This window comes from Tamlana sp. 2_MG-2023 (genome assembly GCF_030548465.1).
Taxonomy (GTDB): Bacteria; Bacteroidota; Bacteroidia; order Flavobacteriales; family Flavobacteriaceae; genus Pseudotamlana.
In genome coordinates this window covers 57,672-173,014 of sequence record NZ_JAUOSF010000008.1, presented here as the reverse complement: position 1 = coordinate 173,014, position 115,343 = coordinate 57,672, and the positions used below count along the sequence as shown (strand labels likewise).

Here is a 115,343-nt window from a genome sequence, read left to right as displayed (position 1 = left end):
CGGTGGCGTTAACAGATATTGAAGAATTATCTAAAAAGCCAAGAGCTCCTGGGTTGTAATAAAGCATCGTGTTATCATCACTTCCACCAACAACAGCACCAGACATGAGCACTGAGTTTGAGCCGAATTGCTGTGTCCAATAATTAGTGTCTTGAGCCTGTATTTTGAAAACAAAATAGGCTGATAATAAGATGAAACAGCTTAGTGTCTTTTTAATTTCCATGGTATATAGGTGTTTTGTTTACTAAATTTAAGTAACACTTTTGCGGGTGTTATTACTTCGGTGTGTACCAAATCGGTGATGTCCAGCCGCGTTCCTGAACGGTTGCAGCCACATTATCTAACAAAGGCAAATTGGCCCTCACGGCGTCATAGGTAGACCAACGTGGTGTTGGTATTTCAATAACTCGTACATAATAAATGGCATTAATTTCTGGATTAAAACTAGGATCTTTCCAAAAACCCATAAGCTGTGTGCTGCCAATAGAATTTGTATATGTAGCAGTAGTTAGATCTACGGTGTTTCCAACTTCAGGTAGTTTTCCATTGGCATCTAGTTTTCTTTCATCAGACCAAGCTACATTATATATTTCTTCTTTGGTCTCGCTGTTTTCAATCCAACCCTTGATGATTTGAATACGGTCAAGATTGGCGCCATCGGGATCTTTCATGGCAAATACTGAAAACTCGGGTGCTTTTCCTTGGGTGTTTTTTAAAGTTTGCCCCATTGGAATTCCAGAATTATAACCATCGGCCACTAAAGCATCATAATCATTTAGTGTTTCATCTAAATCGAAACCACCAAAGAATCTCACTTTTAAACGGGTTCCACTTGTAGCAAAGGTTTCTTTGTTGCGCATGGCATCCCAAATGTCTTCTCTTGTGTTTTGACTAGCCCAAACTCCTGTTAAAGCACCAGGATTTAGGTCTTTGCCCTTAATCCAACCACCAACTTCACTGGTTCTTCTTATTTCTATGCTACCATCAGCAGCACCGTGACTTCCATATTCAAAATTAGACTCAGTAACATTTGAAGGGGTTCCGTTATGACTATCTGTTCCTCCAACAATACCATATTTATAGGGGTTGGTGCCTAATTTGTTTTCATAATCTAAGCCTTTAATTAAACCGTAGCGTACAAAATTTTCTTTCATGGCTTTTCTGCCACTATAATTTTGCATGGAGTTGGCATTTTCAAAATCAGCAAACTCATCGTTGGTCCAGAACTTAGCATGAACTTCAGAGTTACCTTTAATTTGCATCATTTCAATTAAAGGCTCGTAATAATTTCTAGTTTTTACATACTCCTCATCAATAGGGTTGCCATCGGAATCATTCGGGTTGAACATCATACCCTTACTCGCATTAGAATTATGAGGAATAGCAAAAACATGCATACCTTGTTCTTCTAAACCAGCCATCCATTTCCATAAAGCTTCTTCGCGATTGATATCTACCGTACCTACTGGTAGATCTGGAAGGTTCATATCTCTAAACAGTATATTACGGTGTAAGTTTCCGCCATTAGGAGCCGCAGTCCATTCAAAACCAGCAATGGTTGTAAAAGTTCCTGGGGTGTAATGTTCGTTTACGGCATCAATCATCACCTGCCAACCATTTTTTACAGCTTCTTCACCAGGGAAAAAATCAGTGCGTTGGGGTGTACTCGACCTGTTATTATTTACCACATATTTAAAAAACCACTTCTCTTGTTCTTTGAAACTAGTCAAACTACGAAGTTCTATCAATTTAGGGTGGTCGTGGCCCTCGGAGGCTTCCGTGTAGTTGGCATACATTTCACCAATATATTCAGCATGGTCTGTAACCGCACAGAAATCTAGAGGTTTACTAATTGTGATTTTGTTGCCATTAACGTCAACGGTTTCTCCTTTAGCAAACCGATAAGCATCAGTGGGTTTTAAACGTGTTCCGCCCAAATAAGCATCTAAAGAATATGAGGTGTGTACGTGGGTTTCACCAAAAAAAGCTTCTTTGTTTTTAAAAAAGGGAATAGTGTCTCCTGAGGCTGAAACGATTTCTTTTTTTTCTGTTGTTTCTGAATCCCTAACATGCTTTTTATCTTCTTTACAAGAAAAGAGGGCTAAGGAAATACTTAGTACTAAAGTAATTTTCTTCATAACGGATCAATCAATTGTTAAGGGCTTGTTAAAGGTAGCTTTAATTTTGCTAACAATCAAGGGGTTATGTAAACCGATTTTAAAGCTTCTAAATTGCTTTTTTGTTGCGAAATAAAATCACCTTGAACTGGTTTTCCGCCTCCTGGAGGGATTACGATACTTTGTATTCCTATGTTTTTTAAATTTGAAAGAGATGCTTCTAAAGGCGTGTTTTCCCAAATTATGGACTTAATGTCTTTTTGCTTTTGAAGCGCCTCAATCTCATGTAATTTATCGCCAGCAATGTTATCTGAGGGTTCCCAATGTAAGCTCGTACCTTTAATTTTATAGGCAGCTTCAAAATATTGATATACAGGATGAGAAAAGGCAATTTCTAAATCGGGTTGGCTGGCAACTGTAGAAAGGAATACTTGGTGCAACTGTTCTAACTCTGCTTTTAAGTTTTCAAAATTAGATTCAAAAGTTGTTTTATCTTTTTCAGATTGCGTCATTAAAGCATTTTTTATCGCTTCTGCCTGTTTAATTGCTAAGCTTAAATCTTGCCAGGTGTAGGATGCCATTTCTGGATGTTCGTGTGCGCCTTCACCACCATGACTGTGTGTAAAAACATGTCCTGATGCTAATAATTTATCTTGAAAGCTTTCCGAGGTATTGATGATTTTGTCTTCAGGTATTGATACATTCATTAGCCATTTTTCGTAGGAAGCACCGTTAATAATAATAAGATCGGCATTTTGCATGGCTGCAATGCTATCGGCTACAGGTTTCCAATAATCTGGAAACGTTTTTTGAGATGCCGGGAAATGCAAATCAATGGTTTTACCAGCAATACGGTTTGTGAAATAGTATAATGGATAATTGGTAACATAAACAACAGGTTTTTCAGGTGTATTACTTTCTATATCCGCAGTTTCAGATTGTTTTTTATCGTTTTTACAACTGGTAAAAAGGACTAGGCATAAAAGTGAACTTAAAAGAATATGTTTCATAAAATATAAGATTTAAAGAATGAATTTTTCGATGAGATAAGGGCCGTATAGGTTTAGTGTCAAGACTAATAGAGCAGCTAGTAAAATGCCGATTCCTATGGTTATAATGATTTCTAAACTGAGCACAAGTTGGATGGCGTTTGAAGCACCTCCAATACGGTTCATGGTATTAATTTCGCCTTTTCGTAACTGTAGCGATAAGCTAAATACCAAGGTAAGAATGATTAGTGTCGCGATTCCAATACTAATCGCAGCAAGCATAATCAAGTCTTTTACTGACAGAACGGTATCTAAAAGTGCTTTCATGGTAATTTTTGGGACAACGATGTGTAGGTTATCTGTTCGATTTTCGAATCTTCCGCGAAGCATTAAACTGCCTTTTTTGTCCGTTGGATTTATGATAAGTGCTTGTAATGGAAATTCTTCAGGGTTGCCGTGAAAATGAAAACTGTCTATATTCTCTGGAGTAATTTCGGTGTACGATAAAATGGCTGGGCTTGCAACGACTTCTGTTTTACTTTTTGAAAGCACCAAACTGTCGGCTGTTTTTTCGTTAAGATTTTCATGGCCGTGTGCCAATCCTGAAATAACCCAGGTTGTTTTTATGTCGGTAAATACGGCATTATCATCTGGTGTTCCAGTAGGGTTGAGAATACCAACAACGGTCATTTTTAAAGGGTAACTTCCTGCAATGTCGAAAGTACTTGCTGGCGATGAAATTACTGACTCGCCTAAATTAATTTGAAGAATTTTTGCGGCTTCACTTCCTAAAACACATTCTCCCAACATGGCCATGGGACGACCAGATTGAAAACTGGTTTTTCGGAATTTAAAATACTCTGAAGAGGTTCCAACGATAGGTTGGTTTTTAACCTGATATTTTAAATGTAAGGGAATAACAGCACCAAGTTTGGTATTTACTAATTCTGAAACAATATGATGCGGAATAGGGTCTAGGTGTGATTTTTTAAAATATAAAGCGCTTAAATTAAGTTCGGTGTCGCTGCCTTTTGCTCCAACTAAAAGCGGCGTATTTTCGGCGCGCGCCATCATGTTTTTAGAGCCTTTTTTTGACAAGGTGTTTAGCCCTAATGGAATAAAAAGCACCAAGCTAATAGCAACAATAAGCACCAAAGTTTTTAACCAATGGTATTTTAAATAGGCCCAAGCCAAGTAGAATTGTTGACTCATGAAATTAGAGATTTTAAGTTAACAACCTGTTTGTACTTAGTTAAAATATTGAAATCTTGAGTAGCAATAATTAAGGTTTTTAATATCATCATTTTAGCTCCCATTATTTTGAATATAAATTCTTAAATATTTGTTGTATTAGAGAAAACATCATGGCTGTAGACCAACCAATTAACATAATACCATTAATGGCTTCTACCCCAGATAAAAATTGCCATTTAGGTGTTAAAGTATAATCGCCATATCCTAACGATGTGAAAGTAACCATTGAAAAATACCAGGCTTCAGAAAAACTGATGAATACCTCCTTAGTTTCTGGAATTAGCATGTAGGTAACAGCCCAAAACAGGGATTGGATAAAATGTAAAAAAGTGAAGAACAAAAAAGAAATCACTAATAAGGTTAGTGCAACCTTAGAAGCGTAATGTTCTTGTTTTTTTTTAATTTGTTTAAGCCAGTAAACATTACCCATGGCTTGAACGATTACGGAAATTACTATAATAATGGTGCCTATTAATAATGAAAATATCATAAATATATTTTTTTTTCATTGTGTTGTGAAAATCATATAGCAACAATAATATCTGTCTGATGGTATTTTACCAATTCAATACAAATGAATTGCTAGCTTATGAAATTAAAGATTTTAAGTTAACAACCTGCTCAAACTTATTTAAAATATCATGATCGTGAGTCACAACGATCAAAGTTGTTTTTTGCACTTTACAGTACTGCGTTAAGATGTTAATAATATTATCTCGATTTTCAGGGTCTAAATTTGCAGTAGGTTCATCGCATAATAAGACTTTAGGCTGTGTGATTAAAGCACGACAAACGGCCACACGTTGGCGTTCACCCTGTGATAATTGTTTGGGGTAACGATTAAGTTTATTGGAAAGACCAACGCGATCGGCTAAGTCTTTAGCACGTTGTTTTACGGTTTCGTCTAATTGTAATATTGAATTGATGCGGTAGGGCAACAAAATATTATCTAAAACACTTAAATACTCTAACAATTCAAATTCCTGAAAGATGAGTCCGATTGTGGCAATTCTAAAATCACGACGTTCGTTATTTTTATACTGATTTATAATGACATTATCTATAGAAATACTTCCTGATTCGGGCAATAAAATACCTGAAAGAAGATGAATAAAAGTCGTTTTCCCGCAACCACTCGGGCCGATAACAGCGGTTTGCTGACTAGATTCAAAGTTTAAATCAGCTAATTGAAAAATGAAATCGCTTTTAGGATATTTAAAGCTTATGTCTTTACAATGTATCATTTATTTTTGGCAGCAATTATGGTTCGGTCTTCCGAAGTTAAGGTGATGTTATAAATTTTCCAACCGTCATCTTCAATAGTGAGTGCAACGGTGCCAATGTATTTGTTTTGGCGGTAATGAATATGTTGTAGGTGTTTTACTCTAGCTGTTACAATCCATTCCGTTGGATATTCAAAAATATGTTCGCCAGTATCCCTTGGTAGTGCTTCTCCAATATCTTCAACGGTAACTGTTTCTATATGGACTTCAGAACCTTCTTTCAGCCCTACATTCAATCGGCGACGGCTATCTAAATATACATTATCTATTAAATTTTCATCTAAAGACTCCGAAAGGGTCTCGAACAACTCAGCTTCATCTTCAATATTAAAAGCTTTATAGGTGTTCGATAAAACAGCTTGCATGATTTGCTTTATATCTTCAGTTTTTGGTGATTCTATGTTGTACCATGGATTTGATGCTTTTACGGTAAGCGGCAGACAGAGTAAGGCCATACCTAAGAAACATAGGCTAACAATGGGTTTTTTACGTGATATATTCATGGCTTTATGCACCTTTTTGTAACGTGGCCAGAATATAAACCCGAAAACAAGGAGACAAAGGGAGAGTAGGGGAATAGACAGTTTTCCCATAGCTAAATTGGTTTGTAATTGCTGCCATTCCGGATTAATATAGTGTTGCCCCCAAAGCACTAAAACAAGGAAACCTAAACCAATTAGAAAAATAGGTTTTAAAGCTATTTTTTTTGAATTTGATTTCATGCCTGACATGCGCCACGAGAAAATAAAGATGAGCAATAGGATAACATAAAAGCCTGTGGCCTGACTTGTAGCATAAGATAAGTGGTCTGAAGCATAATTGGCCAGGTATAGCCCAGAAGCCAAACTGCCTAAAACTAAAACTAGGCGTGTTGTCATGGTATTAAAAAACGTAGGTTGATAATAATACAAGGTTAAATATAGGACACAGCTCAGAATAATTATTAGTAAATAAGGTAGTGACCAGCCCCAAAGTCCTAATATTAATCCAGCTAATAACGGTAAAATCAGCAATAAAATATTTTTAATTTGAGCGCCTTCTAAAGTATTTAGAATGATACCAGAGATAATACAGAACGTAATAATAGCTAGGGGGATTTGAGGCAACATTGATGGCGCTACCCCATACAAGCTGCATTCGTAAATTAATAGGCCAAAAGCTAAAATTCCGATGCTATAGCTTAAAAATTTTTCAGTTGTCCATTGTTTTTTGCCTTTGGAAATGAGATTAACCAAATAAACGGCTTCTTTTGAAAATAAAAACACAAGCAGCACGCCTAAAGCCAATCCTATTCCACCTAAAATGATACCACTAAAAGTTTGTTGATTTGATAAGCCTAATATGTCAAGTTGAGGAGCAAAACAAGCACCCAAACCTAAACCAATTAAAGCTGTTGAAAGCGTAGAACTTACCTTGTTTAAGGCAACGTTGGGTTTATAAAAATAGCGAAGTGCCAATATTGCAGCAATCGCTAAACCAAGGTTTGATAATATGTGAGTCGGCATTAAAATAAGCTCATTATAACCTAACCACAGACCAAAGAAGGCTGAAATTATAGCTATAGATAAGTAGCGCTTGTACGTCGCTTTCTTCATGTATAAAATTAGGAAGATACTTATGAAATACAACGGAAGGTATGCTAAAATAAACTGAAGTCCTTTATAAATATTAGTTCTGGCCAAGATTGTAAATGTTGGGGAATCAGGAATGATGAAAAAGGCCTGTGACGGACTTAATTTTGTGTTGATAACACGGCCATTTAGCTGGCTTAACATAAAGAAAATATCGGTTTGACTGCCTAGTAATCCATCTATTCCAAATTTTAATCCAGATAAATCAGTAGCGTCATATTTTGCCCGCCATTGCATACGTTTAGTACTGTTGTCGCCATCAATCGTTGGTTTGGACAATAGCGTAAAACCCTCGGGAAAAATGGGTTGGGCTTTTTGTACTTTACCGTTAACTACAGGAAGTACAAAAAAAACTTTGTAAACACCAGGGGTTTCTTCTGTGATTTCTAATCGGGCAGGAAAGGAAATATCGGCGTGCATTGGGGTAACATGAAGCAGACATATTAGGCTACAAACAAGCCACCACGTTTTTAATATTTTACTGTGCATCTAAAAACGATTTGATTTCACCTTCATAAATAACATCATACTCTTGCATGAGCTCTGTGAAAAATTGTTCTTTAGTGGCGTTGCGTTCTTCGTATTGTAAATCACGAAGCAATTCATCTTTAACAGCTTCAAGAGGTAAGGCTGTAGGAGCTTGTTTACTACTTAAGTAAATGAGGTGTTTACCATAAGTAGAAGTTATAGGGCCACTCCATGTATTGGCATCTAAATTTTCAAGTGTTTTACTAAAACCTTCACCAAAAACTTTATTGATTTGTGTACTATTATAGTCTTTATAATCGTGCTCAAGCATGATAGGGTCCCCAAATTCGGAAACATTTTCGGTTGTTAATTGTTTGTTTTTTATAGTGTTTAGCGCATTTGTAGCTATTTTTTCAGTATTGTTACCATGTTTATCGGTGCTGAAATATATCTGATAAAAGGAGAATTCGGCAGGTTTTAAGTACTTGTCTTTTCGTAATTCGTAATAAGCTTCAAGTGCTTCTTGGCTAGTGCCTTCGGCATTGCCTTGACTCTCCGCTAGCATGTCCATTTGCATAATTAACGACCGTTTAACCATAGCGTTATTTTTATCTAAATCTTGATTAAGCGCTTCACGATACACTACTTGATCTTGAACGTAAGATTTTAAAATGCCATTAAATTCTTCTTTAGTTGGAGGGCGTTGCCATGTTTTTTCCCAAGAGGCTAACATTTGCGCAAAATCACTGTCATCAATAATTATGCGTTTATCACTTTGAGAAGGTAGTTTAGAACCGAAAACAATCAGTAAAATAAGGGCTAGTAGAGATCCGAATATTAGAATATGAACAATAGGTTTTTTCAAGAATGGTGCTTTTATTTAGATTAGTACCGATAATTAAATTTAGTAAATTAAAAATGATGGTTAAAATTATGGAGGAGGTTTTTGTTTTCAAAATTTGGAGCTGCTTCCCAGGATTGTATTTTACTAAAAACGCATCCTCTGTATTATTGTAATCGAACCCACTCGTTTAAATTTGAATAAGTTTTTCTTTATAAGCATGAAGCTTATAGTTTATTTGAAATAAAATAATTGGTGTTAAAATTGTTTATGTAATGAAGTGATTTTAATTTGCTTTTTGATCCAACAAGATAATGAGGTTTAGCTTTTAAAGTTAGGGATTTTAAAATGATGTGTGAAATAATTCAGAAAATTTGATGGTTTGGCACTTTACTTCTTCTTTACATCAGCTCAAAAAGTGCTTTTGTGTTAGGGTTAAAATCATATGTTTTAATTTAAGAACATGTGAGTTCTTATTTTTGAATCTAGATTTAACCTACACTTAAATGACATGAAAACTACCAACTTAATTACTTTCCTATTTTTTTTAGGAAGTCTAACACTACATGCAAAAAATATTTATGTTTCTAAATCAGGATCTGATAGTGCTTCGGGTACGGAAGCTAATCCTTATTTAACTATTTCCAAGGCTGCATCTGTGGCAGTGGCTGGAGATATTGTATTTATCAAAGCGGGAACTTACCGAGAAACCGTGCAACCTTCGAATTCAGGAAATTCGGGAAACCCAATCGTTTTCAAAGCTTATGGGACTGATGAAGTCATCATTTCGGCGTTGGAATATCTAGATAATTGGGTAAACGATTCTGGCGCTATTTATAAAACCAACGTTTCTTGGGATTTAGGTCAAGCGAATATGCTAATGGCAAACTATACCGTGCTAGACGTGGCAAGATGGCCTAATAACACGGACGGCGATCCTTTTACTTTAAATTCGTATCGCAGTCAGGGAGGTTCGTCTTCTTCCGAATTACAAAATGCTTATTTATTGCATAATCAGATACCGAATATAAACTGGGATGGAGCTAATATTATGTTTTATGGTGATCGTTTAGGGTCTGGATGGACTACTTGGCGTGAATATATAACGGGAGGTACGAATGGTCGTGTAAATTTTACGGTGAACAAAACCCAATCGTGGATTATTTCGGCGCATCCACCTGCCGATGGGGGAGATTTTTATTTAGAAGGTGCCAAAGGATTATTGGATTACCAAAACGAATGGTGGTTTGACCCTAGTACTAAAACTATATATGTGCAACTTCCTGGTGGGGCTAGCCCAAAACCAATGGAAGTGCAAATGCGAAAAAGAGTGAAAACGATAGATTTAAGTAATCGCAGTTATGTGGAATTTCATGATTTGGCTGTAATTGGCGGAAGAATAGAGTTGGGCGGTCAAGGAAATCGAATTTATAAAGTGTCTAGTTATCATGGCGATTATAATCGAGGTGTAGCGCAAACCGTGATTGCAGACTGTAGAAATGTGTATGTAAAATGGGCATCCAAAAACAATATTGTAGAACAATGTGAAATCGCTTACGGTGGTGGTTCTGGAATTTTCGATCAGGGAGAAAACACACAAATTATCAATAACTATGTGCACGATTTTAATTATTTAGGAGATTATAATGCCCCTGTTTCTTCTCGCGGAATTCCTGGAAATACAATAATTAGAGAAAACACGGTTAAAAATGGAGGTAGAGATGCTATTCAGAATATCACAAAAGGCTCGGAAGTGTCGTATAACGATGTGTCACATAGTAATATTATTGCCGATGATTGTGGTTTGTTTTATACCATTAATGCCGGATTAAATATGGAAATTCATCATAACTGGTTTCATGATGCCGAGTCTCGTGGCAGTTTGAAAAAAGCAGCCGGAATTTATCTAGATAACAATGCTTCCAATGTAAATGTGTATCGCAATGTGGTTTGGAACACCGAATGGACTAGTGTGCAAATCAACCATAATGGCGAAAACATCAATATTTTTAATAATTCCTTTGCTAAAAATATTGCTACCATGGGAGCTTGGCATATGGCGGGAACGCAATTTACCAATGTTAAAGTTTGGAATAATATCACCGATAAAGAAGGAAGTAGTGCTGGTGGACAAGAAAACGAAGCAACTTGGGAACCACAATCGGACAAGCAAAATAATTTAGTCGATCAAGCTTCTTATCAAGATTGGACAAATAATAATTACCATTTGAAAACTTCTAGCCAAGCCGTGGATTATGGAAAAGTAATTCCAGGGTATACCGATGGGTATGCAGGGGCTGCACCAGATGTAGGTGCTTATGAAGTAGGGGATAACTGGATTCCTGGTGTAAGTTGGGATATTACCATGGGGCCTTCTGGTAAGTGCTATTCTGGTTTAGTAAATGCACAATGTCATGCTTTAAGTACGGACGAAAAGGAGGTAGCTTCAGACAATATAATTAAGGTGTATCCAAATCCAGTTCAGGATATTTTGTATGTAAATATTAAAGAAAAAGACCAAATTGGAATATTATATGATGTTTCCGGAAGAATGGTAAGGCAGTTTGCTTTTACTGTGGGGAAAAATAGTATCCAACTTTCCGATCTAAAAGCAGGGATCTATTTTCTGAAATTTAAAGGAAATTCGAATACTCAGAAATTAATTAAGCAGTAAATACTAACTTTTCTAACTTCGATTTCCTTCAATTGGTTGGTGAAAGTACGTTTAAATTGTTTTTTTAATGCTTACAAAAACCACCATCGATTGTTTTAAAAAAATGTTCTCTTTAGGGATTGGTTAATTTAGGTGAATAGTTTTGTGATAGTGGTTTTAGCTGTTTTAGGAAATTAAATATGTTGAAAATAATAAGGGCGGATTTCTCATTGAAATCCGCCCTTTTAATTATAATTATGTCATGCTGAAGGCCTTTCAGCATCTCATCAAATACTGCTCGTACATTTTTAATACGCATTCAAGCAAGTTCTAGTGGATATCCGAACAATTCACAACGTGTGCTAAAACCTTCCAATAACCCATTTACAATTTTTAATTTATTTTAAAAAGTTGGTGTTTGTTATTATTGTTAACCACAAGAATAAGATCTCCTGAAGCACTTTTTAATGAGGTCACGTTTCTCGTGTCGTTAGGGGCAAAGAATCCGGAGTCTAGATTAGAGATGGTGTGAAAGTTTGAGTCAGGATTCTTTAATAATAAGGTGCCGATACCGGCATCAGCCTTTGTAGTTTCCACTTCCGACATATAATTATTTCCAACACATAATATATCGGGTAGGGTGTCGCCATTGAAGTCGTGATAAGCTATACCATTTATTGGAGATTGTTGTAAGGTGTTTTCAAACGGTTCAAAAACAAAATTACCATCTCCATTATTCTTGAAAACTCCCGATCGGAATTCGTTTACCGACAAATGATAGGCGCTTTTTATACCTTCTCCTACAATGCCAGCTAAATCTCTACTGGCAAAGTCTTCATACGATTTAATTTTTTTAGCTAAATGAGGCATTTGTTGTGCAGTACAACCTTTTCCACGAATTGGCACTTGCTTATCCTTGTCGTATTTGGCCAGCATGATGTCTTCTGTACCATTAAAATCAAAATCTTTCGTATAAATTTGAAATGGTTTTTCTTTAGTAGCATGAAATTTATAATTCAGACCTAAATTTCCTGCAATAAGATCCTTATCACCATCTTGATCTACATCGGCAAAATATAATCGGTTCCACCATCCTGTAGTTTCCTCTAAGGTTTTAAAATTGGTACTTTTCGTTAATTTGCGATTTTCATTTATAAAAACATGGATTCCCATCCATTCCCCAGTTACAAGTAAGTCTAAAATAGAATCGCCGTTCATGTCTTCCCAAACAGCATCAGTAACCATACCTATTTGTTCTAATTCTGGTGCTATAGTAGGTGTAACTACTGTAAATTTACCCTGATTGTTTTGCAAGATGTAACTTTTAGGAGCGTAAGGATATTTATTCGGAATTACGCGTCCGCCAACAAATAAATCAATATCACCATCTTGATCGTAGTCGTACGGTTTTACTACCGAACCAGCCGCGACCATGTCTGGTAATGCATCGTTAGATTTTGAAAACTTCCCTGCTCCATCATTAATATATAAACGGTCGAGGAGTAACTTTGGGGTTCTAACAAATTCGTAACTACCGCTCACCACGTATAAGTCTAAGTCGCCATCTTGATCGGTATCAAAAAATACAGCACCGACATCCTCATATTGTTTGTCGTTTTCGAAGGCAGTTACGGTTTTTACTGAAAATCCACCTTTGGAATTACTCAAAAGCAATTGTCCGGGTTGGGAATGACCGCCACCTAGATACACATCATCATAACCATCACCGTTTAAATCGGCTACCGCTACTGCTGGACCAGTTTGCGATAATTTATGTGGTAAAAGAATTTGGGTGTTGAAGTCGTTGTAATACGGGTCGACATGCCTGTAATCAAATGGAATTTCAGTGAATATAGTGTTTTTTGATTCTTGCGATTCTGGTATGTTACTAGAATTGGCATAATCTACTGTTAAAACTTGATTCACTGTTGGTTTGTCAATGACTTGCTTTTTTCCATCCATCCAGATTATTTCTAATTTTTCTATGCCTGTTTTTTTTGCCAAACCAAAATGTAATGTGTTCGAAACAGATGATATAAAGCCTTTAGAATTCACCAACTGTCTCGTTTGAATGTCTCCATTTTCAAAATATAAATTGGCTACGGTGCCAAGACCAAAGCTGTTGTCTTTTGGGCCTTTAAAATGAAGTTGTAAATAGTTTCCTAAGGTTTGCTCGATAGCATTGTTTTTTAATATCGTGGCATGCTCATTAATATTGTTTACAACAAGCTCTAAATCACCATCGTTATCTAAATCGGAATAGACTGCGCCATTCGAAAATGTTGGTGTTGCATCGACCCAGTTGGAAGATTCGTCTGTAAATGTAAGATCGCCATTGTTTTTAAATAGGTAGTTAACTAACTTTTGTTGGGGTAGCATTTGCGAGTAGGTAAGGAAATCTTCTTTCGTTGGTTTTCTATTATTTTGTCGTAGCAAGGCTTTAATTTCGTTGTTTTTATCCTTGTCTATTACATCTCTAAAAACGCCATTGGTTACATATACATCGTTATAGCCATCTAAATCGAAATCTGCCGATAATATGGCCCAGCTCCAATCAGTATTGCCTATTCCGGCTAGTTGTGAAATTTCACTAAAGGTGCCATTACCGTTATTCAATTGTAACATATTGTGCATGTATTGGTAATGGTAATTACTAGCAACCATTTTTTCAAACTCAGGAATTGAAGTCATTCCCATAGTAGTTTTAGATCGTATATAATCTTGCGGATTCATATCCAAGGTTAAAATATCTTCTAAACCATCATTATTAATATCGGCCATATCGCCACCCATACTGTTAAAAGACATGTGTTTTACGGTTTCATTTCTTTTTTCTGAAAAGGTACCATCTTGATTGTTGATGTAGACGAAATCGGGCATATTAAAATCGTTACACACATAAATGTCTAGCCAGCCATCATTATTTAAATCGCCAACTTGAGGGTGTAAGCCAAAACCAAGGTCGGGCATAATACCTGATTTGGTTGAAACGTCTGTAAAGTGACCCGTACCATCGTTATTATAGAGTTTGTCGCTACCTTTTCGAGCTATAGTTTCAGGGTCAGTTTGTATGGCTTTTAAATCTAAAACTTCTGTCTTAGTAGTCATATCTGGGGTGTTCGAGATATATACGTCCAAGTCGCCATCTTTGTCATAATCAAAAAATGTAGCGTGAATGCCTCGGTTGGTATCTGCTAGACCAAATTCTTCGGCACGCTCTGTAAAGCTTAAATCACCATTATTAATATATAACATATTGGCATAAGTGGCTTCTTGAGCTGTCGATCCGCCTCTAACAATATATATGTCTAAATAACCATCGTTATTAATGTCGACCACCGTAACCCCGGTGTCGAAACCGGTTCTTTTGGTTATTCCAGCTTGTTCGGTAATGTCTTCAAATTTTAGTTTGCCTTTGTTCAGGTAGAGTTTGTTTTCGAAACTGTTGGAAATGAAAAATAAGTCTTCCAGTCCGTCGTTATTAAAATCGGCTGCAGCAACACCCCCGCCAACATAAGCGTACATGTATTGGTAGTAGTTGGTATCTACTGTTTCTTCTAGGGTATTTGTGAAGTTAATTCCGGAATATTCTGAGGAAATAGAGGTGAAAAGCAGGTCTTTTGTGGTCTCACTTGGTTCTGTTGTTCGTTGTTGTTTTTTTGAGTCAGAACAAGCAAATAATAGTGTTATAATAAATAATGGAAGTACAAAGTGTAGTTTGGTTTGTTTGATCATAACAAATTAGCTTTTAGTTCTAATTAGGATGTTAATATAATAATATATGCGGATTTATTTTGTCAAATAATAAAAACGGTAAGACTTTTTGAAGTCTTACCGTTTTAAAAAATAACTAATTCAATGTGTTTATTTTTTAATTATTATCAGGATCTAAGTTTGGATTTAGATCGATTTCTATTTGTGGAATTGGTGCAAAGTAGTTGTCAGGAGACAAGGAGCCTACTACTGGATTTGATAATGAAATGTTTGGATCTAACGGTGTTCGTGCTTGATCACTCAAGGCGTCTGCAACACGTTCCATGCGTACCAAATCGTTGTATCTCAGGTATTCACCTGCAAACTCCCATTTCCTTTCAGTAAATGCTAATTCTCCTAAATCTCCAGATGTTAAATCTACACTAGGATCTGGAGTATTGAAAGGTTTTCCAGCGGCTCTCCTTCTAATTTTATTAAGTGCTTCCCAAGCTTCGGCGGTTGGTGATCCTGAACGTCCAGAGGCTTCGGCATAATTAAGTAGTACTTCGGCATAACGCATATAGAAATCGTTTCTATCGGTAGACCATTGACTAGGTAAATCACCTTGTGGTCCTGCAATTTTGGTGAAAATTGGTTGTACCTGATCTTGAAAGTTTTTCCAATCTAAATCGGTTCTATATGTAGCTTCTTTTCTTGGTCCTTCTGGAAAGTCTTCAAAAAATCGAACTTCAGCAAAAGTTTCAGACCAACCACCTTCTACATCAGAAGGGTAGCCTAAAATCCCATATTTTCTATTACCTAAATTTGAAGGATTACTGTATGCGATGGTCCAAACAGATTCACTGTTAAATCTATTTTCAACCTTCCATAAATCATTTAAGTCGCTAAGTAGCTCAAACCCGTGAGCGGGATGGTTGTCAATTACTTTTTTAGCAACATCAGCGGCTTCGGTATATTTGGTGTTGTCCTTTAAAGGGTAACCAGCCCAGTTAAGATATAGACGAGACAAAATTGCTTGGGCACTTCCTTTGTTTGGACGTGGTGCCCCGGCGATAACACCTGGGTATAGATCAGGAAGTAGACTTTCAGCTAATAATAAATCACGTTCTACTTGTTCATAAACTTCTTGTTGTGTCGCTAATCCTATTTCAAAATCTGGGGCAGAAGATAGGGGTAAAGGGATTCTACCATGTATTCTAGTCATATGTAGAAAAAGTGTACCTCTTAAAAAATGTGATTCACCTAGCAATCTGTCGTAGCCTTCTTGATCTGGTACAGATAATCCTTGAGCACTTTCTATAACTGTATTTACAGCTCTAATCATCGAGTAAACATCGTTCCAATTACTTAAGGATCTTGGATTGTCACTTGAAACATTCATTTGGTCGTATTCTCTAAATGGAGCTTTGTTTAAGGCTCGGTGAGTTGTTATATCATCGCCAGCCCAGCCAAAAACAAAAAAGGTTGTCCATTGCGAGGCTGTTCTAAGCTTACCATATACGCCAGTTACACCAAGGTCAAAATCTTCTAATGAAGTAAATTGTCCTGGCGCTAATTGTGAAGTAGTAGGATCTTCGTCTAAATCTGCACAGTTTTGACACATCAAGGTGAGTATGAGTGTCACTACCAACGATACTTTGCTGCTTAGATATTTTAGTGTTTTATTTTTAGTATACATATTTTGATCAATTTTTTATTAAAAATTTAATTTACATCCTAGAGTAAATGTTCTAGGGTTAGGATAGGCACCAGCATCAATTCCAGCAGCCACATCGCCATTTCCTCTATCTTCTGGTACTGCCGTAATCGTGTTAAGTTCTGGGTCGTAGCCTTGGTAATCTGTGATCAAGAATAAGTTCTGACCACTAGCATATAATCTTAAAGATTCTATTGGTCCTATTTCACGTAAGGTGTAACCTATGGCTAAATTTTGTAATCTAACAAAACTACCATTTTCTACAAACCTAGAGGATCCAATGATGCTTTGTCCGCCAGCAGGAATATCGGTTTCATTTTGCGGTGTCCATTGGTTTAATTGATCTGGAGACATAAAACTTCTTTGTGGACCATTAATAGTCCCTCTCATAGTGTTATATACCTCAAATCCGTGGACACCTTGAATAAGTAAATTTAAGTCCCAGTTTTTATAACTAAAGGTGTTATTGAATCCCCAAAAAGTTGTTGGCGTACCATTTCCTATAGCTTGGTAAACAATTTCTCCAGAATCATCTCTTAAATACTTAGGATCCCCTGGCGCTCTACCAAATTGTGCAGCTTCTGTCGCTTCGGAGGTTTTCCAAGTTCCTAAAAATGTTGCACCTAAGAATTGACCTAATGGCTCTCCTTTTTCAATAATATTCCAGTAGGATTGTGTGCCATCGGTAGCTTCAAATGAACCTTGAATAAAATCTTCCTCTCCAAGGTCTACAACTTCATTCCTTACATAAGAAAAGTTAACATTTGATTCCCAATTAAAGTTGTCGTTTGAAATAATATAACCACCTAAAGTGATATCGTAACCATAGTTTTCAACCTCACCAATATTCTGTGGTATAAAACCGCCACCATTAGTACCTGGAACAGGTACATTTAATAATAAATCGGTTGTATTTTTCTTATAACCATCAATGGTGAAGTTTGCTCTTCCATTCCAAAAGGCTAAATCTAAGCCAACATTGGTTTGTGTGGTGGTTTCCCAAGTTAAGTCTTCATTCCCATATCCTTCTGGTACAGCTCCTGGAGAAGGTGTTCCTCCTGTAAAAGGATAAGAGGCATCTGTGCCACCAATTTGAGAACTCGGGAATGTACTATAAGGTGCAATATTTTGATTACCTACTTGTCCCCATCCAGCTCGAATAGCCAAATCACTTAAAAAGTTCCCGTTTTCAATAAAGTTCCATTTTTTAAAACTATATTTTAGGGCTAAAGAAGGGAAGTATCCTGTATTTTCATCTTTTCTGAAACGAGAAGATTGATCCATTCTAATGGTTGCTGTTAGAAATAAACTTTCATCATAAACGTAAGCAGCTCTAGCCATCACAGACTGTATATCCGATTTGTTATAAATATTTGAAGCGGCAAAGGATTCTGCTAATTCTGCTAAATAAAAACTTCCTGAAATCAGATAGTCATAGGCAGAGTAACCATTTTGGCTGTATTCCGAACTTGAAAATTCATAGAGTCCAGTAGCGTTAATATTGTGTTTACCATAAGTGTTGGACCAAGTTAATATGTTACTTATTTGATAGCTTGTGTTATCTGTTCCAGAATAGGTTGCATCTGGCTTTGATATACTAATGTCATAACGTTCTTGTTTGGTATTGACTGTATTCGCTCCAACAATTAATGCATAGGATAGATTGTCTGTAAAATCATATTTGGCATTGAGGTTAATGTCAACTCGATTTCTTAAAAAATTAATTTGAGACTCTCTCATTTCAGCGATAGGGTTAATAGTACCACTAGCTACACTTTTTAATGAAAAGTAATTGTATTCGCCACTGTCGTTATAAACGGGGGTAGTAGGATCCCAAGTTGCGGCTTGCATGATTTTACGTCCGTTAAATAAGCTAAATGAATTTAAATCGTTTTCCGTTTCATCACGAACTAGAGATAAGTTTAATCCTATTTCAAACTTGTCAGAAATTTTAGCATCGAGATTTGATCTCAGCGAGTATTTCTCGTATCCAGTTTCGATAACCATACCTGTTTGTTTAACATAATTTCCAGAGAGGAAATAGTTAATATTTCCATTTTCTGAACCTCCGCTGGCCGTCATTTGAAAATTTTGTGTCATCCCTTGTTGGTCAAATAACTCTTCTTGGTAATTAGTGCCTCCATTTTCTTCAAAGAACGCTATTTCAGCATCTGAATAAATAGCAGGAGATCCAACTCGAGCTCTACTGGAATTTTCTATTCTAGCAAAATCGGCCGCACCAAGCGTTGGAAGTAACTCTGGAATGTTGTCGAAAGAAACAAAGCTATCAAAAGATATTTTTGCTTTACCTCGACCTTTTTTAGTGGTTACTAATATCACACCATTAGATCCTCTTGAACCGTATATTGCAGTTGCGGAAGCATCTTTTAATACGTCCATAGCTTCAATGTCGCTTGGGTTTATGGTGCTTAAGTCGCCACCAATAACACCATCGATTACTATTAATGGGCTATTATTTCCTGTTATGGAGTTCACCCCTCTTATACGAACTTTTATTGATCCTCCAGGTTGTCCTGAACTTCGTGTAACTTTCACCCCCGAGGCTCGGCCTTGTAAGGCATCTTCTGTACGGGTTAAGGGTTGGTCTTCGAAGGATTTAGAAGTAACTTGAGAAACAGAGCCTACAACATCACTTTTCTTTACTGTTCCATAGCCTACTACAACCACCTCTTCAAGCTCGCTAGTATCTTCGGTTAGTGTTACGTTAACTGTGGTTTGTGTGCCTACTTTAATTTCTATAGTTTTATAACCTATATAAGAGAATATTAAATTATCTTCTGAGGTCGCTTCTAGGGTGTAATTTCCGTCGAAGTCTGAAACGGTTCCTTTTGTTGTACCCTTAACTAGAATGGTTGCTCCAGGAATTACCATTCCTGACTCATCTATAACTTTACCGGTAATTACATTTTGGGCGAATCCCGATAAGGACATACATGATAAGAGTAAAAAACTAAAAAATAGCTTTTTACCCCATGGTCGTTTTTTCATCTGTTTCATAAAATTAGTTTTAATTACTTAAGTTGTTTTAGTTGTTGAATTTAAAAACCGATTAGGGTTTATGTTGGTATACATCTGACTAAAGTTAATGGTTTACAGTTTTCATTCAATTTTTTTTTGCTTTTTTCTAACTAGACTAAAACTAGACATACTAATATAGATGCTATTTTAGAAGTTAAAAGACTGTCGTGCAGTTGTTTAATTATTTGGTGGTGCTGAATTTTTCGTTAAATAATATGCTTAAGTTAATCAAACTATTAGATCAATCAAGGTTAATGTCTTTTATAGAGGTATTGAATCGTGAAAAAAATCATGATAAAATAGGATTTATGTATTGAAAAGGTGATTATTTTATTGTTTTCTCGTTTTGTTATTGCTAATAATATTTAGGGATTGGTATGAAGAAGCTTGTTTTATTAATTTCAAAATGTAGGAAATCTGATTAATGATCCAACTAGAATCAGAAATAAGCTTTAATAACCACATTCGTGTTTTACCGGAATTTAAAAGTGAAAACTCTTAGTTTAGATTTGAGATACAATGGGGTTTTTAGCTTTACATAGTTATGCCGAAGTAAATTTCATGAATGGACTTGATGGAGTTATAATGGGTTATATTTAAAAAAAGCGTGTTTTTGAATATTCAAAAACACGCTTTTACAGCTATTAATTTATGTTATACTTTTCCTGTTTAAGGACGTACTTCTTTTTCCATGATAGTAAAGTCGTCAAAATAAACGGTAGCATTTGTAGTCTTGCTTGCGTTAGATAAAATTCTCAAATAGAACTTAGATAACGGTTTTGTGCTGTTGTAGTCTTTGCTAACGGTAACCCATTGACCAGATGGTTGTAAAAAGTTGTCATCTGATGAATTCCAGTCCCAATTTGTTAACAAAAATAGTTTTATTTCTGCTTTACCATCAGTACCTGTAGCCCCATCAGCAATGAACATTTTATAAGTTACAGTATACGTTTTGGTACCATCAAAATCTAGGGCTTGATCCAATGTGCCATCTGCTTCTGCTTTAGCTTGTCCAGAAGCGATTTCTAGCTTCAAACTATACGAACCGCTAGCAGCCTGTTCTGTAGAATAAGAGACCGTTCCTTCATTACTCCAAAAGTTTGTCCATGCGCCATCATTTGCTTCTAATGTAGCAAGGTTTTCTGGTACTAAATTGGTTGCATCCATGATAACTGGTACATCGCTAAACATACTAGCGGTTCTTGTATCGGTTGACTTAATCTCGGTACCTGTATACGAAACGGTTATAACATCAGGACGATAAATAGGATCGGCTAAGGTTAAATTCAATTTAGTAGCGTCGTTTCCGTTTATTTCAACTGAAGCTACTGGGAATTGAACACCGTTTACCATAACCGTAAAGAATTGTTCTTGATTAGTAAAAGGTTCAAATTCACCGTTATAAGCTATAACAATGGTTTCGTCTTCCATCTCATAAATATCATCATTAATTTCGAAAGTTTTGCTAGATGCAACGACTTTAATCGGAGCTGGTATGCCATATACATCGCCATCAGCGGGGATATTTTCACCAGATCTATTAGTGCTTATACTACCTCTAAAATTTCCTAATTTATTAAATTGGATATTAGCAATAGAGTCGCTAGAAGAGGTGTAATTTGTTTCTGTATCTAGATCAAATATATTCCAAGTTCTTCCAGTTGGTTCTCCAATCGTGGTAATATCTGTAAATTCTAATAATTCGCCCGCTTCAACGTAAATCGTATCAGTTGACTTGTGATTTACAATTTGACTGTTTTGTTTTACTATAATCTCAGAAATAATGGTATCAAAAACTTTTACGTTAAACGTGGTGTCAATAACCCATTTGTTATCAATCCATTCCGACCCCACATAATAATCGTCTACACCATTGTTACCTCTAAAGGTAACAGAGTCTTTAAAAGTGTTGTAAAGTCTAACTGTTTTTATTCCTGATTCTTGAAAATACAGGTTAATAGTTTTTTCGTTAGATGATCGTGCACCTGGGTATATGATACGCGCTTCGTAATCTGTATCATTTCTTTCTATAGGCCCTTCTAACATAGAAATACCTGTATCAAAAAACCATGTATGATCAGTTGCACCCTGCGAAAGATCACTAAATGTCATAAAATCGAAAACATTTAATTGTAATTCTAGAGCTTGTCCTTGGCTGGTGTAAAAGCCAACATCTGATAATTCTGTTGGTGCATCATACGCGTCATCAGTTTGGCATCCAACCAAGGCTACGAATAGTAATATGATACCTAAATATATTTTATTTTTCATCATGTTATATTGTTTAAATTTTGAATCTTATTTGTATAGATCAGGGTTGGTTATCAACTCACTATTAGGCATTGGCCAATACGCGTGTTCTGATTCTATGTAATTTTGAGAGGCTTCTTGAAATTCATTCCAGTTTGGATTTACAAGAGGATCACCTGCAGGTAATTCTTTCACTATACTTCCCCATCGTGTTACCTTCGTTCCGTCTGGCATGGTTACTTCGAAAGGATCTGCAGCATAACGTCTTTGTGCCAATTCTTCAAAACGACTCTTTTTAACGCCCCAACGTCTTAAATCGATGTTTCTGTTACCGTCACCTTCAGCTGAAAGCTCTAGAGGATATTCTTTAAATCTTAAATGATCCATTAAGCTTTGTGCTGTATACATGATATTGTCGTGATCGGCAGAAGGAAACTCTCCTGAACCATTAGGTCCGAGTAATTGCAACGCTGAACGGTGTCTTACTTTATTAATGTAAAGCATCGCTTCGTCCACATCACCTAATTCTATCATACACTCGGCATATTGTAAATAAATTTCCGCAAGTCTAATCAAACGTTCGTTAATGGCTGATCTCACTTTACCTGGAGAAATAATGTCTTCATTTTCTGCTCCTAGATCCCAGTTGGTATGTTTTCTCCAAAACGCCGTCAAATTTACGTTAAAAAGAGCGGCTTGTCCTGGTGTATCAAAACCGTAGTATCCTAAATCTGGGTCGTCTACTAATGCAACAGACCATGATGTTCTTAAACTAAATTTTCTAAACTTTTCGTTTCCGTCTTCATCAATGACTTTGTTTCTATCGTCTGAATAATCTAATGGATCATTTCTGTATTCTAAGATAAGCCAGTTTGCCGCCACGGCATTAAACCAACCTCCTACACCTGTGAGTTTTTTGTTATAAGAACCTGTATTGGCAACATCTCTGCTGTCCCATGGACCTAATTCGTTCTTATAGTCCATAGAATAGCTTACTTCTAAAATAGATTCACTATTAAACTCATCCATAGTAGTAAAGTTACTACCAATATTTGGAGTTAAACTATACCCGAAATCATTAATTAAACTTTTAAAGTATATGGCAGCTTGATCGAATTCGCCGGCGTACAAGTGGGTTTGACCTATTAAAGCTACAGCAGCACCAGCGGTTACACGTCCTAAATCTTTACCTTCCCATTTTAAAGGTAAATTTTGTTCTGCAAATTTTAGGTCTTCCATATAAAAGGCTTTTACAACTGCAGCATCTTGTACTGGTTCGTAAAATTCAGCTTCGTCTACAGGTACCTCATCAAATATTGGTATGTTACCACCGTTATAATTGTTGTAAAGGTTAAAGTATAGATACCCTCTTAAAAGACGGGCTTGTGCTAAAATTAAATTGGCAGCATCTCTGTCTTCATCATTATCAAAGGTGCCTTGTAAATTTTGCGTGGCTTCTATGACTTGGTTGGCTCTAAAAATAGTTTTATAATTTTCTGCCCATTTTTGATTAAGTTCGAGCGCAGCATTATTAAATGTTTGTTGGTAAAAAACATTACTGTTGGTAGGGCGTTGAAACCCACTTCCCCAGGCTAAATCTGATCGTAGTAATTCATCTACTAATTTAATATTGTTGGCATTACTCCAACCTTTATAAAGCCCATTTAAACCAAGGTCTAAATCGTTTAAGTCTTTCCAGAAAATATCTGTTGAGATATTATTGGGATTGGTCTGATCTAAAAAATCCTCCGAACAAGCATTTACAGTCAATAGAATGACCAATGCTGATATTATTTGTGTGAAATTTATATTTTTCATTTGCTGTATCTTGTTTTTTTATTAAAAATCAAATTGTACCCCTAGCATCGTTAGTCTAGTTACAGGATAGGTACCTTTATCGATACCTCTGGTGCTAAGTCCGTTATTTCCAACTTCTGGGTCATATCCTTCATAGCTAGTAATAGTAAGTGGGTTTTGTGCAGATATGTAAACTCTAAATTTTGAAATACCCATTTTTTCAGTTGTTTGTTTTGGAATGGTATACCCCAGAGCAACGTTTCTTAATCTAAGAAAAGATCCATCTTCTAACCATAGGTCTGTAGCTCCCCTTAAATTATCGTGTTGTGCATTACGGTAAACGGGAATTTCAGACGTGTCATTTTGAGGTGACCATTGGTATACTAAATCTTGATGTGTTCTACTTTTATAAGCTAAGGCTTTGTTACCGTTAATAATTTCACCGCCATATGCAGCATACCATTGCATAGAAAAGTCGAAATTTTTAAAATAGGCGTTGAAGTTGAAACCCATTTCAAATTCTGGTGTTCCACTACCAGCATATTGTCTATCATCGATATCTATTTGACCATCACCAGCATCTGGGATGCCATCACCATTTGTGTCAACGGTTAGAGCATCAACATAACGTAAATCTCCCATTTTAGCAGTTGGTAATATTGCTTGGTACTCAGCTAATTCTTCATCGGTTCTTATGATGCCATCTGTTTTCCATAAGAAAAAGGCACCTGCTTCATAACCTTCAGCTAGGGCAGAAACTTTATCAGAGTCGTTATCATGTCCAGAAACGGTACTATCACCAAAATATAATAATTTATTAGAACCACTCATTTTGGTAACTTCATTGATGTTTCTAGAATAGGTTAGGTTTGCATCCCAAGAAAATTTTCCTGCGTGTTGATAGCCTAACGCCAATTCTAAACCTTGGTTGGTCATATCGCCAACATTTAAGATGACATCACCCCCTTGTCCAGCTCCAGCTGTAGGAGGGAGTAACACAGGGAAAAGCATGTCTTCTTTATCTGTGTTATACACATCGGCACTTAAAGTTAGCTTGTTTCTGAAAAAGCCCATATCAACCCCAAAGTTTGTTGATACTGAGGTTTCCCATTTTACATTTTTGTTTGCGAAAGCTAATTGATTAGCACCTAATGCTAAATTTTGATCGTCGTCCATTCCAAATACATAATCCTGATCTAAAACAATATTTGCCGTGTAGGCGTAATCAGGTATACCTTGATTTCCTGTAGTACCTTGACTGGCTCTTATTTTGAAAGAGGTAAAAGTGTTTTTTATTGGTTCCCAGAATTTTTCATCTGAAACTACCCAACCAGCAGAAAAGGAAGGAAATACACCCCAATGTTCGTTTTGGAATCTTGACGATCCGTCACGGCGTACACTTGCACTTAAAATATATTTTCCTTTGTAGTTGTATTGGGCTCTAGCTAGCATACCAATTAAAGTACTTTCTCTATTTTGAGTCCATTGGTTATTTCCAGAACCAGCGTTAGGGTCTGAAGTTGCGCCGTTTATTACCGTCACATCATTATTTAAAATATCGTATTTCTCTCCAAAGAATTCAGAATAAGTATACTTTTCTGCAGAATACACTCCTGTTAAGTTAAGATTGTGATTTCCAAAACTCTTATTGTAGTTTAAGATGTTTTCCCAAGTGTTCTTCTTGGTTAAAGTACTTAAGTTTTTTACTTTAGAACGTTGGTCAGACACTTCATTGCCTTCTAAATCATAGGCAACATACTGCGGGTTAATCGTAATTCTTGTTCCATTATTAAAACTTCCAGAGTAACGTGTGGTAAATTTTAAGTTTTTTGTAAAACTATAAGCCGCACTAATATACCCATCAAAATAGTTGTTTTCAAGATTATCTTCCTGTAATAACTTATATCCTAAATAAGACATATGTGAAGCGGCAGTGCCGTCACCAGCATCAGCAACAAGGTCTGCATCAGGATCAATTACAGGGCGCAAAGGATCGTATTTAATGGCATCTGATAAAATACCCCAAGGTGCAAATTCTTGATTTTCTACACGAAAAGAAATCCCTGTATCAATTTTTAATTTTCCTTTGGTGTATTGGGTGTTTGATCTCACGTTTAATCTATCAAAACTCGAGTTGATTACCGAACCTTCTTGATTAAAATAGTTAGCACTTACATTGTAGGCAAGACCTTCTTTTCCTCCAGAAACGCGTACACTGTAGTTTTGTGTCAAGGCAAAGTCGTTAAGAACAACATCCATTAAATCGGTGTTTCTTGTTAACGAATTAGGGTTTTGTTCTACGGTTGTCCAGGTATTTCCGTAATTGGTGTTTTGTAATGCATTTCCTGTAAGGAATAGGGTGTATATGTAATCTTCACGATTTAGTAAAGGGGTACCTGAAGTAATGCTTTGAATCCCAGAATAACCTTCAACATTAACTTGCATTAGTCCTTTTTTACCTTTTTTGGTTGTAATTAAAATAACACCGGCAGCACCTCTTGTTCCATAAATTGCTGCAGAAGCCGCATCTTTTAAAACATCTATGGTTTCAATTTCATTTATACTTAGTTTAGGGTCACCTTCAAAAGGAATACCGTCTACAATATATAGCGGTCTGTTATTTCCAAATACAGAAGTTAATCCACGAATTTGAATGTTCGCTTCGGCTCCAGGCTGACCAGAACTTGATTGTACATTTACACCTGCTATTTGCCCTTGTAGTGCAGCACCAATATCAGCAGTGGCTGTTTTTGCAAGCTCTTCGCTATCTACTTGTGCAACAGCTCCTGTAATTTCCTTTTTCGTTTGGGTACCATACCCAACAACAATTACTTCGTCTAATTCAGAGTTGTCTGCTTCAAGAGTTATATTAACTGTTGTTTTTCCATTTACTGGAACATGTTTTGTTTTAAAGCCTAAATAGCTAAAAGTAAGGGTTTCGTTATTGGAAACATTAATTTGATAATTTCCATCAAAATCTGAAACGGCTCCATTATTAGTTCCTTTTACAAAAACGTTAACGCCAGGAAGTGGTATTTGATCGGTATCTCTTACCGTTCCTGTAATCGTATTTTTGTTTTGCGATTGCATCGAAAAAAAGCTAATCATACACATTAGTGTAATGATGTTAACTTTTACTCTTTGGTTAAAATTTAAATTCATTAGCATAGTTTTAAAGTTATCATATTAAGGTTGTTGGATTTATACTGCAAATATTAAATTATTTCACGTTTAGGAAGGGAACATATGTTTTATTTTAAGTGTTATATGATTTTTTATAGTTTTTTGTTCATCTGTAATAAGTGTCATTAAGGATTATCATCTTTAAGTTTAATTCAAGTTTTATTATATAATAGTAATAGGTGTCTAAATAAGCTAGGTTCTAGAAAAGAACGATGTGATAATTAATGTGAATGGATATATTTTATACGTTAAAGCTTTCCTTTCTTATTACTTTATGTTGTATAGGTAAAGGATAGTTTATTAAGTGTGTCTGTTTTAATAGAGATGATATGGGCAAGAAAGAATAACTTCAATTTTAATAACTCTTATTCCTATGTGCTATATATAAGGATTCCAGATTCGTTCATTTGTTCTGTTTTAAAAATCATATATTATGTTTGTTCGATGAATTAAAATTCAAATTTGTGAAACCTTTTTTCGTATATCTACAGTTAAAAGTTACGAAAAACCCATGCGGTATAATATTTATATTTAAATAATAATAAAAATGAATAAACTTCTAGTATTTTGTTTGGTAATTATGCCTTTTACGTCATGGGCACAGAAACCTAAAAATAAAGTTTTAAAAAAACCGAACATCATCTACATTATGTCAGATGATCATACATCTCAAGCTTTTGGTATTTATGGAAGCCGTTTGGCGCCTTTAAACCCCACACCAACTTTAGATAAACTAGCGAATGAAGGTATGATATTCGATAATTGCTTTGTAACCAATTCGATTTGTACACCAAGTAGAGCAACAATAATTACAGGGCAATATAGTCAAGCCAATGGTGTATTAGATTTAGAAGGAGAAGTAGAAACAAAAAGCCAATATTTACCTGAAGAAATGAAAAATTTAGGTTACCAAACCGCACTGGTTGGGAAGTGGCATTTAAAGAATCAACCTAATTTTGATTATTATAATATCTTCACAGAACACCATCAGCAAGGATCTTATTTCGATCCTTATTTAACAGAAAGTACGATGCATTATGAGCCTTATTATGGTATGCCTAATTATGAAGGTAAACAGTATAAGGGGCATAGTTCTGATGTTATAACAGATATCACTATTGATTGGTTAGAAAATAAGAGAGACACAAGCAAACCATTCTTTTTAATGCATCAATTTAAAGCACCACATGACGACTTTGAGTATGCAGAACGTTATAAAGATTATTTGGAAGATACTTACATTCCAGAGCCAGCAAGTTTATATGAAAATGGTAATAATGGTTCTATAGCCACACGCGGTAAACACGATTCGCTAATTCATGATATTGGTTCGTCGGTTTCTAAACGTAATACGATTAGAAATATGGGGATGCGTATTTGGAGTGATACCTATATAAAACGAAATAATCCAGATTTTGATATCACTCAAGTAGAGGGGTTAAGTGATAAGGAGTATACGCACAGAACTTATCAGGAATACTTAAAGCGTTATTTGCGCTGTGTAAAAGGAGTAGATGATAATGTGGCGCGTATTATAAAATATTTAAAGGATAATGATCTTTATGACAACACTATTATTGTATATACCGGTGATCAAGGTTTTATGTTAGGCGAGCATGATTATATTGACAAACGTTGGATGTATGAAGAATCAATGCGCATGCCATTTATTGTAAGGTATCCTGAAAAAATAAAAGCCGGTACACGAACAGATGCGATAGTTAATAATGCAGATTTTGCACCAACTCTTATCGATTTAGCTGGTGGTGAAGCACCAAGTCAAATGCAGGGGCAAAGTTTTGAGTCTATTTTAGAAACAGGAGAGGAACCAGAAAATTGGCAACAGTCTACCTATTATAGGTATTGGATGCATATGGCGCATGCTCATGCAAACCCCGCTCATTTCGGTATTCGAACAAAACGATATAAGTTAATTTTCTTTTATGGTAAATATTGGGTAGACACAGACAATCCAAAAGAAGATTGGAATAAAAAAAGTTGGGGGAATAAGTTTACGCAACATACTCCAGTCGCTTGGGAGTTTTATGATTTAGCCGTTGATCCGCAAGAAATGAACAATGCTTACAAAAACCCAACGTATAAAAAGGTTATAGCCAATTTAAAGGAACAATTGCTTTCTAAAAGAAAAGAGTTAAATGAAGATGATGGTAATAAATTTCCCCATATCCAGAAAGTGATAGATAATCATTGGAACGATTAATTACCGATAGTTCAATATCAGTTTTTATACTTAATGTTTATATAGTTTAAGTTTTTAAGCGCAACTTATAGATTATTTTTAGAATAAAACTTGTATTTGTATTACCTAAATAGGTCGGTAGTGCGCTTTGAAGCTACAAATGTGATTCCGATTTAGAATAAAAAACGCTATCTAGTCCTTTGTATGTTTTTGTTTTTCAGGTGTTTGTGTGTTATTAATCATTTGGTGTACTCTAAAACACATAAGTTTTAATAGAATTTAAACGTTATATGGAATTTTGTATTCAAGAAATATAAAATAATTCAAGAATCAATTTAAAGTATAATAATTAATGAATTTTAGGAGATATACATTGTTAGCCTACTTTCTACCTGCATTAGCCATATTGTCTTGCGCGGGTGAAAAAGAAAAGAAAGAAACCGTTGCAGAGCAGAAGAAACCTGTTTACGAAGCAAATTGGGAATCCATCAAAGCGAATTATAAAGATCCAGCGTGGTTTAATGAAAAGAAATTTGGAATATTTATTCATTGGGGAGCGTATTCGGTTCCTGCTTATTCATCTGAATGGTATCCTCGTAACATGTATATGGATACGGCTACTTTTTCAGCACAATTAAAACCAGGTAAAACAGGACCTTCAGATGTTTATTTGCATCATAAAAAGGAATGGGGAGATCTTAATAAATTTGGGTATAAGGACTTTATTCCAATGTTTAAAGGGGAAAAATTTAGTGCAGATACTTGGATTGATTTGTTTAAAAAATCAGGCGCTAAATATGTAATACCTGTGGCAGAGCATCATGATGGTTTCGCTATGTATGATTCTAAAGTTACCAGATGGAATTCGGTTAAAATGGGGCCTAAGAGAGATATCTTGGGTGAATTGTTTAAATCAGGCCGAGAAAAGGGTATGATCATGGGAGCGTCTTCACATTTTGCTTTTAACTGGTCTTATTATAATAAGAAAGATAGTTTTGATACTACAGATCCTGAATATGCCGATTTGTATTCTAAAAAAGGAAAGGATCTAAAAGAACCTGTTTCTGAAGAATTTAAGGAATTATGGTGGGCGAGAACAAAGGATATTATCGATAATTATCAACCAGATATCTTATGGTTTGATTTTTATTTGGATATTCCAGATTTCGCAGACCAACGTCCAAAATTAGCAGCTTATTATTATAATAAAGGTATTGAGTGGGGTAAAGAGGTTGTGTTACAAGACAAAAATTTTTCGCATGAAGCATTCCCAGAAGGTACTGTAATTTATGATTTAGAGCGAGGTAAGTTACCTGGAATAAGAAAATTACCTTGGCAAACTGATACCTCAATTGGTAAAAATTCATGGAGTTATGTGACTAATTGGGAGTCTAAAACGGCAAATCAAATAGTTGACGATTTGGTTGATATTGTTAGTAAAAATGGAAATTTATTATTGAATGTCGGTCCTAAGGCGGATGGAACCATACCAAAGGACCAAGCAAGCATATTACTACAAATGGGAGATTGGCTTGCTATAAACGGGGAAGCTATTTACGATACAAAATATTGGAAAACTTTTGGAGAAGGCCCTACGGAGGTTAAGAAAGGGCATCATTCCGAAGGGGATAATGCAGGGCTTTCTTCTAAAGATATTCGTTTTACGAAAAAGGGGAATATTTTAAATGCCATCACTTTGGACTGGCCTAAGGACGGAAAAGTGCTTATAACTTCCTTAGCCTCCAATTCGGAATATGCAAAAGGAATAAAAATTAAGAATGTGAAAGTTTTGGGTAGTACTGAAAAAATTATCTGGAAACAAACGCAAGAAGGATTAGAAGTAATTATGCCAAAGGAAAAACCATGCGATTTTGCATATACTATAGCAATTGCGCTTTAGGTTAAAAATATAAACTGTATATCTGTTTTGTAGTGTAAATATTGTTCTACGTCCTTCCGAATTTATTTCGGAATCAAATAAGGGTGATAATTAACGTATTGTGATGAGAACATGAAATAAGTTCAGATTGACGCTCAAATATTATGTCACATAACGGATAATCCTAAATAAAATATAAAGAATAGAAAAATAGTTAGTTAGATTTTTGTTTTATTGGATTTGAGGTGGGTTTTATATCCACCTTAAATTTTTTGGATAAAACTGGATAATAACTGGACAAACACCTCAAAATGGCCATATGTTCTGTTATATGAGTGATTTGCGGTTTTCCAATTGTTCTCTTTCCGTTACTTTAGTAAATGAGGCGTAAGACTAAATCTATACGCTTTCCTTTTTGAATAAAATAAATAATACAGATGCCTTTAAAAACCACCACAAAACCATTCACTATTTTCCTATTCGCATTATTTATGCACCTAAATGTAGTCGCTCAAGAACGCGAAAAAGATTTTAATTTCGATTGGAAATTTACCTTAGTGGAAGATACTAAAATTCCAACACAATTACCTTTAGACGATTCTACATGGCGTGATGTTAGATTGCCTCATGATTGGAGTGTGGAGGCTTCTTTTAGCGATACATGGGATGGTGCAACGGGCTATCTTCCGGGAGGCGTTGGCGTTTACCAAAAACACTTCAAAACAACCAAAAATCCTGAAAATGGAAAAACCTATATTTTGTTCGATGGCGTGTATAATAACGCTACATTTTGGTTAAATGGCAAGTTACTTGGAGAGAATCCTTATGGATATTCGCCAGTTTATTTTGATTTATCCGATAAATTAAAAACCGATGGCTCCAATAATGTTATTACCGTGCACGTCGATCATTCGCGTTATGTAGATAGCCGCTGGTATACGGGTAGTGGTATTTATAGAAACGTAAAACTGATTACAACAGATAATTTACATATCCCAATTTGGGGAACTTATGTTACAACTCCAGAAATTTCTAAAGAGCAAGCTTCCATTCAAGTAGAAACTACCATTAAAAATTCCTATGAAAAAAATAAAAAAGTTACTTTAAAAACTGAAGTTTTTGATACGGCAGGTAAGCGGGTGGCTGTTACAAAATCCGATTTAAAAATAGCTTCAAAAAAAACCTCGAAAGTATCTCAAACTTTAAGTGTTTCTAATCCGTTGCTTTGGGAGCCCGACAACCCTATCATGTATAAGGCGGTTTCTTCGGTAATCATTAAAAATAAAGTGGTAGATGTTTACGAAACGCCTTTCGGAATTCGAGATATTGTGTTTAAAGCAAAAGAAGGTTTCTTTCTAAATGGGAAATCAACCTTTATGAAAGGAGTTTGCCTACACCATGACGGTGGTTTAGTTGGTAGTGCTGTTCCAAAGGGTGTTTGGAGAAGACGTTTACAACTTTTAAAAGATGGTGGCGTAAATGCTATTCGTACGTCTCACAACCCTTTTTCTCAAGAGTTTTTAGACCTTTGTGATGAAATGGGCTTTTTAGTACAAAACGAAATATTCGATGAGTTTGATTACCCAAAAGATAAACGTCAAAATTACCACGACCGACACGACGATTATATTTCTCGTGGTTATGACCAGCATTTTCAAAAATGGGGAAAAAGCGATTTAACCCGTTCTATTTTAAGAGATAGAAACCATCCAAGTGTGGTGCAGTGGAGTATCGGGAACGAAATTGAGTGGACTTACTTGAATTATCGATATAGTACAGGATTTTGGAAAGACCCAGAAAATCCACAAGATGCTGGAGAATTTTGGGGTAAAACCCCTATGTATTCTCCTGAAGAATTAAAGAAACGCTACGAAGCATCCAATAAAGGAAAATATATACTAGCTGAAACAGCCAAACGTCTAAACGGATGGGTAAAAGATTTGGATACCACACGTCCAACTACAGCCAATTTAATTATTCCGCAAATAAGTCACGTTAGTGGGTATGCGGATGCCGTAGATTTGGTAGGTTACAGTTATAGAAATATTGAGATTCCATGGGCACAAACGCATTTTCCAGAGAAACAAGTAACCATTAATGAGTGTCCTGGTGCTTGGGATGACTGGAAACAAGTGTTGGAGTATCCAGGTGTTTTTAGTATGTTCATGTGGACGGGAATCGATTATTTAGGGGAAAGCTATGAGCGTTGGCCCGGAAGAAGACCATGGGGAGATATGTTGGATTTAGCAGGGTTTAAACTGCAAGGTTATAATTATTTTAAAAGTATCTGGAAAGAAGATCCTCATCTTTCTATAGGAACCTTACCAATTGCAGAATCTGGTTTTACCGTAGATTCTCTTTCTGGATTTGCTGTAGCAGAAAAGAAAGCTTCTTATAAATGGCGGGATTCTAATATGCATTGGAATTATAAAGAAAATGATACCATTTTAGTGGAAGTATGTTCCAATTACGCCACCGTAGAATTACTTTTAAACGGAAAATCTTTAGGTTTCCGAAGCATGTCGGAATCGCCAGACCGTTTAATGCGTTGGGTGGTGCCATTTCAGTCGGGTAAATTAGAAGCGCGTGCTGTTTTGGGTAGGGAAAAAATGGATACAGCTCTTCAAACCACATCCAAGCCAGTACGCCTAGCTTTTAATGTAGATAAAACTAAGCTTAAAGCCGATGCTTATGATGTCGCACATCTCGTGGTGCAGTTAGAAGATGAAAACGGATTACCCGTAAAAACAGAGAATACCAAAGTTGAATTTACTATTGAAGGCAATGCCAAACTTTTAGGAGTAGATAGTGCGAATTTCAATAAGCATCAAGACTTTCAATCAAATAGCATTGAAACCTTTAGAGGACGTGCATTGGCAATAATACAGTCTACTAAAAATGCAGGTACGGTTAGCATTACCGCTAGAGCGGAAGGATATGCTAGTAAAACTATAAAACTAACTATAAAATAAAAATTCATGAAAACACCCCTGTTTCTAGTTAGAATCTTCATTTTAGGATGCTTAATTAGTGTACCATGCTTCGCGCAGGATGTAGATTTTTCGTTTAAAGACAGCAATTTAACTTTAGAAAAACGTGTTGATATTTTGGTGTCTCAAATGACAGTTGATGAAATGATTGGTCAATTGGTTAATAAAGCTCAAGAGTTATCGCGATTTGAAATCCCAGATTACGATTGGTGGAATGAAGCTTTACATGGTGTTGCTCGTAACGGGAAAGCAACTATTTTTCCACAGGGCATAGCCATTGGTGCCACTTTCGATCCAGATCTGGCCAAACGTGTTGCTACCGCAATTTCAACAGAGGCGCGCGCAAAGTATATCATTTCACAAAAAATGGGCAACCATAGTAAATATGCAGGGCTTACGTTTTGGACGCCTAATGTTAATATTTTTAGGGATCCACGTTGGGGAAGAGGACAAGAAACCTACGGCGAAGATCCGTATTTAATGTCGAAAATAGGTGTTGCTTTTGTACAAGGTTTGCAAGGAGATGATCCTAATTATTTAAAAACAGCTGCTTGTGCAAAGCATTTTGCTGTGCATTCTGGTCCAGAAAACATCCGCCATGAATTTAATGCGGTGGCATCTAAACAAGATTTAGCCGAAACATATTTCCCAGCCTTCGAAGCCTTGGTTAAAGAGGCTAAAGTGGAAGGGGTGATGGCTGCTTACAATGCGGTTTATGGTGTTCCATCGGCAGCGAGTCCGTTTTTATTGCAAGAAACACTTCGGGAAGATTGGAAATTCGACGGATACATTACTTCCGATTGTGGTGCCATTTCTGGAATTTCAAATAAATTACACTACGCAAAATCTCCAGCAGAAGCAGCAGCTGTTGCCTTATTAGCAGGGACGAATTTAAATTGCGGACAAACATACAAGCAATTAAAAAAAGCTTTAGAGCAAGGTTTAGTTACTGAAGAAATTATAGCCGAACGTACCAAGCAACTGTTTAAAACCCGATTTAGATTGGGAATCGTGGGTGGCGATAATAATAATCCCTACACCAAGATTGGCTCGGAGCACATACATGCCGAAGCCCATGTGAAACTAGCAAGAGAGGCAGCGCAAAAATCTATAGTTCTGTTGAAAAATAAGAACAAGGTTTTACCGCTTTCCAAAGACATTAAAGTGCCTTATTTAACGGGGCCTTTTGCAAATTCTGCCGATATGCTTATGGGAAGTTATTATGGGGTAAGTTCCAATCTGGTAACTATTTTAGAAGGAATTACCGATGCCATTTCATTAGGTTCTTCTTTAAATTACAGAAGTGGCGCTTTGCCATTTCATAAAAATATCAATCCTAAAAACTGGGCGCCAAACGTGGCTGCAGAATCCGATGTTACTATTTGTGTAGTGGGCTTAACTGCCGATCGTGAAGGGGAAGAGGTTGATGCCATTGCTTCTGCTAGTGTAGGGGATAAGGTTGATTTAAAATTACCTGAAAACCAAATTAATTATGTAAAGGAAATGATTCAGAAGAAAAAAGGACCTTTAGTTTTGGTGGTTGCCAGCGGTAGTCCAATTTCTTTGGAAGATATAGCCGAAGGTTGTGATGCCATTGTGCAAATTTGGTATCCTGGTGAACAAGGTGGTAATGCCGTTGCCGATGTTTTGTTTGGGGATATTTCACCTTCTGGACATTTACCAATTACTTTTCCTAAAAACGTTTCACAGTTGCCAGCTTATGAAGATTATTCCATGCAAGGGCGTACTTATAAATATATGAAGAAGGAGCCTATGTTTCCTTTTGGTTTCGGTTTAACTTATTCGAAAACGGAATTTAAAAACCTAAGCTTAAGCACATCTAAGTTGAAAAAGAATCATGACTTGGAGGTTTCCATAGATGTTGCTAATGTAGGTGATTATGATATTGATGAAGTGGTACAGTTATATGTTAATCCTGTAAAGGTAAGTGGTGGTATTCCATTAAAAAGCTTAAAGGCTTTTAAACGAATTACTCTTATAAAAGGAGAAAGCCAAACAGTAAAGTTTAAACTTACGCCGGAAGAGTTTCAAGTTGTAAATGTAGCAGGAGAAAAGGTTTGGAGAAAAGGGCAATACCAAGTTGTTGTAGGTAATGCATCCCCAGGAAATCGTAGTGTAGAGCTTGGTGCTGCTTTGCCTCAAGAAGCTGTAATTACTTTAAAATAATTTAAATATTACTACACCATGAGAATTTCATTTTTAACATTTTGTCTCGCGATATTACTAACGCCTGTAAGTTTTGGTCAATCTCGGGTTGTGAAAGGTTCAAAAGTTAATAAGCCTGTACAAGCAGTGCAGTGGGAGGTTATCGATTTGGTGTATACAGCGAAAGAGACCATCAAAAAACCTTTTAACGTTGAAGCCTTTGCTGTAGTTAGCGATGAAAACGGAACGCAAAATATTCCGCTGTTTTATAATGGCAATCAGGAATGGATTTTTCGATATTCCAGCGCTACAGTTGGTGAAAAGACCTTCGAAATTCAATCGGAAGTAAAAGGCTTAAAAGGTAAAAAAGGTAGTTTTATTATTACTGAAAATAAAAAAGAAAATCGCCATGGCGGTATCGTGTTACACGATGATAATCCGCAGCGTTTTTTCTATGAAGACGGATCGCATTATTTTAATTTAGCCTTCGAATGCGATTGGTTGTTTGCCTTAGATTACGGGAAAGTAGACTTGTCTAAAACCAAACATTTGTTATCGGTTTTAAACGATAATAAATTTAATCAAGTGGTGATGAATGTGTATTCGCACGATGTGTCTTGGCCAAAAGACGAGCGATTAAAAAATCATCCTGAGCATGAATACGGCGGTCGTCAAGATATGTTTCCGTTTTTAGGATCGAATGCAAATCCAGATTTTTCAAGCTTAAATATCGAATTTTTCAAGCATTTCGATAAGGTGATTTCAGAAATGCACGATCAAGATATTGTAAGTCATCTCATGATTTATGTGTGGAATAAATTAGTGAACTGGCCAGATATGGAGTCGGAAGCCGATAATTTGTATTACGATTATGTGATAAAACGTTACCAAGGTTTTCCTAATATCGTTTGGGATGTTTCCAAAGAAGCTTTGTATTACGGCAGAGCTACCGAAGCATATATTTCAGAGCGTATTTCTCGCGCTCGAAAACTTGATGCTTATAACCGATTAATCTCGGTACACGATTACGGATTTTGTAAAAAGCATCCTTCGGAAGTCGATTTTATCTCCATGCAAAATTGGGCACATGATATTTATACGCCAATGACCCAAGCACGAAAAAGTTTTCCGAAGAAACCTATTTTCAACATCGAACATGGTGGCTATGAAGAGTCGCCTTATGTGGTGTTTCCTGGGGCTTATGTAGATGCCGAAGCTTGTTTGCGACGTAATTATATGTGCTTATTCGCGGGCGGATATACTACCTACTACTGGCAAGGAGCTTCTTGGAATGTTTTGATTCATAATCCGTATGAAACGCCAAACGATTTTATAAAACCGCATTTCGAATATTTTGAACATATGTACAAATTAATGGATGTGGTTAATTTTGAAAATTGTGTACCCATGAAGCACTTCAACCGTTCGGGGTATAATTTAACCAATAAAAAAGACGGCATTGTATTGATGTATGCCCCAAAAGAAAATAATTGGGTAAGTGCCAACCCTGTTGTAGAAGGCCAGTTCGATTATAGATATGCAACCACGCAATGGTTTAATACTTTAACTGGTGAATTCACGAAAGAAGAAAAATACAATTCTAAAGATTTTCAATTTTGGAACCCAAGACCCTGGCGTCATGAGGCCGATGCTATTTTAATTGTTAAAAATCTGAAACCGAAAAAAGAAAAATAAAGGATAGTAGTTAGAAGCATGTTTTTTATGTGTTTGAAGAGTAAAATGTCAGGTCGAGCGCAGTCGAGACCAGATTTATAGACTGAAAAGTTCTTGAATACGAAAATGGTATTCAATTGAATATTTTTATTCTCAAATTGATAGCAAAGTTGTAGCAGGAAGCTTGTCTGATTCACTCCAACAAAAAAATAAAAAAATGAAACATAAGTTGTGGTTCTTGATTTGTATATGCCATATAGTATTTGGTTTACAGGCTCAAGAGAATCTTAATAAACCCTATAGCACTCCAGAAATTGGGGCACGTGTTGCCGATTTAATGGATAAAATGACTCTAGAAGAAAAGCTAGCACAAATTGTTGGGACACGGTTAAATCAGCTTTTGGTTGATGGTAAAGTGTCCTTAGAAAAATGCCGCGAAATTATACCAAATGGCATGGGACATTTTTGTCAGTTTTCTTCAGGATTAACCGTAACCCCTGAAGAATTGAGGGATATTGTTCGCGATGTGCAGCATTATCTCACCACGGAAACGCGCTTAAAAATTCCAGCAATTTTTCATGAAGAAGCTATTACGGGATTTGCAACACAAGGAGCGACGACCTTTCCGCAGCAAATTGGTGTAGGCTGTTCCTGGAATCCAGAATTAGTAAAAAATAATGCACGTTCTACAGCCGTAAATATGCGAGCTGCCGGGGCTACATTCGCACTGTCTCCTATGTTGGATTTAAGTAGAACAGCACATTGGAATCGACTTGAAGAGAGTTATGGCGAAGATGCTTATCTCACATCAAGAATGGGCGTTGCTTTTGTAAAAGGATTACAGGGAACTGATTTTAAAACAGGTGTTGCTGCAACCGTAAAACATTTCGCTGGATATGGCACTTTCAATAACAGTGAAAAAGAATTATACGAAGAGTACCTCATGCCGCATGAAGCGAGTATAAAAGTAGCTGGAGCAAAAAGTGTGATGCCATCTTACGGGACTTATAAAGCGCTGCCTGTAGTGGCAAGCCCAACCATGTTAGACCAGATGTTGCGTAAAGAAATTGGTTTCGATGGCTTGGTAATTAGTGATTACTTTGCCGTTTCCAAAACCTATAAAGGGTACAAACAAGCACCTTCAGAAATGATTGCTGGTGCCATGGCAATTAATGCAGGTGTCGATATTGAATTGTCCTCACCTCGAGCATACCCTTTATTACCTGAAGCCTTAGAGAAAGGACACGTTTCTATGGAGACCATTAACCAAGCTGTAAAACGTTCGCTTATCATGAAAGCGAAATTAGGTTTATTGGACGAAAATCCTGTAATAGGAAAAGATGGTGTTTTAGACTTTGATCCGCCAGAAAACCGAGAGTTAGCGTATAAAACAGCTAGTCAATCAATCGTGCTTTTAAAAAATAATGGAATTTTACCACTAAGCAAAGAAGTAAATAAAATTGCTTTAGTTGGGCCAAATGCTGCGACAGTACAAGGGCTTTTAGGTGATTATACCTACCAATCGATGATTTCGTTTTGGCATAGTACCGAGTTCGACCCAACCAACCCGAAGTTAGTAACGCTAAAAGAAGGATTAGAACGAAAATTAGGAGATCAAGTTGCGATTTTACACGAAAGAGGTTGCGATTGGAGTGCGCCTTTAGAATCGAAGGTGGATAATAGTGGTTTGGGAGACGACAGGTTGAGTAAATTAAAAATGATGTCTATTAAAGGCTTACCACAGCCAGATTTACAAAATGCTTTAAAAATTGCTACCGAAAGTGATGTGGTTATCGCAGCAATGGGTGAAAATTTATATTTATGTGGCGAAGGTAGAGAACGAAAAGGAATAAGATTACCGGGAGAACAAGAAGCTTTTGTAGAACAATTAATTGCAACGGGAAAACCTGTAATTTTAGTGTTATTTGGCGGAAGGCAACAGTTGGTAAGCAAGTTTGAAGACAAATGTGCTGCCATCTTACAAGCTTGGTTTCCTGGGGAAGAAGGCGGGAATGCGGTAGCCGATATTATTGTGGGAGAAGTTAATCCTTCTTCTAAATTATGTGTTACTTATCCGAAAACAGAATCTAGAGCCGAAATCAATTATAAAAATGGCTACGAGGATGAAACTTTAGTACAATACCCTTTTGGTTATGGCTTGTCTTACACCAAATTTGAATACAGCAATTTAAAAATGAAAACTTCGGCTAAGCTTATTGCCGACAGGTTTTCTATAGCTTTTAACTTAAAAAATACAGGAGATCGCGATGGTACCGAAATCGTACAATTGTATGTCTCTCCAGTGGATAAAAATTCTACCATGAAACCGATTCAGCTTAAAGGCTTTCAACGCGTAGCTTTAGCAAAGGGAGAAGAAAAAATCGTTATTTTTAAAGTTTCGCCAGAACAATTGGTGCAGTATGAAAATGCTAAGTGGTTGGTAGAATCTGGAGCCTATCAATTTAAAATAGGGGCTTCAAGTACCGATATTCGACTTTCGGGAACCATTCACTTGGAAGGGGAGGATTTAATTTTGAAAAATGGAAGACGCATATTTTTTTCAGAAAATGAAATAAAATAAATAACTTTTTGAGTTCCTATTCTAGGAGGTAGCATTAGCCTTCTTAAACGCTATAGGTGTCATCCCGGTAACTTCCTTAAAACTTCTAGAAAAATAAGGCGCATTTTTGAAGCCTACTTTTTTGGCAATTTCTCCCAAAGGGAATTGGGTAGTAATGAGAAGGGTTTGCGCCCTTTCAATACGTCGCATTTTTATAAACAGGGAGGGGCTTAAACCAAATTGCTGTTTAAAAGTTTTCGAAAAATGGTCGGTACTGGTATGGCAAGAACTTGCTAAACCTGTTACACTTAATTCTTCATGTAAATGTTTTAGAATATAATTAAATACACCCTGTAGCAAGATTTGTTTTTTTTGCTTGGGCTTACTGTTTGTGTTCATAAACTTAGAGAATACTAATTTTAATATCCCATGGGTTTCCAAAGCTTTGGAAGCGTTACTATTTAAATTGTGGTTTTTAAACTCCGAAAGAATAAAGGGATTTTCATAATATTCAGGATTGTTATTTGAAAAGTTACGTTTAGGGTGTAACTCCAATAATCGTTTAAAACAAGCTTCATCCATGGCAGTACTCTTTATTTCGTAATTAAAATCGGTTAAATTATAAATGGACATGCCTAGTCCGAATTCTTCTGTAAAATGTACATAATATTGCTCATGGTAGTTGTCGCATGTGTAGCTGGCATAGGTGTAACTCGGGATGAGATACATATACCCTGGTCGTAATTTGATTTTTGTATCTCGGAGGTAAATAAACGCTTCTCCTTTGGTTATCAAGTACAATCTTGCAAAAGTACTTATCACATTATGAAATTGCCATGTGTTATCTAAGCAGTCATACCCTGTGTTGAGTAAGGCTAATTTTAAGGATTGAAATGTGTCTTGCATTAGCGTTGTTATTTTGTTTGAAGTTGTTGGTTCCTAAAAGCTCCTGGACTGTAACCTGTATAGGTTTTAAATTTCCTAGAAAAATAAGATAAATTGGGCATGCCTACATTTTCGGCAATTTGTAATAGCGCGTCTTTGGTGGTTAGTAACAAAAATTGCGCACGTTCTATCCGTTTCAATTGAATGTATTTGTTTGGCGTGATTTCGTAAGTTGCTTTGAAATTTCTAGAAAAATGATCTGGACTAATATGGTAATGCTGCGCCAATTGGTTTACACTAATGTCCTTATGTAGATTTTGAGCAATATATTCAATAACCTTATTAAAATCCCCTTTTACATTTTCTAAATTGTTAAAAATAGTAGCATTTTCCATAAATCGAGATAATAAAATGGCTAAAATCCCTTGGGTTTCAATGGCTTGATTTATAGGGCTGCTTTTGTTTTTGTCATAGCTTGGAAGTGCACTATTAACATGTGCCGAAGGCGTGCTGTCGGTTATACTTATATTTGGGTTTATTGCAATTAAACGCCTAAAAAGAGCAAGGTCTTGTGGTGTTGTAGGAACTTCGTATTTGAATTTTTTCAAATTAAATACCGAAAGTCCTTGTTTTACTTCTTCAAAAAAACCAACATATTGCTGCTCCAAAAAGGATTCGCATTTGTAAGAATTGTATACGTGACTTGGGATAAGGTACATATAACTTTCTTTTAATATGAAAGTCTGATTTTTATAAGTTGCATTGCCTTCTCCTTTTGTAACAGCAAACAAGCGCACAAAAGGACTTATTACATTTGTGTAATTCCATAAATTATCCAGTTTTGCGCTACCTGCATGTAGAATGGATAGTTTGGTATTGGCTATTAAGTCATTCATAGATTATTGAGAATAGGAAGTGAAAATACAGATAATTATTTTTAAAATAGAAGTAAAATATCGGAAATGTACATTTTTTAGTCGGATTTCAATAAATTTTTGAAGCAGATATCTACTATTTTTGGAACACCAAACGAACTACTTTTTATATGAGACATTTTGCCCTTTTATTTGGGGTGCTACTGCTTTGTGGCTGTGGAGGACCTTCCCTGCCAGAACCTGTGTATGTAGCCTATCAAAAACTTCCTAAGGAAATTGATTTTAACCAACACGTTAAACCGATTCTATCGGATAAGTGTTATTTATGTCATGGCCCGGATGCTGGAAATATAAAAGGAGGCCTGCAATTGCATACTGCTGAAGCCGCTTTTTCAGAATTACCAGAAAATCCAGGGAAAGTTGCTATTAAACCAGGTAATCTTAATAAGAGTGAGTTTTTTCATCGTATTATTACCGACGATCCTAATTTAATTATGCCCGAGCTCAGTTCGCATTTATCCTTATCGGATTATGAAAAGGCGGTGCTTATTAAATGGATAGAAGATGGTGCAGAATATAAAGACCATTGGGCCTTTTTGAAGCCAGAATTGTCAGAAATTCCTAAGGTGAAACACAGCAATTTTATCGCAAACCCTATAGATAATTTTGTAGTTAAACAACTGGAAAACTTAAATTTAACACCTTCAGAAAAAGCGGAAAAGGAAATATTATTGCGTCGTGCTTCTTTCGATTTAACCGGGTTGCCGCCTACATTGGAAGAACTAGATGCTTTTGTTAAAGATACGTCTCCAAATGCATTTGAAAAACAAATAGACCGGTTGTTGGCTTCTCCGCATTACGGCGAGCATATGACCTTAGACTGGATGGACCTTTCCCGTTATGCCGACACACATGGGTATAGCGTAGATAAATATAGAGATACATCACCTTGGCGAGATTGGGTTATTGAAGCTTTTAACAGTAATATGCCTTACGATGAATTTGTAACCTGGCAATTGGCAGGTGATATGTTTGAAAATGCCACTAGAGAACAAAAATTAGCAACAACATTTAATAGACTTCATCCGCAAAACTTAGAAGGAGGCATTATTGATGAAGAATTTAGATCGGAATATGTGGCAGATAGAACCGCTACGGTGAGTCAAGGTTTACTAGGGCTGTCTTTTGCTTGTGCAAAATGTCACGATCATAAATACGACCCCATATCTCAAAAAAACTATTTTGAAATGTATAGTTTTTTCAATAATGTAGATGAAACTGGGCTAATTCCTTGGGATTTGGCAACGCCGGTGCCAGCCATGATGCTTCCAACTAAAGAACAAGAAGAAGTGTTAGCTTATTTAGAAACTCTAGTGGACGATTCTGAAGAGAAAGTAAAAATTATCGCAGATACCGAAAAGGTGAAAGCAGATAAATGGCTAGCCAGTAATATTTATAAAAATGTGCCACTAGATTCTAAATCAAAAGGATTGGTGGCGTCTTTTGATTTTGATAATGAAAAGCTAATCAATAAAGCAGGAGGTAATGGCAAAAACAAGATAAGAATGCGGCAACAATTTGCAGATTTTGAAAAACCTATTTTTAAAAATGGTTCTAGCGGCAAAGGTCTTTTTATGGATGGTGATGCCTGGTTAGATCTCGATAATATTGGTGTTTTTCAAAGAAGTCAACCTTTTAGTATAGGCATTCAAGTATTTATCCCCAAAGATTTAGAAACAGGCGTTATTTTTCATAAAATGAATAGCCCAGAATTACACAGTTTTAGAGGTTATCATTTGAAAATTAAAGAAAATAAAATTGAAGCTTTATTGGCACATGTTTACCCAGATAATGCCATTGTTATAGAATCGATAAACGAGATTCCTAAAGAGGAATGGGTGCAGTTAACCATGACTTATGATGGGTCTAGTAAAGCAAGCGGACTGGCTATTTATATGAATGGTGAAAAATTGCAAACTAAAACGGAATTTGACAACTTATATAAGGACATTGTTTTTCATGGCTTAAGATTATATGGGCCATCTAGTCCGCGTCTAGAACCTGGTTTACGTATTGGTGCGGTTTGGAGAGGTAAAGGGATTAAAGACGCCGTGGTTGATGATTTATTAGTTTTTAATAAAGAACTAACCGAAATTGAAGTGCTACAGATAGCCAATCGAGATAAATTAGATCAGATCAAGCAAAAAGACTATACCAATTTGTCTGATTTGGAAAAAGAACAGCTTGAACAGTATTACTTGTCAGCCAATTCAGAATCCTACAATGAAGCGCTAAAAAAGTTAGAAAAAGACCGATTAGTTTTGGCCGATAGTATTGACCCTATTAAGCAAATTATGGTGATGAAGGAAAGTAAGCATAATAGGCAAACTTATATTCTCGATAGAGGAAATTACGATTCGCCTACAGATAGTGTATTCCCAAATGCTCCAGAAGATATTTTTCCAATGGCAGCCGATATGCCTAAAAACAGACTAGGGCTTGCTAAATGGATTACAGATAAAGACAATCCCTTAACAGCCCGTGTTGCAGTAAATAGATATTGGCAAAATTTATTTGGAAGAGGTTTAGTTGTAACTTCTGAAGATTTTGGAAATCAAGGGGAGTTACCGAGTCATCCTGCTTTATTAGATTGGCTAGCCATTCAGTTTATGGAATCGGGTTGGGATGTAAAAGCCTTACATAAAACCATGATGATGTCAAATACATACCAACAAAGTTCTAAAATAAGCGATGCACTTTTAGAAATGGATGGCGAAAATAAATGGTTAGCGAGAGGGCCTTCTACAAGGTTATCTGGAGAAATGTTACGGGATAATGCCTTATATGCATCCGGATTATTAAATAAGACTATTGGCGGAGAAAGTGTAAGACCGTATCAGCCAAAAGGTTTATGGGAAGTAAACGGAGATACTTATGTTCAAGATGGAGAAGAAGGCTTGTATAGAAGAAGTATGTATACCATTTGGAAACGCACAGTACCCAACCCAACCATATCCATATTTGATGCGCCAACGAGAGATTTATGTACGACACGTCGACAAAAAACAAATACGCCACTTCAAGCTTTGGTTGTTTTAAACGATCCTACGTATATAGAAGCCTCTAGAGTTTTAGGAAAACAAATTACCGATGCTGAAGATATCCAAACAGGTATCTCAAAAACCTTTAAAAAATTAACTGGACGACAAATTTCTGATAAAGAATTAGAATTACTAGCGGCATTGCAAAAAGAAGAATATAATAAGTTTCAAAGTAATTTGGATAAAACAAAAGGCTGGCTTCAAACAGGTGCTTTTAAAATATCGGAAAACGATAATAAAGCGCTGATTGCAGCAAATTCAGTAGTGGCAAGTACCATTATGAATGCCGATGCTACTATTACAAAAAGATAAACGCGAACTAAAGGAAAGACATTATGTGTAATAATCACCACAATAAATTAACATCTAGCAATAGAGATTTACAAAAGCTGGAAAGGCAAATTGACCGTAGACACTTTTTAAAGAAAACTTCTTTGGGGCTTGGTGCTATTGCTCTAGGGAGCTTACTTGGTTCCGAAAAAATGTTTGGTGCGACAGGCGGCAAATCAACCGAAGACTTAATTTTAGATAATTATAACAAAAACAGATTAGGATTACCACACCATTTGCCTAAAGCAAAGCGCATTATTTATTTGTTTCAAAGTGGAGGACCTTCACAAATGGATTTATTTGATTATAAGCCCAAATTAGTGGACATGTTTGGTAAAGAATTACCAGAATCTATTATTGGCGGACAGCGTTTAACTGGGATGAGTGGTAGCCAAAGTACTTTGCCTATTGCGCCATCTACCTTCAATTTTAAACAATATGGCGAATCTAGAGCATGGGTTAGTGATGCGATGCCATATTTATCGGAAGTGGTAGACGATTTATGTTTTATGAAAGGCATGCAAACCGATCAAATTAATCACACGCCTGCCATAACCTTTATGCAAACGGGGCATCAATTGCCTGGTAGACCCTCTATAGGTTCTTGGTTAAGTTATGGTTTAGGGTCGGATAATGAAAACTTACCAACCTTTATTACTTTGGTTTCAAAAAATGGAAAAGGACAACCCCTTAAAGCGAGTTTATGGGGGAATGGCTTTTTACCTACCGAACATCAAGGGGTGCAATTTCGATCTGGTAAAGATCCTGTGTTGTATTTAAGTGATCCTGAGAATTATGACGGTAATGATAGAAGACATATGTTAGATTATCTTGGTGGATTAAATGATATCCAAAAAGATGCTTACGGAGACCCCGAAATTCAAGCGAGAATGGCGCAGTACGAGATGGCATTTAAAATGCAAACCTCGGTTCCAGAAGTGGCCGATTTATCGGATGAACCAGACCATATTTTTGAATTGTATGGTAAGGATAGTAGAGACCCAGGTACTTATGCTGCCAATTGTTTAATGGCTAGAAAGTTACTGGAAAAAGGAGTGAAATTTGTGCAATTATACCATCAAGGTTGGGACCAACACAATAATTGTCCTGGCGGATTAAAAAACCAATGTAAAAAAACAGATCAAGGTACTGCTGCGTTAATCAAAGATTTAAAGCAACGAGGTATGCTTGATGATACACTGGTTGTTTGGGGTGGCGAATTTGGAAGAACCGTGTATTCACAAGGGCAACTTACAAAAACAAACCACGGTAGAGATCATCATCCAAAAGCATTTACCATGTGGATGGCCGGAGCAGGAGTGAAGCCTGGTTTCAGTTTTGGTGAAACCGATGATTTTAGTTACAACGTAACCAAAGACCCAGTGCATGTGCACGATTTTCATGCGACTTTAATGCATTTAGTTGGTGTAGACCATGAGCGTTTAACCTTTAAACACCAAGGACGCCGTTATCGCTTAACCGATGTGCATGGTCATGTGGTAAAAGATTTATTAACCTAAGAAAACAGCATGTCTACAAGAAGAAATTTTTTAAAGAAAACTGGCTTGGCTACAGCAGCTATAGCTTCCACACCATCTTTTGGTTTTAATATTTTAGGTAATGCTGCACCAAAGGATGAAATTCTTGGTCATGGTGACTACCAATATAAAGTCCATCGCGAATGGGCGCAAATAAGCTCCATTCGAAATCCCATCCTTAACTGTCATGAAATGGTGATGGATAGTAAAGGCCGACTGATTATGATGGGCGATCATCCTAAAAATAATATACTAATTTTTGATAAATCTGGTAAACTATTGGATTATTGGGGTACGGCGTATCCTGGCGGACATGGATTAAGTCTTTCCAAGGAAGGCGGTGAAGATTTTCTGTTGTTAACCGATTCTGGCTGGTACTTAAATAAGTTGGGAAAATGGACGAAACATAATGGTCGTGTTTCTAAAACCACTACCGATGGTCGTGTAGTATTCGATATTGGCCACCCACAAACCATTGGAGTGTACAAGCCAGGCGATCATTTTTGTCCTACGGAAACAGCTGTTGGTCCTAATGGCGATATTTATGTGGCCGATGGTTATGGTATGGATTATATCATTCAGTACAATGAAAAAGGGGAATATATAAGACACTGGGGCGGAAAAGATAATGTAGATACCAACTATAATTTAAGTAATGCCCATGGTGTTGCGATAGATTACAGAGATAAAAATAATCCTTTAGTGGTGTGCACGTCTAGAAACGAGCAATCTTTTAAATGGTTTACACTAGATGGAAAATATGTTAAAACCTTACACTTGCCCAATATGCAAGTTTGCCGCCCAGTTTTTGACGATAATAACCTCTACGCAGGTGTTTGTTGGTCACAACCTAAAGTTGGAAAAACAACATGGAAAGAGCATACTGGTTTTGTTACCATTTTGGAAGGTGATACAGTGGTGTCAAATCCAGGAGGAACGGCTCCAGAATATAAAAACGGAACCCTTCAAAAGTCTTACCAATTGGAAAACAAACCCATTTTACACGGCCATGATGTGTGTGTAGACGAAGACAAAAATTTATATATATGCCAGTGGAACGCCAACAAAACAGCGCCACTTAAACTAGAACGGGTATAAAAATTAAGATATAATTATGAACGAAACATCAGATTTTATTCTGTTTTTAGGACGTTTTCATCCTTTAGTGGTGCATCTTCCTATTGGTATTTTAATGTTCGCCTTTTTACTCGAAATAGTAGCGCGAAAAGAGAAATTTGAAAGCTTAAACACTGCCGTGCCTTTTGCACTTTTACTAGGTTTTTTATCAGCCTTAATAGCCTGCGTTTTAGGGTATATGCTGTCTCTAAGCGGGGATTACGATGCAGCCATGTTGGACAGCCATTTTTGGTTTGGAGTTTTTACCACTTTTCTTGTTTTGCTGGCTTGGTTGGTGCGTACAGACATTCTTAAAATTTCAAAAAGCCACAAGGTAAAAGCAAATATTTCCGCTTTAACGTTAATTGTAATTTTAGTTAGTGTTACGGGGCATTATGGTGGTAATCTTACTCATGGAAGTGATTATTTAACTAAATATGCACCCTTTGGTCAAACAGAAAAAAAGGAATTAGTCGCTGTAACCAAAATAGAAGATGCGCAAATTTATGGGCATTTGGTTCAGCCTATTTTAGAGAGTAAATGTACGAGTTGTCATAACGAAAGTAAGAAGAAAGGTGGCTTGTCTTTAGCCGATTCACTTGCCATTTTCCAAGGAGGAAAATCAGGGCAAGTATTAGTGCCCGGAAGTGCTTTGAAATCTGAAATGATAAAACGTGTTTTACTCCAGCCGCACCATGATGATTTTATGCCTCCTGAAGGAAAAACAGCTTTAACAGAAGAAGAAATTGCTATTATTAGCTATTGGATTGATAGCAGTCAAGCTGGCTTTAAAACGACTATAGGAACCGTAGAAACGCCTGAAAATGTTTTAGGTTTTGCTGCGGCGTATTTAGGGCTTTCTGCGGAAGAACATGCAACTGGTGGCGCTATGCCAACGGTTAGTAAAGTGGATGAAAATCTAATAAAAGATTTAATTTCTGAAGGTTTTAGAGTTTCGGAATTGGCATTCGATTCTAATCTTTATGAAGTTGTGTTACCAGCAAAAACAGTAACCGAAAGCAATCCAAAAACTATGGATGAAAAACTCGAAAAACTTTTAAAAATAAAAGACAATGTAATTTGGCTCAACCTCGAAGATAACCAAATTACCGATGCTCAGTTACAAACGGTTAGTCAGTTTAAAAACTTACAGAAGTTAAATCTAAACAATAATGCCATTACAGATGCTGGTATTTCTAAATTAGAAAACAACCAAAGTATAAAAAGTATTAACCTTTATAGTACGAAAATTACAAAAGCAAGTTTAGCGTATTTAAGTAAAATGAAAAATCTTAAAAACGTTTATGTTTGGAAAACAGCATTAAAACCAGAAGATATGGCTGCTTTAGATGAAGAAACCAAACAAAATTTACATGTTGTTTTTGGTATTTAACACCAGAGATGCTATAAATTATTTTGCGAAAATCTAATCTAGTATATACGTTTTTTATTAGTGTTCTTTTGGCACTTGGCTTCCTGCGGTGCCAAAAGAGCAAAGGCGGTATTTTAGTAGATAATACTGTTTATATTCCCTTACCGAAAAAGGTGATTTCACCTAAAGATAACCCCACCACGCCCGAAAAAGTGGCTTTAGGGAAATTGTTGTTTTATGATCCTATTCTTTCAGGAAATAAAGATGTAGCTTGTGCCACCTGCCATCATCCTGAGTTTGGCTATGCCGAATTAATAGATCTTTCCATTGGCGTTAATGGCGTAGGATTGAGCTCAAAAAGGCGATTCAAAACCGATAATGATATTCCTTTTGTAAAACGAAATTCACAGAGTATTTTAAACGCTGCTTTTAATGGTATAGAAATCTCTGGAGCCTACCATCCGGAGAAAGCACCTATGTTTTGGGATTTACGCGCTCAAAGTCTAGAAGAGCAAGCTTTGCTTCCTATTAAAACATTTGAAGAGATGCGTGGGCACGATTTTTCAGAAGCCATTATTTTAGATACCATTGTAAAGCGCTTGCAAAACATACCCGAATATGTAGGGCATTTTGAAAAAGTTTTTGAAACTTCAGAAGCCATTACCAGTACAAACTTAGCCAAAGCCATCGCCGCTTTTGAACGCAGTTTGGTCAGCAATAATTCCAGATTTGATCAATATATGGCTGGCGATTCTACCGCTTTGTCTTTGTCTGAAAAAACAGGTTTTCAACTGTTTAAAAAGGCAAAATGCACCAACTGCCATTCAGGCCCTATGTTTTCCGATTATAAAATTCATGTTTTAGGAGTTCCAGAAAATGAAAAACTAGGGTATGTGGACGATGGCTTCGAAAAAAACTTCGGATTTCGAACGCCTAGTTTAAGGAACCTTAGTAGTACAGCACCTTATATGCATAATGGTACTTTTAAAGATTTAGAAGACGTGCTTCAATTTTATAAAGATTTATCTTCCGGGCTTTCTAAAAACGATCAGGTTGATAAGGCAAAGTTAGATCCGCTTTTAAAAGAAGTAGACATAAAAGTTATGGATATGAAACCTATTATTTCTTTTTTCAATAGTTTGAATGACGATAGTTTCGATAAAACCATTCCTAAAGAAGTCCCAAGTAAACTTCCTGTTGGTGGTGATATTTAGAGGTCTAGCTCTTGACATGTGAAAAAAAATATAGCTTTACAATTGTTTTGATTATATTTAAATTATGTCTTACCAATTACTAAAAAATCAGGTTAACCAAACCATAGAAATATCCCATTCAGATTTAGAAAATTTCTGTAACGCATTTACGTCCAAAACCATTAAAAAGAAGGAGTTTTTACTGTCTCAAGGACGTATTTATAAGTATGAAGGCTTTGTAGTTTCTGGTTGTTTTAGAGTGTTTACCATCGATAAAAAAGGAAATGAAAACAACTTGTATTTTGCAGCTCAAAATTGGTGGTTAATGGACATTGATAGTTTTTTGAATCAAACGCCATCCAATTTAAATATTCAAGCTTTAGAGGATAGTGAGGTGCTTTTAATTCGTCGAGAAGATAAATTAAAGCTTTATGAATCGCTTCCTATTATAGAAAAACTATTCCGAATCATGTCGCAAAAAGCCTTAGTCGCTTGGCAACGGCGTTTAATTAGAAACAATACCCTTACGGCTAAAGAACGTTATGTGCATTTTGTAACAACTTATCCTAATATCGTGTGTAAACTTACAGATAAGCAAATCGCAAGTTACTTAGGAATAACCCATGAATTTTTAAGTAAAATAAAAAAACAAGGGTGATTTTTTTAGGAAGTTGAACAAGTTCAACTATTTTGTCTAACTCGTTTTTGATTTTTGTAGGGTTACAAATTTAAAAACCAAAAGATGAATGTCATTAAGCTATTCCGAATTAGTGTTCTTAGTTTAACACTAGTACTATCTTCAAACACAGTAAATGCTCAAATAAGCAACGATATCTCCCACGATGAAGCTTTTAAAGCGCTTTTGGTAGCAAAGAAAAAGGCAGAAAAAGATCATGTGTTAGTCAATATTGCCGTGGTGGATGCTGGTGCTAACCTTAAAGCTTTTATCCGAATGGATGAATCTTTTTTAGGCAGTATTGATGTCGCCATCAAAAAGGCTAAAACCGCACGTTATTTTAATATAGATACAGGGAAATTAGGAGAATGGACACAGCCTGGAGGCATTATTTACAATATTGAACATTCTAATGGAGGATTAATGACGTTCCCGGGAGGTATTCCTATAAAAGATAAAAACAATAAAATTATTGGAGCCATAGGAGTTAGTGGCGGAACTATCGATCAAGATAGAGCTATTGCCAAAGCGGGAGCAACTGCAATTTTAGAATAATCAACACATTTTAAACAACTAATAAGATAGATTAAAATTATGAAAACGATTAGCAAAGGCATATTTCTGGCATTACTTTTTTTAGCTGAAATTTCTGTGGCACAGGTTTCTGAAAATTTGATGCTTTACAGACAAGATTTTAAAAACATCTCAGGAAAAAACACCGTTTCGGTTACAAGCTATGAAAAGGGTGGGGCGCATTTCGTTTATGTTGGCGGTGTAGGCAATGTAGATGTTTATAGTTTGGATAAAGAGGGGACACTTATACCCATCAGTAACCATGAACTTTACAAACAAAAAGGGCCCGCACGCGGTATGGTTGCCGATAAAATTGGCGAAACAGATTTTCTTTTTGTAGCCAATAAGCATGGTAATGTCGTGGAGACTTTTAAAATTCTAGATAGTGGCTCTTTAGAACGTGTTGCACAAATTGAAGATACCGAAGACACACATTTAGCGGTTGGTATTACGCTTCAGGTGGTGCATATGAAAAATGCATCTTACCTTTTTGCAGGTGGTTTAGAATTGGAAACACCAGGACTAAGTGCTTTTAAAATTAATAAGGATGGTAGTCTAACCCACGTGCAGTCTATGCAAGACGACGATAAGATCCATACCGATGGTATTATAGGCATGTTTGTTCATAAAATAAAAGGAAAAACCTATTTGTACACCAGTGGTTTTCAGGATAACGGGGTGAGTAGTTTTAGGGTGAATAACGATGGTACATTCAAAAATGTAAATAATATTAGCGACAATACCACCGATAGATATTTAACAGGCGCTTATCCTGTTACAGGTGTTACTTTAGGTAATAATCACTACGTTGTTGTGGGGCACAGACATCATAAATACTACGAAAGAAACGGATTTATAAAAAATACCGATTTTGTGTATCACGGTGATGCGGTTTCGGTTTTTAAAATCAATAACAAAGGTGCTTTGGTGCCGCATTATGTTTTAAAAGATGATGAAAACACCAAACTTCAAGGGCAAACGCGCATTGAATTGGTTTCTACCAACGGAACAGAAGCCATTTTTGCAGTAGGTACTAGAGATGATGCCAGTATACAACTTTGTAAACTAAACGAAGATGGTGTTTTAAGTCCGATAAACTATTTAGAAACTGGTTTTTCCATTTATTACGGATTGCGATCACATCAAATTGGAGACGAGCAGTTTTTAATTGCAGGGTCTAATCGATTTGATTTTGGGAAAGTAGTCACCTACAAAATTGCACCGAAAATAGATAGAGGGAATAAGGTGATAAAGCATGTGGTCCATTTAAAATACAAAGACGAAGCCAGCGAAGCGCAAGTTGAGGAAGCAGTTCAAGCCTTTGTAAACCTTAAAAATGAAATACCAGCCATTGCACATTTAGAATGGGGAGAAAATGATAGTACCGAAAAACACGACAAAGGATTAACCCATTCGTTTGTAATAACCTTTAAAGATGAACATGCGCGCGAGCAATATTTATTTCATAAAGCGCATCTTGCTTTGGTGAATACCTATGGCCCCTTATTTGCAGATGCTGTTGTTATGGATTATTGGACAGCTGAATAAACAAGATAAAAACAAAGCATGATGAGCAGTTTAAAAAATAAAAAAGCAATAATTACAGGCGGCAGTCGCGGTTTAGGTAAGGCAACAGCTTTTGCTTTTGCTAAGGCAGGAGTGGATGTCGCTATTACAGGGAGAAAAGAATCGGTTTTAAAAGCAACCGTTTCCGAGTTAGAAACTTTTGGTGTTAAAGCTATATATGCCGTCTTTGATGTTGGAAATTACGAGGAGGTAAAATCAAATATTAAAACTATTATAGACAGCCTAGGCGGCGTGGATATTTTAGTAAATAATGCAGGGATTGGGAGCTTTGGTTCATTTATGGATATGCCTGTGGAACAATGGACGCAAATTATCCAAACCAACCTGATGGGAATGTATTATGTTACTAAGGAAGTTTTACCGCATTTAATTGCTAAAAATGAAGGCGATATTATTAATGTGTCCTCAACGGCTGGTCTAACGGGTAATGCAACAACATCGGCATATTCGGCATCTAAATTCGCCGTTATCGGCATGTCGGAAGCTTTGATGAAAGAAGTTCGAAAAAACAATATTAGAGTGGTTACTTTAACGCCAAGCACCATAGAATCTGATATGTCTATTGAAGCGGGTATTGCCACAAAAGGTTCGGAAGATTCTGTTTTGCAGCCCGATGATTTCGCCGAATTAATTGTAGCCGGTTTAAACCTACCTAGACGGGCTATGCTGAAAAGTGCCGCTTTGTGGTCTACAAATCCATAATTGCATCAGAAATTAGTTGATGGATAGAATAAAAAAAGACCGATTAATTTCGGTCTTTTTTCGCTAAAAGTTATTCTAGTTAAATCCTTTTTTTAAATTAAAAGGGCTTGTATTATCGGTGTTATTTAGCAAATTTTAAACTCCCGTTTTCAGTAGAAAATATGTACAAGCCTGTGTTTAAATTAGTAAGGCTAATTTCATTACTGATGTTACCTTTTAAAACAGCTTGCCCCATTAGATTAAAAATAGTAAAAGTACCGTCAATTTTATCATTAACTACAATAGCATCTCTATTCGAACTATAAAATGTAGAAGTTAAATTTTCCTTGTTCAAATCTTCGTCAGATAAAGTAGCTAAATCCTGGATTGTAAAAGTTGGATTTAAATATAAGAATTTATTGCTCCCTGTTTCATCTTCAGCATAAATTTGAATTCGAGCAGGGTCAATATCTTTAGAGACATCAGGAACTGTAATATTTACGGTTGCGGTTTGCATATTAGTACTTGTAGTAACAGGAGTGTCTGTTTCTGGAGCATTAGCAATGGTACCATAATCTTCAATAAATCTTGCTCGAATACAAACACACCCCCAATTAGTATGGGATTGCACATTGGTATATTCAACAGTTAGGGTTAAATTATCCCCTTCTATTAAATTTCCATTTGTTAAAGTAGCTTTGTAGTCATCAGGTGTCATTCCATTTATCTCTGTAATAGCAAGAGAAGTTGTTTGCGCGTAAGACATTAGTGTTACTGCAAACAGTGTAACACTTAAAAGTAATTTGTTAATCATAATTAAAAAAGTTTAGTTAATAATATGATAAAATTACTTTTATTCATTTTTGATAAGTATTAGGTATGGTTAAAATAGTGCCCCATATGTTTATTGAGAAAAGTTTCTCTAACTGGTTTAGAATTAGTCTGTTTGAACAACAAATTAACGAATTGAAACTAATTAAATGTAAATTTGTTTTGTCCTTAAAGAAGTTTTTTTGTAGACTATAAAGGAGGACATTAGTCATTTGTTGACAAGGATTTCTAGTAACCTCAATGGTTTAAAAAGATACACTTTTTTGTATTCCCTATCCCTTCAATTTTTCAAATATGAAATAAAAATACGTTATGGAAAATATGTATCCTTTATTAAAAACTGTTGCTTTGTGGTAACAAATCCATAGAGTGTATTTTAATTTTCTAGACATAAAAATACCCCCAAATTGTGTTTAACATTTTGGGGGCATTCTAAAGTGCTAAATTATTTAAGACTTTTTTAAACTACTTTTTAAAAATCAAAAAAAACTATTAATTGGTGCTGAAACTCCAAATTTGACTAATAGATTCTCCGCCTTTACTGTCTTTTGCAATAACTTGCCAATAGTAATTCGTAGCAGCGCTTAAGTTTACATTTAAAGATTTATCTTTCTGATTATTCCCAACTTTATTTACAGGTGGGTAAACGTTGTCAAAATAGACATCATAAACTAAAGGGTCATTATCAACATCAGTACAATCCCATTGTAGGTTGATTGAGGCTTCAGAGAGCATAGAATTTAACTCAGGAGCCACTATCTGGGGTGTAAAAGGTAAATGGTTAATTTCCCCTTCTCCTTCAGTATAAAACTGAAAAGTGTTTGAATATTCAGAAGCTAAACCTTGACTATCTTTAGCTTGAACGCGCCAGTAATACACTGTGTTTTTTTCTAAAGTAACAGATTTAGAAGTAGTGTTAACCGTAAAAAATTGGTCTATAGATGCAAATTGATTGTCTTGAGAAACTTCTAGCAAATAATTGATAGTATCACCATCGGGATCTGTAGAAGCACTCCATTCAAAATCTATAATATTTGTAGTGCACAATAAATTATTTGTGGGGTAAATTAATGGATCGACTACTATAGGGGCTTGGTTTTCTTTAGGTGCAACGGTATCGTCTCCTCCTGAACATGCCACAATTAAAGCTCCAATTATTATTAATAAACTTATTTTTTTCATGTCTTATTTCTTTATTACTTTAACGTTTACAGGGGTTTCACTCATAATTCTAGCGAAGTATATTCCTGAAGGTTGATTTTTTAAACTGAGGTTTATTTTTCCTGATTCAATAACATATAATTTAGATGAAATTAATCGTGCGTAAACATCATAAATTTCTATATAAACTTCACCGTCATTAACGGGTAATGAGAATTGGAAATCGCCACTGGTTGGATTAGGAGAAGAAATGATATTACCATAAAAATCAATGGTCTTGATGATTTCACCTTCACAATCTTTACTAGATTTTATTTTAATCTCATCTCCTTGATTAACGTCAATAGAGAAGGATTGATCATGTGTTTCATGTACCATCTGATTGTCTATGTAAACACTATAAGGCGCTGTTCCTTGTTCAATATTAACAGACAGTATTTTGTTTCCTAAGGTAGACTTACTAGTAATCTGATTTGCTGCTTTAATTTCGAAGTTAAAACATTGCCCTTCAGTTTCACCATTTATAAAAATACACAAGTCATAATTGCCGGGCGCTATATCTGTTAGAGATACATCTTTCGTGAAACTGGTGTCGTTTCCATTAAAATTAACTATGAAATCGTCTTCGATATCCGCAGAGATTATAATTTCTCCATTATTTTTATCAGGACATGTTTCTGTTGTTGATTCAATTGTAAATTGAATATCATATATAGATATTGGGAGTCCATCTCCAGTGTCTTCAATAGCGTTTACACCTGCAGTCCACCTGGTACCTAGTCGTTCGTACGCACCTATGTCGGGAGCACTACCTTTAAACGTTGTGGTAAATCCAGAAATTTCTCTTCCTGCATCTATCACAGCACTTCCAGAGGAAGGCATGAAGTTTTGGTTATCTGCATCTTCAAAAGGCGATTCACTTGAAATCATATTGTCTTGTATGTCAAAATCTGTAGGCGTTTGACTAAACCAATCTGGATTTTTTGAAAAATTATTGTATATCTTATTATTTTCTTGTGTATACCCATTTACCCAAGAGTCCATGGCACGTTCCGCATTCCAAATCGTATTCTGAAAGAAATCTAAATTGGTGTTATTCCAATTTACTTGATAACCGCTCCAAGATACATTCCAAATAACATTATGATGAACGGTGTAACCTTTACTATTGTTATCTAGATAGATTCCTGCAGCTTTTCCAGGATCAGCAGGATTGTGAGAATAAGCGGGAGCAGTAGCATCATGGAACCAGTTGTGGTGGATTTCATTATTTTTTAAATTGGAGTTTCCAACAGTATAGAATACGCCAGAATCACTATTTATTTGTTGCGATCCTGAAACATCGTTATAAGCCACTTCAGAATTAGAACCTGCCACATACATACCATCTCTTCCTGCATTAGTTATTGTGTTTTTTAGTACTTTCATGTAATTGGCGCTGGTTCTAATTGGCGATGCATGAATGCCTATATAATTGATATTACTGATGTAGTTTTCTTCAACAGTGCAATTTTCGGCAGCCCAACCTGCTATAATTATACCACTCACAGAACTATGATCTATAGTACAACCTTTTATTAAAGTATTATCTCCAAGAATTTCAATTGATGCTTCACCTACTTGAGCAGAAGTATTCGTAAGATCATCTAATCCTTCACTACCATGAATTATTTGACAATTTAATATTTGGTTATTATCAGCGTTATTATGGATTTTTACACTACCTCCAAAAAAGTTTAAACCTTCAAGTTTAATGTAGTCTCCATTTAATTCTGAAATGTATTTTGATCTGGCATATTCAACAGTATCATCACCAGGAATCGTACCATTGGCAGTTTGTAGATAAAGCGTATTGGTCGTGTCGTCATAAAACCATTCATTAGCAGAATCTAAAGCCTCCAATTTATTAAATAAGTATAATTGACCTCTATTGTTACCTGGATAATCCCTCCATTCTGTTGGATTATGTGGCGTAAAAGGCCATTTAGTAATATCTACCTCTGTATAATCTATTCTATTTGTTGTACTAGAAGTTATTGTTCTTGTCCAACTGGTTCCAGAGTGTGCTCCTAGGTAATAGACCATACCTCCAGACCAATCAATATCAGGAATGTTGTCTACTGTAAAATGTGAGCCATCGCCATCGGTTACAGGAGCACAATCAACAGTCCAACGGTTGTTGTCTGAGTTATTAGGCCACCTAGCTAAATCCATATATTCACTATTATGATATATGGCTCTAAACCGACTATCAATAGCCATATCTACAGTAGTCTTGTAGATATTGCCATTATGAGATTGCCAACCATTAATTACGGATGTTGCTCTAATTTCAACATTTTCATTAGTTGCCGCTTTAAAGGTTAGAAAGTTGTTAGCAGAACCATCTTTATTAATGATTAATTCTTGCTCATATACACCTCCTCTAATAATACAAACATCACCTGCAGACATTTCTAATATAGCTTTATTGAAAGTTTTATAGGGGTTAGTTATTGTGCCGTCACCACTGGTGTCATTTCCATTTGTAGCCACGTAAATATCTTTTGCAAAAGCCATTGAGCTAAGTAGCAAAAAAAACAGACAAAGATAAATTTGAGTAATTTTAAACATGTTAATTAGTTTTGATCCAAAAGTAAATAAGTGTATCATGGAGCAGTATTACATATCTTTTTATTTATATACCAAATGGTTAATTTTGGTTTTCATATGTGTTGTTTTGTGTTTTTAAAGTGCTTATATATGGTGATTTATGTTCGTGTTGAGGTATTGTCTATTGCCGCTATGTTAGAGGGGGAGGCCTGAAAGTTGATTTTTGTAACTCTAAACATTTCTTCTATAAAATAAGATGTGCGTCTTTATAAAATCGTGAGATAATTGGTATTTTACTTCTAATTAAAAATGAAATATACAAGATGATAATTAGAAAAAATATTTTACTTATAGTTGCCATAATTAGTTGTGGGATAAAAATTCAAGCTCAAGAAAAACCCAATGTTATTGTGGTTTTAGCAGATGATATTGGTGTTGGTGATATTTCTTATTATCGAGAAAAACATTCAAAAGATATTATTCTTGAAACACCTAACCTAGATAAACTGGCCAAAGCAGGCATGATTTTTACCGATGCGCATTCCCCGGCAGCTTTATGTGCTCCAACTCGCTATGCCGTGATGACCGGAAATAATTGTTATAGAAGTTATGCGCCTTGGGGGGTATGGGGGTCTTACCAACCCTCACCTATAGAAGCCAATCAGTTAACTTTAGGTAGCTTAATGAAACAAGCGGGGTACCAAACGGCCTTCTTCGGAAAATGGGGCTTCGGAATGGATTTTGCCCGAAAAGACGATGCCAATACCGTGTACAGGTCACCTAGAAAAGAACATGAAACCGATGTGGATATTTCTAAGGTAATTGATAAAGGGCCTGTGCAGAACGGATTTGATTATAGTTTTATGTATCCCGCAGGAATACAAGCCGAACCTTATGCGGTATACGAAAATGGAGAGATGATGCCTTTACATAAAGATTCAAAAATTGAACTAATCACTCAAGAAAAAATGACGCCGCTTCATGTTAAATTGGATAAAAAGGAAGGCTTAGGCGATAGCCATTGGAATCCGTATCATTCGGGGAAATTATTGGTTAATAAGGCGGTGAATTTTATTGAAAATACTTCAGATGAAACGCCATTCTTTATGTATTACTGTACACAAGCTGTGCATTTACCGCATACACCTTCAGATGAATTGAATGGTACTAAAATTGCAGGAACAACGCCATCTAAGCATTTAGATATGGTTAAAGAATTAGATGTTCAAATGGAACTGCTTATTAATACGCTAAAGGAAAAAGGGGTGTATAGCAATACGCTAATTATTTTCACATCGGACAATGGCGGCTTGCTAAGACCGAAAACCTTGCAAGCAGGTCACCAATCTAGTTCTATTTATCGTGGTGGTAAAAATCAAGCTTATGAAGGTGGACACCGTGTACCTTTTATAGCCTCATGGCCTGGGAAAATAAAAGCTAATACGACTTCAAACGTTCCTATTATCGGTGTTGATATTATGGCAACTTTAGCGGCTTTAAGCAATCAAAGTTTAGACGAGAATCAATTAAAAGATTCTGCCAATTTATTACCTGTTTTTCTAGGAGATACCAATAAAGCAGTGCATCCGTTTTTAATGTTGCAATCGGGAACAGGTAAGGAAGGCATTATTATAAAAGATGGTTGGAAACTGATTATTGCTTTCGATAAAAAAGACAAAACGGGAAAAACAAGAGCGCCCAAGGCATTATTTAACCTAAACATCAATATCACAGAAAAGGAAAGCGAGAATTTAATCGCTAATCCAAAGTATACGGATAAGATTGATCGCTTATTTAAACTCTATAATGAGACCAGAGATACTGGGGTTAAAACGGTTCATTAGAACAAGTTTTGGTGAATTCTGTTGTATGCTGACTAACATTCAAGTTCATAAAAGGAAATTTAAAACAAGTTTACGAACTATTACTAGAACATAAATAAAAATTAAAATGAGACGAATTAAAATGAATGGCATATTGAAGAGTATGTTTTTATGTCTTTTACTATTTAATGTTATAGGCTGTTTTTCACAATCCAATTGCGATTGCTGTAAAACCGAACTTCAATTTCCAAATAAAATCGTACATCAGGTAGACGAGAATCCTGTGAAAATTACCAATATATTTCCGGAACATGGTTTAACAGACCCTCATGTTATGCAGGTTGGTGATAGATTATACTTAGGAATGGGGCACGACCAGTCGTGGGACATAGAGTATGATTGGACTATGGATCGCTGGGAAATATGGTCTACTAACGATTTAAAAACCTGGGTTAAAGAAACGGTAATTCATCCAAACGACACCTATTTTGGACCAGAGGCCAACTGTTGGGCAGGAGATTTTGCCCAGAAAGACGGAAAATATTATTGGTATTTTTCCAATAGAAATTTCGATACGGGTGTTATGGTGGCCAATCAACCAGGAGGGCCTTATGAAGATGCTTTAGGAAAACCATTATTACCTAGAGGTTTAGCACCTACTAATTCTTACGACCCCGAAGTTTTCGAGGAAGACGGTGTGTATACCATTATGTGGGGAGGTGGTACCTATTATACAGCTACTTTAGGCGACGATATGTTATCCTTGGCAGATGAACCTCAAAAGGTTACCGTGTATAATCCAGATGGTTCAACACATTATACAGACGATAAACCGACGCTTTTTAAGCGCGATAGACACTATTATTTGGTTTGGGGAAATCAATACGCCATGTCGGATAATGTGCACGGACCTTATGCCTATAAAGGGGATTTCTATTCTGGAGCGCACGGCAGTATTTTTAATTGGGAAGACCAATGGTACGTGGTGCATGAATTTCATGATATTAGTATGTTTTATCGTGGCATTATGCTGAAACCTATGAGTTTTTATGCCGATGGTACTGTAGATTTAAAAAGTGATTTTGTTGTGCCAGAAAGTGGAGGACGTGTTTGGGAGTTCGATCATACCAGGATGGGTTGGCGTTCTCCGGCTGATACCGATAAGGTGCAATGGACAAATGAAGGAAGGCTTAGAGGGGAGATTTCAAGTAAGAAACCAATTATTGAAAGTGCGAATTGGGCAACTACCGATATAAAAGGGCGTGTCTTAACCTTGAAATTAAAGAATGAGACGTCTGCTACAAAACTGAAAGTGTCTTTTGCTTCGCTGAAAACAGATGTTCCAAGGTTCTGGTCTTTTCCGAATATTAATTGGTTGGAAGAAGCCTCTCATACTATTTCTTTAGAACCACAAAATACAGAGTTTAAAACCTATACTTTAAATTTAGATGCGGTAAGCAATTTGCCGTCTAGTTTGAAGCGACTACGCTTGGAGTTTTTAAATACCTCATCAGGAACTTGGGAAATAGATTATATAAGGATAGAATAGAAGCTGAAAAAAGCACCTTTTAAACTGATAAAAGGTGCTTTTAGAATTTTTTAGAAAATAGAGTTTGTTTAAGATTTACTTGTTTCTTAAAGCTTCATTTTCTTTTGCAATACGCTCACGTTGTTTTTGACCCAAACCTTGACGATAATACACATCGGGACGGTGGTAAACATGATGCTTCTTCATCGCAGGATCGTTTACATCTAAACTGAGGTCACAATCAAAACGCACTAGAACAGCATGATTTTGAGCCCAAGTGGTGGCGTTCGTAAAATGAGAAAGTCCCCAAGTGATTCCACGACCATAATCTGTATCTGTAAAAGCATCTGGAATAAACGGTCCTGCAGCAGCAGGCATCAGTTCTACAATAGCGGCCACATCAAAATTCTCGCCATCTTCGGCATATTGTACCGTATAATGTTCATTACCATCGCGAATAGTTAGGGCAGCAATCCCTTCCTTAAACGGAAACATAGTGGTTTCATGACCGGAAGCTAAAACAGGATTCAAAGGGCTCTTCGTAAAAGGTCCAGCAGGATCTGTAGCTATGGCTAAACCTTGCATACGCACTAAATCGGGTTGTCCATCGAAATCAGATTTATAGTATAAGTAAATTTTTCCATTATGTACCAGTGGGTAAGGATCATGAATAGAGTATTGGTCCCAAGTGTCTTTTGGACCATTCGGAATTACGACTTTATTGGTTGGAGTCCATGGGCCGTCTGGCGAATCGGCATAAGACATTAAAACTGGGCAGTCGTCGCCTCGTGTACCACTGGCTTCACTAAAACCTTGGTAGTACATGTAAAATTTTCCGTTCCATTTTAAAATGTCTGCTGTAGAAACCGAACGGTGTCCTAATTGCGGTTTAGGTGGTCTAGGGATGGCTACACCTTGCTCTTCCCAAGTGAACCCATCTTCGCTGGTCGCGTACCAAATTTCGGCTAAATCCCAATCGGCAGAAGGAATGGTTTCTGTGCTCGCTTTAGCGCCTTTAGGAGAGGTTTCTGTTTCGCGATAGGTGTAATACACGTAATATTTTCCATTTTCAAAAATAACTTTCGAAGGGTCACGGCGGCTAATCGTACCGTCGTGATTATTGTAGTCGAAGCCTTTTAATTCGGTATATTTAAACTGCGTGTACAATTCGTTGTCTTCTGGACGCGAGGCTTTATAGGTGTCGTAGTTGCGTTCCATAGCTCTGCTCAGTGGCTGAGCTGGTTTTTCCTTTGGTAATTTAAAAGGAAACGGTTTGTATTCGGTTGTTTTTGGGCTTTCTGTGGGGGCTTTTTTTTCTGTTTCTGAATTACAAGCCGTAAATAACAAGCCTGATAATGCGGAACACAATAATAAGGATTTGTATGATTTCATATTTGATTATTTATTATGGTATTAATGTTTATTTACTATTTTCTAACGTCCAGGATCTTACCCAGTTGTAGGTCGTGGTACGTTCTGCTTCCGTGCCATTCATGCCACCATCTTCAGGAACGGGATTCCAATTGTAGGTTTCGACCACCATTCTTAAATACATTTCGATATCGAAATCGGCCGGAGGCGTGACTGTTTTTTGTTTTTTGCCGTCTAAATAGAAAATAATTTCGTCTTTAGACTTCCACCAAACGCCATATACATGAAAACCATCATAGGTTTTTCCGTTAGTAAGCGCGCTCGCTTTACTTGTTCCTTTTTCGTAATCGCAACCTTCAGGAATGTTTCTACTGTGGGTGTTGGAATTCATCGCTTGATCAAAATTCTCCATCCATTTTGCAGGATTTGTTATTTGACCAACCGTTTCTTGAACGTCTAATTCGGTGGTGCGTTTGTCGCATCCTTCCAGTTCGCTTTTTTCATTGATTAACCAAAATGTAGATGACATGAACGTTTTGTTGGCTTTCATTTCACATTCATAATAACCATACGTCATGGCATGCCTAGATCCTACATATCCACCACCGTGCGTAAATGTTTTATTGTTTTTAATAATTGGCTTTGGTAATTTTTTTGTAGTAATGTGTAGTGCTCCATCTTTTACGTTAATATTTTCGGCTTGAAACAAACCTGGCGCACGGCCAATCCAACCTTGACCAGAAATTTGCCATTTCTTTTCGTCTACTTTTTTACCTTTAAATTCATCAGACATGTTTTTGACTAATTTCCATTTCTGATTGTCTGCTTTTGGATCTTCTCCAGTTATAAAGTAAGGCGATTTTTGAGCAAAAAGGGTACTGGATACTAAAAGGCACAGACTTAAAGCTACGTGTTTGGGTGTTATTGACATAATTTAAAATTTAAAAGTTTAATTAGTTGATGTTTAAATACTCAAGTCGTCTTTTTACTTGATCATTTTCTTTAATGTTATTATTCAGTTTTGAAGCATTTATTTGAAATGTAGCATGCTTATAAAAATCTTGCACTAAGACTATAGTGTTTAATATTAATAAGGCTTCTGTAGGTTCTTTAGCTTGATAAAGAATGTGTGTAAGTTGTTTAGAGGTATCTTTTATTCCTGTTATGCCAAAAAATTCTGCGGCTCTCATTTTATTAATTACAAGTGGATCGTTGTTCATAATCTGTTCTATTTGAACTGAAAACGCTTTTGCCTTTTCACCAAAGCTAGAACATACAATTAAAGCCCAATAGCGTTCAAAATCATCTGTAGCTTGTAGGTGTTTAGAAAGTTTATGCTCAGCCTTCGCGTAGTCTACTAATGCCAGATTGGCAATGTTTAGATAAGTTTTTATTTCAGATTTATGAGCTTTACCAAATGCTACGGGATCCTGTATCGCATGATTAATAAGGTAATATTCTGGATATAAGGATAAATCGGGTTGATCTAGCATCCAATCTATTAATGTGTTTCGCATAGACTTTAAGGTGCTTCTATAAGCCGAATTTTGAGCTAGATTTTTTGTTTCATATGGGTCGTTTTCGATGTCATATAAAGCTTCTGCAGGTTTCGGCTTGAAAAATTGTGCCTGTACTTCATTTAATTTTCCTTCTTTAAAAAGTTTAAACCATTCGGCATAGGCTAATTGTTTGTAGCGGTAATTGTTCATTAAGCCGTCTATATTAAATGGTTCGAAGTTACGAACGTATTTAAATTTACCTTTTCTGTAACTACGTACCATATCGTACTTTTCATCAAAACGGTCGGCGTAACTATAGGTTTTATCACTTTTTTCTATCGTTTTTAGACTTAGGTTTTCTCCGAGGAAAGGTTTTCCGTCCATGGTTTTTGGTGTTTTTATTCCAGCAAGGTTTAGCACCGTAACTCCAAAATCTATAAAACTAACAAAGGCGTTAGTTTTACTACCAGGGGTAAACGGACTTAAATTTTTATAGTGTTCTGGTACGTAAATAACAAGTGGTACTTCCAAGCCCATTTCGGTTAAATAGCCCTTACTGTCAGGTAATACGCCGCCGTGGTCGCCAAAATAAAATATAATGGTGTTTTCTAATAGATTATCTTGTTTCAATTGCTCAATTACAGCGCCAACTTGGCCATCCATTTGCTTGATTTTATCTCGATAAAAGGCATTCGTGTATTGAAATAATTCGGTTTGTGGATGGTTAGGTTGTACAAAGTTACGCTCGGGTTTGGTAGATGTTTTAGTGGCTTTCATATCGGCTTCACTAAAATGCAAACTACCTTCGTGTGTAACATTTAAATTATGGACATAAAAGAAAGGTTGTCCGTTTTTTCTATTGCGCCAAGTTGCTTGTTTAGACGAATCGTCCCAAACATAATCGGATTTATAAATGTTATAATCTTCTTTAGAATTATTGGCGGTGTAATAACCGATATCTTTTAGATAAGCAGGGAACATATCAAGGTCTTTAGGAAGGTCTATTTTTCCTTCGGCACGGTGATAATGGGTCGCTAATCGCGGTCCATAACTCGAGGTAATTAAGGTAGAACGTGCAGCACTGCAAACCGCGGCATTCGAAAAGGCATTATTAAAAACGATGCCTTGCTCGGCTAAAGATTCAATGTTAGGTGTTTCTATGCCGTGTTCGTTAAATAATTTCATATAGTGTTTGGAATTATCTTCAGAAGTAATCCAAACGATATTAGGTTGTTGGGCACGCAGTACAGTTTGGGAAAATATAAAGATGAGAAGAACTAGAATTTTGTACTTCATTTTAATTGATTATTAATATTTATTGGCTGTCTGTTTAAATAAACATTACTAGTATTGGCGTTTAATACGTCCGAAAATATTACTGCTGCACGCTTATCTTCTTTTATGGTTTTTAAATGGAAATTATTAATTGATAAGCCATTTATATGACGTGCGTAAATTCCAGAAGCAGGTAAGGTGCCAACTAATCCAAATTCGGGCCACCATTCACCTAAAGTAGCTAAGGTATATTCTTTAATGTCTGTTTTTTTAGCATCTTCCACTGTGGCCCCACCAGAAACCGTCATTTGAAAGTTGTTTAATTGGATGTCTCCTATATAATGTCCTGGCATTCCGGTGATAAAAATCACTGAATTTTTATCAAGCTCCCTATTGTCAACAATAAAATTGCTAAAAATAAAACCATGCATCGCTTTCATAGGAAGCATCTTTTGTGGAGCATCTACACCAGCACGTTGTTGGCAAAAAGTCATAAAAATGGGGCGAGGCACATTTTTCATCACTAAATTTGAAAACACCATGTTTTTCATTTCCCCTCCTTCATTCATTTGAATTTTTAGGCCAGAATCTTGGATGTTATGAAACGTACAATTGCTAACCATTACAGATTCAAAATCCCCTCTAGAAGCTAATCCAATACGCATGCCTGCCCATTTACTGGTGAAAACACAGTTTGTTATAACAATATTTTTACAAGGTTTATCTGGTCTTGATGCTTGCAAGCATATGGAATCGTCACTGGTGTCGAATGATGAATTTGAAACTCGAACATTGGTACAACCATCAAAATCTAAACCATCGCCATTATGATTGACACGACTTATAATTTTAATACCATCAACCACGATGTCGTTACAATACAACCAAGCTGAGGTCCAAGCAGCAGGATTTATGAGTGTAACATCTTTTAAATGAATAGCGTTACAGTTTAAAAACCGTAGCAGCATAGGACGACCATTTTTTTTCGTGTTCAAATTTTTTGGATGTCCGTTTCCATCAATAGTACCATTGCCTTCAATAGCAAAGGATTTTGCATCTTTAGCAAAAATGAGACACCTGTCCATGTGGGGCTCATTTTTATAAGTGTTTTTATGGGTATCGGTCGTGTAATCTTCATAATTTGGACTTCCTAGTAAAACAGCGCCATTTTCAATGTATAGTGTTACATAGTCTTTTAAATAAATAGTACCAATAAGTACAGTTGCCCCAGAAGGGATAATAACTTTTCCGCCGCCTGATTTGGTACACAAGTCAATGGCTTTTTGAACAGATTTAGTGTCTAAAGTACGGCCATCACCCTTAGCTCCATAGTCAAGAACATTATATTCTTTAGCATAGGCTTGAACTGAAAATAAAATTAATAAATACAAGATTAGATGTTTCATTTTTTAGATGTATTTGTTGTAAATCGTAGTTAAATCTGTCGTGTCTTCAGTTTTATTCTGCCACGATTTTAGTTCTTTTAATAGGTTAGTTATGGTTGATTTATATGGTTTTTTTGAAACTAAATTGTTTAATTCCCATGGATCTTTACTTAAATCATAAAGTTCTAAAACACCAGTTTTGGGATAAATAATTAATTTATGGTCTTCCGAAATAATTCCGCGTTGGTCATCAAACATGGCTAAATAAATCGATTTTCGCGCTTCACCCTTATTGTCTATTAGTGGTTTTAAACTTTTAAAATCTGTTTGGGAACTTGTTTTTATATCCAATAAATCAAAAAGAGTAGGGGTGACATCTTGTAAATAAACACGTTCAGAAATCGTACTGCCAGCTTTTATTTTTGGAGCTTTAATAATTAAAGGAGCAGTTACGCTAGGTTCGTAAAGGCAAACTTTACCCGCGACACCATTTTCTCCGAAATTGATACCATGATCTGAGGTAAACACGATAATCGTTTTGTCATACAGACCTTGTGCTTTTAAAGCTGTTATAATATCACCGATGCGAGCATCCATATGAGTTACCATCGCATTGTTTTGCTGAACACGGGTTTGCATGGTTTTTGACCTTAAGGGGCTTGGTGCGTATTGGTATTTTACATTTTTATTAAGTGGTGTATTATCTATAACACTGGGTGGTAATTCAATATGGTCTGTTGGATACAAATCGTAATATTTTTGTTCCGTTTGCCTAGGTACATGCGGCGCGTTAAAAGCGACATAAAGAAAAAAAGGTTTACTGTTTTTATAGCTTTTTATAAAATTAACGGCTTCATTTCCCGTAATATCTGTAATATGACCTGCTTTGGAATTGTAGGTTTTTAGTTGTCCGGGTTGAATACTTCCCGTTTCATTAAAAATAGTTTTAGCTCCTTTCCCCATAGCGTGCCATTTTCCTGTCATATAGGTATAATAGCCATGCTCTTGAAGTTTTTCAGGAAATGATTTTGGAGCATTTTTCTTGTTTATTTTCTGTGAGCTCCACAAGTATTGTCCGTACATTAGCATAGTTCTACTTGGAATACACACGGCGGGAGACCAACATCCCATATTATACGCAGATAAGAAAGACACACCCTCGGTAGCTAGTTTATCAATATTTGGTGTTTTCATTTGTGCATTTCCATAAGCTCCAAGAGCTTGATTACTTTGGTCGTCAGATTCTATAAATAGGATATTGATTTGCGCAAATGAACAAGAATAAAAAGTAAGAAAATATAGTAAAACCAGTATACTTTTATTCATGATTTTAGTTTTGTAATTAATCCTTGCGTTAGCGGGTTTTGTGAAAGTAAAATTAAGGTGCTGATTTTGTTAATAGCGCAATAGATATTTAGAATACTATAATAAATGGTTTTTAAAACTGATACATATGAAAGCTTGTCTATAAAAAGGCTTGATTTTGTGTAGATTTTGGAGTTTACTGAATGCGTTGTGCTATGAATTAATTTTTGGCCGGCTGTAAATTAATGTGCTTCGATAAGGGTATTATTTTAGGGTGGTTATTGCGAAAAACAGTAATTTTTAGGAAAAATAAACCATTTGTTGTTCTATTTAATACAAATGAATTGAGGAAAGTTAAGCTTTCTACGAACTTTGTATTATCAATTAATCGTAACCTTAAATTAAAAAAATGAGACGTATTCAGTTTTTATATTCGTTCCAATTTGTACTGCTATTTTGTTTTACAAATGCGATACATAGCCAGGATAAAAAACGCTTTACCGAAGATTGGAAATCTATTGAAAAAGTAAATCCAGCTCCAGATTGGTTTAAAGATTCCAAATTAGGAATTTATGCCCATTGGGGGCCTGTATCTTCTGTATTTGAAGGTTCCGATCCTGATCAATGGTACGCCGGATGGCATGGTATGAAAATGTATGAAGATGGTACGGTTGTAAAGACCAAAAGCGGGAAACCTACAAGCAATAACCAACATCATAACGATAAATATGGCGATCCAAAAGAATTTGGGTACAAGCATGTTATAGAACAGTTTGAAACTTCTGGTTTCGATGCTAAAGAATGGGCCGATTTATTTGAAAAATCAGGAGCAAAATTTGCAGGTCCTGTGGCGATGCATCACGATAATTTTGCCATGTGGGACAGTAAGGTTACGCGATGGAATTCTATGAATTATGGTGGAATTGACCCTTCGGCTGCACTTAAAAAAGAAATTGAGTCTCGAGGTATGAAATTTATGGGCTCGTTTCACCATGCATTTACCTGGAAATATTTTGCGCCGGCGCATGCACACGGCGGTATCAATCCAAAAGATTACGATTTATACACCAATCCTCATTCAATAGATTCTGATGTGCCAGATGCGCAGTTCTACAAAGACTGGTGGGCTAAACTCAAAGAATATATCGATGTGTATCAACCCGATTTAATTTGGTTCGATTGGTGGTTGGAAAATATGACCGAAGAATCTCGACTTGAATTTTTGGCCTACTACTATAATAAGGGTCTAGAATGGAATAAAGAGGTGGTTGTATGTTATAAAGAGGCCACCTTTACTGAAGCCACAGCGGTGAAAGATTATGAACGCGGAAGACCTAATCAGCCAAAAGAAAATCTGTGGTTAACCGATACCTCTCCGGGAGCTTGGTTCTATCGTCCGGGCGCAGTGTTTAAAACGCCTAATGAGTTAATAGATGTGTTAATTGATATTGTTTCAAAAAACGGTGTGATGCTGCTTAATGTTCCTCCAAATCCAGATGGTTCAATTCCTCAAGTTATGGCCGATTTGCTAATCGATATGGGCGCTTGGCTAAAAGTAAATGGTGAAGCGATTTATGGAACCAGACCGTGGACTGTTTTTGGAGAAGGTCCAACGCGTTTACCTGAAGGCGGTCATAAGGTTGAAGAAAAAGTGAAAATCGAATACACGAATACAGATATTCGTTTTACTAAAAAATCGGATAAAGAATTTTTCGCCATCGTAATGGACACACCAAAGAAAGAAACTGTAATAAAAACGCTAAGCACACAAATTGGTGCCTTGAATTCTAAAATTGTAAATATTAGTTTATTGGGGAGTGATGAAACCATTAACTGGGAGCGCAACGAAAAAGGTCTTGTTATTCAAGCTCCTTCTAAATTACCAACAGGTTACGCGCATGCTTATAAAATTGTTTTAGAAGGGTATACCGAAAATAATATTGGTGGTGATGTAGATGCCCATGTAGATTAAACGGGATTTTGCTAATTTATGGAATAATGACAGAAGTGGAATGGTGTATTAATGATATGAAAAGAACTCATTTATAACAAACTAAAAATTTTCAAAATTTAGATATGAATCAAATCATAAAAACCTTTCTCCTATTACTCTTAGTGCAAAATGGGTATTCGCAGCCCAAACATAAAAAAGTGAAAAACGGGGTTTGTTTTGCATTATACACCGTGCATGCCAATACTTTAAAGCTTACTGCACAGTTTTATCCTGTTAAAGCTTATGATCCATTTGAAGCGACCCTTCAAATTAGAGAAAATAATATATGGGAAACTGTTCAGGAATCCAGGATTGCCTACCCTGGATATACGGCGCATTTTAGAATTGAAGATTGGAACGATAGTACTAAAAAGCAATACCGAATTGTTTACAAAAAGAACCAATTCTATGAAGGCATTATTCGTAAAAACCCTAAAGAAAAAGGTGAAATTGTTATGGCCGCCTTTTCATGTTGGTCTACCTACCAACAACATGGCGGTTCTGGAGCAAAAGATATCACCGATAATCTAAAAAAATTAAACCCAGATGTTCTATTTTTTGCCGGAGATCAGGTTTACGATCATAGCGATCATTATGGGAATTGGTTAAAATTTGGTGAGACTTTTGGAGACATCATTAAAAATACACCAACAATTACGATACCTGACGATCACGATGTTGGTCAGGGCAATTTCTGGGGCGATGGAGGTAGAAAATCTAAAGATCGCGATGGTGCTTCTGGTGGTTACTATATGCCTGTTTCTTATATAGAAGAAGTAGAACGTGCACAAACCAGTCATTTACCCGATCCTTATGATCCAACCCCAATCGAGCAAGGTATTGGAGTGTATTATACCAATTACACTTGGGGCGGTATCAGCTTTGCAATTATTGAAGATAGAAAATTTAAATCTGGTCCAAAACGTGTTTTAGAGGATAATCAATATCGATTTGATAATACACGTGACATGGATGTTGAAGGTGCTACACTTTTAGGGAAAAGACAGTTAGACTTTTTAGAAGATTGGACTACAGACTGGAAGGATGCTGAAATTAAAGCCGTGTTGTCTCAAACCATATTTACCAATTTAGCCACACATACACCAACTATCGATAAAAAAACGAAATTCAGTACCGATTCTAATGGCTGGCCACAAGCGGGCAGAAATAAGGCGCTTGAGGTGATTAGAAAGAGTTATTCATGTATGATTGCTGGTGATCAGCATTTGGGCTCTGTGGTGCATCATGGTGTTGAGGATTGGAATAATGCAGGCTATTCTTTTGCTGTTCCTGCAGCTGCCAATTTCTGGATGCGTTGGTGGAATCCCGATAGTCCAGGGAAAAATAAAAAAGCGCATGCACCCAACTATACCGGGGAGTACACCGATGCTTTTCACAATAAAATCACGGTTCATGCTGTCGCTAATCCAACGCATAAAGACAATACAGCTAAAAGCAATTTGTTAGATGGTCGAGCAGCTGGATTTGGTGTTATTAAGTTTAATAAATCGAAGCGTGAAATTACTTATGAGTGTTGGAAGCGTAATGTAGATATTACCGACCCTAGAAGTAAGCAGTACGATGGTTGGCCCATAACATTTTCACAAACCGATAACTTTCAATTAAAATCAGCTTTCGAATTACCAGAATTACAAATTTCGAAACCTAATCAGGTGGTAACCGTAAGGAATAATTATACAAAAAACGTGGTGTCTTCATTGCGGATTAAGGGCGACTCTTATCAGCCTAAAGTAATGTATGCCGGAGAATATACCGTAGAAATAGGGGAAGGAACCTCGAAAAAGCGCTATTTCGATATTGTAGCCACAAAGAAAAATACTGGCGTTTTGAACGTAGAACTTTAGCCCTTCTATGAGGGCATATTTAACTTCTGAAATAGATTTCAAAAGACATAAAAAACTAAAAGTAATAAAGAAGATGAATACAAAAAAACATAAAATCACCTTGTTAATACTCGTTTTTGGAGTATTTCTCACAACAGCTGTACAGTCACAAAATCATACAGATACACCGTTTCTCAACATAAAATCTTTCGGAGCCAAAGGTGATGGAAAAACAGATGATACCCAGGCGCTATTAAAAGCCATGGATGCTGCAACCCGAGACGAAGGAACGGTCTATTTTCCGCATGGGAATTATGTAATCCAGCCAGTAAAAGTGCCAAGCCACATTACCTTATTAGGCTATTCCGCTTGGGCCTATGCCAATAAAGATAATAAGGATAAAGATTTTATAGGTAAAACCATATTAACTGCAAAATCAGGAGAAGGCCGTGCTTTGTTAGATTTAGGAAATAATCGGGGTGTTCGCATCATCGGTTTAACTTTAGATGGTAAAAATAAAGGTAAGCGCATGCATGGTGTATATGCCAGACATTTGGGAAGTGAACAGCATAATAATATAGAAGACTGTAGAATTCAGGGTTTTAGTGGTTCAGGCATTCGCTTAGAGCGGTCTTGGGTATTTTCGGTGCGTCGTTGTCTTTTAATGTTTAATGGTGAACACGGTGTAGATATAACTGGAGGTTACGACGGTTGGTTAATCGATAATCAACTTACTGCGAATAAAGGGTATGGCTTGTTTGCAAGAGGGGAACCTCATCCAGATAAAACAGAATCAGAAATTAAGGACTTAAAGTTTTTTGGAGGTGCGTCTGTTATGGTTACAGCTAACCGTATAGAATGGAATAAGCAAGGCGGGATTTCATTAAACAAATCGAATTCTATGCAAATTACTGGTTGTGCTATCGATCATAATTTTGGTCCTGGCATTAAAATAACGAATGGCACAGCACATACCATTTCAGGAAATTTATTTCGTAGCAATGGTGTCGATGCCGAAGGAGATGCTTGTTCACAGATTTGGTTAGACCATGTAAACGGTGTATCGGTTACAGGAAATAGTATTTGGGGATGGTATAACCGTAAAGAGTATAAATTTGAATATCCTTACCCGTATTATGGCATCATTACTAAAAATCTTAAGGGCAGTGTAGTTTCTAGTAATGCTATGTACCATAGTTCTAGTAAAGAAGGTATTAGCGATAGAGGCGGAAACGCGTCTTCTATCATTAAGGATAATGCTTATGTAAAACCTAATATTGAAAAAGTTGAAGGTGGCGGATTTCGCCTAACTAATTAAAGTTAATGTCATTATAATCTAAAGAGTATAGATCATTTATTCTGTTTATAAAATCATTTAAGGTATTAAAACACTAAAGAATAGGTCAATTTTGGAATTTAATATAAATTTTGAAATTTAATGAATCTACTTTATGTTTTAAGTAAGAAAATGTTGCTGCTAGTTTTAATTTTTGGTTTAAGCGACTTTGTCTTTGCTCAATATGGTCCGCCAAAACCACCTATAGGAAAACGCTGGGTGTTAAATCCTGAATTTTCAGATGAGTTCAATGGTACACAATTAGATACGACTAAATGGCTAGACCATCATCCCACTTGGAAAGGAAGAGCTCCAGGTTTATTTATGCCTTCTCAGGTACGCGTGGCCAATGGTTATCTCCAGTTAAAAGGTGAGAAAATGTTAAAAGACACCATTGTTAATAACGATGTATTCAACATAAAAGGAGCCGCAGTGGTTTCAAAAAACGCAGCACTTTTCGGTTATTATGAGTGTCGCGTAAAAGCAGCAGCTACAACCATGTCTACCACATTTTGGTTTTCTGGCGGTAATGCAACGGGACCTAAAGGTTGCGATAGTTACCACCAAGAATGGGATATTCAAGAATGTATTGGTAGAACTGGCGATTTTGATGGTGCATATTTTGCCAAAGGTATGCACTCTAACGCGCATTATTGGTATACTGAATGTGAAGGGGAACGCCATGATTATAGAGCTGCCCAAGTGCGTTTTGAAGATTCCCAGATCGCATCCAAAGATTTTCACGTTTATGGCGGATGGTGGCGTGATGAAATTTCAGCCAGTTATTATTATGATAATCAGGAACCCAAGCATCAACGATTCTATGATAAGATAACTGATAAACCAATGGATAAACCCATGTACATGCGATTAGTCCATGAAACTTACCCTTTTCCATGGATTTCTCTACCAACAGACGCAGAATTAGCAGACGATTCTAAAAATACGGTCTATTATGATTGGGTTCGAGCTTATGAATTGGTTGATGTTTCACAGCCTAGTCAATCCAAACGTGAGTCTGAAATAAAATTATATGATGAAGCCGTTTTTTTCGAAACGCAGCAAGTTGAATTAAAATCTGCTAAAGCCTTGAAAATCTCGCTAAGTTATAAGGCTAATCAAGATCGCACAATTATTTTAAAAGTATTAAACTCTGAAGATAAAGAGGTAAACAAGGTGAAATTAACTGCATATGCAGGATATGGAAACTTACAGTATAACCTAAACCTAGATAAGAAGTTAAAAAAAGGAAACTATAAAATAGTCACAAATTTAGTTCCTTTAGAAGATAATGAGAACAAAGCGTTAGATATCAATACGTTGATAGTTATGCTGAAAAATTAAATATTAATAAAAATGGAACAGCAGGAAATAATTTAACTTTTATGGCAGCTTCATTAAGAATGTGCATGGAAGCCGTATTAAAACAGGAAAAGTGTTCATAGAAGCTATCGATATTTATACTTTACAAGTTGAATTATATTTTTTACCATTTCTAGTTTGAAATTGAAAATCTTTTTTACTTGAAGTTTATTTTAAAAGTATAGGCATAATCTCCAGTTTTTTTAGGTAAGGTAATTTTCAACCCGGCTGTAGTAGTTTCATACTCTAAAGGTTTGTTGTGACCTAGCATTTCAATAGATTGAATCTCTTTGTTGTACAAGTCATTCCCGGTTTTTAAGGAACGGATAAGTAATTCTCCCGTTTTAGGCCAATGCAAAACAATCGCATAGAGCACATCGTCTTTCGTGGTAAAACGAATATCTTTGGCGGTGTTATCGTCATTTTTATCCTCGCTTAGGTGACCTTCAATGACTTCGGCGTCTCCTTCTCCATAAATAGAAAAAGGTCTCGTGCCGTAAATGGCTTCACCGTTTACTTGTAGCCATTGTCCCATTTGTAATAAACGTTCTTTTACCGGCTCTGGAATTTCGCCATTGGCTTTTGGTGTAATGTTAAGAAGTACCGCGCCGTTTTTACTAACTACATCTACTAAAAAATCGATTAGTCTATTTGTAGATTTGTAATCAGGGTTACTAATATGCGACCAGGACTTCCAGTCAATTGAATCGTCTGTTAACCACGGAAAGAGTTGTTTGTCTTTCATTCGAGAACGTTCTAAATCTAATACAGCTGTTCCTTTAGCAAAGTCATAAAATTTATAGGTAGAAACCACGTCTTGATTATTTTTTTCTGCATGGTTGTAATAATATTGTAGAAATTCTTTTCGGTATTCTTCACTAATTACATCCATTTTATTATCAAACCAAACTAAGTCAGGGTTGTATTTATCTACAATTTCTTTAAGTCGATCTAACCATTCTTTGTTGAAGGCATCATCAGCTACAGGGTAATACCTAGTGACACCTGCATCTAATTCATGAGGGTTAGGCGGGTATTGAAAATCGCCTTTTTTTAATTTCGGACCATATAATCCGGCATATTCAGGGTCTGATGCATCTGTAGTTTCATCCCAAGTAGGAAACCAGCCATATAACCAATGTCTATGAAATGTGGCAATAAATTTCATATCACGTTTACGAATTTCTTTAGACAATTCTCCCATAATATCTCGTTTTGGCCCCATGTCTTTAGCGTCCCATTTAGTTAAGTCACTGTCCCACATCGCGAAGCCATCGGCATGTTCTGAAACAGGTCCAGCAAATTTTGCTCCAGCATCTTTAAAGAGTTGTGCCCATTCCGCAGCATCGAATTTTTCCGCAGTAAACATTGGGATGAAGTCCTTGTATCCAAACTTGTCCAATGTACCATAAGTGTTTACATGATGCTCGTAAAATTTGGATGCCTTCCCGTTTTTAGCTTCAGGATTATTCGCATTTACATACATCCAGTGGGCATACCATTCATTCTCATATTCAGGCACCGAGTAAGGACCCCAATGGCAGTAAATTCCAAATTTTGCATCGAGAAACCATTCAGGTGTATTGTGTTGCTTTAAACTTTCCCAATCGGCTTCGTAAATAAGACTCTCTTGATTTTTAGATTCAGAATTTTCATTTTTTTTGTTCTGACATGCCATGGTTAAGAAAGCGAGAAGTATTAAAAGTGGTGTCTTCATCTGCTTGTTAATTAAAAGTTTTAATATTGGTTAATGAGTATACAAGGTACCTAAGTTAAATTTTTAGATTAAGGTGTTAATTTAATGACTAGAATCTGGATAGGCATCATTTGTATATCTATAAACTTCGGTTTTTCCTTGTCCTCTTGCTTGAATGATTTCAGTTTTCCATTGGATTCTCAAAGTGTTTAGTGTTTCAGAATATTTTGAATTACTGGCTAAATTATGAAGCTCGTTAGGATCGTTTTTCAAATGGTATAATTCTTCATAAACGGGTTGCTCGCCTTGTAACGGGGATTCTATATAATCTCTATAAACGGCGATTGCAGGATCGTGTACAGCATAAAGCATTTTATTTACCTGCATGCCAATTTCTTTAGCATATGCAATTTCTTTTTTAGCTGAAAAATTATTGTTTTTATAGTACCTAATATATTTCCAGTTTTTGTTTTGCACAGATTCGCAACGTGGGTTTCCAAAGTGTGTTGACCATAAATTTTCAGTGAACACATAATCTCTAACCTCTTTTTTATCACCTTTAATTAACCTGGAAATATCTTTACCTTGAAATTCTTTAGGTTTTTCTATTCCAGCTAAGGCAAGCATGGTTGGAGCCACATCAATGGATTGAACCAAAGCGTCACTTTTTACACCTTTTTGTTTCTTTTTTACCGATGGGTCAAACACCAATAAGGGAACATGCGTTGTTTGCTCGTAACACAACGCTTTTCCGCCTAATCCAAACTGTCCGCCAAATAAGCCATGATCGGATGTGAAGATTATAATGGTGTTTTTATTAAGTTTTAAGTCCTTCAGTTTTTCTCTTAAATTTCCCATAAGACGATCAATGCCTGTCATGGCTTCCAGTTCACGAATATAGCGTTCCTTAATGTCTTTAGGGGTATCTACGTAATTGTATCCGTTTTGCCTGTCTTCAGCATGTAAAAGGTCTGTTGGTAATTTTGGCGTTTTTATATCTGCTTTAGCAATGTAATTGTCAGGTAATGGAATTTCTAAGTCACGATAAAGCGTTCTGTAAATAGCATCATCAGTTGGTTTCATTTTCATGGTTTCGGTACTGGCGCCATGGGGTAGATTAAAATTAATTGACAGCATAAAAGGTTTGTCTTGCGGTCTGTTTTCTAAGAAGTGTAAAGCACCTTTTAATTTTCTTTCATTAGGATCTAGAAATTCGTTAACCCCTTCATTAATTATTTCAGGTTGCGTAAAGGCCTTGGCATCGTTAAAAATGGCATGTCTGTTTTTGGGATAAAAACTTAAATGCCCATGTCCAGCATACCAGTAGTCGAAACTTTTTTCCATCACACCACTTTTGTAACCACCTTTACCTACTGGAGCATGGTTTTTACCTATCCAGCCTGTGTAGTAGCCATTTCTGCGCATGATCATAGGATAAGATTGTTCCCATGCAGCATCGGAAACACTGGTTCCTGAATTAAAATTCACGCCATGTTTACGCTCATATTGACTAAGTAATATGGAAACTCTACTCGGGGTACAAATGGCACTAGTAATGTGGGCGTTTGTAAATAAAATACCTTCTGTTGCGAGCTTGTCTAAGTGCGGTGTTTGAACAATAGTATTTCCTGTGCAGCCCATTAAACCATAAGATTGGTCGTCGGTTAATATAAAAATAAAATTGGGGTGATCTTGAGCGTGTAAATAGTTACATATCAAAAATGTAAGACATAGTATTTTTTTCATAGTTCTATAATTTTTCGATATAAACGTAGTAAGCTACGTTGGTGTTATTATTTATGTCTGTAAAATTTGCGAACAATTTCGTTTTTCCTAGGTTAAGTTTTACTTTAAACTCGATAGCTTTGTCATCTTTTTCAACACCCTTTTCTATATTTATTTGATTATCAAATTGGATGGAAGCCTTTAGAAAGTTAAGATTTTTACCCTCTGGAATTTCTTTTTCTAATCCAGGTAGTTCTTCTTTGGAAATACCATCTATTGTGGCATTAATAGGTAGTTTGGACTCTATAGGATATCTTCTTAAGCTAACTTTATAAGTACCAGATTCTAAAATGTCAACACTCCAATATCCAGCGCTCACTACACCTTTCCTAATATGAGTTTGATCCCAAGCAAAAGGACCAGTGGAATGTATATCATGAGCGGTTAATGTAATGGGGTTTTCTTTTTTAGAACCTATTTTAAAATAAATTTCTTTATCAAAATCTACAGAAACTTGATTCCACCAATTTTCATAAAAAGCCCGCATGTATTTAACTTTTTCAGGATTTTTAGAGGCTATATCATTTTGCTGTCCTTTATCTGTAGCTACATTATAAAGTTCTTTACCGTTAATTAATCTCCAGTTGTCTTGCATAACTGCAGAATTTTTCCATTTTTTTGGCTGTTGAACCCGTTGGGAATCGGTTACTAGCATTCTATTTTTTAAAGTGTCATTACCTCTAAAAATAGGAGAGAGGCTTGTGCCATCCAATGGTTGGTGGTTCTTTGGTAGATTAATGTCGCATAAATCAGCAAGTGTTGGCATGATATCTAATTGAGAGGTTAACGTTTGGATATCTTTAGATGAAGAAATTTTTCCGTCTTTCCAATGTATAAAAAAGGGTACGCGATGCCCTCCATCGTATTCGCTGCCTTTAGTGCCACGCAATCCTGCATTATAGCCTTTAATTTTACCATTTCTATTAATATAGCCAGAAGAGGTGCCGTTATCGGTCATAAAAATCAAAATAGTATTATCAGCTATATTTAATTCTTTTAATTGTTTTCTTAGTTTTCCGAAATTATCGTCAATATTGGTAATCATACCATAAAACCGTTTTTGTGTATCGGTTAAAATAGCATTCCCTAAATCTTTATAAAGGTTGTAATATTCTAAAGGAACATTGTATGGGCCATGTGGGGCATTAGTAGCAATATAGCAGAAAAACGGTTTATTTTTATTGGTTTGAATAAAACGTATCGCTTCATTAAAAAACACATCTGTACAATAGCCTTCATATTTTTCAGGTTTTCCGTTATGGAAATAGGTATCATTAAAATAGGTGTTATTCCAGTAATCGGGTGTTTGTTGTATGCCTCCACCGCCGTGCATTACAGTTTCTTGAAAACCTCTGTCTTCTGGTCTAAAGGGATAATTGTCGCCTAAGTGCCATTTTCCAAATCCACCTGTTTTATACCCAGCTTCTTCGAACATATTGGCTAACGTTTTTTCATTTTCACGCAATAAAGACCAACCACCAACGGTATGCCAAACGCCTACGCTATTCGCATATCTGCCAGTCATTAGGCCAGAACGGGTGGGAGCACAGGTAGGCCCTACATGGAAGTTGGTTAAATGAAAACTCTCTTTATGAAAGTTATCTATATGTGGTGTTTTAATTATGGTGTTACCAAGGGCACCAACATCTCCGTAACCTTGGTCGTCTGTGAGTACTAAAATAACATTAGGTTTTAAATTTTTATTCTGCGCACGATTGTTTAAAAAAAAAAGGAACGCAAACAGAGTTAAAAAGTATGGCCTTAATATGTTTATTTTCTGGATAAAGTTAGTTGACATAAGGCATTTTTGGGTAATTCAACATTTAATTCTTCGTCTTCTATAATGAGTTTCACAACCTTGTTGGAAGTTTCATTATTTTGAATTAAAATTTTAATGTCGTTGGCATTGTTTTTAGTAGTTACAATTGGGTGTTTAGAAATATGAGCGATTCTTTTATCGCCTTTCGCTATAGCCTTACTCGCTATATACATGGCGTTGTAATCTGGCGTATATTGAATTTCAGCGTTTTTGCGGTTAATAACCATTAAAGAATTTTGTTTCCATCCCCAAGCACTTTTGGATGTTTCATTTAAAATTATATTCCAATAACAATAATTAGTTGACCCTGCGTTTATATAATTTGCAATTTCGTCTATTCTCTCCTTAGCTTGTTCAGTCGAATTATCACCGTTATAACATTTTGTTTCGGTATTTATAATTTTCATATATGGAGCTAACAATGAAACGTCTCTTATAAAAGGTTCATTTGCGTATTGAAAACCAATACCGTCAAATTTATTAATGGTTTCTGTATTCAATATTTTATAATGATCACCTCTATTTATCGTTCTAAAAGTTCCTGCCCAAATCCCTGTATTTAAGTTTTTGTTTTTAAAAGCAGGCATAATATAGTTTAAGCTTAAATCGTGCATTTGAGACATAGACATATTACACCCTGGAAATGGTGCATATGTATCAGGTTCATTTTGAATACAAAAACGATCAATATTTACACCTTCATTTTTATAAGCTTCAATATATTTTACTAAATAAGAGGCGTAAGCTTTATATATTTTTGGACTGTCTTTTAGTCTGCTTTGTTCTGGATTAGCATTGTTTTTGTCCATAGCATTGCTATATTTCATCCAAGCTGGAGGACTCCAAGGTGAGGCCTGTAATAACATAGCATCATTCTCTTTTAATGCTGCTTTTATATAGGGTAATAGGTGTTTTTTATCGCGTTTAATAGAAAAATGCTTCATCTCATAATCTTCAGGAATCATACTGTAGCTATAAGCATCTAAAGCAAAATCACTTGCTCCAATAGGGGTTCTGTTAAACACTAAATTAGCATGATTGGGGTTGAATAAGTTTTTTAGAACTTCATGTCGTTTATTTTTTGGTAAGCTAAATAAAGCCTCGCCACCATTCTCATTAAATGCACCTCCAATACCTTCAATAGTTTGAAACTCAATATTAGGAACCAACACTATAAAGTCATTTTGACGTACTTTAACATTAGAATCAATTTTTGTTTCGTAGTTTTTGATTGGAGAAGCTTCTCCCTTCTCTAAGCTTACATAAGTAATGTTTACACGGTGTTTTTGAGCAGTTGCTATTGGTGTAATAAATAGAAAGACAATTAATATTTTATAAAAATTCATTAGTTTATTTGTTTTAATATGAAACCATTTATCCATAAATCTCCCTCTGTATTTAAATTTTTGAATTTAATTTGAATAGAGTTGGTATCGTTTACAGAGAAATTGGATGTTATCGATAGGGGTTTGCGTTCGCTTGTGTTATTTTGTGAATAATAATCTACAATATGATCATCGGATTTTCTTGAGAAAACGCCATTTGCATCTTTTACAGTGACTTCAATTTCATTTGTCATTTTTACATGACCTCTTCTAGAATGGTGAAAGGATTCAATTTGATAGTTTCCTTTTTTTAAATTAGAAATATTTATACTCAATTCTCCTTTTTCAACATATACACCATCGGTACCAACAAAACTTAAATCACCAATCATGGCTGTGTCACCCAACCAATTAATTTTTTCGTTCGAACTAATTTCAGCTTTAGCTTCAAAGTCCTTTAAACTGAATGTCAAGTCGGAATTTGATTGACCCGTCCATGCTTGCCAATCAAATTGTACTAATTGCTCCTTGCCACCAATATCAACGTGCTCTATAGGATAGTCATAGATTGGTTTGGCATTATTTTCAATTTCATTGACATTGTATGGTATTGTGGTTATACTTGCTTTTCCCGACTTTACACCTTTCGCTTTTGCAGTAATAGTAATTGTTCCGGTATCGCTTGTTCCTCTAACATACATAGCTGCGACTCCATTATAAACAAGTGCAGGATTGGCTTCTATTTTACCATTATCGATTAATTCACCAGCACCAGAAACTAAAAATTGAATTTCATTTTTCGTATTAGTAACCACTTCTCCATTTTCATCTAAAATAGAAGCATATATTAATCTTATATCCGATCCGCCGGCATAAAAAGGCTGGTCTTTGATATTAAATTCAACTTGTATATGATGTGGTTTTCCTGCTTTACGTCTTGTGAATTCTGTTACTTTTTCTCCATTTGTATAACCAATGGCTTTTAAAGTTCCAGATGTCCACTGATGGCGAAAGGTAAATGAGGGATGTTTTAAATTTTGTTTTGTAATATCATGGTCAGGTAGCTTACTCGCTATTAGTTTTTCATCCAGGTATAATTCAACTTCTTGGCAATTACTAAAAACTCTAATTTTCCCATCCTTAGAAGCGGTTTCATCAGCTATATGCACCATAGGTGTACTTACCAACTCCGATTGGTACCAATAATAAACAGGTTTAGGAATTCTGTACGGAGAAAGAACACCATAGGTTGTCATGAAATCTCTAGACCATTGGTCGTCAACTATGTCGGGTTGTAAATGATTATAATCTGCACCTAACCAAGTTATAGCTGCAAAGTTATTTTTGTTAGCCTTATATCTAGAAATATGAAATTGATTAACTTCAGAATTAGGAGAACTTCCATGTTCCATAACCATAGTAAAAGCGCTTTCTGGAAATTCGGTTCTTCTGTAATCCATAGTGGCGTGAATGTCGGTAATGCCTTCATTTTTAACACCGTTCCAGGGTGCGGAAGCAGATGCTGTTAATCTAAAAGGGTCTTCTTCTTTAGCTACAGTTTGCATTCTTGGTACGGGGCCTCTGTGATTAATGCCTGCGCCCCAAACAATAATAGAAGGGTGGTTTCTGTGATTTCTAATCATAGTTCTTGTTGCTTTTTCTAAGTTTTCAAACCATGTATCATCACCCCATTCAATCCAAGTAGAAGGTTCTTCATAAACAAAAATCCCTAATTCATCGCAAGCTTGTAAAAAAGCATCATCTTGTGTGTAATGAGAAAGACGAATAATATTCATTCCAGCTTTCTTGTATTGTAAAGCTTCGTTATAATGAAAAGCGTTGGGAACGGCATCACCAATATTAGGGTAGCTTTGATGACGGTTGACGCCAACTAAAAATAGTGGTTCTCCATTTAGAACAAACCCTTTGCCTTTTTCTAATGAAAATTTTCTAAAACCAAATTGGTTTTCTACGAAATCAATAGGGGTATCGTTATCGTAGATTACAGAATTTACACGATATAAATACGGAGAGTCTGGAGACCATAAATGATAGTCCTCCTCCAAAGCAACCGTTTGTCTAAATGTGTAAGTAGAATGGGCACCAATTATTTTACTGGCCGTAATTTTCTTTACGACCACACCTTGTTTGTTGATGATCTTGGTGACTATTTTTGAATCTTTTTCAGAAATATTTTCATTTTTTACAGTTGTGTTTATCGTTACAGTACCGTTGTGTTTATTCACTGTGGGTGTGGTAATATGTACACCAGCATTATAGTCTTCCCAATTAAAATTTACGTGTAACTTGTTCGTGGTAACTAAGTATACATCTCTGTAAATACCGCCAAACTTGACATAATCTGTTCTATGAGGATCGGGAGCAATAGTTTGGTTAAAGGTGTTATTTGCTCTCACAGCAATGGTGTTTTCTTCTCCAAACTTTACAAAATTGGTAATATCGAAATGAAAGGGTGTATAGCCGTTTACAGCATAATTCCCCACTTTTTTACCGTTAACCCATAATTCAGTCGCGTTGTGTACTGCTTCAAATTCAATAAATACTTTTTGAGTAGTATCTGCAATTATGGTTAGCTTTTTTCGGTACCAGCTAATATCACGAAGGTATTTTTCTTGAACCCAAGTTTCTTTTATGCTATCTAATTCATAAGAAACTAATTTAGTAGTGTGTGGTATGGAAACACTTTCCCAAGTGCTGTCATCAAAATTGATAGCGGTTGGCTTTGTTTTAAGGTCACCTAAATGAAATTTCCAACCTAAATTTAGATTGGTCTTGGTTCTATCGGTTTTAATGTTTCCCTCAGGAAGAGTTTGAGCCTTTAACTGTAAAGATATCATAACCAGAATTAAGATGGTGAACGCCTTTTTCATGATTTGTTTTTTTCTTCCCATACTCTAAAATATTTTACGTGATATGCGCCATCCAACTTATTGTTGTCTGGTAAGGCTCCAAACCATTTGTTTGATTCGCAATTAAAGTTGATTTCTAAAGGTTGATGCCAATGTGTGTTTTTGGCTTCTCTAAATAGGATGCCATCTATATAAAACCGTATAATATCTTTGGTCCATTCTAATCCCCAAACATGATAATCGTTTTGTAATTCTTCTGGAAAAAAATACTTCTTCGTTCTAGAGAAATGCTTTTTAATGTCTCCTTGGTCTTTTGGAGATCTAAATACATGAATGTTTGAATTTAAATCGTGACGATTATAGGTTACTCCAGGAGCATTTTCACAAATATCAATTTCAGTCCACCAATCTTTATCTACGTTTGTCATCCAAAATCCTGAAACCCACGGTGCATCCATTAGTTTTGCTTCAGCTTCAAAATAGCCATATAAAAATTTCTGTTTACTCTTTATAAACCCCGTAGAATGTGTATAGTCTTCTGGTAATTTTTCAGAACCATGTTTATTTATCCTAATTACCAATTCGTCATTTTCTAAGCTAACATTTGAAGCATGAAAATAGGTTGGTGCTCTTCCTTTCCATTTCGGGTTATTAGGATACCATTTATCTTCATTCAATGTTTTACTATTGAATTCATCGGAATATTTTTTCAGCAATTTCCAATGCTTTTTATTGCCTTGATCTGATAAAGGGTATCTAGAGTTTATTCTACTAACGCTATTTTCAAGTTGAATAGAGTCTACATAATTCTTTGGAGGAATGGTTAAATTTTGAGCAGAAACTAGCGGCGCAATAAACCAAATTAGTAGAAAGCATTGAAGTTTTATGAAATCTATCATATTTTTAATATTTAGAACTCAAAAATAGCTGCTAGATATGATTTGTAGAATTCGATATGTTCAAAACATTAGAACAAATGAATAATACATGGCTTAATTATTAAGCTGATCATTATCAGATATAATTTTCGCCGTTTATAGAGGAAAATGGATAAAATAAAGGGCTTTGAATACAAATTCAAAGCCCTTTATTTTTAGGAGGAAATGTTATTTTAATTCAAGCTCTTTAATTTTTACTTTGTCCTTACCTCTAATGTTTTCGTAAGTTGCAATCATTTCATCTAGCTTTTCTTTATTGATGTTGGCCAAATCATTTTGTTGTCCTGGATCATCATTCAAATTATATAGTTGATAGGAATTGGATACTCCTAATTCAATATTAACTTGTTTGTTAATGGCGTTTCCATTGTATGGAGGGATGAGCGCCCAATCTCCGCTTCTAAGGGCTGTTTTTTGGCCTGCTTCAAGAATTAAATTTTCACGTCCTTGTTGAGATTCACCTAAAAATGCTTCTATGATATCCTGGCTATCCTTGGTTTCTATATCGCTACCAACTAAACTTGCAATTGAGCTTAATAAATCGACCTGACAAACTAATGCCTTTGAGACTGTAGGTTTAATTTTACCTTTCCAATAGGTAATGAATGGTACATGGGTGCCGGCATCAAATAAACTGTATTTACCACCTCGTAAACCTCCTGAAGGGGTATGATTTCCTAGTTTTTCAACCGCGTCATCATAATAACCGTCATTTAAAACAGGACCATTATCACTAGAAAATACGATCATGGTGTTTTCTAATAGATTTTCTTTTTCTAAAGTTTTAATAAATTCCCCAATTACCCAGTCGGCTTCTAAAATAACATCTCCTCTTGGGCCCATTCCAGATTTACCTACAAAACGAGGATGTGGTGTACGGGGAACGTGCGGTTGTTGCAAGGCATAATAAAGGAAGAATGGCTCATTTTTATGTTGTTTTACATAATTTTTGGCTTCATTAAGAAAATGATCTGCCATATCAACATCGCTCCATTTTGCTAATTCTCCACCTTTCATATAACCAATTCTGGGTATGCCGTTTACAATACTATTGTTATGACCATGGTGCCATTTCATGGATAATAATTCTGGATTGTCTTTTCCTGTTGGCTCACCTTCAAAGTTCTTGTTATAATTCACTTCAATAGGATCTTTTGGATCTAAGCCATCTACTAATCCATTCTTTATGTAAACGGTTGGAACACGATCTTGGGTTGCAGCCATAATATAAGCGTAATCAAAGCCAACTTCGTTAGGTCCAGGTGAAACACGTTCATTCCAATTGACGTGACCATTACCTAAACCTAAATGCCATTTACCTACAATTCCTGTATGATAACCTTGTTTTTTTAACATTTTTGGCACTGTAGTTTGGGCAGTATCAATAATTAAAGGTGCTGTTCCGGGTAATATTTGAGCATCACTATTTCTCCAAGGATATACCCCTGTTAAAATCGCATAACGACTAGGCGTACAGGTTGCTGAGGTGGCATAACCATTGGTGAAACGAACACCGCCATTAGCTAATTTGTCAATATTAGGTGTGTTTATTTCAGTAGCACCGTTAGCACTAATGTCTCCATAGCCTAAATCATCTAAATATATAAATACAACATTAGGCTTGGTTTCTTGTGTTATGTTTTCTTGTGTTTCAATCTTTTCTTTTTCTGAATTTTTACAATTAAAAGCAGAGCAAGCTATAGCAAGTAACACTACAAATTTTACTATAGGTTTGGATTTTAGTTCTAAAGTCATGTGATATGGTTTAGTTATTTTTTAGTTGAATTAAGTCGTTTTTGTTCCCAGGCTTTTTCCTCCTTAAGGACATTTTTAGCATGAGGATCTAGCCAACCTGGAGCTATATTTTTAGCATCCCAATCGTTATAAGATTGATTTAGGTTGACTATAATTTCTGGATGATGGTTCGAAATATCATGGCGCTCTAATGGGTCTTTTTCTAAATCAAAAAGCAAGGTTTTGTCTTTGTAAGCACTTTTGTAAAGTTTGTAATTCCCTTTTCTAATGGCGTATTCAAAACCGCCTGAAGATCGCCAAAACAAGGTGTTGTGGGGTACTTTTTTGTTGTGTTTAGAAAGGTAAGGCATCAAATCTATACCATCTAATTGTTTTTCTTTGCTTGCTTTTCCTCCAGCTGCATTTAAAAATGTAGGAAACAAATCTAAAGAAGAAATCATAGGGTCGTAAGTTTGTTCTTTCTTAATGGCTTTAGGCCAAGTTATAAAAAAAGGAACTTTAATGCCACCTTCAAACAACATCCCTTTGTGTCCGCGATTAGGTTTATTATCTGCATGCGTTATTCTTCCGCCGTTATCACTTAAAAAGACAAGGATGGTGTTGTCTTTCATATTATTTGCAACCAGAGTAGAGTCTATTTTTCCAACATTCACATCTACGGCATTTACCATGGCAGCATAAATACTTCTTCCTGCATATTCTATATGTTTGGTGTTTTCTAAATATTGCTTGGTTGCATGATCGGGAGCATGAGGCGCATTATAAGCTAAGTAGATAAAAAATGGCTTTTTATCTTTTTTAGTTATAAAGTCTATGGCTTCATTTGTGAAGTCATCGGTTAAATAAGTAAGTTCGTTTTCTGGAACTTCCTTTCTATTACGATAAACGGTTTGAATGTCGTTTACTGGTGTGCCCCAATAATTCATGCCGCCACCAGGAAAGCCAAACCAATGGTCAAAACCTTGAGCTGGCGGGTATAAATCTGGGTGATCTCCCAAATGCCATTTACCTATAGCACTTGTTCTATAACCTTGTTCCTTTAAAGCTTCTGAAATCATTTTTTCAGACAAAGGTGTTCCAACTGTGGCATCATTTTCTCCTTCATAAGGCATATTGCAGTCATGCCCAAAACGTGCTTGGTAGCGTCCAGTTAACAGCCCTGCTCTTGAAGGACTACAATACGGATGAGAAACATAACCATTATTAAAGACGACCCCCTGTGAAGCGAGTTGATCTAAATTAGGGGTAGGGATGTCTGTTCCTCCATTAAACCCAACATCTGCCCACCCTTGGTCGTCGGTTAAAATGACAATGATATTGGGTTTTTTTTGTGCATTTAACTGAAATACTACCGCTATAAGTAAGGTGGCAAATAGTATGTTTTTCAAATTTATCATTCTACAGTTAGATTAATAGGCTCTGAGTCTAAATCTTTAGACTTGGCTTGAATAGTAACTATTCCCGATGTTTCTTTAGATTTTACAATTAATAAACACTTGCCATAAAAGGCTTTTATTTTATCTGATTGAAAAGGTTCTAAAGATGCTGAATTACCATTTCCTACAGCTTCATTTATACCTGCGCCTGTTACGTTAAAATTCACTAGGTTATCGGCATTCGGACAAAGATTTCCATCTTTGTCTTCGATTCTAACCGTGATAAATGATAAGTCCTTTCCATCAGAATCTATAACAGTTCTATCTGCGATTAATTTAATTTTGGCCGGTTTTCCAGCTGTTTTTATTTCTTTGGAAGTTACTGCTTTTCCGTTTTTATAACCAACAACCTTGATGCTTCCAGCTTGATAAGGTACGAACCAAGATAGCCTGTATTTTGATTTAAAAACCCCTTTTCCAGTACCATATCCTGAATCGTTAAATCCTCGGTACTCGGTTAAAACATCGGTTAGATCTACTCCTTTTGTTTTTTTACCATAAGATTTTCCGTTTACAAAGAGTTCTACTTCTTCACAGTTTGTGTATGAGAAAACGGGAATAGTTTCTCCTTCTTTTCCTTCCCAATTCCAATGAGGTAAAACGTGAACCATAGGTTCTGTTGTCCATTGGCTTTGGTATAAATAGAATCTGTCTTTAGGGAATCCACATAAATCTACAGGAGCAAAATAAGAGGCGTGAGATGGCCAATCATCATTCCAATAACCATTTGTAGAGTTGTCCTGGCCGCCGAATGGCGTTGGTTCACCTAAATAATCAAATCCTGTCCATATAAATTCTCCTAGGGCATCTGGGTTCTTTTCTAGAGCATCAAATTCAACATCAGGAGAATATGCCCATGGTGGTCCCACAGCAACATCATAACTTGATACTTGGTTTGTTTCTCTTTTTATATCATAAGCTAAAGGTAGGTCATAATAACCTCTTGTACTTGTTTGAGAAGACGTCTCCGAACCATAAAATATCATTTCTGGGTTTTCTTCTCGAATTTCACCATAAAAGGCAGGTTTATAATTAACCCCAACAACGTCTATTTGATAAGCCAGTTTGTTTTTAAAAGAAGCAGGGTAGTAGTTAAAACCTGCAGTTGTAGGTCGTGTGTTGTCTTGATCGTGACAAATGTCGTTAAGCATTTTAGCAATCTTCCAACCATCTGATTTGGCTTGTTCTAAAATTTCATTACCGATACTCCACATAATTACAGAAGGATGATTTCTATCGCGCTTAATCATATCTCGTAAATCTGTTTCTGCCCATTTATCAAAATACTTACTATAACCGTTCGGAACTTTTGGCAATTTCCATTCATCAAAAGCTTCGTCAATAACCACAATGCCTAATCGATCACATACTTGTAGCATTTCTGACGAAGGCGGGTTATGGCTCGTCCTTAATGCATTAGCACCCATGTCTTGCATGATTTGCATTTGGCGTTCTGTAGCTCTGTAATTTACTGCAGCTCCTAAAGGACCTAAGTCATGGTGCATACAAACACCATTAAGTTTTACGAGATTTCCGTTTAAATAAAAACCTTCTTTTTTAAATTCTATGGTTCTAATTCCAAATTCGGTTTCAAATTCATCAACCACATGATCATCTATTTTAACTTGACTAACAGCCTTGTATAAATTTGGAATTCCAATATCCCATAACATCGGTTGGTCTACAGAAATTTTCTGAATGATATTTTTAGAGGATGATGCATCGATTGAAACCGATTCTATAGCGCTTGCAACCTCATTACCATTTTGATCAACTATAGACGTATTTAATACAACTGGTTTTGTTGTTTGGTTGGCGTTTTTAATGGTTGTTTCAATATTAACCGTTGCTATTTCTTTGGAAACATTAGGGGTTGTGATATAAGTTCCCCATTGTGGAATATGTACATTATCATTAATTTTTAATCTAACATCACGATAAATACCTGCTCCAGGATACCAGCGTTCCGATAAAATTTCGGGAGCCAATTGTACTGCTATAACATTGTCCTCTCCAAATTTGATATGTGGCGTTAAATCATACTCAAAACCGCTGTAGCCATAATGTCTTTCTCCAACAAATGCGCCGTTAATATAAACTCTGGAATTATCCATGGCACCATCAAATTCGATAGATATTTGTTTGTTTTTATGGTCCTTTTCAATAGTGAAATGTTTTCTATACCACGCAATACCGTCAATAGGAAGACCTCCATTTCTTGCGTTATTCTTACTATCAAATGGACCTTCAATGGCCCAGTCATGAGGTAGGTTTAGTTTTCTCCAACCACTATCGTTGTATGCCGATTTTTCCGCATCAATTAATGTGTCTTTTTTAAATAACCAATCCTTGTTGAAATTTTGATCAGGAATGGGGGTAGTGCCTTTTTTTACTTCACATGACAAAAATAATATCGCCAAAAGAGATAAAATTGATACTGATTTTAAAACTTTTAAATGTCGCATAAATGAGTTTAATTTTATAATAATTATATAGTTTGGTAAATGTTTAATAAATTGAATGGATCATTCATTTCTTTTTGTTTAGCCATTACGTCTATGTTAGTCAAGTTAAAATCTTTATTACCCAGTGGATGAAGCAATGAGTACGTTTAGCTATTAGTAAAAATGAAAACAATATTAGATTTCGTTTTTATAGTTTTTTCCTGTTTTGAATCATAGGCAAATAACAGAAATGCTAAAAAAAAAAAGAAGATTTTAACTCTCATAGCTATTAAATTTAAAACGTTTCGATTTTTAGAACAGACCATGTTTGGTTAAACATTATATTTAACTTGGAATGGTCTGTCTACCTAAAATAACTAAAGCAAAGATGCTTTTTAAGTTTTAAAAAGTGCACTACAGATGATTTTTAGAATAAAACAAATGAGTTATGTTTTTATCTATTCTAAGTCGTTATAAGATTCACTATCAGATATCTTAACATATTTGCTAGGAATAACACCAAATTGTTTTTTAAAACACTTGGAGAAATAGGAGGCTGTATTAAACCCTGTCATATACATGATTTCTTTTACAGATAAATCACTCTTTTCTAAAAGTTGAACAGCTCGTTTTAATTTAATGTTTCTAATGAATTCACTTGAAGAGAGTCCAGTAAGTTCCTTAATTTTTAAGTAAACATTACTTCTACTCATGTTCATTTCTTTTACGAGCATTTCAACACTAAATTCAGAATTCATCATGTTTTTTTCTACAATATCTATAGCATTTTGAAGAAAGTTTTCATCCGATGAGGTTACTGTTACTTCATTAGGTTGTAGTGTTATTTCTCTATTAAACCTTTTACGTAACTCTTCTCTGTCTTTTAAGATATTTGCAAGTTTTAATTCAAGTAGCTCTAAGTCAAACGGTTTTCTTATATAGGCATCTGCTCCAGTTTTTAAACCTTCAATTTCCTTTTCTTGAGAGGTTTTTGCTGTTAACATGACCACAGGAATATGACTCGTTTCTTTAGAGGCCTTTAGGTTGTTACAGAGCTCTATACCATCCATAACAGGCATTACCAAATCGGTTATGATAATGTTAGGCAAAAAGTTTTTAGCTAACTCTAATCCTTTTTCTCCATTTTCAGCTTCGTAAATATAATAGTCTTCACCAAGTCCTTTTTTAATAAATGATCTAATATCAGGGTTGTCATCTACAATTAGAAGTAAAGGAAGTTTAGACCTTGACCTTGTCATGTTTTGGTCGATAATATCGTCCATAAAACTAATAGCATGAGACTCTGCATCTACTTGACTAATGTAGGTGTTAGTTTCAAAAACCTCATGGAATAAGACTTCCTTTTTAGTTTCATAGGTTTTCTTGTCTTTTGGTAGCCAAACAAAAAATGTAGTTCCGTTTTCAGAATCACTTTTTACTTTTATAATACCTTGGTGTAGTTTTACGAGTTCCTTTGTGAAGGATAATCCTATTCCAGCACCTTTAACGTCTTTAACTTCTCTTGATACACCTATTTCTGTATAAAACCGCTCGAATATATGTTGAATTCTGTGAGCAGGAATACCTGGTCCTGAATCTTTTACTTTTAGTATTATATATTTAGAATGGTTGAAGTTAAAATCATCAATAATATCGGTTTGATTAAAATCAACGCCATCAAAAACATTCAAGGTAATCTCTCCATTCTCTGGAGTGAATTTAAAGGCATTGGACAATAAGTTGTTTATGATTTTTTCGATAGCATCGGAGTCGAACCATGAAAAAATTTCAGTTTTAGATGATTTAACCTTAAAATGAATGTCTTTTTTTCGACTTAAGAATTGAAAAGGCTCGCTTATTTCATTTATGAATTCAACAATATTACTTTGACTTAGGTTTAGATTCATTTTACCATGATCCATCTTTCTAAAATCTAAAAGCTGGTTTACAAGTCTTAATAAATAATCTGTGTTTTTTCGCATTAGACCATATTGGTCCTTTACTTCCTTGTTGTTTAGCGTTTCTCCCTTTTTTAGTAAAAAGTCTAATGGTCCTTTTATTAATGTTAACGGTGTTCTAAATTCATGAGAGATATTAGTGAAAAACTCTAGTTTTAACCTATGTATTTCTTCGTTTTTTTCTTTTTCTAATTTTTGAAGATCCATCTGGTGCTTTTCAGTAGATCTCACAATGGTATATCGTCTAAATCCAAGTAGAAGTCCAATGGCAAATAATAAATAAAATATTTTGGCAATACCAGTTTGCCACCATGGTGGAGATACATTAATTTTTAACTCGATAGGAGTTTCATCCCAGATAATATCATTATTAGATGCTTTTACTTTTAAGGTATAAGTTCCAGGTTCCAGGTTAGTATAAGTGGCATACCTATTGTCTGAACTTGTTTTTATCCAGTTTTCGTCAAAGCCTTCTAACTTATATTTATATTTATTTTTAGATGAAGCTGCATAATGAAGGGCAGCAAATTCAAACGAAAAACTGTTTTCACTGTATTTTAGGTCTATTTCTTTTGTGGTGTTTATAGACTTGTTTAGAATTATTCTTCCGTTAATTTTTTCACCTATTGCAACGGGTTTGTTAAAAATGGAAAAATTAGTTAGAACTGTTTCAGGTCTGTTTTTGTTGCTAATAATTTCATCAGGATAAAAGGTTGTAATACCGTTTACGCCTCCAAAAAACATTTGTCCTTCTTTTGTTTTAAAAGCTGCTAACTCACTAAATTCATTACTTTGTAAACCATCATTAACATCATAATTTTGAAAAATCTCTGTTTTGGGATTAAATTTAGATAATCCTTTATTGGTTGAAATCCAAAGATTGTTTTGGTTGTCTTCAAGAATACCTTTTATAACATTGTTGGGTAGTCCATTTTTTTCTGAGTAACGTTTGAATTCAACCTCTCCATTCGGTCTGTTTTTAATTCTATTTAAACCACCTCCAAAGGTTCCAACCCATATATCTCCAGCTTTGGTTTCATTTATAGTAAGTATGTAATTATGGCTTATAGTTGTACTATCTGATGGGGTATTCTGATAAATTTTAAACTTGGGGTTTTTTGAAGTTTGCTGTTCTGGGGGTAATTTGCAAAGACCGTTCCCAGTAGCAAACCAAATGTTTCCTTTTGAATCCTGAAAAATATCTCTAATAATATTATTTGGAATACTTTTAGGGTTTGCCGGATTGCTCAATAAAAAATCTTTTGAAAAACTATTTCCACCGGGATTAATTAACCATCTATAAATCCCCCCCTCGTAGGAGCCTACCCAAACGTTCATGTTTTTATCTTGTAGAATTGAAAAAACACTATTTGATTCGCCTTTTTTAGGTTTTAAATCCTTTGATGTAAACTTACGGTTTTTAGTGATGTCAATAGAATATAAACCAGGTGCATGTTCGCCTCCAATTAATAATTCTTTTGAGTTTTTTAGTTGTATTTCTTCAATAGCAAAAACCTTTTTAATATTTGGTAAATGGTGGAAGTTCTTCCAGTTTTTGTTGCCGTCTAATGCGCTTATTAGGTTTAATCCACCACCTTCAGTTCCTATCCAAAAGTTGTTATAACTGTCTTGGTACAAAGCGCGAACTTTGTCATGGCTAAGACCGTTAGGATCTAGACTTGTTTTTGTATGTAGAAATTGTTTGCTATGGGGATCAAATTTGTTTACGCCACCACCATTAGCACCAGCCCATACAATTCCCGACTGATCAATGTATAAAGATTTGATCGCATTTTTGCTTAAACTAAAATTAGGGTTTTTAGGATTGTATTTGTATGTGCCAATAAGTTTTGGAGCTATAGTGTCTAATGTGTTGGAGAATTCTAGAAGTCCATCTTCTGTACCAGCCCAAATATGGTTATTATTGATTGCTATAGCATTATAACTACCTTCATTTATAAATTCAAGATTATCCGATTCTTTAGAAGGTAAATATCGAAATAAACCATTGGTCGTTCCTATGATTAAATTACCGAAATTATCTTCTGCTATAGTTTTTACTTCTACATTAGGGAGGTTGATTAAATGATTCACATCTTGAAAATATAAGTCCCCGTTTTTATCTCTTGACAATTTAGATAAACCATATACTCCTCCAATCCAAACTTGATGTTTGCTATCTTCAAAAAATGCACTGACGTTATTTGATCTTCTTGCTAATTCAGAACTATTTTGATACAAGTTGAAATGTTGGAAACTTAAGGAATCTATGGGTTTTGATAAATCGGCCATACTGATTCCTTTTCTCGTGCCAACCCATAGTCGGTGATTACTATCCTTAAAAAGTTGAGTAATATAATTACTTTTTATACTGGAGTCATTACCTGGAATATGTTTAAAGGATTTAAATTCTTGATTTTCCTGATTAAAGTAATTTAAACCGCCGCCAGTAGTACCAATCCATAAATTGCCAGTTTGGTCATCAATAAGTTTCCAAATTAAGTTGCTGCTAATACTATGAGGGTTATTAGAATCAGGTTTAAAAACTGTAAAGCTATAGCCGTCATATCTATTTAATCCATCATGGGTGCCAAACCACATGAATCCGTTTTTGTCTTGAAAAATTGTGTTAACATCACTTTGAGACAGTCCATTCTCTGTGCTTAAATGCTCGAATTTTACCGAGTTTTGAGCATGATGTGAAAACCAACTAAAAAGTAATAATGCACCTGTTAGAATGGTTTTTTTCAATTTTAAAGTCAACTTAATTATCATATTAGCAAATATATCAAATTGGAAAGACAAAATTCCACCAAATTTATCGGCAGAGAAATGCCTTTTATAATTCCATGTCTCTTAAGTTTCTTGTTTACAATGGTTTGTGTGGTGTTGGTGTAGCCAAGTTATTTTTAATAAACATCATATGTTCTGGTTTTTTAATCATATAGTCTAATCCAAGACGGCTTATTTAATGAAATTTACAAACTGCTAAAAACCATCTTAAAAGTATTAGGAGGGTTTATAAAGTGAATGTTAATTTTATAATTGATAAGATAGATGAAATATATAGTTTGTGAGAAACCAGGAACGTTTCTGTTAAAAGAAAAAGAGGCGCCAATTCGTAAAGAAAATGAAGCATTGTTGAAAGTTAAAAAGGTAGGAATCTGTGGTACAGATTTACATGCTTACTCTGGAAATCAAGCTTTTTTTACCTATCCTAGAATTTTAGGTCATGAATTGGCATCGGAGATTGTTGAAATTGACGAAAATAAAAGCGGTTTAAAATCTGGAGATAAAGTTGTTGTCATGCCATACGTAAGCTGTGGCGAATGTATTGCCTGCAAAAACGGAAAAACAAATTGCTGTACTAATATAAGTGTTTTGGGAGTACATTCCGATGGCGGTATGCAAGAATATATTACTGTTCGGCAAGACTTATTATTGCAAGCAAACGACTTATCTGATGATCAAATGGCTATTGTCGAGCCATTAGCCATAGGTGCCCATGCCATCCGTAGAGCAAATGTTCAACCAGGAGAGACTGTGGTTATTGTAGGTTGTGGTCCTATTGGAATTGGGATGGTGAAATTAGCACAGATAGCTGGTGCGAAGGTTATAGTGTTAGATGTAAACAACGATCGATTAAAATACACGAAAGAAGAAATTGGTGCAGATTACGTCATTAATGTGAATGATAACCCCGTAGAAAAAATTACTAAAATCACCAACGGTGATATGGCTACAGCTGTATTTGATGCTACAGGGTTTAAAGGTGCTTTAGAAACAGGAACAGATTACATGTCTCATGGAGGGCGTTATGTACTTGTAGGTTTGTCTAAAGGAGATTTAACGTTTAATCACCCAAAGATTCACGCTAAAGAAACGACTGTAATGTGTAGTAGAAATGCTACTGCCGAAGATTTTGAGCACGTTATAAGTGTATTGTCTCAATTTCCAACTAATTCATTTATTACACATAGTGTGCCTTATACTGAAATGATAGAAAATTTTGATAGTTGGACTAAACCAGAAACGGGCGTTATCAAAGCCGTTGTAAATTTTGAACTTTAAGAACATGTCGAATCAGTATACACAAATAGATCCAAAAGATAATGTGATTGTTGCCATTCAGCCACTAACCAAGGGTACTTTTATTGAGGTAGCTAGAGAAAGTTTAATGTTAAAAGAAGACATTAAACAAAAGCATAAGTTTGCTTTGTATGACTTTGCTATTGGTGATGAAATTTACATGTACGGCGTATTAATAGGTAAAACAGTTAAAGCGATTTCAGCAGGATGTGCAATTACTATTGATAATGTTAAGCATGCATCAGCAGAATATAAAGAGAGTTCAGAAAAGTTTACTTGGACGGCACCAGATATTTCAAACTTTGAAGGACGAACATTTAACGGTTTCCCTAGAAAAGATGGTAAAGTAGGAACAGCTAACTATTGGTTGGTAATTCCATTAACCTTTTGTGAAAATAGAAATGTCGATGTTTTGGAAGGTGCTTTATCTGAAAAGTTAGGGTATGAAACTAAGAAAGATTTCGCTGTAGATACAGATGCATTGATTCAGCAATACAGATCTGGAGCTAGTCCTGAAGAAATTTTCAATACTCCAATCATTACCACAAAAGAGGAAATGTCTAAAAATAGAGTTTTCCCCAATGTTGATGGCATTAAATTCTTAAAGCATGATGGTGGTTGTGGAGGCATTCGTCAGGATTCGGAAACCTTATGTAAATTATTAGCCGGTTACATTTCGAACCCAAATGTAGCGGGAGCTACTGTGTTTAGTTTAGGATGTCAGAATGCACAAATAGAGATGTTGCAAGATGCTATTAAAGCGATTGCTCCAGATAATGATAAACCTGTTCATTATTTAGAACAGCAACAAAGTGAAAGTGAAAGACAATTAATTGAAGAAGCTGTAAAACATACATTTATAGGTTTAGTTGAAGCAAATAAATTAACGCGTCAACCAGCTCCATTGAGTAAATTAGTTCTTGGTTTAGAGTGTGGTGGATCCGATGGATTCTCGGGGATTTCTGCAAATCCAGGATTAGGATACGCTTCAGATTTACTGGTAGCCTTAGGTGGTTCACCTGTATTATCTGAATTCCCAGAATTAAATGGTGTTGAACAAGAAATCATCAATAGATGTGAAACCGAGCAAGATGCTAAGAAGTTCTACGATTTAATGCGTGCTTATTCTGCAGCAGCAGTAGCTGTAGGCTCTGGTTTTGAGAACAACCCATCCCCAGGAAACATAAAAGATGGTTTAATAACCGACGCTATGAAATCTGCTGGAGCAGCTAAAAAAGGAGGAACGTCACCAGTAGTTCAGGTGTTAGATTATACGGAGCAAGTTACAAAACCAGGATTAAATTTATTGTGTACGCCAGGAAATGATGTAGAATCTACAACAGGTTTAGTAGGTTCTGGATGTAATGTTGTTGTATTTACCACGGGATTAGGGACTCCAACAGGGAACCCAATTGCTCCAGTTTTAAAAATGTCTAGTAACACGAACCTATACGAACGTATGAATGATATTATCGACATCAATGCAGGAACTGTAATAACAGGGGAAGACACCATTCAAACCATGGGTGAAAAAATCTTAGATCATATTATTAGGGTAGCAAGTGGTGAAACACCATCAAAAGCTGTATTGCATGGAAACAATGATTTTATTCCTTGGAAGCGAGGCGTATCCTTATAATTGTTTAAAAATTAAAAAAACGATAACGATGAGTAGACAAGATACTTATCACTTATAATAAAAAAATGAAATCATTAAATAGAAGCACTTTAAGTGTAAAAACATACACAGAAAGAATTATTCAGTTTGGAGAAGGAAACTTCCTAAGAGCTTTTACGAACTGGATGATTCATGAAATGAACAAAAAAACTGATTTTGATGCAGGTGTGGTTGCAGTTCAACCTATTGATCAAGGTTTAATTAAAATGTTAAACGATCAAGATGGATTGTACACGTTGTACTTAAACGGTATTAAAAACGGAAAAGCTATTAGCGAGCATGAGGTTATTGATTGCATTAAAAGAGGTGTTAATCCTTACGAGAACTATATTAGTTATTTAGCTATTGCTGAAAATCCAGATTTACGGTTTGTGATTTCCAACACTACAGAAGCTGGTATCGCCTACAATGCTGATGATAAATTGGATGATGCTCCCCAAACTAGCTACCCTGGGAAATTAACCGCTTTGTTGTACAAGAGATTTCAAACCTTTAATGGAGCTACAGACAAAGGGTTGATTTTAATTCCATGTGAGTTAATTGACAAAAACGGAGACAACTTAAGGAGAATTATATTGCAATATGCTATAGACTGGAACTTAGGGGAAGCGTTTATAAAATGGATTGAAAATGATAATGTTTTTTGTAATTCATTAGTGGATAGGATTGTACCAGGGTATCCAAGAGATAAAATGGATGTAATTACAGAAGAACTGGGGTATAAAGACAACTTAGTAGTAGAAGGAGAACAATTTCACTTATGGGTAATTGAAGGACCAGCATCTGTAAAAGAAGAAATTCCTGCTGAGGCCTGTGGATTAAACATTGTGTTTACAGATAACATGGAGCCATACAGAACTCGTAAAGTAAGAATCTTAAATGGAGCTCATACAACGTTAGTGCCAGTGGGGTACTTATACGGAATTGATAAAGTACGTGAATCATTAGAAGATGAAGTAGTTGGAACGTACTTAAAGCAAGTTATCTTTAACGAAATCTGTCCGACATTAGATTTGCCAGAAGCTGAGTTAAATCAGTTTGCAAACGATGTTTTAGATCGTTTTAAAAACCCATACTTAGAACATGCGTTGATGAGTATTTCATTAAATTCTACATCTAAATTTAAAACAAGAGTATTACCATCCATTTTAGAATATATCAAAAGAAAGAATGAATTGCCAAAAGGATTATTATTCTCGTTAGCATCTTTAATTGCTTTCTATAAAGGAGAAAGAAATGGAGAAGAAATTGCCTTAAAAGACGATCAGTCTGCTTTAGATTTCTTTAAAACACAATGGGCAACTAACGATGTCTCTGCTATTGCAAAAGCTACTTTAACAAATACGGATTTCTGGGGGACAGATTTATCTGCAATAGAAGGGTTGGAAGTTATGGTTACAGGTTACTTACAAGATATTGAAGCCAACGGAGTAAAAGCAAGTTTGGATGCTTTTGTAAAATAATAATCAGGTTAAGAAATAAAATAATGGTAATAGATTCGCATCAGCATTTTTGGAACTACGAGCCGGTTAAGCACGGGTGGATAGATGATGAAATGGCTGTTATTAGAAGAGATTTTACTCCAGAAGATTTACAAAAAGTATATGCCGAGAATGGCGTAGATGGTTGTGTAGTAGTGCAAGCAGATCAAACTTTAGAGGAAACAAATTTTTTAATAGATCTTGCTTCTAAAAACAGCTTTATAAAAGGTGTTGTAGGCTGGGTAGACTTTAGAGGAGATGATATTGATGAGGTTTTAGAACACTACAGTAAGTTTGATGTGATAAAAGGATTTCGTCATGTTGTTCAAGGAGAAGCAGACCATAATTTTTTATTGAGAGATAATTTTTTGAAGGGCATTTCTAAATTAGAGAAGTATGATTTTGTATACGATATTTTAGTGTTTCCGCATCAATTAGGTGCTGTTTTGGAGTTTGTTGCTCGTTTTCCGAACATTAAGTTTGTGATAGATCATATGGCAAAACCATATATTAAAGATGGCTTTTATGATGGTTGGGCAGTGCTAATACGAGAGGTAGCTAAACACCCCAATGTACATTGTAAGCTCTCCGGAATGATAACAGAAGCAGATTACAAAACGTGGACACCAGAGCAACTAGAACCCTATTTGCAATTGGTGTTAAATGCTTTTGGAGCAGATAGAACTATGTTTGGTTCCGACTGGCCAGTATGTTTAGTAGCAGGGAATTATCAAAGCGTTAAAGAAACAATCACAAATTTTATAGCAAAATTAAGTCCAAATGAGCAACGTGCCATTATGGGAAAAAATGCTATCAAATTTTATAATTTATAATTTAAGAATATGAAACCAACATATATAACAGGAGATCATACCAAAAGTGAATTTTTCGATAATCAAAGTCGTATGGTGTGCGGCTGCTCTGGATTGGGTGGCGTTTGGAGGCCAATTGCTGAAAAAGACGCGATTGATACTTTAAGTTATGCTTTAGAACAGGGTGTTCGTGTATTCGATACAGCACCTTCTTATAACCGTTCGCAAGAGTTTTTAGGAAAAACTTTAAAACTATGGAACGGAGAGAAGCCTTTTATTAGTACTAAGGTAGGTCGGTTAAAAGCAGATCGTGCAGACGATTGTATTGTAGATTATACTCATGAAACCATGCGAAAAAGTGTTTACGAAAGTTTGGAGGTTTTGGGTATAGATACCATTGATTTACTGTTTTTGCATGAACCTCACTTAGTGCCTGTAGAGCGTATGAATGATATAATGGACTGTTTAAATGGTCTAAAAAAAGAGGGAGTTGTAAAACGTTTGGGGGTAGGAGGTAATCCTACCGAATCATTCTATCCACACATGATAAAAGAAAATTTCGATGTTTTATCAGGTTTTCTAAAAATGGACGCATGTAATTTATCAGGGTTTGAACGAGATATTCCGCAAATACAACGTGAAAATATAGCGTATTACGCAGCTTCTGCTTTACATATGGGACTGCTTGGTAGACGCTTAGATCAGTATGATCAAGAGCGCCCTAACAATGAATGGGTTACTAATTTAGACGTGGATATAGCTTTAAAAGTTAACGCGATTGCTAAAAAGCACGATATTTCATTATCACGATTAGCCTTACGTTATGTGTTTTCAATTAAGGAAGCAGATCGTGTAGTTGTTGGGCCAACTAAAAAGGAGCAGCTAATTGACTTGTTAAATGCATGGGAAGAAGGGAAACTACCAGAAGCCATTTTTAATGAAATTACAGCAGTAATTTTAAACAGTAATACCAAACAAATGAAATCTACTAATTTATTATGAAACAAGTAAAAGCACCAGTTGTAAGTAAACAATTTTTATTTCCCTTTATAATTATAACTTCGCTATTTGCACTTTGGGGTATAGCGAATGATTTAACAAATCCGATGGTTTCTGCATTTAAAAAAGTAATGCCAGAACTATCTAATACACAAGCTTCTTTAGTTCAATTTGCATTTTATTTTGGTTACTTCTTTATGGCTATGCCTGCTGCGCTTTTTATTAGAAAGTTTAGTTATAAATCAGGTATCATTTTAGGATTATCGCTTTATGCTATTGGTGCTTTTTTATTTTATCCTGCAGCGGCAAATGCACAATTTAATTATTTTCTAATTTCACTTTGGGTAATAACATGTGGATTGGCATTTTTAGAAACGACATCTAATCCATTAATATTAATTTTAGGCGATAGAGAAACTGCTACGCAAAGGTTGAACTTAGCACAAGCGTTTAACCCTATAGGTTCGCTAACAGGCATGATAATAGCGCAAGTTTTTGTTATCAGAGCGCTAAGATCGGATGATTACACCGTTGAAGCTTACAATGCCTTGTCTTCAGAAGAATTAGCAGCAATTAGAGATAATGATTTAGGAGTGATAAGTGTTCCATACATTGCTTTAGGCGTTCTCGTACTCGTAATCATGGGTATAATAATAGCGACCAAAATGCCGAAAACAGCTAAGGAAGATAAAATGTCTTTATCTGAATCTTTTAAAAAATTAAGAGCTAACAAAAACTATCTTCAAGGTGTTTTGACTCAAGCTTTTTATGTTGGAGCGCAAATTATGTGTTGGACCTATATCTTTCAGTACGTTGATAATTTGAATGAAACTCTAGATACAGAATATACAGCTACCTATTTCAATATAGTTGCTATGATTTTATTCTTAGCAGGTCGCTGGATAGGTACTTTGTTAATGAAAAAAGTAAACCCTTCACGACTTTTAATGTACTTTGGAATAGGAGGGAGTGTTATGTGCGCAGGAGCTATACTTCTTCCTGGGTTAATGGGGTTAATTTCGTTAGTGGGAATCTCTATATTTATGTCCATTATGTTCCCTACAATTTATGGTATCGCATTAAATGATATGGGAGATGAAGCTAAAATTGGTTCGGCAGGTTTAGTAATGGCAATTGTAGGTGGTGCTTTAATGCCAGTTGCTCAAGGAGCCATTTTAGATTGGGGTGGTGACGGCTTTTCAGATGTAAAAGTATTGGGTTTTATTCCGGAAGTTAACTTTTCATTTATTTTACCTTTAATATGCTTGGTAGTTGTTGCATTTTATGGATACAGTAGTTATAACAGAAATAAAAAGACAAATGAGAACTAAAAGATATTGCTATTCCTGTGATTTAAAGGATAACCCAAAACTTATTGAGGAATATAAGGCTTACCACGCTGCAGGTAGCGCTTGGCCAGAAATCACTAAAAGTATAAAAGATGCAGGTATTGTAGATATGGAAATTTACCTTACAGGTAACCGTATGTTTATGATAATGGAAGTTAATGAAACATTTAATCCAAAAACCAAATCTGAAATGGATGCAAATAATCCTAAAGTTCAAGAATGGGAAGCATTAATGTGGAAATATCAACAAGAGTTACCTTGGGCCGCAGCAGGAGAAAAATGGTTAGCTTTAGAGCAAATTTTCACACTGGAAGATTAGCATTCAGTCAATTACTTTTTAGGTGTTGTGCTCGCTTATAAATTTTTAACATAAAACATATGTTTAAAGTCGGGGCTAAAATTCAATTCTGATATAGTTTTAATTATTGATATCATTTAAAACATTACTGTTATTTAACCTCAGAGCTTTTATTATTTGTATTCTTGTACCGTGATAGTATTGTCTTTTGTTAACAAGATAAATTTAAATAAGTTTTGGAATACCATGATTAAAAATAAGTATAAGCTACTTATTATGTTTGGTTTTTTATTTGCAGTTGGTTGTAAATACTTAAATAAAGAAGCTGTTAAAATAGAAGTGAAATAGGAGGTGAAAATATAGAAAATATTAACCGAGATTGTCTAGAAATAAATGTTCATCAAGAGATGGTTTACAAATCGGGAGGACAATTTAACCAAGGAGCTGTGCCGCACGATAATATGGCCATGAAACACGAAAAACCACAACATGAAGTAATTATTGATAGGTTTTATATGGCTATTTATTTAGCCTATGAAGATGCAGAAGCTTATTGCAAGTGGGCAGGAAGACGTTTACCTCCGGAGGCAGAATGGGAGTATGTCGCAAGAGCTAATAATACTGATAAAATATTTTTTTTGGGAGATGAAAAAGAAAAAATGTCGAAACGAGCTAATAGTTGGGTAGGAGAATTTCCTGTTAATAATACGCCAAAGGATGGATTCGAGAATGCTACTCCTGTTAAATCTTACCTTCCTAACGACTCTGGTTTATTTGATATGCCTGTAAATGTTTGGGAATATACTTCAGACAGGGATAATGTTAATTGTTATTCAATAATTCAAGGTAATAAGTTACTTTCCAATAACCCTAACGGTTCAGGAAAATTATTTAATACCAATAAATCCATATTTACAAGAAAACGTAATAAAAGGCGGCTCTTTATTGTGCAGTGATTTATATTGCTCAAGTTATAGAATTTCGTCTCGAATGGGTAAGAGCTTTGATTCTTCAGCACTTTCGAACAGTTTTATCGGTATAGGGTGAAAATTAATTCTAAATCTCAGTTTATTTTTTAACTTCTGCAAGTATATTCTAAGTTTTAGAGTTTATTAAAGCTATTAACAATGTCAAATAACAATTACAATAAATGACAAACAAACTTCAATTACAAACAAGTTTTTTACTACTGTTTTTATTAATAACAAACATAGTTTCAGCTCAAATTATAGGAGAAATTATAGACTCCAAAGAACAAAATCCTATAGAGTATGGTACAGTTGCTTTATATAAAGTTAAGGACAGCACTTTAGTAACTGGGGTGATTACGGATGCTGAAGGGCATTTTAACATAGACGCTGTAAAAAAAGGTAATTACTATCTAGAGGCTTCTTTTATAGGTTATGAAAAACTATTGACGAAAGCATTCCAAGTATCAAAAAATGAGGATTTAATAGATTTAGGTACGCTGTTGTTAAATCCAAGTTTAGAGCTGCTAAATGAAGTTGTCATTCAAGGCACCACCAGTGCTGTTATAAATAAGGTGGATCGACAAGTTTTTTCAACTAAAAATTTTCAAAATTCTGAAGGCGGGAATGGTGTCGATATTTTAAGAAATGTCCCTTCAGTGAATATTAATGGCGATGGTTCTATCGCTTTACGCGGAAGTACAAGTTTTACCTTGCTATTAAATGGAAAGCCCATACAAAGTAGTGCCACGCAAATTATAGGACAATTACCAGCCAATGCGATTGAACGCGTTGAAGTTATTACGGCACCTTCAGCTAAGTACGATCCTGAAGGTAAATCTGGTATTTTAAACATCATCACCAAAAAAGGAGCGGCAAATGGTGCTTTTACACAAATTAATTTAAAATTAGGATTTCCAAGTATAGAGGATTATGATAATGAAGATCCTGCTGGCCGTTATGGGGGTGATTTTATTTATAATTTAAGAAAAGATAAATGGAACATTTCCTTAGGAGCGAGCTATCAACGTAATGATATAGCTGGTAGACGCGAAGGCGATGTTTCAACGATTATTAACGATACGCTTACACGTTTTCCTTCAGATGGGGAGCGTAGTTTCGATGAAATAAACTATTCAGGACGCTTAAATTTAGATTATACACCTAATGATTATGATAGCTTTTCGCTTGGGGTTTACGCTGGAAAACGATCTAAAGACAGACGCGCGAACATTTTGTATTATGATAATCATGCAATAACCCCTGCAGATGGAGGAGAACAAGATCGTGTTTATACCTTTCAATATTGGAATGATAATTTACGTATTCGTAAAAGTGATTTTGTGGTTGCAAGTATTGATTATAGTCATACGTTTTTAAACGACTCTCAACTTTCAACTTCCTTATTGTATGAATATACCTTTTTAGGAGGCCCTACAACCAACGAAAATTTAGGTTATCCAGATAGATCTATCATTTTACAAGAAGAATATAATACTAACGATAACCCCTTAAATGGTGTGCGTTTTCAAGCAGATTACACATTCAAACCTATGGATTTAGGCCAGTTAAGTACAGGGTATCAATACCGAAATTTAGATCATAAAGGTGATTTTGTTTATGAGCGTATGGATTTAAATACAGGCGATTTTATTCTAGTACCAGAGTTTTCTAGTACTGTAGATTTAACGCGTGTGATTAATTCTGGATATGTGCAATTAGATAAATCAACAGAGAAGGTTGATTATAGCGTTGGGCTTCGTTTGGAAAGTATGAATAGAGATTTGTATTTAAAGGATAAGGTTGGTGTTGTTGATACTACGTATACCTACGATTTTGTGAAACTATACCCGTCGGCATCAGTTCAGTATAAAATAAATGATGACTTAAAGCTAAAGGCAGCCTACAGTCGTCGTGTCGATCGTACCACCTCATTTAAAATGAACCCTTTTCCAGAGCGCGAACATTCCGAAACTTTAGAACAGGGAGATCCTACCTTAAAACCAGAATTTATTGATTTGGTTGAAGTGGGTGTAGTTAAAGATTTTGAAAGTGGTGCTTCGCTATATGGAACGGCTTATTACCGCGATGTTAAAAATTTAGTCAACCGTGTAAACACCGTTTATAATGATACGATATTGAATAGAATCTATTCCAATGTTGGTAGAGGAAAGTCTTTAGGGTTAGAACTGGGGTCAGAATTTAAAATCACCGAATCATGGAATAATTTTGTTGGAGCAAACTTATATAATTTTACAATCGATGGCGATTATAACGGCAATCCCATAGACACCAGCAGTTTTGTATATTCCTTAAATATCAATTCTACCTACAGTTTTTCGGAAACGGCTTCGTTACAATTCAACTTTAATTATCTTTCCGATCGTGTAACCGCACAGGGTGAAGATTCGCAGTTTTATTCACCCAATTTATCATTTAAAAAATCGTTTTTCGATAATCAGCTTGTAGCTACATTGCAATGGCAAAACATTGATATGGGGCTTTTGGATACCAATGAGCAGCGCATAACGACCTGGCAAGAAGATTCCTTTTATACCACCACAAACTACGTGTATGAAGTCGATATGGTATTTCTTAATCTGACCTACTCTTTCAATAAAAGAAAAAACGAGTCGAAATTTATTGAAAGTGAATTTGGTAAGCGTGAGTTTTAGATAAATTTAGAATGGAACTCTCTAAAAACTTAAAGCCCTATAAACAAAGTTTATAGGGCTTTTTTCGTGGAGAAAGAGGGGCTATCCAAAAAATAAAATATTCAATGCTTATAGGGGTGTCAAGCTGCCCGTAAAATGTACGCGCCGAATTATATACTGGTTTTCATTTTTTAGATATTCTCAATAAAACATAGGTGGTTTTAGTTTAATTCTATATTAGAATTATGGATAAAAATAGTTGAGTTTTTACAGAATCTTTTCAATCTAGAACCATCAAATACTTCTCTTTTTTTTATAAATAATTCTTAATAATTTATTGAAAGCTCTACACCATTTATGTTTGCCATAAGTTTTAATTCAGGTTTAAGTTTATACGTTGATGATAAATTAATAACGAGTTATATAATTCTATAGCTTTTGCTTAAACTCAAATGTGTGATATTTTGATTTACTACTGATAATTGCTGAATTAATAACTAGCAAGTAAATTTTCTCAATTTCGTGCCCAGTCTTATGTAGTAAATCTAAAACTTTTTCACTATTCAATTTGAAAGGATATAGAACTAAATCAAAGGAACTATGAATATTGAAGAGGGCGTAATTTCTTGATTATTTGGAGTTCTATCAGCTTATCATTCTGAAATTAACTATATGTAGACTAAAATATAACTAAGGTAAAATTGATTAAGCAAGAGGTAATTAAATAAAACAAAAATGATTCAATTAGATTTAATTTTACCAAATCTCAAAACCTATTTAAATTATAGTGTATTAAAGTCTGAAATACATTATATGAAAATTATTTATCAAATTTGGTAACTAAAACTAACTAAATGAAAATTAGAAAATTATTATTAAAAAAAAATGTAGCAAGTCACTTGGCAGTTGTTTTCTTGGCTTTGTTATGTAATTTAAATGCAAGTTCGCAGTCTATCGCCGTAACCGGTACTGTTACAGGGGTTACAGAAGGGGCTGATTATCTACCAATTCCGGGAGCTACCGTTTTGGTTCAAGGCACCAATACAGGTGCTGTAACAGATTTTGATGGAAACTTTTACATTGACGCTAAAATTGGTGATGTATTAGTTGTTAGCTATATTGGTATGCTAACGGAAAAGGTTACTGTCAAAGGGAAAACGGTAAGTATTACTTTAAAAGAAGACCTCGATGAGCTTGATGAAGTGGTTGTAATTGGTTATGGTTCTGTTAAGAAAAAAGAAATAACAGGAGCTGTAACTCAAGTAAAAGCAGAAGACATTACATCTGTAGTAACTTCCGACTTAGCTTCTGCCTTACAAGGGCAAGCCTCAGGTGTTAATGTTGTAGCGTCTTCGGAGCCAGGTGGTGAAGCCCAAATTCTTATTAGAGGTATTACGTCTTTATCTGGTGATAATACACCACTTTATGTAGTGGATGGTATTGTTCAAAATGGTGACCCAAATATTCCACCAACGGAAATAGAATCGATTAACATTTTAAAAGATGCTGCTTCAACCGCTATTTATGGTGTTCGTGGGGCTACTGGTGTTATATTAATTACTACAAAACAAGGTAAGCCAGGGTCGCTTCAAGTGAGGCTTAATGGTAGTTATGCAATACAACACCGAAATGCTGCGGTTCCGTTAATGAATTCGCTAGAACAAACCTATGCTGATATTATACAGAATAGAAATGTAAACGGTGGTTTTGATGATGAAACTGGTTTACAGATAAAACAGCAAACTACTGGTTTTCAGAACGAGTCAAATATAAACGATTTGATCTTCAACCAGAATGTTCCAACTCAAAATTACAATCTGAATGTTTCTGGGGGTTCGGAAGATATTACTTATAATGTAAATCTTGGTTTATTTGATCAACGTGGATTGCAAATCAATTCAGGATACAGACGATTTAATGTTAGAGCTAATACGGTATATGAAAAGAATAAATTAAAAATTCAAACAAGTGTAGCGTTAAATACAGATAATAGAGAGATTCCACAAGGGTTTTTGCTATCTCAATCTATTGTTTACAGGCCTACACAAAACGGTATTAATATAGATAATCAAGATGATTTTCAGCAAGGTGGAGATGATGTGAATCGCTTAGGTTGGGTTTTAGAAAGTTTAAATACAACTAACGTTTTAAAAACAACGCGTTCTAGCGCCACTCTAAACTTGAATTACGAAATACTAGATGGTTTAAGTGTTACTGGTAATTTTGGACTTACTAGCATTAATAATATAGGGAAAATTGTTCGACCTTATACAGAAATATATAACACCCAAGACCCACCACGTTTACAAAGCCAGCCAGAAGATGCTTATATAGACATGAGAACACGATTTACAACAAATGTTTTGACTGAATTGGGAGCAACTTATACAAAGATTATTAATGATGACCATAATCTAACATTTACTTTGTTTGGTACTGCAGAACAAAATGCTAGTGAGGCTTTTTCAGCAAGAAGAAATGGTGCAACTAATCCAAATATTGAAGTGCTTAATGGTGCTACAGGTACACAAATTGTAAACTCTGGATTTGATTATACAGATTCTCGAATTGGAATAATAGGAAGGGTTCAATATGGTTATAAAGACCGTTATATCTTAAGTTCAAGTGTGAGACGAGATGGCTCTTCAAAATTCCCAGAACAAAATCACTGGGGAACGTTTCCTTCTATTGCTGCAGCTTGGAACATTTCGGAAGAAGCATTCTGGACTTCAAAAACAATTAATAATGCGAGGTTAAGATTAAGCAGTGGTACAGTAGGGGTTGATAGGTTTCAATCTTATGCGTTTTCTGCTGCGATACAACAAGATTTAAATTATCCTACATCAAGTGGTGCTGCAGGGTTAGGAGCAGCTCAAACAGATTTTGTTAATACAAATGTTGGTTGGGAGTCAACAACGCAAAATAATATTGGTTTTGATCTTGGTTTGTTAAAAAACAAAATTACGCTTGCTGCTGAGTATTATCATTCAGATAAAACAGACATGTTATTCCCTGTATATGTACCACCTTCATCTGGAGGCGGTAATAACGCTCAAGTTGTACTGAATGTTGGAGATATGACCAATAGCGGTTTTGAGTTTACAGCTGGATATAGAGGTAATATAGGCAAGGTTAATTTTAGAATGAACGGAACATTCTCTACCAATGAAAATGAGATTACTAAAATTAATAATAATACCGAGTTTATCTTAACAGACGACAATGGTTTAGTAGGTAGAGCGCCACAGCAATCAAGAGTTACAGCACTTGCGGTTGGTCATGAGGCGGCATCCTTCTATTTATGGAGAACAGATGGAATTATTGACACCGATGAGAAACTTGCTGAATATCAAAAAATAAACAGTAACGCTCGAATGGGCGACACCCGTTTTATCGATCAAAATAATGATGGCCAGCTGGATGTTGATGACCGCGTGTATAGTGGTAGTGGTTTGCCTGAATTTGAAATAGGTTACACATTCAATGCCAACTGGAAAAACTTTGATTTTTCAATGAATTGGTATGCAGCTATTGGTCAGGAAATTATGAATGGTTTTAATGCTTGGGCTTATGGTTATGGCAGACATAAAGATTTGCTTTATCAATGGCAAGAAGCAAATCCTACGTCTACTATTCCTGCTTATGTAAACGATATGTCACGTCATCCAAATTATTTAGGATATAGTGATTTGTGGTTAGAAGATGGGTCTTACCTAAGGTTAAGACAGGCATCGTTGGGGTATAGTATTCCTAGAAAGACGGTAGAAAACTGGGGGGTTAATAGACTTCGATTCTACGTAAGAGCTCAAAACCCATTAACATTTACTAAATATTCTGGTTATAACCCAGAAGTTGGTGGTGGTATTTCAGCACGCGGCCTTGATAAAGACACAGGCCCAATTTCCTCACAGTGGATGTTAGGAGTAAACTTCGATTTTTAATTTAACTCATATTAATTGTTATGAAACAACTAATTTTTAAATATACATTTATAGCACTTGCCATTAGCTTTATGGTCTCGTGCGAGAATAACGAATTTCTTACTGAAGAAAATCCAAACTTCATTTCAACAGAAACATTTTGGACAAATCTTACAGAGACAGGTAATACTCTAAACGCAGCCTATGCTACATTGCATAGTAATGATTTACTTAACAAATTTGAAGAAATCCTGCGTTCTGATATGGCCTGGCCTGGTTATGGTCGCCCAAACCCAAGCAACACTGAAGAATTTTACTTACATACGTATACCGGTAGTTCAGATCCCGTATTAGGAAAATGGCAAAATGCCTACTTAGGTATATTTCGTGCAAATCAAGTTATTGAGGCCTTAGAGAATTTAGAGGTAACAGGTGATCGTGATTTAGAAGAATGGAATTCACAAATGGCACAAGCCCGTTTCTTGAGAGGCTTATTTCATTTTTATGTATATACTTCCTATAATGATGGTAGTATAGTTATTAGAGATGAAGTACCTAAGATAGAAGCCGATTTCAATAAAGCGCTTTCTTCAAAACAAGACGTTATTGAGTTTGTAAGAACCGATTTAGAGTTTGCTTATAAAAATCTGTATAGAAATGGTGAATACCCAAGTGATGACAAAGCGCGAGCAACATCTGGTGCCGCGGCCACTATTTTAGGTACAACCTATCTTTATGAATTGGATTATAATAACGCCATGGTATACTTTGATGATGTTATTAAAAATCATGGTTATCAGATAGAAACAGACCTTAGTAAAATGTTTACAACAGCAAATGGTGATTTTAATAGTGAATCCATTTTCGAAATTAATTTTTCTAAAGATCAAGTACGATATGACTTAGCGCCTTGGGAAGGTGAATCAGGAACCAATTGGGTAAACGTTAGAACCTCGCAAACTAAAGGTGCGGTAGCTCCAGCTTGGGCGGTACATGCTTATAAAACTGAACCTATGGACCCTTTAGATACTAGAAATTATTATGTGGATTATCAGGGTAATACGACTTTACGTCCAGTGCCATTAAGATGTTCTGCAATGGTGGCTGTAGTTGATGATAGCGAAACAGATTGGTACCTAGAGAAAACGTCTGAAAGTGGGCGTTTTGGAGGAAGAGACTGGGGGTATGGATGGTGGAAAATTTATGCAAACCATGATATCGTTCTTGGTGAAGGCGATTTACCTGGAGGTCAAGCTTATTCTTATAAAAATATTGTGCTAAATAGATTGTCTGATGTTTATTTAATGCAAGCAGAATGTAAAATTAAAACGGGAGCCACTGAAGAGGCGCTTGATTTGATTAATGAAATTCGTCAAAGATGGGGACTTGTCTCACTAGGTCAATCAGGAGGTGATACTTCTCATACTTATGATGGAGTTGCTTATACAGCAGATTCTTTAATGGAGCATTTAATGCGTGTTGAAAAACCTTTGGAAACTTCTATAGAAGGACACAATATTAGATTTCTCGATTTTCAAAGATGGAAAAAGTCTGATAATTACAGCTTTAAAAAGCGCTTAGGGGAACTAGCAAGTCAAACTTATTACGGTTTAAACTTTACATTTTATAGCTATGATACAAACGAGATGAAAACTAAATTTAATAATTCAAAAATCTACGTTGGTAGTGGTGCACCTTCTGAACCCCATATTGTGGTAGATTATGAGTTTAATGCCTCTTTTTTAAATTATGATGAAGAACGTCATGGCACGTACCCAATACCATTTGATGAAACAAGCTCTAATCCATCTATTAACTAATAAAACAATTATTATGAACAATATAAAATTAATACCATTTTTTATTGGCTTACTGTTTATAGTAAGTTGTGAAGATGAATATGCAGATTATACACCACCTCAAGATGATTTTGCAGATGTCTCTTGGCTAGTAGGATTAAATCCTAGCGTAGGTGTAGATGCTCAATTTTCTGTAAATCAGGACACAGGAATATCTTTCTTTAACTTGGCACAAGGTGCTGTAAGTTCGGAATGGATTATCACTGGAGAAGATAAGTTCTTAAAAGAAGGGTGGAATAACCAAGACTCTATTCCTCTTTTTATAGATGAAAGTGCTGGCTTAACTTCCTCAAAAGGAAAAGCACATATTATGTTAAGAAATAGTTTAAGTGATACAATTACCTTAATAAATAAATTCAAACAACCAGTTTCTTCCAACATGAGCGACGCGTATGAGGATTCTGTTCTTGAAAAGTCGTACGAGGAAGATGGGTTATTTGTTTATGAAACAAAATTTGTTTTCGATGTATATGCTTATTTAAATCCTGCATTTTCGGTGTTTCAAGATGGTAATGAGATACTAACCATTTCGGAAGACGATATGCCCAGTTTAGCAGATGAGGCCAATTGGCCGGTAGTTGAAGTAGAAGCAGGAAATGGTCTTACGATTGTTAACAACTCAACTGTGGGTAGACCAAATGGAGCCACATGGTTTTCGCCTAACGGAGTACCAGCACAAGCCGGTGCTTTTGATCAAGCTACTATCAAATTTTTTAAACAGGGAACGTTTAATGCAGGTAGATTTCGTTCGATGAGAGTGTCTCCGTTACCAGCTTCAAATTCAGAAAAACTGATTCCTCTGAAAGTAAAAGTTATCCAATCTTCGCAGCCCTTTACCTTTGATGGTGCTTTAGTAGAAGCTCAAAATGAAACAATTTCATTTAGAGTAAATGGTGAAATTGTGCCTTTTTCAGGTCAAGAAAACAGTTTTACTGTAAGCGTAAAGAACGGCAATGGTTTCAATCAAAATATTCCAGTGGCAAATGCCAAGGTAAGTGATGATAATCCTATTTTTATTGAATTAGAATTATCGCAACCTATTTATAATAGTGATGAAATTACGGTGTCTTATACTGGAACAGGAATAGAGTCATTAGATCAAAGAACTTTAGAACCTTTTGGCCCAGAGTTAGTAGCTATGAATTTTGGAAACAATGTGTTGCCATCAAATTCTTGGGGAAGTTTTGAGCTTGATGGCGGTGGTGTAAATAACGCCTACGCGTCCTCGAAATATTATATCCCACCAGGACAAGGTAATGACCAGTATGGTGACTTAATTTATGAACGTGTTACAACAAGATCATATACTGGTGGTGCAAGTATGCAATACAAATTACCAGATGTAAGTGCTATTCCTGTAGTTAACCTATTCGGTTTTGGTTTAGCAGACCCGAGCGGTTTGGCGGCAGGAACGTATAATGTATCTATGTGGGTATATGTTGAACCAGGCACAACCCTACAAGGGTTTAAAATGGAATTTGGAAACCCTATTTATGAATATGATGTATTATTTGATATTTCTTCAGTTGACAAAGGGAAATGGGTAAAAGTGGATGCTAATATCCCTTTAGTTATCGCTTCAGACTTGATAAGT

General features: G+C 35.6%; 68 protein-coding genes (2 of these 68 cut by a window edge). 34 read left to right on the top strand and 34 right to left on the bottom strand.

Annotated features, from left to right (window positions below; translation table 11 throughout):
- From Q4566_RS13905 to Q4566_RS13870, 8 genes are all read right to left on the bottom strand, one after another.
- Nucleotides 1-223, bottom strand: the beginning of a protein-coding gene (locus tag Q4566_RS13905) for a hypothetical protein (RefSeq protein WP_303422336.1). The gene continues 1,217 nt to the left of window position 1, outside the view; 223 of the gene's 1,440 nt are visible here — the first part of the coding sequence; it begins with the start codon at nt 221-223; its stop codon lies off the left edge, out of view.
- A 52-nt stretch (nt 224-275) separates the two neighbouring features.
- Nucleotides 276-2,138, bottom strand: a complete 1,863-nt coding sequence (locus tag Q4566_RS13900) for a DUF3604 domain-containing protein (RefSeq protein WP_303422333.1) — start codon at nt 2,136-2,138, stop codon at nt 276-278.
- 56 nt (nt 2,139-2,194) lie between these two features.
- A complete protein-coding gene (locus Q4566_RS13895) occupies nt 2,195-3,127 on the bottom strand; it encodes a metal ABC transporter substrate-binding protein (protein ID WP_303422331.1) in 933 nt (310 codons plus the stop codon).
- Nucleotides 3,128-3,139: 12 nt separating this feature from the next.
- Complete coding sequence (locus Q4566_RS13890; protein WP_303422328.1) at nt 3,140-4,318, bottom strand: ABC transporter permease; 1,179 nt, start codon at nt 4,316-4,318, stop codon at nt 3,140-3,142.
- Between the two features lie 103 nt (nt 4,319-4,421).
- On the bottom strand, nt 4,422-4,850 hold the full coding sequence (locus tag Q4566_RS13885; RefSeq protein ID WP_303422325.1) for a potassium channel family protein: 429 nt from the start codon (nt 4,848-4,850) through the stop codon (nt 4,422-4,424).
- A gap of 97 nt (nt 4,851-4,947) precedes the next feature.
- On the bottom strand, nt 4,948-5,604 hold the full coding sequence (locus Q4566_RS13880) for an ABC transporter ATP-binding protein (protein WP_303422322.1): 657 nt from the start codon (nt 5,602-5,604) through the stop codon (nt 4,948-4,950).
- Nucleotides 5,601-7,763: a hypothetical protein gene (locus tag Q4566_RS13875; RefSeq protein WP_303422319.1), complete on the bottom strand. Its 2,163-nt coding sequence runs from the start codon at nt 7,761-7,763 to the stop codon at nt 5,601-5,603. The genes Q4566_RS13880 and Q4566_RS13875 overlap by 4 nt, the downstream gene beginning before the upstream one ends.
- Nucleotides 7,753-8,607, bottom strand: a complete 855-nt coding sequence (locus tag Q4566_RS13870) for a peptidylprolyl isomerase (RefSeq protein WP_303422317.1) — start codon at nt 8,605-8,607, stop codon at nt 7,753-7,755. The genes Q4566_RS13875 and Q4566_RS13870 overlap by 11 nt, the downstream gene beginning before the upstream one ends.
- Nucleotides 8,608-9,094: 487 nt before the next feature.
- Here Q4566_RS13870 and Q4566_RS13865 point away from each other — a divergent pair, with 487 nt between their 5' ends.
- Entirely contained in the window at nt 9,095-11,257 is a 2,163-nt protein-coding gene (locus tag Q4566_RS13865; RefSeq protein WP_303422314.1) for a T9SS type A sorting domain-containing protein, read from the top strand.
- A gap of 372 nt (nt 11,258-11,629) precedes the next feature.
- Here Q4566_RS13865 and Q4566_RS13860 read toward each other — a convergent pair whose 3' ends face one another.
- The 6 genes from Q4566_RS13860 to Q4566_RS13835 all read right to left on the bottom strand — a co-directional run bounded on the left by Q4566_RS13860 (nt 11,630) and on the right by Q4566_RS13835 (nt 26,840).
- On the bottom strand, nt 11,630-14,971 hold the full coding sequence (locus Q4566_RS13860; protein WP_303422311.1) for a VCBS repeat-containing protein: 3,342 nt from the start codon (nt 14,969-14,971) through the stop codon (nt 11,630-11,632).
- 136 nt (nt 14,972-15,107) lie between these two features.
- Nucleotides 15,108-16,628, bottom strand: a complete 1,521-nt coding sequence (locus Q4566_RS13855; RefSeq protein ID WP_303422309.1) for a RagB/SusD family nutrient uptake outer membrane protein — start codon at nt 16,626-16,628, stop codon at nt 15,108-15,110.
- An 18-nt stretch (nt 16,629-16,646) separates the two neighbouring features.
- Complete coding sequence (locus tag Q4566_RS13850; protein ID WP_303422307.1) at nt 16,647-19,664, bottom strand: TonB-dependent receptor; 3,018 nt, start codon at nt 19,662-19,664, stop codon at nt 16,647-16,649.
- Nucleotides 19,665-20,354: 690 nt separating this feature from the next.
- The gene (locus Q4566_RS13845; RefSeq protein ID WP_303422304.1) at nt 20,355-21,959 is read right to left on the bottom strand and encodes a SwmB domain-containing protein; all 1,605 of its coding nucleotides are present in this window, start codon (nt 21,957-21,959) and stop codon (nt 20,355-20,357) included.
- Between the two features lie 24 nt (nt 21,960-21,983).
- Nucleotides 21,984-23,753, bottom strand: coding sequence for a RagB/SusD family nutrient uptake outer membrane protein (locus Q4566_RS13840; RefSeq protein ID WP_303422301.1), 1,770 nt, complete (start codon nt 23,751-23,753; stop codon nt 21,984-21,986).
- Nucleotides 23,754-23,774: 21 nt separating this feature from the next.
- Nucleotides 23,775-26,840: a TonB-dependent receptor gene (locus tag Q4566_RS13835; RefSeq protein ID WP_303422298.1), complete on the bottom strand. Its 3,066-nt coding sequence runs from the start codon at nt 26,838-26,840 to the stop codon at nt 23,775-23,777.
- 622 nt (nt 26,841-27,462) lie between these two features.
- On the opposite strand from Q4566_RS13835, the gene Q4566_RS13830 reads away from it, so the two are divergent.
- The 6 genes from Q4566_RS13830 to Q4566_RS13805 all read left to right on the top strand — a co-directional run bounded on the left by Q4566_RS13830 (nt 27,463) and on the right by Q4566_RS13805 (nt 40,405).
- Nucleotides 27,463-29,136, top strand: a complete 1,674-nt coding sequence (locus tag Q4566_RS13830) for a sulfatase (RefSeq protein WP_303422296.1) — start codon at nt 27,463-27,465, stop codon at nt 29,134-29,136.
- A gap of 331 nt (nt 29,137-29,467) precedes the next feature.
- Nucleotides 29,468-31,015: an alpha-L-fucosidase gene (locus Q4566_RS13825; RefSeq protein WP_303422293.1), complete on the top strand. Its 1,548-nt coding sequence runs from the start codon at nt 29,468-29,470 to the stop codon at nt 31,013-31,015.
- A gap of 416 nt (nt 31,016-31,431) precedes the next feature.
- The gene (locus Q4566_RS13820) at nt 31,432-33,966 is read left to right on the top strand and encodes a glycoside hydrolase family 2 TIM barrel-domain containing protein (RefSeq protein ID WP_303422291.1); all 2,535 of its coding nucleotides are present in this window, start codon (nt 31,432-31,434) and stop codon (nt 33,964-33,966) included.
- Nucleotides 33,967-33,972: 6 nt separating this feature from the next.
- A complete protein-coding gene (locus Q4566_RS13815; protein WP_303422288.1) occupies nt 33,973-36,171 on the top strand; it encodes a glycoside hydrolase family 3 C-terminal domain-containing protein in 2,199 nt (732 codons plus the stop codon).
- A gap of 18 nt (nt 36,172-36,189) precedes the next feature.
- Nucleotides 36,190-37,845: a DUF4038 domain-containing protein gene (locus tag Q4566_RS13810; RefSeq protein WP_303422284.1), complete on the top strand. Its 1,656-nt coding sequence runs from the start codon at nt 36,190-36,192 to the stop codon at nt 37,843-37,845.
- 196 nt (nt 37,846-38,041) lie between these two features.
- On the top strand, nt 38,042-40,405 hold the full coding sequence (locus tag Q4566_RS13805; RefSeq protein WP_303422281.1) for a glycoside hydrolase family 3 N-terminal domain-containing protein: 2,364 nt from the start codon (nt 38,042-38,044) through the stop codon (nt 40,403-40,405).
- A 21-nt stretch (nt 40,406-40,426) separates the two neighbouring features.
- Here the strand turns inward: Q4566_RS13805 and Q4566_RS13800 are convergent, their stop codons facing one another.
- Both Q4566_RS13800 and Q4566_RS13795 read right to left on the bottom strand, forming a co-directional pair.
- Complete coding sequence (locus tag Q4566_RS13800; RefSeq protein ID WP_303422278.1) at nt 40,427-41,290, bottom strand: AraC family transcriptional regulator; 864 nt, start codon at nt 41,288-41,290, stop codon at nt 40,427-40,429.
- Nucleotides 41,291-41,298: 8 nt separating this feature from the next.
- The gene (locus tag Q4566_RS13795) at nt 41,299-42,165 is read right to left on the bottom strand and encodes a helix-turn-helix transcriptional regulator (protein WP_303422275.1); all 867 of its coding nucleotides are present in this window, start codon (nt 42,163-42,165) and stop codon (nt 41,299-41,301) included.
- 149 nt (nt 42,166-42,314) lie between these two features.
- Here Q4566_RS13795 and Q4566_RS13790 point away from each other — a divergent pair, with 149 nt between their 5' ends.
- The 9 genes from Q4566_RS13790 to Q4566_RS13750 all read left to right on the top strand — a co-directional run bounded on the left by Q4566_RS13790 (nt 42,315) and on the right by Q4566_RS13750 (nt 54,332).
- On the top strand, nt 42,315-45,557 hold the full coding sequence (locus Q4566_RS13790) for a DUF1553 domain-containing protein (protein WP_303422273.1): 3,243 nt from the start codon (nt 42,315-42,317) through the stop codon (nt 45,555-45,557).
- A gap of 23 nt (nt 45,558-45,580) precedes the next feature.
- The gene (locus tag Q4566_RS13785; protein WP_303422270.1) at nt 45,581-47,095 is read left to right on the top strand and encodes a DUF1501 domain-containing protein; all 1,515 of its coding nucleotides are present in this window, start codon (nt 45,581-45,583) and stop codon (nt 47,093-47,095) included.
- Between the two features lie 9 nt (nt 47,096-47,104).
- On the top strand, nt 47,105-48,211 hold the full coding sequence (locus Q4566_RS13780) for a twin-arginine translocation signal domain-containing protein (protein WP_303422268.1): 1,107 nt from the start codon (nt 47,105-47,107) through the stop codon (nt 48,209-48,211).
- 16 nt (nt 48,212-48,227) lie between these two features.
- Nucleotides 48,228-49,622 (top strand): c-type cytochrome domain-containing protein, encoded by a 1,395-nt coding sequence (locus Q4566_RS13775; RefSeq protein ID WP_303422265.1) that lies wholly within the window; start codon nt 48,228-48,230, stop codon nt 49,620-49,622.
- Nucleotides 49,623-49,774: 152 nt separating this feature from the next.
- A complete protein-coding gene (locus tag Q4566_RS13770) occupies nt 49,775-50,815 on the top strand; it encodes a cytochrome-c peroxidase (protein ID WP_303422262.1) in 1,041 nt (346 codons plus the stop codon).
- A 64-nt stretch (nt 50,816-50,879) separates the two neighbouring features.
- The gene (locus Q4566_RS13765) at nt 50,880-51,452 is read left to right on the top strand and encodes a Crp/Fnr family transcriptional regulator (RefSeq protein ID WP_303422259.1); all 573 of its coding nucleotides are present in this window, start codon (nt 50,880-50,882) and stop codon (nt 51,450-51,452) included.
- 84 nt (nt 51,453-51,536) lie between these two features.
- A complete protein-coding gene (locus Q4566_RS13760; RefSeq protein WP_303422256.1) occupies nt 51,537-52,025 on the top strand; it encodes a heme-binding protein in 489 nt (162 codons plus the stop codon).
- 39 nt (nt 52,026-52,064) lie between these two features.
- Nucleotides 52,065-53,591, top strand: coding sequence for a Dabb family protein (locus Q4566_RS13755; RefSeq protein ID WP_303422254.1), 1,527 nt, complete (start codon nt 52,065-52,067; stop codon nt 53,589-53,591).
- 21 nt (nt 53,592-53,612) lie between these two features.
- Nucleotides 53,613-54,332, top strand: a complete 720-nt coding sequence (locus Q4566_RS13750) for a 3-ketoacyl-ACP reductase (RefSeq protein ID WP_303422252.1) — start codon at nt 53,613-53,615, stop codon at nt 54,330-54,332.
- Nucleotides 54,333-54,453: 121 nt separating this feature from the next.
- Here the strand turns inward: Q4566_RS13750 and Q4566_RS13745 are convergent, their stop codons facing one another.
- The 3 genes from Q4566_RS13745 to Q4566_RS13735 form a co-directional block, all read right to left on the bottom strand.
- Nucleotides 54,454-55,125 (bottom strand): T9SS type A sorting domain-containing protein, encoded by a 672-nt coding sequence (locus Q4566_RS13745; RefSeq protein WP_303422250.1) that lies wholly within the window; start codon nt 55,123-55,125, stop codon nt 54,454-54,456.
- 509 nt (nt 55,126-55,634) lie between these two features.
- Nucleotides 55,635-56,324 (bottom strand): fibronectin type III domain-containing protein, encoded by a 690-nt coding sequence (locus Q4566_RS13740; RefSeq protein WP_303422248.1) that lies wholly within the window; start codon nt 56,322-56,324, stop codon nt 55,635-55,637.
- A gap of 3 nt (nt 56,325-56,327) precedes the next feature.
- Nucleotides 56,328-58,862, bottom strand: coding sequence for a right-handed parallel beta-helix repeat-containing protein (locus Q4566_RS13735; protein ID WP_303422245.1), 2,535 nt, complete (start codon nt 58,860-58,862; stop codon nt 56,328-56,330).
- Nucleotides 58,863-59,218: 356 nt separating this feature from the next.
- Between Q4566_RS13735 and Q4566_RS13730 the strand changes: the two genes are divergently transcribed.
- Nucleotides 59,219-60,739, top strand: coding sequence for an arylsulfatase (locus tag Q4566_RS13730; protein WP_303422242.1), 1,521 nt, complete (start codon nt 59,219-59,221; stop codon nt 60,737-60,739).
- A 106-nt stretch (nt 60,740-60,845) separates the two neighbouring features.
- Nucleotides 60,846-62,267, top strand: coding sequence for a family 43 glycosylhydrolase (locus tag Q4566_RS13725; RefSeq protein WP_303422240.1), 1,422 nt, complete (start codon nt 60,846-60,848; stop codon nt 62,265-62,267).
- Between the two features lie 75 nt (nt 62,268-62,342).
- On the opposite strand, the gene Q4566_RS13720 is transcribed toward Q4566_RS13725, so the two are convergent.
- From Q4566_RS13720 to Q4566_RS13700, 5 genes are read right to left on the bottom strand one after another with little or no spacing between them, the layout of a single operon-like run.
- A complete protein-coding gene (locus Q4566_RS13720) occupies nt 62,343-63,638 on the bottom strand; it encodes a family 43 glycosylhydrolase (RefSeq protein ID WP_303422237.1) in 1,296 nt (431 codons plus the stop codon).
- A gap of 28 nt (nt 63,639-63,666) precedes the next feature.
- Nucleotides 63,667-64,548 (bottom strand): family 16 glycosylhydrolase, encoded by an 882-nt coding sequence (locus Q4566_RS13715; RefSeq protein WP_303422235.1) that lies wholly within the window; start codon nt 64,546-64,548, stop codon nt 63,667-63,669.
- A 22-nt stretch (nt 64,549-64,570) separates the two neighbouring features.
- Nucleotides 64,571-66,412: a sulfatase gene (locus Q4566_RS13710; protein WP_303422233.1), complete on the bottom strand. Its 1,842-nt coding sequence runs from the start codon at nt 66,410-66,412 to the stop codon at nt 64,571-64,573.
- Nucleotides 66,409-67,797: a glycoside hydrolase family 28 protein gene (locus Q4566_RS13705; protein ID WP_303422229.1), complete on the bottom strand. Its 1,389-nt coding sequence runs from the start codon at nt 67,795-67,797 to the stop codon at nt 66,409-66,411. The genes Q4566_RS13710 and Q4566_RS13705 overlap by 4 nt, the downstream gene beginning before the upstream one ends.
- A gap of 3 nt (nt 67,798-67,800) precedes the next feature.
- Complete coding sequence (locus Q4566_RS13700) at nt 67,801-69,102, bottom strand: sulfatase-like hydrolase/transferase (protein ID WP_303422226.1); 1,302 nt, start codon at nt 69,100-69,102, stop codon at nt 67,801-67,803.
- A 388-nt stretch (nt 69,103-69,490) separates the two neighbouring features.
- Here Q4566_RS13700 and Q4566_RS13695 point away from each other — a divergent pair, with 388 nt between their 5' ends.
- The 4 genes from Q4566_RS13695 to Q4566_RS13680 all read left to right on the top strand — a co-directional run bounded on the left by Q4566_RS13695 (nt 69,491) and on the right by Q4566_RS13680 (nt 75,598).
- A complete protein-coding gene (locus Q4566_RS13695; protein WP_303422224.1) occupies nt 69,491-71,053 on the top strand; it encodes an alpha-L-fucosidase in 1,563 nt (520 codons plus the stop codon).
- Nucleotides 71,054-71,157: 104 nt separating this feature from the next.
- A complete protein-coding gene (locus Q4566_RS13690) occupies nt 71,158-72,939 on the top strand; it encodes an alkaline phosphatase D family protein (protein ID WP_303422221.1) in 1,782 nt (593 codons plus the stop codon).
- Nucleotides 72,940-73,012: 73 nt separating this feature from the next.
- A complete protein-coding gene (locus Q4566_RS13685) occupies nt 73,013-74,236 on the top strand; it encodes a right-handed parallel beta-helix repeat-containing protein (protein WP_303422219.1) in 1,224 nt (407 codons plus the stop codon).
- Between the two features lie 120 nt (nt 74,237-74,356).
- A complete protein-coding gene (locus Q4566_RS13680) occupies nt 74,357-75,598 on the top strand; it encodes a family 16 glycosylhydrolase (RefSeq protein ID WP_303422216.1) in 1,242 nt (413 codons plus the stop codon).
- Nucleotides 75,599-75,773: 175 nt separating this feature from the next.
- Here Q4566_RS13680 and Q4566_RS13675 read toward each other — a convergent pair whose 3' ends face one another.
- The 10 genes from Q4566_RS13675 to Q4566_RS13630 all read right to left on the bottom strand — a co-directional run bounded on the left by Q4566_RS13675 (nt 75,774) and on the right by Q4566_RS13630 (nt 96,393).
- Nucleotides 75,774-77,333 (bottom strand): alpha-L-fucosidase, encoded by a 1,560-nt coding sequence (locus Q4566_RS13675; protein WP_303422214.1) that lies wholly within the window; start codon nt 77,331-77,333, stop codon nt 75,774-75,776.
- Between the two features lie 81 nt (nt 77,334-77,414).
- On the bottom strand, nt 77,415-79,058 hold the full coding sequence (locus Q4566_RS13670) for a sulfatase-like hydrolase/transferase (RefSeq protein WP_303422211.1): 1,644 nt from the start codon (nt 79,056-79,058) through the stop codon (nt 77,415-77,417).
- Between the two features lie 4 nt (nt 79,059-79,062).
- Nucleotides 79,063-80,895, bottom strand: a complete 1,833-nt coding sequence (locus Q4566_RS13665; protein ID WP_303422208.1) for an arylsulfatase — start codon at nt 80,893-80,895, stop codon at nt 79,063-79,065.
- Nucleotides 80,868-82,262, bottom strand: a complete 1,395-nt coding sequence (locus tag Q4566_RS13660) for a hypothetical protein (protein ID WP_303422205.1) — start codon at nt 82,260-82,262, stop codon at nt 80,868-80,870. The genes Q4566_RS13665 and Q4566_RS13660 overlap by 28 nt, the downstream gene beginning before the upstream one ends.
- Entirely contained in the window at nt 82,262-85,153 is a 2,892-nt protein-coding gene (locus tag Q4566_RS13655; protein WP_303422202.1) for a glycoside hydrolase family 2 TIM barrel-domain containing protein, read from the bottom strand. The genes Q4566_RS13660 and Q4566_RS13655 overlap by 1 nt, the downstream gene beginning before the upstream one ends.
- Nucleotides 85,129-86,010, bottom strand: a complete 882-nt coding sequence (locus tag Q4566_RS13650) for a family 16 glycosylhydrolase (RefSeq protein ID WP_303422199.1) — start codon at nt 86,008-86,010, stop codon at nt 85,129-85,131. Before Q4566_RS13650 ends, Q4566_RS13655 begins: the two co-directional genes overlap by 25 nt.
- Before the next feature lie 207 nt (nt 86,011-86,217).
- Nucleotides 86,218-87,804 carry an arylsulfatase gene (locus Q4566_RS13645; RefSeq protein ID WP_303422196.1) on the bottom strand — a complete coding sequence of 529 codons (1,587 nt, stop codon included), beginning with the start codon at nt 87,802-87,804 and terminating at the stop codon, nt 86,218-86,220.
- 14 nt (nt 87,805-87,818) lie between these two features.
- Nucleotides 87,819-89,201 carry a sulfatase-like hydrolase/transferase gene (locus tag Q4566_RS13640; RefSeq protein WP_408056952.1) on the bottom strand — a complete coding sequence of 461 codons (1,383 nt, stop codon included), beginning with the start codon at nt 89,199-89,201 and terminating at the stop codon, nt 87,819-87,821.
- On the bottom strand, nt 89,198-91,705 hold the full coding sequence (locus Q4566_RS13635; protein WP_303422191.1) for a glycoside hydrolase family 2 TIM barrel-domain containing protein: 2,508 nt from the start codon (nt 91,703-91,705) through the stop codon (nt 89,198-89,200). The genes Q4566_RS13640 and Q4566_RS13635 overlap by 4 nt, the downstream gene beginning before the upstream one ends.
- Before the next feature lie 437 nt (nt 91,706-92,142).
- The gene (locus Q4566_RS13630) at nt 92,143-96,393 is read right to left on the bottom strand and encodes a two-component regulator propeller domain-containing protein (RefSeq protein ID WP_303422189.1); all 4,251 of its coding nucleotides are present in this window, start codon (nt 96,391-96,393) and stop codon (nt 92,143-92,145) included.
- Between the two features lie 306 nt (nt 96,394-96,699).
- On the opposite strand from Q4566_RS13630, the gene Q4566_RS13625 reads away from it, so the two are divergent.
- The 12 genes from Q4566_RS13625 to Q4566_RS13570 form a co-directional block, all read left to right on the top strand.
- Nucleotides 96,700-97,713, top strand: a complete 1,014-nt coding sequence (locus Q4566_RS13625; RefSeq protein ID WP_303422187.1) for a zinc-binding alcohol dehydrogenase family protein — start codon at nt 96,700-96,702, stop codon at nt 97,711-97,713.
- A 4-nt stretch (nt 97,714-97,717) separates the two neighbouring features.
- A complete protein-coding gene (locus tag Q4566_RS13620) occupies nt 97,718-99,370 on the top strand; it encodes a UxaA family hydrolase (protein WP_303422184.1) in 1,653 nt (550 codons plus the stop codon).
- Nucleotides 99,371-99,435: 65 nt separating this feature from the next.
- Entirely contained in the window at nt 99,436-100,872 is a 1,437-nt protein-coding gene (locus Q4566_RS13615) for a tagaturonate reductase (RefSeq protein WP_303422182.1), read from the top strand.
- A gap of 23 nt (nt 100,873-100,895) precedes the next feature.
- Complete coding sequence (locus Q4566_RS13610; protein WP_303422179.1) at nt 100,896-101,723, top strand: amidohydrolase; 828 nt, start codon at nt 100,896-100,898, stop codon at nt 101,721-101,723.
- Between the two features lie 9 nt (nt 101,724-101,732).
- On the top strand, nt 101,733-102,704 hold the full coding sequence (locus Q4566_RS13605) for an aldo/keto reductase (RefSeq protein WP_303422176.1): 972 nt from the start codon (nt 101,733-101,735) through the stop codon (nt 102,702-102,704).
- Nucleotides 102,701-104,032, top strand: coding sequence for an L-fucose:H+ symporter permease (fucP, locus tag Q4566_RS13600; protein ID WP_303422174.1), 1,332 nt, complete (start codon nt 102,701-102,703; stop codon nt 104,030-104,032). Before Q4566_RS13605 ends, fucP begins: the two co-directional genes overlap by 4 nt.
- Complete coding sequence (locus Q4566_RS13595) at nt 104,022-104,369, top strand: L-rhamnose mutarotase (protein ID WP_303422171.1); 348 nt, start codon at nt 104,022-104,024, stop codon at nt 104,367-104,369. The genes fucP and Q4566_RS13595 overlap by 11 nt, the downstream gene beginning before the upstream one ends.
- A gap of 386 nt (nt 104,370-104,755) precedes the next feature.
- Entirely contained in the window at nt 104,756-105,304 is a 549-nt protein-coding gene (locus Q4566_RS13590) for an SUMF1/EgtB/PvdO family nonheme iron enzyme (protein WP_303422168.1), read from the top strand.
- Nucleotides 105,305-105,498: 194 nt separating this feature from the next.
- Nucleotides 105,499-107,991, top strand: a complete 2,493-nt coding sequence (locus Q4566_RS13585) for a TonB-dependent receptor domain-containing protein (protein ID WP_303422165.1) — start codon at nt 105,499-105,501, stop codon at nt 107,989-107,991.
- A gap of 833 nt (nt 107,992-108,824) precedes the next feature.
- A complete protein-coding gene (locus Q4566_RS13580; RefSeq protein ID WP_303422162.1) occupies nt 108,825-111,911 on the top strand; it encodes a TonB-dependent receptor in 3,087 nt (1,028 codons plus the stop codon).
- A 20-nt stretch (nt 111,912-111,931) separates the two neighbouring features.
- Nucleotides 111,932-113,710 carry a RagB/SusD family nutrient uptake outer membrane protein gene (locus Q4566_RS13575; protein ID WP_303422160.1) on the top strand — a complete coding sequence of 593 codons (1,779 nt, stop codon included), beginning with the start codon at nt 111,932-111,934 and terminating at the stop codon, nt 113,708-113,710.
- A 13-nt stretch (nt 113,711-113,723) separates the two neighbouring features.
- Nucleotides 113,724-115,343: the 5' portion of a hypothetical protein gene (locus tag Q4566_RS13570; RefSeq protein ID WP_303422157.1), read on the top strand. It continues 120 nt past the right edge of the window; only the first 1,620 of its 1,740 coding nucleotides appear in the window; it begins with the start codon at nt 113,724-113,726; its stop codon lies beyond the right edge, outside the window.

Coding starts and splice junctions, on each gene's coding strand:
- Q4566_RS13900 (WP_303422333.1), bottom strand. CDS start 2,138: ATGAAGAAAATTACTTTAGTACTAAGTATTTCCTTAGCCCTCTTTTCT.
- Q4566_RS13895 (WP_303422331.1), bottom strand. CDS start 3,127: ATGAAACATATTCTTTTAAGTTCACTTTTATGCCTAGTCCTTTTTACC.
- Q4566_RS13890 (WP_303422328.1), bottom strand. CDS start 4,318: ATGAGTCAACAATTCTACTTGGCTTGGGCCTATTTAAAATACCATTGG.
- Q4566_RS13885 (WP_303422325.1), bottom strand. CDS start 4,850: ATGATATTTTCATTATTAATAGGCACCATTATTATAGTAATTTCCGTA.
- Q4566_RS13880 (WP_303422322.1), bottom strand. CDS start 5,604: ATGATACATTGTAAAGACATAAGCTTTAAATATCCTAAAAGCGATTTC.
- Q4566_RS13875 (WP_303422319.1), bottom strand. CDS start 7,763: ATGCACAGTAAAATATTAAAAACGTGGTGGCTTGTTTGTAGCCTAATA.
- Q4566_RS13865 (WP_303422314.1), top strand. CDS start 9,095: ATGAAAACTACCAACTTAATTACTTTCCTATTTTTTTTAGGAAGTCTA.
- Q4566_RS13860 (WP_303422311.1), bottom strand. CDS start 14,971: ATGATCAAACAAACCAAACTACACTTTGTACTTCCATTATTTATTATA.
- Q4566_RS13855 (WP_303422309.1), bottom strand. CDS start 16,628: ATGTATACTAAAAATAAAACACTAAAATATCTAAGCAGCAAAGTATCG.
- Q4566_RS13850 (WP_303422307.1), bottom strand. CDS start 19,664: ATGAAACAGATGAAAAAACGACCATGGGGTAAAAAGCTATTTTTTAGT.
- Q4566_RS13845 (WP_303422304.1), bottom strand. CDS start 21,959: ATGATGAAAAATAAAATATATTTAGGTATCATATTACTATTCGTAGCC.
- Q4566_RS13840 (WP_303422301.1), bottom strand. CDS start 23,753: ATGAAAAATATAAATTTCACACAAATAATATCAGCATTGGTCATTCTA.
- Q4566_RS13835 (WP_303422298.1), bottom strand. CDS start 26,840: ATGATTAGCTTTTTTTCGATGCAATCGCAAAACAAAAATACGATTACA.
- Q4566_RS13830 (WP_303422296.1), top strand. CDS start 27,463: ATGAATAAACTTCTAGTATTTTGTTTGGTAATTATGCCTTTTACGTCA.
- Q4566_RS13825 (WP_303422293.1), top strand. CDS start 29,468: ATGAATTTTAGGAGATATACATTGTTAGCCTACTTTCTACCTGCATTA.
- Q4566_RS13820 (WP_303422291.1), top strand. CDS start 31,432: ATGCCTTTAAAAACCACCACAAAACCATTCACTATTTTCCTATTCGCA.
- Q4566_RS13815 (WP_303422288.1), top strand. CDS start 33,973: ATGAAAACACCCCTGTTTCTAGTTAGAATCTTCATTTTAGGATGCTTA.
- Q4566_RS13810 (WP_303422284.1), top strand. CDS start 36,190: ATGAGAATTTCATTTTTAACATTTTGTCTCGCGATATTACTAACGCCT.
- Q4566_RS13805 (WP_303422281.1), top strand. CDS start 38,042: ATGAAACATAAGTTGTGGTTCTTGATTTGTATATGCCATATAGTATTT.
- Q4566_RS13800 (WP_303422278.1), bottom strand. CDS start 41,290: ATGCAAGACACATTTCAATCCTTAAAATTAGCCTTACTCAACACAGGG.
- Q4566_RS13795 (WP_303422275.1), bottom strand. CDS start 42,165: ATGAATGACTTAATAGCCAATACCAAACTATCCATTCTACATGCAGGT.
- Q4566_RS13790 (WP_303422273.1), top strand. CDS start 42,315: ATGAGACATTTTGCCCTTTTATTTGGGGTGCTACTGCTTTGTGGCTGT.
- Q4566_RS13785 (WP_303422270.1), top strand. CDS start 45,581: ATGTGTAATAATCACCACAATAAATTAACATCTAGCAATAGAGATTTA.
- Q4566_RS13780 (WP_303422268.1), top strand. CDS start 47,105: ATGTCTACAAGAAGAAATTTTTTAAAGAAAACTGGCTTGGCTACAGCA.
- Q4566_RS13775 (WP_303422265.1), top strand. CDS start 48,228: ATGAACGAAACATCAGATTTTATTCTGTTTTTAGGACGTTTTCATCCT.
- Q4566_RS13765 (WP_303422259.1), top strand. CDS start 50,880: ATGTCTTACCAATTACTAAAAAATCAGGTTAACCAAACCATAGAAATA.
- Q4566_RS13760 (WP_303422256.1), top strand. CDS start 51,537: ATGAATGTCATTAAGCTATTCCGAATTAGTGTTCTTAGTTTAACACTA.
- Q4566_RS13755 (WP_303422254.1), top strand. CDS start 52,065: ATGAAAACGATTAGCAAAGGCATATTTCTGGCATTACTTTTTTTAGCT.
- Q4566_RS13750 (WP_303422252.1), top strand. CDS start 53,613: ATGAGCAGTTTAAAAAATAAAAAAGCAATAATTACAGGCGGCAGTCGC.
- Q4566_RS13745 (WP_303422250.1), bottom strand. CDS start 55,125: ATGATTAACAAATTACTTTTAAGTGTTACACTGTTTGCAGTAACACTA.
- Q4566_RS13740 (WP_303422248.1), bottom strand. CDS start 56,324: ATGAAAAAAATAAGTTTATTAATAATAATTGGAGCTTTAATTGTGGCA.
- Q4566_RS13735 (WP_303422245.1), bottom strand. CDS start 58,862: ATGGCTTTTGCAAAAGATATTTACGTGGCTACAAATGGAAATGACACC.
- Q4566_RS13730 (WP_303422242.1), top strand. CDS start 59,219: ATGATAATTAGAAAAAATATTTTACTTATAGTTGCCATAATTAGTTGT.
- Q4566_RS13725 (WP_303422240.1), top strand. CDS start 60,846: ATGAGACGAATTAAAATGAATGGCATATTGAAGAGTATGTTTTTATGT.
- Q4566_RS13720 (WP_303422237.1), bottom strand. CDS start 63,638: ATGAAATCATACAAATCCTTATTATTGTGTTCCGCATTATCAGGCTTG.
- Q4566_RS13715 (WP_303422235.1), bottom strand. CDS start 64,548: ATGTCAATAACACCCAAACACGTAGCTTTAAGTCTGTGCCTTTTAGTA.
- Q4566_RS13710 (WP_303422233.1), bottom strand. CDS start 66,412: ATGAAGTACAAAATTCTAGTTCTTCTCATCTTTATATTTTCCCAAACT.
- Q4566_RS13705 (WP_303422229.1), bottom strand. CDS start 67,797: ATGAAACATCTAATCTTGTATTTATTAATTTTATTTTCAGTTCAAGCC.
- Q4566_RS13700 (WP_303422226.1), bottom strand. CDS start 69,102: ATGAATAAAAGTATACTGGTTTTACTATATTTTCTTACTTTTTATTCT.
- Q4566_RS13695 (WP_303422224.1), top strand. CDS start 69,491: ATGAGACGTATTCAGTTTTTATATTCGTTCCAATTTGTACTGCTATTT.
- Q4566_RS13690 (WP_303422221.1), top strand. CDS start 71,158: ATGAATCAAATCATAAAAACCTTTCTCCTATTACTCTTAGTGCAAAAT.
- Q4566_RS13685 (WP_303422219.1), top strand. CDS start 73,013: ATGAATACAAAAAAACATAAAATCACCTTGTTAATACTCGTTTTTGGA.
- Q4566_RS13680 (WP_303422216.1), top strand. CDS start 74,357: ATGAATCTACTTTATGTTTTAAGTAAGAAAATGTTGCTGCTAGTTTTA.
- Q4566_RS13675 (WP_303422214.1), bottom strand. CDS start 77,333: ATGAAGACACCACTTTTAATACTTCTCGCTTTCTTAACCATGGCATGT.
- Q4566_RS13670 (WP_303422211.1), bottom strand. CDS start 79,058: ATGAAAAAAATACTATGTCTTACATTTTTGATATGTAACTATTTACAC.
- Q4566_RS13665 (WP_303422208.1), bottom strand. CDS start 80,895: ATGTCAACTAACTTTATCCAGAAAATAAACATATTAAGGCCATACTTT.
- Q4566_RS13660 (WP_303422205.1), bottom strand. CDS start 82,262: ATGAATTTTTATAAAATATTAATTGTCTTTCTATTTATTACACCAATA.
- Q4566_RS13655 (WP_303422202.1), bottom strand. CDS start 85,153: ATGGGAAGAAAAAAACAAATCATGAAAAAGGCGTTCACCATCTTAATT.
- Q4566_RS13650 (WP_303422199.1), bottom strand. CDS start 86,010: ATGATAGATTTCATAAAACTTCAATGCTTTCTACTAATTTGGTTTATT.
- Q4566_RS13645 (WP_303422196.1), bottom strand. CDS start 87,804: ATGACTTTAGAACTAAAATCCAAACCTATAGTAAAATTTGTAGTGTTA.
- Q4566_RS13640 (WP_408056952.1), bottom strand. CDS start 89,201: ATGATAAATTTGAAAAACATACTATTTGCCACCTTACTTATAGCGGTA.
- Q4566_RS13635 (WP_303422191.1), bottom strand. CDS start 91,705: ATGCGACATTTAAAAGTTTTAAAATCAGTATCAATTTTATCTCTTTTG.
- Q4566_RS13625 (WP_303422187.1), top strand. CDS start 96,700: ATGAAATATATAGTTTGTGAGAAACCAGGAACGTTTCTGTTAAAAGAA.
- Q4566_RS13620 (WP_303422184.1), top strand. CDS start 97,718: ATGTCGAATCAGTATACACAAATAGATCCAAAAGATAATGTGATTGTT.
- Q4566_RS13615 (WP_303422182.1), top strand. CDS start 99,436: ATGAAATCATTAAATAGAAGCACTTTAAGTGTAAAAACATACACAGAA.
- Q4566_RS13610 (WP_303422179.1), top strand. CDS start 100,896: ATGGTAATAGATTCGCATCAGCATTTTTGGAACTACGAGCCGGTTAAG.
- Q4566_RS13605 (WP_303422176.1), top strand. CDS start 101,733: ATGAAACCAACATATATAACAGGAGATCATACCAAAAGTGAATTTTTC.
- fucP (WP_303422174.1), top strand. CDS start 102,701: ATGAAACAAGTAAAAGCACCAGTTGTAAGTAAACAATTTTTATTTCCC.
- Q4566_RS13595 (WP_303422171.1), top strand. CDS start 104,022: ATGAGAACTAAAAGATATTGCTATTCCTGTGATTTAAAGGATAACCCA.
- Q4566_RS13590 (WP_303422168.1), top strand. CDS start 104,756: ATGGTTTACAAATCGGGAGGACAATTTAACCAAGGAGCTGTGCCGCAC.
- Q4566_RS13585 (WP_303422165.1), top strand. CDS start 105,499: ATGACAAACAAACTTCAATTACAAACAAGTTTTTTACTACTGTTTTTA.
- Q4566_RS13580 (WP_303422162.1), top strand. CDS start 108,825: ATGAAAATTAGAAAATTATTATTAAAAAAAAATGTAGCAAGTCACTTG.
- Q4566_RS13575 (WP_303422160.1), top strand. CDS start 111,932: ATGAAACAACTAATTTTTAAATATACATTTATAGCACTTGCCATTAGC.